The following is a 113,291-nucleotide window of genomic DNA, read 5'->3' on the forward strand; positions in this document are numbered from 1 at the left end:
CAAAGAGTAACGGAGGAGCACGAAGGTTGGCTAATCCTGGTCGGACATCAGGAGGTTAGTGCAATGGCATAAGCCAGCTTAACTGCGAGACGGACAGGTCGAGCAGGTACGAAAGTAGGTCATAGTGATCCGGTGGTTCTGAATGGAAGGGCCATCGCTCAACGGATAAAAGGTACTCCGGGGATAACAGGCTGATACCGCCCAAGAGTTCATATCGACGGCGGTGTTTGGCACCTCGATGTCGGCTCATCACATCCTGGGGCTGAAGTCGGTCCCAAGGGTATGGCTGTTCGCCATTTAAAGTGGTACGCGAGCTGGGTTCAGAACGTCGTGAGACAGTTCGGTCCCTATCTGCCGTGGGCGTTGGATGATTGAAGGGAGTTGCTCCTAGTACGAGAGGACCGGAGTGAACGAACCTCTGGTGTTCGGGTTGTCACGCCAGTGGCACTGCCCGGTAGCTAAGTTCGGAATCGATAACCGCTGAAAGCATCTAAGCGGGAAGCGAGCCCTGAGATGAGTCATCCCTGACCCCTTGAGGGTCCTAAAGGGCCGTTGGAGACCACAACGTTGATAGGTGGGGTGTGTAAGCGCGGCGACGTGTTGAGCTAACCCATACTAATTACCCGTGAGGCTTAACCATACAACACCCAAGAAGTGTTCTGAGACTTGTAGCAAGTGCGAGACTACTTACCTAATTCAGTGATAGCGACCAGGCAATAGCCAATCAGTCGTTACTCACGTCAGCTTTCCGAGATTGAAGTTTTTGCCTGGCGGCCATAGCGCCGTGGACCCACCTGATCCCATGCCGAACTCAGAAGTGAAACGCGGTAGCGCCGATGGTAGTGTGGCATTCGCCATGCGAGAGTAGGACACTGCCAGGCTCCTAATTACGATCACAGCAATGTGATTGGCCACAAATGCAGACGCATTTGGCTGGTAGCAAGACCCTGAAGCCCGCTCTCACGAGCGGGCTTTTTTCATGCCTGAAATGTGTTGTGACAGCACATCGGCGCCCCCATTCAACGGGCTGGCAGGTGCTTGCCAGCGGATCTGCCGAGCCAGACCGCCATGCTGAGCTAACCGATGGGAGCTAGGTTTATTCTCCTGACTCGCCACACGGCAGCAGCATCTCCACCACCCCCTCTTCCAGCTGCATATCGATGCGAAAACCGAGCCGCTTGGCGAGCTTGATCATGCCCTGGTTGATGGGCATCGTCATACCGGACAACTGGCCTATCTGAGCCTCCTTGGCATAGCGGATGATCTTCTCCATCAGCAGGGTGCCCAGCCCCAATCCTTTCAGATCTGACCTGACTAATATTGCGAACTCGGCATCTCGCTTGTCCGGGGTGGAGATGGCACGCACCACCCCCAGGATTTGCTGATCAAAGACACCCCCTTGCCCTACCGCGACGAAGGCCATCTCCCGGTCGTAATCGATTTGAGTCATGCGGGCCAGCTCCTCATGACCGAGTTCTCCCACGTCGGCGAAGAAGCGTTTGTATCTGTCCTCATCGGAGACCTGCAATACGAACTGCTTATGGGCCGGTTCGTCTTCGGGACGGATCGGGCGCAGCAGGACATGGCTGCGATCTTTTAGCCAGGCCCCCTCTTCAAGCTCTGTGGGATAGGGTCGTATGGCGAGTGTGCTACTGGCTGCGCTCGGCTGGTCATGGAGGATCAGGCTGGCATCGAGCACCACCATCTCGTCGCCACAGGCCTGCAGCGGGTGGAGATCCAGCTCGTGGATCTCGGGGAAGGCGAGCAGCAACTCGGAAAGCTGACACAGTACCTGGGCCAGGGCCATGATATCGAGTCGCTCCGGGCTCGCTTGTTCCCTGATCTTGCGGCTCTTGAGGGCTTCGATTATTTGATAGCGGGCCAGAGCCTGATTGAGAGGGGGCAGGGCGGCCACCATCTCCCGGGGCTCGGCCCCGGACTCTCCCAGCAGTATCACGGGGCCAAATACCGGATCCTGCTGAATGCGGATCCTCAACTCCAGCCCCCCGCTCCGCCTGGCCATGCGTTGTACCAGCAACCCCTCGATCCTTGCGCCCGGATCATGCTGACGTACTCGGTCCAGGATGGCATCGGCGGCCTGGGCCACCTCGCTTGAGGTGCGCAGGTTGAGCATGACTCCGTGTACCGATGATTTGTGGGCTATGTCTTGGGATCTCAACTTGACCGCTACCGGGTAGCCAATCTGCTCGGCGGTCAGGGTTGCCTCTATGGCATCGGTGACTATCCAGGTGGGCAGGGTGGTCAGTCCGCTCGCTTGCAGCAGGGGCTGCACCAGATGGGTATCCAACCTGTACTGTTTGCGGCTCAGGGCCTGCTGGATCAATTTCTTGCAGAGGGCCAAGTCCACTCTGTCCCCCTGCAGGGAGGCGGGCGTTTCCATCAACTGTTTCTGGTTGCGGCGATATTCCACCATGTGCATAAAGGCGTTGACCGCACTTTCGGGCGTGCGATAGGTGGGGATGCCCGCCTCGTTGAACAGTCGCCTGCCCTCCTGGGCGGAGAACTCCCCCGCCCAGTTGGTCAGCAGATTGAAGCGTCTGGCTCTGGGGTGTTGCTTGAGGTAATCGATGAGGTTGCGGGCCAGCTCCACGCCTCGAGCCGTGAGGGAGGGGGCATGGATCAGCAAGATGGCATCGGCCTCATCCCCCTGCAGCACGTTGTCGAGGGCATCCTGATAGGCCTGGATATCGGCGTCGCTGCCGATGTCGAGGGGGGCGGCCGCCAGCTTGCCACCACGCTCTTGCAGCACATCGGCTGCCATATTGGCCAGGCCGCGGCCATTGGAGATGATGGCCAGCCGCTCCCCCTTGAGGTGCAACGAATGATTGAGTGTTTCCACGGCGGCAAACAGCTCGTGGGTGTCGCGCACCCGCAGCATGCCGGCGCGACGAATGGCCGCGTCATAGACGTTATCCAGGCCGTGGCTCGGATCGTGGCGACCACTCTTGAGCACCAGGATGGGCTTGTTGCGCGAGGCCGCTCGCGCCGCTGAGAGAAAGTGGCGGGCATCATGCAGCTTGTCCATGTAGAGCAGGATGGCGCGGGTTGTGCCGTCTCGGGAGAGCTGATCGAGCAGTTGGCCAAAGTCGATGTCGCAGTGATCCCCAAGGGAGATGAAGGCGGAGAAACCGACCTCATGTTGCTTGGCCCAATCGAGAATGGTGGTGCTCACCGCCGCAGACTGGGAGAGAAACGCGACCTGACCAGGCTTGGCGGCGATGGGGGAGAAGCTGGCATTGATGCCTTGGCCAGGCAGCAGCATGCCCATGCTGTTGGGGCCGAGCAGGCGAATGCCGTACTGATGGCGCAAGCGTTGCAGCTCGGCACGCTCCTGGTCGCTGAAGTCGCCAGCCAGTATGATGACGGCGCCGGCCCCTCGTTGACCCAGAGCGTCAACCAGGGGTAACACCCGTTCGCGGCGGGTACAGATGATGGCAAGATCCGGCGCGAGCGGCAGGCTGGCCACATCCGGATAGGCCAGCACACCGGCGATGGCCTGGCTATCGGTGCTGACCGGCAGTATGGGCCCCTTGAACTGACCTGCCAGCAGGTGGCGGATCACCACATGGCCCGCCTTCTGGGGATTGCTCGAGGCGCCGATCACGGCGATGGAGTGCGGGGTAAAGAGACGATCCAGGCCGCTGGGTTTCATGAGGGCATCCGTTGCTGGGCACAGAGCCTCAGTCTAACCTGTCTCAGGGGCGGGTTCTGTGACCAGATGCGGTATCAACGCTTGCCGAGTTCAGCAGCCATCAGATAGAAGCGCATCTCCCCCTTGATCAGGCGCACCGCCGCCAGATGGCGGTCCTGGCGATAGATCTCCTGCTCCTGTTCCAGGCAGGCGCGGGGCAGGCCCATGCTCTGCAAGTACTCTTCAAACAACACCGGGCTCCTGATTTCGACGAGGTGATCCTTCATGGCGACTCCTTGGGTCTCCTTGAGTGAGGGGAGCCTAGTGTAGTCAAAGGGGGGGACGGTGATAGCTGTCAGATCTGTCATCACACAGGCCAGGCAGAGGCTAACCGTAGTTGTGCTGGCCCTTGGCTGTATCCCAAAACGCCTTGACCAGGGGCTCATCGAGCCGCTTCTTGAGCACTCCCATGCCCACATCAAACGGCTTGAGGGCCGGCTTGGGTTCGACGATGCGTACCTTTTCCCCCATGGGGCTGTGGTCTATGACGGCGGCGGGCACCAGACCCACGCCACAGCCAAGGGCCACCATGGCGACTATCCCCTCGTTACCTGCGACCTCGGCATAGATGTTGGGGGCGATGCCCTTGTTGCGAAACCACTGATCGCAGCGTTTGCGAGCCAGGCCCTGCTCGGAGAGGATGAGCGGCAACCGCTCCCAGTCCGGCTCGCCATGGCGGAACCACTGGCTGAGCTGGGGGGCGGCCCGCGGCGCGATAAAGACCAGGGGCACTTGCTGCAGGCTGGCAAATTCCAGCTTGGCGGGCAGGGCGTCGGGGCGGGCGGCGATGGCGATGTCGACCTCTTCACTGAGGATCTTGTCGACTGCCAGGGCCGGGTCCCCGGTCTCCAGCTTGATCTCGAGCTGAGGATAACGACGGCGGAAGCGTTCCAGCACATCGGGCAACAGGAAGTAGCTGGCGGTGACAGAGCAGAATACCCGCAGTCGCCCCTGCAGGGGTTCGTCACTGCGCTTGAGTTCCAGGCGTAACCTGCGCCACTCCTGCATCAGATTGCCGCCGAACTCGCGCAGCTTCTCCCCGGCTGGGGTGAGCCGCACGCTGCGGTTGTCCCGCTCGAACAAGATGCAGCCGGTTTCCTGCTCCAGGCGCTGGATGGCGCGGCTCAGGGTGGAGGGGCTGACCGCCATGGCATCGGCACTCTTGCCAAAGTGCAAGCTGTCGGCGAGGTGGAGAAACAGCTCGAGATTACGAAGATCCATCTTTCAACTCCTGCGTCGGCCTGTGGTGACGAATATAAGGGTGCGGACAATGTCTCCCAGACATGGCTGTAGAGGGAAACACGGCGTGGGATAGTGCAGGTTAACATTTCAATTTATGCAACGTACTGTTTCGAATATATCAGTTCAGGCAATATCTGTCCCGCGCTATAGTGGTTTGGTCAAGGCCCATAGCGGCACGGAATCACGCCCATAGCGGCTTGGAATTAATTGAACGGAGCAATCACCATGGCTAACTATTTCAACACCCTGAACCTGCGTCAGCAGCTGGCCCAGCTGGGCAAGTGTCGTTTCATGCAACGGGCCGAATTCGCCGACGGCTGCCAGGTACTGAAGGGCAAGAAGGTGGTGATTGTGGGCTGTGGCGCCCAGGGCCTGAACCAGGGCCTGAACATGCGTGACTCCGGGCTGGATATTTCCTACGCACTGCGCAAGGCAGCCATCACCGAGAAACGTGCCTCCTGGCAGAAAGCCACCGACAACGGCTTCGTGGTCGGTACCTATGAAGAGCTGATCCCGAGCGCCGATCTGGTGCTGAACCTGACCCCGGACAAGCAGCACGCCGACGTGGTGAAAACCGTGATGCCGCTGATGAAACAGGGCGCGACCCTGGGTTACTCCCACGGCTTCAACGTGGTCGAAGAGGGTCAGCAGATCCGCGCCGACATCACTGTGGTCATGGTGGCGCCCAAGTGCCCGGGCACCGAAGTACGCGAAGAGTACAAGCGTGGTTTCGGTGTGCCGACCCTGATTGCCGTCCACCCGGAGAACGATCCTAAAGGCGAAGGCATGGCCATCGCCAAGGCATGGGCCTCTGCGACCGGCGGCGACCGTGCCGGCGTGCTGGAATCCTCCTTCGTGGCGGAAGTGAAATCCGACCTGATGGGCGAGCAGACCATCCTCTGTGGCATGCTGCAGGCCGGTTCCCTGCTCTGCTACGACAAGCTGGTTGCCGAGGGCGCCGATAAAGCCTACGCCGGCAAGTTGATCCAGTTCGGTTGGGAGACCATCACCGAATCCCTGAAGCAGGGTGGCATCAGCCTGATGATGGACCGCCTCTCCAACCCGGCCAAGCTGCGTGCCTTCGAGCTCTCCGAGCAGCTGCGCACCCTGATGCGCCCGCTGTTCGAGAAGCACATGGATGACATCATCGGCGGCGAATTCTCCCGCGGCATGATGGCCGACTGGGCCGAAGACGATGCCAAGCTGTTCGGCTGGCGTGAAGAGACCGGCAAGTCCGCCTTCGAGAATGCCCCGGCGTTTGCTGGCAAGATTGCCGAGCAGGAGTACTTCGACAACGGCGTGGTCATGGTGGCCATGGTCAAGGCGGGGGTAGAGCTGGCGTTCGAGACCATGGTCGCGTCCGGCATCTATGAAGAGTCCGCCTACTACGAATCCCTGCACGAGCTGCCGCTCATCGCCAACACCGTCGCCCGCAAGCGTCTGTATGAGATGAACGTGGTCATCTCGGATACCGCCGAATACGGTAACTATCTGTTTGCCAACGCCGCCGTGCCGCTGCTGCGCGAACACTTCATGCCGACCCTGCAGGCCGGTGATCTGGGTGCCAGCAAGGCTGACAGCCAGAGCGTCGATAACCTGGCGCTGCTGGCCGCGAACGAGGCGACCCGCAACCATCCGATCGAACAGATCGGCCATGTGCTGCGCGGTTATATGAAAGACATGAAGCGTATCGCCGTCGGCGGCTAAGCTTCTTCAGGGTGGGGGTGACGACTCCTGCCCGCTGACTGGCCTGGACACCCGATCAGCACAGTATCAGTGCCAATAAAAAGCCCCGCTCGATGAGCGGGGCTTTTGCATGCAGTCAACGCCGGGACATCAGGCCTTCCAGGCTTTCCAGGTGTTGATCAGACCATTGGTCGAGCTGTCGTGGCTGGTGACGGCACTGTCGCCGCTCAGCTCAGGCAGGATCTGGTTGGCGAGCTGTTTGCCGAGCTCTACCCCCCACTGGTCGAAGCTGAAGATGTTCCAGATTGCGCCTTGCACGAAGATTTTGTGTTCGTACATGGCGATCAGGCTACCCAGCGTCTTCGGGGTCAGGCTCTTGAACAGTATGCTGTTGGTCGGGCGGTTGCCTTCAAACACCTTGAAGGGGGCCAAGGCTTGCGCCTCCGCCTGGCTCTTGCCCGCGGCCAGCAGTTCGCCAATCACCTGATCCTGATGCTTGCCAAAGGCCAGGGCCTCGGTCTGGGCGAAGAAGTTGGCCAGCAGTTTCGGGTGATGGTCACCGATAGGGTTGTGGCTGATGGCCGGCGCCAGGAAATCACAAGGGATCAGCTTGGTGCCTTGGTGGATCAGCTGGTAGAAGGCGTGCTGGCCGTTGGTGCCCGGCTCACCCCAGATGATGGGGCCTGTCTGATAGTCGACCTTGTTGCCATCGCGATCCACGTACTTGCCGTTGGATTCCATGTTGCCCTGCTGGAAGTAGGCGGGGAAGCGATGCATGTACTGATCGTAGGGCAGGATGGCCTCGGACTCGGCGCCATGGAAGTTGTTGTACCAGAGGCCGATCAGCGCCAGCAGCACAGGCACGTTCTGCTCATAGGAGGCGGTGGCGAAGTGCATGTCCATTTCGAAGGCGCCTTGCAGCAGGGCCTCGAAGTGCTCGAAACCGAGGGAGAGGGCGATGGGCATGCCGATGGCAGACCAGGAGGAGTAGCGGCCGCCGACCCAGTCCCAGAATTCGAACATGTTGTCGGTGTCGATGCCGAACTCGGCCACGGCCTTGCCGTTGGTGGAGAGGGCGGCGAAGTGTTTGGCCACGTGGGCCTTGTCACCGGCGATGTTGATGAACCAGTCCCGGGCGCTCAGGGCGTTGGTCATGGTTTCTTGGGTGGTGAAGGTCTTGGAGGCCACCAGGAACAGGGTGGTTTCCGGATCGATCTGCTTGAGGGTCTCGGCGATGTGGGTGCCATCGACGTTGGAGACAAAATGCATCTGCAGGTGGTTTTTGAAGGGACGCAGCGCCTCGGTGATCATCACCGGGCCCAGATCCGAACCGCCGATACCAATATTGACCACATGCTGGATTGCCTTGCCGGTATAGCCCTTCCACTCGCCGGCGATGACCTTGTCACAGAAGGCTTTCATCTTGGCCAGCACGGCGTTCACTTCCGGCATCACATCCTTGCCGTCGCACTCAATCGGGCGATCGGAGCGGTTGCGCAGGGCGGTGTGCAGCACGGCACGGCCCTCGGTCTGGTTGATCTTGTCGCCGTTGAACATGGCATCGATGGCACTGCGAAGGTCAGTCTCTTTGGCCAGATCAATCAGCAGCTTGAGAGTCTGCTCGGTGATCAGGTTCTTGGAGTAGTCGACCAGGATGTCGCCGCCAAAGGTGAGGGAGAACCTGTCAAAGCGCTTGGCATCCTTGGCAAACAGCTCCTTGAGCTGCATCTTGCCCTCTGCGGCGAAGTGAGCATCCAGAGCCTGCCAGGCCTGGGTCCGGGTTGGATTGATATTTTTCATAGGATTCCTGAGATTCCAAATTGTATTTGAACCTTGCAGGCAAGGTTCCCGCCAAACCTTATTATTGTGGTTAGTATACCGAGCCGGTGAGTGGACTCATGTAACAGAGTGTCTCGCCCTGGCCGCACCCAGTTTACATTCAAAACCCCCGAATTATGAGCCAGCCCTGTGGCGGTGGCATTGAGCCTGCTCATCTTTTATCCGGCTTGTGTCGTTGGGGATCGGGTCAGGGTGGGTCCGTTTGCACATTTATTGCGCCAGATCAGCGTGAGTCCAGCCTGGCGTGGTTACGCTTTGACCACAAGGATCCAGGTCTCCCATGGATGGCCACGCCCGAGGAGATTGATATGAAATCCACCCTGTCCCTGTTTGCCCTTAGCCTGATAGCCACCGGTCTCATTGGCCTGTTGACACTGTTGGTCGCCCGCCTGAGCCCCTCCCTCGATGTGCGAGTACTGGCGGTCATGGGCGCCATGCTCGGCGGCTATCTGCTGGCTCGTCCGCTGCTCAACCGGGTGGCTCGTCACCTGGTCTGAGCGATAACCCCGGCAGTTGGGGCGAGGAGATGCGTATTTCGATGACGAGGCTTTGCCTCGTTATTTTTTATGCTTGAGCTTCCCCTTACAGTAAAGGTTAAGGTTGCTGCACAGTGAGTCGCAGGAGGCTTATCATGACCATATCCATCCAGGTGCCGATCCGCGGCATGAGTTGTGCCAACTGTGCCAGCCGCATAGGAACGGCACTTAACCGGATCGACGGTGTCGAGGCCAGTGTCAATTTCGCCCTGGAGCAGGCCGCCGTGGCACTGCAGAGCGAGACGCAACTACCCGAAGTCGTGGCGAGCATTCGCCAGCAAGGCTATGAGGTGCCAAGCGAGGGAGTCGATTTTCAGGTGAGCGGCATGAGCTGCGCCGCCTGTGCCAGCCGCATCGAGCGTGCCCTCGCGGCGCTGCCGGGCATAGAGTCGGCCGAGGTCAACTTCGCCACCGAACTGGCTCGGCTCAGGCTGCTGCCCGGCTTGCTGAGCCCGGCCGCGGTGCGGGATCAGATAGTGGCGTTGGGCTTTGGTGCCGAACTGGTACGCGGCAGCGTGACCTCGCGCCAGCAACAGTTGCAGGCCCGGGAGGCACAGGAGCGCACAGAGGCGAAGCGGGCGCTGGGTCAGGTGGTGATCGCCGCCCTGTTGACCCTGCCGCTGCTCATGGGGATGTTCACCATGGCAGGCTTGTTGAGCTGGCATCTGCCCGCCTGGGCCGAGTGGGCGCTGGCGACCCCGGTGCAGTTCTGGATAGGGGCGCGCTTCTATCGTGGGGCCTGGCTGGCGTTGAAAAACAAGGCCGCCAACATGGATGTACTGGTCGCGACCGGTACCAGCGCCGCGTATTTCTATAGCCTCTACCTCTGGTTGAGTCTGGGGGCCGAGGCTTCTGGCCACCTCTATTTCGAGGCGAGCGCCCTTATCATCACCCTCATCTCGCTGGGCAAGCTGCTCGAGACCCGCGCCCGGCGCAGCACCCAGTCAGCCATCCGCGAGCTGATGGCGCTGAGGCCCGATACTGCAACCCTGTTACGGGGGGAGGAGTGGGTCAGCGTCTCCGTGGACGAGGTGTTGCGAGGGGACACGCTGCGGGTGCTGGTCGGTGAGCGGGTGCCGGTGGATGGTCGCATCATCCAGGGGAGCAGCGAGCTGGACGAATCCATCCTCACCGGTGAGAGCATGCCGGTGCTGCGGGGGGTTGGCGATGCGGTGCTGGGCGGCGCCATCAATGGTTCCGGGGTGTTGACCATCCAGGCCACCACTGTGGGTGAGGACTCCAGCCTCAGCAAGATCATCGCCCTGGTCGAGCGCGCCCAGATGGGCAAGGCGCCATTGCAGCAGCTGGTCGATCGCGTCTCGGCCGTGTTCGTGCCGGTGGTGATGGTGATTGCCCTGCTCACCCTGCTGCTGTGGTGGGTGTGGGCAGGTGACTTTGGTCAGGCCCTGTTGGCGGCGGTGGCGGTGCTGGTCATTGCCTGCCCCTGCGCCCTGGGGTTGGCCACGCCAGCCGCCATAGTGACCGGCACCGGGGTGGCTGCGCGTCACGGCATACTGATCAAGGACGTGGATACCCTGCAGAAGGCCCATGCCATCAAGGCGCTCATCTTCGACAAGACGGGCACCCTGACCGAAGGCAGGCCAGTGCTGCAGAGCTGGAGTGGTGATGCGGACTCCCTGCGGCTGGCGGCGGCCCTGCAACAGGCGAGCGAACATCCCCTGGCCCGGGCCATGGTCGAGACGCAAGGCGAGCTGGCGCTGCCCGATCCCCGAGAGGTCGAGGTGCGGATCGGGGCCGGTATTCAGGGGGGGGTCGAGGGGCACAGGGTCGCGATTGGCAATCCTGCGTTGATGGCGACCCTGGGGCTGGTGGTCGAAGTGCCCGAGAGTCTGGATGGGGCGACCCGGGTCTGGGTCGCCATCGATAATACCCTGGCCGGGGTAGCGGTGCTGGCAGACAAGCTGCGCCCCGAGAGCCGGCCGGCGGTCGCCGAGCTGGCATCACGGGGCATCGAGAGTTGGCTGGTCAGTGGCGATGCCGCGGCTCCCGTGGCACATATCGCCGCCAAGTTGGGGCTGACCGGGGCCTTCGACTCCGTCCTGCCGGATGGCAAGGTGGCCAAGGTTGAGGCGCTGCGTGAGCAGGTCCAGGGGTTGGTGGCCATGGTGGGGGACGGGGTGAACGATGCCCCCGCGCTGGCCGCGGCCGATGTTGGCATTGCCATGGGGTCGGGATCGGATGTGGCGATGGAGACGGCCTCCATCACCCTGATGCGAGCGGATCCACGGCTGGTTGCCGATGCCATCGACATCTCGGCGGCCACCTGGCGCACCATACGCCAGAACCTGTTCTGGGCCTTCGCCTTCAACGTGATCGGCATTCCCCTGGCGGCGCTGGGTTATCTGAGCCCCGAACTGGCAGGGGCGGCCATGGCCCTGAGCAGCGTGATGGTGCTGAGCAACTCGCTCTTGCTCAAGCGTTGGCAGCCCAAGGCCGGGCGGGCATCACGCTGAGCCGCGTGACAGTGCAGCTTACATGTTTGGGTGAACACAGTGACGATGGGGCGGGGGATGACCCGGCCTGCTCGTTCGATGTTGCAACAGTACGCCGGCCGCCAGTGGCGCAGCCGGCAATCAGGAGTCAGTCATGAATATCAGCAAGGCCGCTCAGGCCACAGGCCTCAGTGCCAAGACCATCCGTTATTACGAGAGCATTGACCTTATCACCCCCCCTCAGCGCAGCGATAACGGCTATCGCAGCTATGGGGAGGAGACGGTGCGCGAGCTGCATTTCGTCAAGCGAGCGCGGGAGACCGGCTTCAACCTGGAGGAGTGTCAGGAGTTGCTGGCGCTCTATCGCGACAAGCACAGAAGCAGTGCTCAGGTGAAGAAGCTGGCTCAGGAGAAGATCGTCGATCTGCGCGATCGCATCAAGGGGCTGCAGGCCATGCTGACCAGCCTGGAGGGTCTGGTGACCTGCTGTCACGGGGATGACAGACCCGATTGTCCCATCCTCGACGAACTGGAGAAGGGGTGAGCCATCACCTGGGACGACATGTAGTTAAAATGTTGATTGTTATGTATTTTGTTGAGAATTAGACTGCGCTGGCAGCGGCCTTGACTGACTGAGTGGTTAATAACTGGCCGTTTGTTGTTGGCTGCCGGGGGCTGGGATAGACTATGCGGCCATCGCAAATGGAGTACCTTCCCCTTGAGCCAGAGTGTGACACGACAGGTCAGGCAAGCCATCATGGCTCAGCTCTATACCCATGCCTCGTTCAGTCTGCCCTGTCTGGCGCTGTTGGCCCTGGGATGGGCGCTGCTGTTCCATGATTACCTGCCCGCCATCGAGGCGCTGACCTGGCTGGGCATGGTGCTGTTGACGCTCTGTGGCCGGGGATGGCACCTGCGCTGGCGTCAGTCCCGGCTCGATACTACCCCCCTGGCCCTGCTCGAGCGGGAGCTGTTCATCGGGGTGACCATCACCTCCATCGTCTGGGCCCTCGGCGTATTGCTCTATATGGGTCAGCTGCCCGACGCCTATCGCGCCGCCATGATGATGCTGACCAGCCTGATCCTGACCGGCAGCGCCATCATGTTGTTTGGTAGCCGACGTGCCTTCTATGGCGCCATGTTGCCCCTGGGACTCGCCATCTTGTTCGAGCTGGCGCAGGGCAATGAGCAGGAGCGGATCGTCGCCTGCATGCTCTCGGGCTATCTGTTTGTGTTCCTGCCGACCCTGCTGCGCCGTCTGCGCCGGGATCAGGCCACCTCCCTCTATCATCGTTTTTCCAATGCCAATCTGGTCGCCGAACTCAAGATTGTCTCGGAACATCTCAAGCTCACCTCGCGCCGTGACGGTTTGACTGGCATCGCGAATCGCGCCCATCTGGATCACTGTCTGGCCAAGGCGTGGCGCCGTTGTCATCGGGCTCAGGCGCCACTCTCCCTGGTGCTGATAGACGTGGATTATTTCAAGCAATTCAACGATCACTACGGCCATCAGTCCGGTGATGAGTGTCTGCAACAGGTTGCAGCCCTGCTCGGCAAGGTGCCGCGCCGCGAAGATGATCTGGCTGCTCGTTATGGGGGGGAGGAGTTTGCCCTCTTGCTGCCTTGCACCAGCATGCAAGGCGCCTTGCAGGTGGCTCAGCAGGTGCGTGATGCCCTCAAGCAGATCCAGATCCCCCATCAGAAGTCGCTGGTCTCTGGCCAGGTGAGCTGCAGCTTCGGGGTGGCAACCCTGGTGCCGGATAACCACTTCGAAATTACGGATTTAGTGCAGAAAGCGGATGCGGCCCTCTATCAGGCCAAGCATAATGGCCGGGATCGGATCGAAGTCGCCTTGATGGGTAAGGTGGCTTGACTCATTACTGACAGATAAAGAGGTCGTCTATGCAATGTCATCGTATCGAAGAGCTGCTCGAGCTACTGCAACCCGCCTGGGTCAAGGAGCAGGATCTCAGCCTGGTGCAATTCGTGGCCAAGCTGGCCGAAGAGGCTGGCTTCAAGGGCTCGCTCTCCGAGCTGACCGATGACATGCTGATCTACCACCTCAAGATGCGCGATGCCGACAAGCAGGCGATGATCCCGGGTCTGGCCAAGGACAGCGTGCCAGACTTCAAAGAAGCCCTGCTCAAGGCGCGTGGCATCAAGTGATCCCCGCTCGACCTGGCTCGCAGGGTCGGGTTTCAAGAGAATCTGAAAGAAAGGCGCATGGTCAACTGGCAATGGGCCTTTTTTGTTGCTGAAAATTGCGACAGCGCTCCAATATTCAACAGATCAAACCCACACTGTTAGCAGGCTGTTTAAGATATAATCCGCGCCATAACAATTACTGGAGTGATGGGTAGCAATGGCCGACCAGGAGAAGATCGACATCAAGGATGTCACCGACACAGGCGTGACCGGGAGCTTCAACCCGAATGCCTTCAAGTCGAGCGACGACAGGTTCAATCCGGGCAATCGTATCTATGTGCGGGCCCAGACTGGCCGCTGGCAGCGATTGCGCAAGCTGATGGGCTGGTTCTTCATGGTGCTCTTCGTCGCCCTGCCCTGGCTGCGTTATGACGGCCGACAGGCCATCTTGTTCGATATCGGCAACCAGCAGTTCCATATCTTCGGCGCCACCATCTGGCCTCAGGATCTCACCCTGCTCGCCTGGGTGTTCATGATTGCCGCCTTCGCCCTCTTCTTCGTGACCACCTTCCTGGGGCGGGTCTGGTGTGGCTATCTCTGCCCGCAGACGGTGTGGACCTTCATGTTCATCTGGTTTGAAGAGAAGTTCGAGGGCTCGGCCAACAAGCGCCGCAAGCTGGACGCGTCCCCCTGGAATACGGACAAGCTGCTGCGCAAAGGCGCCAAGCACCTGGCCTGGATCCTGCTGTCGCTCGGCACCGGGCTGACCTTCGTGGCCTACTTCCAGGATGCCACTGCGCTGATACCCGAGTTTTTCACCGCTTCAGCCTCCGGCTGGGTTGCCTTCTGGGTCATCTTCTTCGCCGCCTGCACCTATGGCAACGCGGGCTGGATGCGCGCCATCATGTGCATCCACATGTGCCCCTATTCCCGCTTCCAGTCCGCCATGTTCGACAAGGACACCTTCATCGTCGGTTATGACACCAAGCGCGGCGAGAACCGGGGTCCCCGTCCCCGCAAGGTGGATCCCAAGACCCTGGGCCTGGGGGATTGCATCGACTGTGATCTCTGCGTGCAGGTCTGCCCGACCGGCATCGATATCCGTGACGGCTTGCAATACGAGTGCATCAACTGCGGCGCCTGCGTCGATGCCTGTGATAACACCATGGAGCGCATGGGCTACGAGAAGGGGCTGATCAGCTACACCACGGAGCACAAGCTGGAGCACGACAGCACCCATGTGGCGCGGCCCAAGCTGCTGGGCTATGGCCTGGTGATGGTGATCATGTTGGGGGTGTTCGCCTACAACGCCATGTCCATCATGCCCATGGGGCTCGACATCATCCGGGATCGCAACCAGCTGTTCCGCGAGAACAGTGAGGGTCTGATAGAGAACACCTATACCCTCAAGATCCTCAACAAGACCCTCCATGCCCAGGTCTTCGAGCTGGATGTGGAGGGGCTGCCCGAGCACCAGTGGTTCGGTCCGCGGGAGGTGACTCTGAAGGCTGGCGAGATCTATACCCTGCCCATCAGCCTGGCCGTGGATCCCTACAACCTGAAACGGCCGACCCTGGATATCCAGTTCGTGCTCAGGCGGGCCGATGCGGCCCCTGATGATGGCAAGGCAGAGCTGCGTCAGGCCAGCAAGTTCATCAGCCGATTGTGAGGATGATATGACGCAAATGGCGGGCCAGTTTCGCCAATCATTTGCCGGGGTAATGATAGAATGGGGCGCATCGGCGCCCCTTTCTCATGGTGGATCTCATGCGTTTCAACTATTCCGACCTCAATCCCGATCTCATCCTGGATGCCCTGGACCTCAGTGGTCTGCGTGTCGATTCCGGTCTCATCGAGCTCAACAGCTATGAAAATCGGGTCTACCAGTTTCAGGATGAGGATCGGCGCCGCTATGTGGTGAAGTTCTACCGGCCAGGGCGCTGGAGCCGGGCCCAGATCCTGGAGGAGCATGGCTTTGCCGCCGCCCTGAACGAGGCCGAGATCCCGGTGGCGGCTCCCATCGCCTTCGCGGGGGAGACGCTGCTCGAGCATCAGGGCTACGGTTTCGCCATCTGGCATAGCGTTGGTGGGCGCCAGTTCGAGGTGGATAATCTGGAGCAACTGGAGTGGGTGGGCCGCTACCTGGGCCGTATCCACAGCATCGGCGCCACTCGCCCCTTCCAGCACCGGGTTCGCCTCGATGTAGAGAGCATGCTCCATGAGCCGCGTGCCCTGCTGGCGGAGGGGGAGTGGTTGCCGAGCGGTCTGGCCCGGGAGTTCTTCGGCCTGCTCGACGAGCTGACCAAGCATGTGACCGATGCCCTGCGCCTCGATGTGGCGCAGATAGCCCTGCACGGCGACTGCCACCCGGGCAATATTCTCTGGCGCGATGGCCCCATGTTCGTCGATCTCGACGACAGCCGCACCGGGCCCGCCATTCAGGATCTCTGGATGCTGCTCTCGGGGGAGCGTAGCGAGCAGCTTATCCAGCTCGATACCCTGTTGGCCGGTTATGAGGAGTTCATGGAATTTGACCACCGTGAACTGGCGCTGATAGAGCCCCTGCGCGCCATGCGCATGGTGCACTACATGGGGTGGCTGGCACGGCGCTGGGAGGATCCGGCCTTCCCCCGCCACTTCCCCTGGTTCAATACCGAGCACTACTGGCGCAGCCAGATCGCCAGCCTGCATGAGCAGTTGGCGGCCCTGAGTGCGCCTCCCCTGACCCTGACACCGGGTTGGTGACGCCTGAGCCGGCGATTGCCATAGTGCCGCATCATGACAGGGCTTGCCCTGCGGCCCCCCTCCTTTGCCATTGACGCCGGGAGGGGGACGCAATAGGCTTGGTCTGCTTCGGTTCTCCGGGCGTGCCTCACTGCTTCCCCTTAACAGGAAACATCATGAAAAAAATACTGTGCTTTCTTGCTGCCATGCTGATGATACCCATGGTTCACGCCGCCCCTGAGTTCAAGGAAGGCGTCAACTATGAGGTAGTCAAACAGACTGGCAGTGCTCAGCCTGAGGTCATGGAGTTCTTCTCCTACTTCTGCCCTCACTGCTTCAAGTTCGAGCCGATCGTGGACGATCTGCAGAAGAGCCTGCCGGAAGGGGTGACCCTGAAGAAGAACCCGGTCGCCTTCCTGGGTCGCGAGATGGGCCCCGAGCTGCAGCGCGCCTATGCGGTTGCCAATCTGCTCAAGGCTGAAGAGAAGCTGACCCCAGCCATCTTCGATGCCATCCACGTCAAGCGTCAGGTGCCCCAGAGCCGCAACGATGTGGAGAAAATCTTCGTCGACAACGGTGTACCGGCCGAAGAGTTCACCGGTGCCGTGGACAGCTTCGCCGTCTCCGGCATGGTCTCCCAGTTCGATCGCAACACCGAGACCTACAACGTGCGTGGCGTACCGGCCTTCCTGGTCAACGGCAAGTACATGGTGAAGATTGAATCCATCACCTCCCAGGAGCAGTTCAATCAGCTGGTGAAATTCTTGCTCGCCAAGAAAGACTGATTGCCCTGACCCTGATAAAACGCCCGCCGGTGCAAACCGGCGGGCGTTTTTTTATGGGGGATTGAGCCGGATGCCTCAGGGGGTCAGACCTGGCAGTCCCGTTGCTGGCGCGAGATGCTGGGCAAGCGGGTGCGGCGGCTGAGCTCCTCGGCCAGCCAGACCAGCAAGAGGATAGCGAGCAGCAGGGTGGCGGCCTGATCGTAGCGAAACAGGCTCAGGGAGACATAGAGCTGCTGACCCAGGCCACCGGCGCCGACCACGCCCAGAATGGTGGCGGCGCGCAGGTTCATCTCGCCGCGATAGAGGCTGTAGGCCAGCCACTGTTGCCACACCATGGGCTGCAGGCCGTACCAGAAGCTGACCAGCCGCCCGGCCCCTGCCAGCTGCAGGGCGCGGCGCGGCCCCTGATCCGCATTCTCCAGGGTCTCCACAAAGAGCCGGGCCAAGACGCCTGTGGTGTGCAGGGTCAGTGCCAGCACACCGGCGACCGGTCCCAGCCCCACGGCAATCACCAGCAGGCTGGCAAAAATCAGTTCGGGGATGGATCGCAGCAGGTTGAACAGCAGGCGCAGCGGCCAGAACTGGCGTGCCAGCACGGCCAGTCCCATGGCGAGCAGGGCACTGAGCAGGGTGCTGAGCAGCGCCATCTGCAGGGTGTCGACCAGGCCGTGGGCCACCAGGGTGAGGAAGGCGGGAGACCAGTCCGGTTGCAGGAACTCGGCCAGGAAACGACCCATGCCGCCGAAGGAGAGGCTCAGGGTACGCCAGTCGAGCAGTACACCGGCTCCCAGACAGGCGAGCAGCAGCAGGGTGCAGAGCAACAGGCCGGGGGAGCGGCTGTGGCGCAGCCAGGCGCTCAGGCCATCGGCCAGCACGACCAGGGCCACGAAGGCCAGCAGCAGGGTGGCCACTTCACCGCCGGCGAACATGCGTAGGGAGAGTTCGAGCTGCTGACCCAGACCACCGGCCCCCACGAATCCCATGATGACGGAGGCGCGCAAGGCACACTCCCAGCGATAGACGGTGTAGGAGAGCAGCTCCTGACGCACCGCGGGCAGCACGCCGTAACAGAGTGCCTGCAAGCGTCCTGCGCCACTGAGCAGCAGGGCCCGGGCCGGTTGCAGGGCGCCGCTCTCCATGATCTCGTTGTAGACCTTGGCCAGCATGCCACCGTAGCTGACCGAGATGGCCAGGATGGCCGCCATGGGGCCAAGCCCCGACAGACGCACGAACAGCAGCGCCCAGATAAGTTCGGGCAGGCTGCGCAGCAGGATGGCGATGAAGCGGCACAGCGCCCGCAGGCCGCTGCGCAGAGGGGCGGGCAGGGCGCCTATCCGTGACAGGGAGAGCGCCCGCGATCCCAGCAGGGCGAAGGGCACCCCGAGCAGGAGGGCGCCGAACAGTCCCAGAGTAGCCACCGCCAGGCTCTCCAAGGTGGCCTTGAGGGTCAGGGTGAGGAAGTCGCCATCCAGACGCGGTGGCCAGCTGTGGGCGGCGAAGTTGCCCATCTGCTGCCAACTCGCGGGCTCGAACAGCGCGCGCCAGCTGGCGGCATCTTGCCAGAGACCGTAGAGCGCCAGCAGCAGGAGCCAGCCCCAGGGGCTACGCAGGGTCAGGCGGGAGCGGGAGGCTAGCACGATGGCACCGGGTCGGATCCCAGGCTGCCCGGCGACTCGTTGTCATAGAGCTCGGCCAGCATGGCGGGGCTGACTGCCTCGGCGGCGCAGTCGAACAGGATGCGGCCCTGACGCAGGCCTATGATGCGCGGGAAGTGACTCAGGGCCAGATCCACCGCATGAAGGCTGGTAATGAGCGTGCTGCCTCGCTCCCTTGCCTGCTGTTGCAGGGTAAGGATGCAGGCTTGCGCCAGCACGGGATCGAGCGCCGAAACGGGCTCGTCCGCCAGCATCAGATCCGGGTTTTGATAGAGCACCCGGGCGATGCCGACCCGCTGCAGCTGGCCGCCGGAGAGCTCGCCACAGGGTTGCTGCAACTTGTCCGCCAGGGACAATCGCGCCAGCTCGGTGCGGGCGCCAGCGGGATCGCAGGGACGCAACAGGGAGAGCAGTGCCTTGGCCAGTGACCACTGACCGAGCCGACCCGCCAGCACGGCGGTGATGACGGACTGGGAGGGGGGCAGGGGCGGCGCCTGCCAGATCATGCCGATGCGGCTGCGCAGCCGTTGCCGCGCCCGGCTCGAGAGCTGCCAGGGATCCTGCTGCCACAGCAGCAGGGCCCCCGGATGGTCTGCTCTGAGTTCGGTGGCGAGCAGGCGCAGCAGACTGGTCTTGCCCGCGCCGCTCGGCCCTATGATGGCGACCCGCTCCCCGGCCTGGATCTGCACGTCGATCGCTGCCAGCACGGGCAGATCACCGAGTCGCAGGCTGGCCTGACGCAGGTCAACGGCAATCACTTCAGCAGGTCCGCCTGGACGGCGGCGGCTTCGATACCCTGGTAGTTCTCGGGTTTGGTTTCGATGAAGCGGCTGGCCCGTTGCAGTTTCAGGATCTCGGCCTGGGCAGGCACCTTGGGATCCAGCTTGAGGAAGGCCTGCTTGATCTTGGCTTGCAAGGCGGGATCCATGCCGCCGCGCACCGTCCAGTTGTAGTCAAAGTAGGTCGGCGTGGTCCAGATAACCTTCACCTTCTTGGTGTCTACCTTGCCCTCTTCCAGCAACTTGTCCCAGACCGAGGCGTTGAGGGCACCCGCTGGCACCTTGCCGGAGGCGACCCAGGCGACGGTGGCGTCATGGGCGCCGGAGAAGGCGACGTGGGCGAAATCTTTTTCAGGATTGATCCCCTCTTCGGCCAGGAAGTGGCGCGGCATCAGGTGGCCCGAGGTGGATGAGGGAGAGCCGAATGCGAAGTCCTTGCCTTTCAGATCGGCGAGGGTCTCGATACCGCTGTCGGCGTTGGCAATGAACTTGGAGGTGAACTGGGCATCTTCCGCCCGTTGTACCAGCGGGATGACGCCGTTTGCACGGCGATGGGCCTGCACATAGGTGAAACCGCCCAGCCAGGCCATGTCTATCTTGCCCGCAGCCAGGGCCTCCACCACGGCGGCGTAGTCATTGACCGGGACGAACACCACCTCGCGGCCGGTCTGCTCGGCCAGATAGTCACCCAGAGGGGCGAACTTGCGTTGCAGCTCGGTCGGCGCCTCGTCGGGGATGGCGGAGACCCGCAGCGGCTCGACGGCGCTGGCCCCCAGGCTGGCGAAGAGGGCGGTGAGGGGAAGTATCCATTTCTTCAGCATGTGACTTTCCTTTGGTAGCTAACGATTGGGCGGCAAGGTGATGGACAAAGAGAAGGCCCGATGGACGTCGGACCTTGGAATGGGCATATGGTATGCATCCTGGGGCGCGGATGCCAGTTCGGCCCCCATTTATCCCGCCTTTGTTGCTCTGCATGCACTGGCCGTTGCGCCTGAGCGATGGGATGGCTCAGCGGGGCAGATGGAAGGCTTGCTTGAGATGGCGCACGAAGTCCGCATCCCGGCAGAGGGTCTTGCCCGGACTGTCGGAGATCTTGGCGACCGGGCCGCCGTTGCACTCCATCAGCTTGAAGACGATGTTCATCGGGCTCACCCCCGGCAGATCGCAGGTGAGCTGGGTGCCGATGCCGAAGCTGGTGTTGATGCGGCCGCGGAAGTGCCGAAACAGCGCCACCGCCTTGTCGAGGTTGAGGCCGTCGGAGAAGACCAGGGTCTTGCTGGCCGGATTGATGCCGAGCCGCTGGTAGTGGCTGATGGCCTTCTCGCCCCACACCACGGGGTCGCCGGAGTCATGGCGCAGCCCCTGATAACGGCTGGCCAGCTCGAAATCGAAGTCGTGCAGGAAGGCATCCATGGTGATGCAGTCGGTCAGGGCGATGCCGAGGTGACTGCTGAACTCGTCCAGCCAGCTGGTGAGGGCGGCACGCTGGCTCTGGGCCAGGGGGAAGCCGAGCTGCTGGTGGGCCTGGAACCACTCGTGGGCCTGGGTGCCGACCGCAGGCAGGTCATATTTCTGGGCCAGTTGATAGTTGCTGGTGCCGCGAAAACAGGGCAGGCGCTCCTTGAGGCGGCCAACCACGGCATCCTGCACCGCCTGGGAGAAGCGGCGACGGGTGCCAAAGTCGATGAGGTTGAAATCCTGCATCTCCTCCGGACTCAAGGTGCCTTCAAGCTTGTCGATCTTCTGATCCAGTCGCACCAGGGCCTGGCTCACCCCGAATTGGGGATAGCGGAAGCGGTTGCGCATCTCGCTGATGGTGGCGAGCACCGGGATCTCCCACAGGATCACATCCTGCCAGGGGCCCTCGACCCGCACATTGATGCGGCCATCTTGCTCGAACACCTTGAGCAGGGAGGCGTCGAGGGGCTTGCGGCGCAGGTGATCCAGGTAGTCGGCACTGAAGAAGGGACGCTCGGCCAGGAACAGGCTCTGTGCCTTGCTCAGCCGCAGGGAACCGGCGAGGCGCAGTTGCTCCTCGATCTGACCCATCATGGGCAGCAGATCTTCCTCATTGCGGCTGTGGAACTCGGCCACCACCTCGGCGTCGGGATAGCGGTGATAGACCGCCTGCTGCATGTGCAGCTTGTAGGCATCGGTGTCGAGCAGGCTGGTGAGGATAGGGGGCATATGCATCAGGTTCCCGGCAGGCTGGTGGGTATGTCTAACGGACATATCAGGCATCCAGCAGGCGTTGTATATCGGTCAGGCTCCGGGCCAGCTCGGCCCCGGCCTCAGTCATCTGGACATGGGCGCTGGCAATGGTCTCGGGGGCGATGCCACGGCAGGCATCCAGATGCACTATGACGCGAAAACCGGCGCGGCGCAGCTGCAACACGCTGGTCTTGACGCAGTAGTCGGTGGCGAGGCCGCCGGCCAGCACTGTGTTGACGTTGCGACTGCGCAGAAATTCGATGAGGCCGGTGCTGCGCCGTCCGGCCAGGTCATGGTAGCAGGCGCCATAGGGGTGCAGGTCGGGTTCTATGCCCTTCCAGACGAAGAAGTCATAGTCGATGGGGGCGGGCAGGCCGTCGAGCAGCTCGAAGCCCTGCGTGCCCGGCACGCAATGGCTCGGCCAGCTGAGATCCACATTGGCGTGGGGCAGCGGCGTCAGGGGCTGGCCCGTGACCCAGAGTGGCGCTCGGGGATGGGCATCCTTGCTGCCGATGCGCAGGCTGGCCAGGGCGGCCTGGCCATTGAGGGCGGCGACTATTTCGTCTCCGCCGGGCACGGGGAGCTCGTCGGGGCAGAGGGGCGTGAACCCCTTTTGCGGGTCTATATCCAGGCTGGCGATGATTCCCATGAACGGCTCCTGCACATATTATCTATGTGATATTATCTACCAAACATTAATGGAAGGCGAGCGAGACGAGCAAGATGCCGAGCATGAGTCTGGACATGGTGGTGCTGCGTTTGAACGAAGAGCGGCTGGAGTTGCTGCTTGAGCCGCGTCAACGCCCGCCCTTTGCCCACTGTTGGCAACTGCCCGCCCGGCGGATCGACGAGCGCCGGGACCGGGATCTGGAGGATGCCTTGCAGCGGCTGCTGGCCGAGTGGGGCCTCGGGGTCTGCTATAGCGAACAGGTCTGCACCCTGGGCGATCTGGCACGGGATCCCCGCGGCTGGTCCACCACCCTGGTTTACCTCTGTCTGGTCGGCCCCGAGCTGCAAGCGAGCCGGGGCCAATGGCACCCGCTCGCCGATCTGGACCGATTGACCCTGGCATTTGATCACGATCGCCTCATTGGCAAAGGCCTGGAGCGGCTCATGATCAAGAGCCGCTACAGCACCTTGCCGGTGCAACTGCTCGGCCGTGAATTCACTCTCTCCGAGCTGCAACGGGCCTATGAGATCATCTTGCGGACCCCCATGAACACGGCGGCATTTCGCAAGCGGATCCATCGTGCCAACATCCTGGCCGACACCGGCCGCAAACGCACCGGCAAGCAGAGGCCCGCCAGCCTCTACCGGCTCGATGCCTCGCCCTGCATCCTCTTTGATCAAGTGATGCACGGCGCCGAGGTCTGAAATAACTGACAAGGATGATCATGATGGAGAAGCTGCTGGTCAGTGCCTGCTTGCTGGGGCAGCCCGTGCGTTACGACGGTCAGAGCAAGGGGATCCTCAGCGACTGGCTCACCACCCTGGGGGCCGAGGGGCGGACGCTGGCATTTTGTCCCGAGGTAGCCGGTGGTTTGCCGACCCCGCGTCCACCTGCCGAGCGCCAGGGAGAGCGGGTGATCACGGTGACGGGGCTGGATGTCACCCGCGAGTTTGACCATGGGGCCGAACTGGCCTTGGCGCTCTGCCTGCGGGAGAGGATCCGCTTCGCCCTGCTCAAGGAGGGGAGCCCCTCCTGTGGCAGCGGCCGTATCTATAATGGCCATTTCGAAGGCGTTTCCATGGCAGGAGAGGGCAAGACCACGGCCTTGCTGCGCCGCCACGGCATTCAGGTGTTCAGCGAGGATCAGTTGCCCGAGCTGGCTCTGGCACTCTCCCTGGCGGCCACCGTAGCGGGTTCCTGAGCTCGCTGCCACCCTTCCAATACCTCGTCCTTCTCCTGCCAGCGCTGGTTCAGCCATGCCTGAAAACCGCGCTTGAACTGCTTGTCGTTGAAGTAGTCGCCCATCAGCGCCTCATCCACCGGCAGCTCCTCGATGCGCACCTGAATGCGCTTCATCCGCCCCATCAGAAAGTCCTTGAACGGCGTTTTGCTGTTGTCCGGGTAGCGGATGGTGACATCGATCAGGCTGTCGAACTGCTCCCCCATGGCCGCCAGGGTGAAGGCCAGGCCTGCGGCCTTGGGCGGCATCAGATGGCGATAAGGCGAGCGGCTCTGGGCCTGCTTCTGCGCCGTGACCCTGGTGCCCTCGACAAAGTTGATGACGGTGGTGGGGAGATGGCGAAACTTCTCGCAGGCGTTGCGGGTTGTCTCGATATCCTGGCCGCGCAGGTGTGGATTGCGCAGCAAAAACTCCCGGGAATAACGGCGCATAAAGGGCATGTCCAGCCCCCAGCAGGCGAGCCCAAGCAGCGGAATATAGATGAGCTCGTGCTTCATGAAGAACTTGGGCACCGGCAATCTGTCGCGAAACAGGTGACCCAGCACCACGATGTCGGTCCAGCTCTGGTGGTTGCTGACGATGAGGTACCAGCCATCCCTGCGCAGTTGGCTGTTCTCTTCTATCTGCCACTCGATGCGGGTGGTGAGGCGGATGACGAAGGCATTGCCGCTCAGCCACAGGCGCATGATGCCGTTGTTGATGTGGCTGCAAGCGCGATCGAGGGCCGGGATCGGCAGCAGCTTGAGCAGCGACACCAGCAGGATCAGGCTGGCGCACAGGGCGGTGAATATGATGGTCAGACTGACGCTTAGCAGCAGCACCAGGGGGCCGGGTAGCAGACTTAACAAGGGCGTATCTCATCGCTCAGCAGTTGGTTCAGGGTCTGATCCTTGTCGTGCCAGATCCCGTTCAGCCACTGCTGGAAATCATGTTGAAAGGCGGGATCGTTGAAATAATCCCCCACCAGATGTTGCTCTATGGGCAGGAAGCGCACCCTGACTCGAATAGTGCCAACCCGGCCGCACATAAAATCCCAGAAGCTCGGGATCCCGCCCGGGTAACCAATGGTCACATCGACCAGCTGATGCAGTTTGCCGTCCATGGCCGCCAGGGTGAAGGCGATACCGCCCGCTCTGGGATGGAGCAGGTGACGATAGGGAGCCCTCTGCTTGTCATGCTTGTGAGCCGTGAAGCGGGTTCCCTCAACGAAGTTCATCACGCTTACCGGGATATGCTGGAACTTGGCACAGGCTTGTCGGGTTGTTTCTATATCCTTTCCCTTCAAATATGGCTTTTTTTCCAGCAACTTCTTCGAATATCGCCGCATGAAGGGAAAGTCGAGCGCCCACCATGCCAGTCCGAGAAAAGGTACCCAAATCAGCTCTTTCTTCAGGAAAAACTTCAGAAAGGGGATTTTTTGATTAAAAACCCGCTGCAGTACCAGTATGTCGACCCAGGATTGGTGGTTGGCAATCACCATATACCACTGGTTAAGGCGAGATTTGTCCAGTCCGACCACCTCGAATTGGGTCTTGGTGAGGGTTTGCTGGATCAGATTATTGAAACCAATCCAGTGACTGGCGCAGCCATCAAGCAGGGCACTGCAGCGGGTACGCCAGGGGGCGAGAGGGATCAGCAGTTTGAGCAGGGCCAATCCCAGTATGGGCATCACCCAGAACAAGGTATTGAGGAAATAGAGCAGGGTAGAGAGGCTGCCACGCAGGCTCTCTATCAGCTTGTTTTTCATGGGCTTGGTTCCGTTTGCTGGCGAAAATTCGATTAAGTGGTCAGATGTGTCGCCATAATATCAGCCGTTCATGGGCGAGACCAAGGGGTGAGTGGTTTCTGTTTGAGGCTTAATCTGCGGAGGCAGCGCCCCTGTCTAGCCGCCGCGCAGTCTGCTCAGCAGCCTGTCCATGGCGCGATACCCCAGCGCCTCGACCAGATGTGCCTTCTCGATCTGGGTCTTGCCAGCGAGATCGGCCAGGGTGCGGGACACCCGCAGTATCCGGTGCCAGGCGCGGATGCTGAGGCCGAGTCGCTGGATGGCTGTCTCCAAAAAATCGGCATCTTGTGGTGATAACCGGCAAACGTCTTCGATTTCCCGGCTATCGAGCAGGTTATTCAGCTTGCCGCTGCGAGCCAGCATCCGATCGCGCGCCCCCAGTACCCTGTCGCGGATCTGGGCACTGGGTTCGCCGCGCTGGGCCTTGCCGGTCAGGCTGCCCTTGGGCAAGAGCGGCACCTCCACGGTGAGATCGAAGCGGTCGAGGAAGGGACCGGAGAGTCTGCCGAGATAGCGCAGTATCTGATCCGGACTGGCGCGGCTCAGACCGTCGCCGAAGTGGCCGCAGGGGCTGGGGTTCATGGCGCCAATCAGCTGGAAGCGGGCGGGAAAATCCACCTGGCGGGCGGCCCGGCTGATGGTGATATGGCCCGTCTCCAGCGGCTCGCGCAGGGCATCGAGCACTTTGCGCTCGAACTCGGGCAGTTCATCCAGGAAGAGCACACCATTGTGGGCCAGGGAGATCTCACCTGGCCTGGGGTGGCTGCCACCACCGACCAGGGCCACCGCCGAGGCGCTGTGATGGGGGGTGCGATAGGGTCTCTGGTGCCAGTGACCCTGTCTCGGGGTCAGACCGCCGATGGAGTGAATAGCGGCGGTCTGCTGGGCCTCCTCTTCGCTGAGCGGCGGCAGTATGCCGGGCAGACGACTGGCCAGCATGCTCTTGCCGGTGCCAGGCGGGCCGATGAACAGCAGATTGTGGCAGCCAGCCGCGGCTATCTCCAGCGCGCGTTTGGCCTGGGATTGACCTATCACATCCTGCAGATCCGCCACATCGGGCCTCTGGCTGTCGGGTTGAGAGAGTGGCAGCGGCAACTCATATTGGCCGGCGAGCCAGGCGGTCACCGCCAGCAGCTGGTGGGCACAGCGCACCTTGGCATTCTGGATGAGGGCGGCCTCGACCCCATTGGCGGTGGGCACCAGCAGGGTACGACCGGCATCGCGGCAGGCGAGCACGGCGGGCAGTACGCCGAGCACGGGCCGGATCTCGCCGGTCAGGGCCAACTCCCCCAAAAACTCATGATCGAGCAGGTATGTTGCCGGTATCTGCTTGGATGCGGCGAGAATGCCGAGAGCGATGGCCAGGTCGAAGCGACCCCCTTCCTTGGGCAAGTCTGCCGGGGCCAGATTGACGGTGATGCGCTTGGCTGGGAACTCGAAGTTGCCGTTGAGCAGGGCGCTGCGCACCCTGTCCCGCGACTCCTTCACCGAGGTCTCGGGCAGGCCCACGATATTGAAGGCGGGCAGGCCATTGGAGAGGTGAACTTCCACCGTCACTTGCGGTGCCTGGATCCCCAGGCTGGCACGACTATAAACCACAGCTAATGACATAAACCCCATCCTTGAGTTGAGTTATGTTCTGACTAACTGCAATTTGTCAGTGTTTTATACCAGCCGGATTCGACTGATATAGTTAAACTTAGTGGCTTGTAATGTAATAAATGCTTGCCTGATAAATTTCATCATGCTAGTTCTAATAGCCATTCGCGGTAACAGCCGCCCAGATTTCATCGGATTTTGTGGTAGTAACTATGAACATGGCTTCCCGTTTCGTCAGCATTATTGTGGTCCTAGTGGTGATTATTATCACACCGCTCGGGGCTCGTTTAGCTGCACGGAACAAGGGATAGACCCACTACCGGACAGAACGAAACAAGCGACCCCCGAGCCTCACGGCCCGGGGGTTTTTTTTCGACCAAGGAATAGGATTTTCTCCATGAACGGCGCGCACTATTTGGTACAGGCACTCAAGCAGCAGGGAGTCACCCAGGTGTTCGGTTACCCGGGCGGTGCCATCATGCCGGTCTACGATGCGCTCTATGACGGTGGTCTGGCCCATCAGCTCTGCCGCCATGAGCAGGGTGCCGCCATGGCCGCGGTGGGCTATGCCCGCGCCTCCGGTCAGGTCGGGGTCTGCATCGCCACCTCGGGTCCCGGCGCCACCAATCTGGTGACCGGCCTGGCAGAGGCGCTGCTCGACTCAGTGCCCCTGGTGGCGATCAGTGGCCAGGTAGCCTGCGCCGCCGTCGGTACCGATGCGTTTCAGGAAGTGGATGTGCTCGGCATGTCCCTCTCCTGCACCAAGCACTCCTTCATGGTCACGGACGTTGCCGAGCTGGGCCAAGTCATCGCCGAGGCTTTTGCCATCGCAACGGAAGGTCGCCCCGGCCCGGTACTCATCGATTTTCCCAAGGATGTACAACTGGCCGCCATGCCCCCACAACATCCCCAGCTTGCCGTGGACGAACCTGAGCCGCTCTGCCCGCAGGCCCTGGAAGCCGCCCGGGCGCTGCTCGCGGCGGCCGAGCGTCCGGTGCTCTACGTCGGCGGTGGCGTGGGCATGGCCAATGCGGAAGATCAGCTGCGCGCGTTCGCAGCAGTCACTGGCATGCCAGCGGTCACCACCCTCAAGGGAATTGGGGCGCTCGACCCCGACAGCCCCGTCTATCTCGGCATGCTCGGTATGCACGGCACCAAGGCGGCCAACTTCGCGGTGCAGCAGTGCGATCTGTTACTGGTGGTCGGTGCCCGTTTCGATGATCGGGTGACCGGCAAGCTTGACGAGTTCGCCCCCCATGCCAGGGTGGTCCATCTGGACGTGGACGCCGCCGAGTTCGGCAAGCGTCGCGCCGCCGAGGTGGGCATCAGCACCGATCTGAGACTGGTGCTGCCCGCCCTGGCCATGACTCTCGATATCACACCCTGGCGCGAACACTGTGCGAGCATGGCCCGCGAATATGCGTTTCGCTACGACCACCCGGGGCAGCCCATCTATGCGCCAGCCCTGCTCAAGCAGCTCTCGACGCTGCTGCCAGATAGCAGCGTGGTCGCCTGCGACGTGGGTCAGCACCAGATGTGGGTGGCCCAGCACATGCGCTTCACCAGCCCGCGCAATCACCTCTCCAGCGCCGGGCTCGGCACCATGGGCTTCGGTCTGCCCGCCGCCATCGGGGCCAAGATGTCCCGCCCGGAGGACGAGGTGGTGCTGGTGAGTGGTGACGGCTCCTTCATGATGAACGTGCAGGAGCTGGGCACCATACGCCGGGCCCAGCTCAAGGTGAAGATGGTGCTGATCGACAACCAGCGGCTCGGCATGGTGCGCCAGTGGCAGGAGCTGTTCTTCGACGGCCGCTACAGCGAGACCATCCTCTCCGACAACCCGGATTTCATCGCCCTGGCGGCCGCCTTTGGCATCCCCGGTGAAACCATCACCCGCAAGGATGAGATCGCCGGTGCCCTGGATCGCCTGCTCGGCAGCGAGAGCGCCTATCTGCTGCATGTCGCTATCTCAGAGGAAGAGAATGTCTGGCCCCTGGTTCCGCCGGGAGTCGCCAACCACAAGATGATGGAACAACGCCCATGAACTCGTCCCCCCTTGGCCTCAATACGGCTCCCCTGAGCCAGATCAACACCCTGGAGATCCACGCGACATCCAGGCCCGAAGTGATGGAACGCGTGTTGCGGGTGGTGCGCCACCGCGGCTTCCATCTCAAGGCCCTCAACATGGAGGCGAGCGCGGAGCAAGATTGCCAACAGCTGCGGATCACGGTTACTGTCGAGTCGACGCGTCCTATCGCACAGCTGTGGAGCCAGCTGGTCAAGCTGGTGGACGTCTCTCGGGTCGATGCACTGGAAGCGCAGCCCAGAATAAACCCATAAGGAGCAGCAAGCATGTCACAGGCCAACCACCCTCAATTCATCTGGTTCAACGGCAAGATGGTGCCCTGGCAAGATGCCCAGGTCCACGTCATGAGTCATGCCTTGCACTACGGCTCCTCGGTGTTTGAGGGGGTGCGTGCCTACGATACCCCCAAGGGCACCTGCATCTTCCGCCTGCAGGAGCACAGCCGCCGTTTGTTCGACTCCGCCAGGATCTACTGGATGAATGTGCCCTACAGCGAGGTCGAGGTGAACGAAGCCTGCCGTGCCGTGGTGCGCGAGAACGGCCTCAAGAGCGGCTACCTGCGTCCGCTGGCCTTTATTGGCAATGTGGGGCTGGGGCTGCATCCGCCGCTGGATGCCAAGGCGGATCTCATGGTCGCGGCCCTGCCATGGGGTGCCTATCTCGGCGAGGAGGGGCTCAAAAACGGGGTGGATGTGTGCGTCACCTCCTGGAGCCGGCTCGCACCCAACACCATCCCCACCGGCGCCAAGGCCGGCGGCAACTATCTGTCGTCCCAGCTCATCAGCCGGGAGGCAAAGCGCAACGGCTTCGCCGAAGGGCTGGCGCTGGACGTGAATGGTTATCTGAGCGAGGGGGCGGGGGAGAACCTCTTCCTGGTGAAAAATGGCGTGCTGTTCACGCCGCCCGCCACCGCCGCCATCCTGCCCGGCATCACCCGCGACACCATAATGACGCTCGCACGAGAGCTGGGTTACGAGGTGCGCGAGCAGGCGCTGCCCCGGGAGGCACTCTATGTGGCAGACGAGATCTTCATGACCGGCACCGCCGCCGAGGTGACCCCGGTGCGCTCGGTGGATCGGATGCAGGTCGGCGCCGGGAGCCGTGGCCCGGTGACCGAGCAGCTGCAAAATGCCTTCTTCGGCCTGTTCAACGGCCAGACCGAGGACAAATGGGGCTGGCTCACCCCGGTAAACGACTGACTGAGCATGAGCGGGCGACCCGGTCGCCCGCTTATGCTCGGACCAGAGTCGGCTATGGCAAGGGCAGATCCCTTGCCACAACCGATTCGAATTGACGGTTTCGCATCATTAATTTGCCCAGTTGGGCTCATGTATTCAGGGAGTAGAGACAATGCCGAAGTTGAGATCCGCCACCACCACCCACGGACGTAACATGGCCGGTGCCCGCGCCCTCTGGCGTGCCACCGGCATGACAGACGAGGACTTTGGCAAGCCCATCATCGCCGTGGTCAACTCCTTCACCCAGTTTGTACCGGGTCACGTGCACCTCAAGGATCTCGGCCAGCTGGTGGCCCGGGAGATCGAGGCCGCGGGCGGCGTTGCCAAGGAGTTCAACACCATAGCGGTCGATGACGGCATCGCCATGGGTCACGGCGGCATGCTCTATTCGCTGCCGTCCCGGGAGCTGATCGCCGACTCCGTGGAGTACATGGTCAACGCCCACTGCGCCGATGCCATGGTCTGTATCTCCAACTGTGACAAGATCACCCCGGGGATGCTGATGGCGGCGCTGCGCATCAACATACCGGTGATCTTCGTCTCCGGCGGCCCCATGGAGGCGGGCAAGACCAAGCTCTCCGATCAGATCATCAAGCTGGATCTGGTGGATGCCATGATCCAGGGGGCCGATCCCAAGGTCTCCGATGCCCAGAGCGATCAGATAGAGCGCAGCGCCTGCCCCACCTGTGGCTCCTGCTCCGGCATGTTCACCGCCAACTCCATGAACTGTCTGACCGAAGCCCTGGGGCTCTCCCAGCCGGGCAACGGCTCCATGCTGGCGACCCACGCCGATCGCGAGCAGTTGTTCAAGCTGGCCGGTCAGCGCATCGTCGCTTTGGCCAATCGCTACTACCAGCAGGATGACGAGAGCGCCCTGCCGCGCAACATCGCCACCAAGGCGGCGTTCGAGAACGCCATGGCCCTGGACATTGCCATGGGCGGCTCCACCAATACCGTGTTGCACCTGTTGGCGGCGGCCCAGGAGGGGGGGGTGGACTTCACCATGGATGACATCGACCGCATGTCCCGCCGGGTGCCCCAGCTCTGCAAGGTGGCGCCGTCCACCCAGAAGTACCACATGGAAGATGTGCACCGCGCCGGTGGCGTGGTGGCGATCCTGGGTCAGCTGGAAAAAGCCGGTTTGGTGCACGGCGATACCCGCAACGTGCTCGGCACCAGCTTGCTCGAGTTGCTGGAGCGCTATGATGTGAGCCGCACCCAGGATAAAGCGGTGCATGATTTTTACCGCGCAGGCCCGGCTGGCATCCGCACCACCAAGGCGTTCAGCCAGAGCTGTCGCTGGCCCGAGCTGGATCTGGACCGCGCCGAAGGCTGCATTCGCTCCCTGGATAATGCCTACAGCCTGGAGGGGGGCCTGGCCGTGCTGTCCGGCAACATCGCCCTCAATGGTGCCATCGTCAAGACCGCCGGTGTCGATGAAGAGAACCTCTGCTTCCGCGGCCCCGCCCGGGTGTTCGAGAGCCAGGACAGCGCGGTGGCGGGCATTCTGGACAGCACCGTCAAAGCCGGTGAAGTGGTGGTGATCCGCTACGAGGGCCCCAAAGGCGGCCCCGGCATGCAGGAGATGCTCTACCCCACCACCTATCTCAAGTCCATGGGGCTGGGCAAGGCGTGCGCCCTGATCACCGACGGTCGCTTCTCCGGCGGCACCTCGGGGCTGTCCATCGGTCACGTCTCCCCGGAGGCGGCCTCCGGCGGCACCATAGGGCTGGTGGAGGATGGCGACATCATCAACATCAATATCCCGGCCCGCACCATGGTGCTGGAGGTGGCTGACAGCGTACTGGCCGCTCGCCGCGCCGCCGTCGATGCCCGTGGCTGGAAGCCGCTGAATCGCCAGCGTCAGGTCTCCTATGCCCTGCGCGCCTACGCCATGCTCGCGACCAGTGCAGACAAGGGCGCGGTGCGCGACTTAAGCAAGCTGGAGGAGTGATGATGACGAATCATTTATGCAAAGTGCCGCTCGCCGCTGTCTATGCCGACAAGGGGTTGGTGTGGCGCGATCTCAGCAAGCTGGAGGGGTAAGCCATGGTCTCTGCGGCTGATTATCTACGCAAGATACTGCTCTCCCCAGTCTATGAGGCGGCGCGGGTGACCCCCTTGCAGACGTTGAAGAAGCTCTCCGAGCGGCTCGGCAACCATGTCTCCCTCAAGCGGGAAGATTTGCAGCCGGTGCACTCCTTCAAGCTGCGCGGTGCCTATCACAAGATTGCCACCCTGAGCGCCGAGCAGAAGGCCCGTGGTGTGGTGGCGGCCTCGGCTGGTAACCATGCCCAGGGGGTCGCCTTGTCGGCGGCCAAGCTCGACATCAATGCCATCATCGTCATGCCCAAGACCACGCCGGACATCAAGATAGATGCGGTGCGGGCCCAGGGGGGCAATGTGCTGCTGTTTGGCAACAGCTTCGACGAAGCCTATGCCGAGAGCCGTCGCCTGTCGGAAACCGAGGGTTACACCCTGATCCCGCCCTTCGACGACGTCGAGGTGATCGCGGGCCAGGGCACCATCGGCAAGGAGTTGCTGGAGCAGGACACTCACCTCACCCATGTGTTTGTCCCCGTGGGCGGCGGCGGCCTGGCCGCCGGAGTGGCGGTCTATATCAAGCAGCTGCTGCCAAATGTGAAGGTGATAGGGGTGGAAGCCGAGGGTTCCGCCTGCCTCAAGGCGGCGCTGGAGGCGGGCGAGCCGATCAATCTGGAGCGGGTCTCGCTGTTTGCCGACGGGGTGGCGGTCAAGCGCATCGGCACCGAGACCTTCCGGCTCTGCAACCAGTATCTGGACGAGGTGGTGACCGTCTCCAACGATCAGATCTGCGCGGCCCTGAAAGACATCTTCGACGACTGCCGCGCTATCGCCGAGCCGTCCGGTGCCCTCTCCCTGGCGGGGCTCAAGGCCTACAGTGAGCGGGAGCAGGTCAAGGGCGGCCGGATGGCGGCCATACTCTCTGGCGCCAACGTCAACTTCCACAGCCTGCGTTATGTGTCGGAGCGCTGCGAGATCGGCGAGAAGCGCGAGGGCATGCTGGCGGTGACCATACCCGAGCGCAAGGGGGCCTTCCTCGACTTCTGCCGCAACCTGGGATCGCGGATGGTGACCGAGTTCAACTACCGTTACTCCGATGCCGAGCAGGCCTCGCTGTTCGTGTCGGTGCGACTCACCGGCGGCGATGAAGAGTTGGGTCAGATCGAAGCCCATCTCAATGGCAACGGCTACCCCGTGGTCAATATGACGGACAACGAGCTGGCCAAGAATCATGTGCGTTACATGATTGGCGGCCGCCCTGCGCGGCCCCTTGGTGAACGGCTCTACAGCTTTAAGTTCCCGGAGCAGCCGGGCGCCCTGATGCGTTTTCTGGAGACCCTGGGCTGCCGCTGGAACATCAGCCTGTTCCACTATCGCAACCATGGCGCCGACTATGGTCGGGTGCTCTGCGCCTTCGAACTGCCGGACGAGGACGTGGCCGCCTTCCACGACTACCTGCGCGAGCTGGGTTACGGCTGGAAGGAGGTGAGCGAGGATCCCGCCTACCGGCTGTTCCTGGCGAACTGAATCCGGGGAACCCCATGAACAAGAGCGGGAGGCAGAGGCCTCCCGCTCTTTTTTGGGCCAGCCGCCACCTTGACCGCACGGGGACATGCTTTGTTTGTCAGCCAGTTCACACTCTGGGAGATCTGGTCGTTTGAGACCCGCTGCAGATGGGGTAGGCTGGTGACGGCGGCCCTGTACGGCGCCCGGCATCATGGCCTGGATAGCAGCCGTGACGCCTGATCCCAAGACCGATGACTCACGGAAGAGGCACCCACATGACAAAATCCCTGCTAGCTGCCCTGATTGGCTGCGCATGCATGACAGGTCTGGCCCAGGCTCAGGCCCTCGATAACAGCTGGTATCTGGGGGGAAAGGCCGGTTGGTCCCACTTCTACGGGGTCGATTACGACGGTCAGATCAAAGAGATCGTCGATCTTGTCGAACCGTACAAGCAGGAGAGTGACCTGGGGCTGGGTGGCTTCATTGGTTATCAGTTGAACCCGAATCTGGGCTTTGAGCTGGGTTATGACTGGCTAGGCAAGTACCAGCTGGACAAGTCCGCCTCCCAGGGCACCGAGTCGGCCAGGATCGATGGCGAGGCCAAGGCGCAGATGGTGCAGGCCACCATGAGAATCAGCCTGCCTGCCACCCCGGCGCTGGACATCTATGGCCGTTTGGGCGGCGCCTACGCCTGGACTGAAAGCGCTTTCTCTGCCAGCTATCAAGACGCAGCCAATCCCTCCAGCAATGCGTCATCTTCCAGTACCGGGCACAAGTACCATGGCGCAGCCTTCGTTGGCGCCCTCGGCGCCGAATACGCCTTCAATCCCAGTTGGGCGCTGCGCCTCGAATACCAATACACCACCCCCCTTGGCAATACCTCCCCTGGCGAGTCAGGCATAGAGCTGGATAACGGCCTGTTCGCCCTGGGGCTGGTCTACCGCTTCGGACAGGGGGGAGAGGAGGTGGTGGCGGCCAGTCCGGCACCGGCCGCGGTCGTCCCCGCCACCGTCATCATGCAGCAGCGTTTCACCCTGAGTTCGGATGTACTGTTCGAATTCAACAAGGCGAGCCTCAGGCCCGAGGCCAACCAGGCGCTGGACACCCTGTTCCAGCAGATAGTGGCGGCCAACCCCCAGGACGGCATAGCAACAGTGGTGGGTCACACGGATAGACTGGGCGCGGATGACTACAACCAGAACCTGTCCGAGCTGCGTGCCCGTTCCGTAGCCGATGCGCTGATCGGCCGTGGCTGGCCGGCAGAAAAGATGCAAGTGGAAGGGCGGGGCGAGCGGGAACCCATCACCGCCAACCAATGCAACAGTGGCAGCAAGTCTGAACTCATCGTCTGTCTGGCGCCGGATCGCCGGGTCGAGGTCAAGCTGAACGGCGTTGGCGAAGGGTCGCCGCAATAACCCATGAGAAAAACAGAAATAAGAGAGCGCCATACCGGTGCTCTCAGAATGACGAATGATGGAGGGTTAGTGTATTAGGAGTTGATGAATTTCCACGTGAGGCCATTTTTCATATTTTATGGTCCCGTTTATCTAGCCGTTAGCATCTAAACGGACGAGTAAAAATCAGGCAGCACGCATCATAGTTACCGTGAGAAAGTTCGTGACATCTTATCGAGGATGTCTAAATATTGAGGCTGCCACATTAATTAACATCTATTACATGTGCATTATTTATGCTCCTATTTAATCGCCGAAGCATTATCTAATCTATAAAAATTTCGGAGTGGCTCCCCCTTTGCCTGCAAACGACAACTTACTGTAAAATAAGATAATGCATGCAAGCTGATAAATTTAAATCGTTATGGTATCAGACGCCCCGTATGGGGGGTTTTCATAATTAATTTCATATATTTTCGATTTATTCACCTTCATTGGAGGGTGATATTTGTGCAGTAAATGCTGGCTTTGTCATTTATTTTCGCGAGCAGGTAAATCGTTTGGGTTGTCAAGGGAAATGATGAGTAAAAATGATGATATCTAATAAAACTGCAGTTTAGGCATTGGTTATGTGGCAGGACGCTGCTGACTGTAAATAAGTTAGGCAAGGAATAGTATGAATAAATCGTTTCGTCTTACCGCTCTTAGTTGTGCTTTTATGATTGCCGCTGGCTGCAGCTCGCAGCAGATGCAAGATTTCAATGCGACCGTCAACGATATTGGGAAAAATTATGGGATGCCCGTACTTTGCGGTGCAGGCATGATTGCTGGTGGCGTCACCGGGTATGCACTCAGTGGTAAAGACGGTGTAGTGGCAGGTGCTGCCATTGGCGGGGCCCTCGGCTGCGCCGCTGGATATGCATGGCAATCTCGGCTGCGTGAGCTGGACCGTATTGCTCAGGAAGAGAATCTCAAGATAACTACAGAACAGCTGACGCTCGCCGAGCCAACAGTGGTGACGGCTGTACCGCAGAATGCTGGCTTAGTCGCTCAGATCCCGGACACTGGTATGTTTGCGATTGGCTCTGAGCAGCTGACAGAGAGCGGCCAGCGCGTTGTGACGAAGTTAGCTCAGGTTTATGCCAAAGCTCAGACTACCGACCAAGCCGATGTGTCCAAAGAGCTTCAATCGCGTCGAATTCTCATCGTAGGTCACAGTGATGCGACTGGTCCTGCAGATTTGAATCAGAAATTGTCTGAACGCCGAGCTCAAACAGTCGGCAAGGTATTGGTGAAGGCGGGTATTCCTGCCACCTCTATTTATTACCAAGGAGCTGGTTCTTCTCGTCCCATTGCAGATAACAGCGATTTGCTGCTTCGTGGCCAGAATCGCCGGGTCGAGATCGTCGAACTCGCGAACGAACAGGCTCTGGTGATGCGGGCTCAGTCCGAAGAGGGCAATACCAGATATCTGCGTTATGGAGCTTCCGATACCGCCAAGCCTAATATGGCCGCGTCCAAATCGGCAGGCCAGCCCGCAAGCAGTCCAAGCAAGGTGGCGGGTTCTCAGAAAATAACGGCTAGTCAAGCCACCGCCAAACAAAGCTTACCTGACACCAACGTGGCCAAGACAGCACCCAAGACCAAGCCCGCCGTGGACTTTGGTGGCAGCCCGGCTGATGCCTATCAGTGGAATATGGCCCAGAATATCAAACCCAAGGCGAGTGGTTTTGCCCTAATCAGCAATGCTTATGCGAGTGACATGCCGATGTCGAGTTGTGAAGCGGATAAACCGCGCAGTGCTGGACAAGTGTTGAGCATGGCAAATGACAAGCCGCTTGAACGTCATGCCACCAAGGAGTACATGCCGGGCTACAACAACCGTGTCTGGGCCAATACCGTCAACGGTCATCTGGTGACTGTCTCTCCGGTTTCCATCTTGCGTGATAATGCCAAGGTCGATCGTCAGCCAATCCTGCAGGTTGTTCAGGGCTACAAGAGCTCAGGTCAGAAAAAGGCCCAAACCCTCAAGGCTGTGGCCAACACTTACGAAGGCGAGAGTGAAGTGCTTTACCGTGTCTTCGCCAGCGACCCCAAGGCATCTGTGTCCTGCATGGATCTTGTGTTCAGTAAAGGTAACGCCAAGGTAAGCCAAGGCGCCCTGTTCTATCCGTCTGGTTCAGAAGCCTACGTGGCTTCGTACATGCCAATCCCCGCCACCAATTCCAAGTAAGAAAACGGAGTACCTTAGTGGAAGATTTCTCTCTGGCAGCGCTTAAAGCGTTGATCCTCGCCAATCAAATGCTGACTGTTGGCATTATTTCATTTCTTTTGAGCGCCGTTGCGGTGTGGAAGCACTGGGAAAATGTGTCCTACTTCCTGATCCGGGTATGGCACAGCCTTCCTCTGATTGGCACTGTTGCTCGCCTTTCGCGCAAACCGGCCTCTGTCGATGGGGATGGCTGGATAAACCACGAAGTGACCCTGTCGAATGTGTACTACCGCGAATATAAAAAATATATGAAAGGCCCGGAGGCTTACAACGCCTCCTTGGACTACTTGGCAAAGGCAGGGGAGGCTGGCCGTTCCCCGCGTCCTGCGTGGGTGCTTATTTTGGTATTGGTTTTGGTAGTAGTCGAGGCCATGGGGTTTGCCTATGTGCTTGCAGGCTGGATGAACATGGATGCCTCAACCAATGATCGTCACTTGCTGACGGCAGGTGCTGCGCTCTTGCTTGCTGTTGTGTCGGCACTCTTAGCGGAAGTTGCTGGGCACTCTCTGCATCATAATGGTCTGATTGCCCGTGCTCGTCATTGGTGGCAAGGTGAAGAACCTTCCAAACGCTCTCGTACCCTGAAGGCCAACAAAGCGATCAATCTGGAGGATTCCTTCTCGGACTCTGACAAACCGGATTATGAGCAGCTATTGGCCCGCCTGAAGGATGTAAACTCAGGCGTGACTCGCAAGTTCTTCTGGTTGGCTGTCTGTGCGGCTTTTGTTACCTCTATGGCTGTGGGGGCCTTCGTGGTTCGTTCTGCCACCCTAGACAGTATCGAAACCGAGATGGTTAACAGTATGCGTGCAGAAGTGACTGCACAGAATGACAGCAGTATTGGTTCGCCGTTTGATCTGCCGGAGGAGTCACAAGCCATTAACAGTGAGGCTGACGAGGCCACCATTGAAGACAAAATGCAGGCCATCCGTGAAGCTAGCCTGACGACGTACGTCATGTTGTCACTGATCTACATCGCTATCCAAGGCATCAGTATCTGGCTTGCCAGCAAATACTACTTTGCGGGAACGCACTCCCAGGCAGCTTGGCGCTTGACCCACGAGTATGCCACTGCCGAGGAAATGCTGGACGCAATGGATCAGCAGCGAACGGCCATTGCCAGCCATGCTGATGATAAGCTGCGCCGTCTTCAGACCTTGCTGTCTAGCCGTGACCACACCAACTCAGGTGTGTTGGGTGCACTGGAAGGGGAAAATTCTGCCCATCGCAACTTTTTGGCCTTTGTTAAGTTCAAGGCGGGCAAAGTATCGTCCAGGCCAACCACCCAAGCGGTACAGGTAGAGCAAGCCACTCAGCTGGCCCCTGTGGTACCAGCAGCACCTCAAGCTGAGATTGTCCCAATCCCTGTGCCTGTTGCAGCAGTCCCGACCCAGGTAGTATCCGATATCAAGGCATCCGATTTTCATGATGTCACCGGTTTACCTGAGGAAAATCTAGCCGCAGCCAGTCGCGCACTGGGGGTGGATGAAGCTCAACTGCGTGATATCCGTGAGCAGCAAATGGCCCTCAAGACCCTCGGCCTGTTCCCAACCAAGCAGAGTGCCTAATCGTGAAAATCACCAAGCTATTACTACTGGCGTTGACGCTGCCCTGCGCAGCCTTGGCCGCCGACCGTAACGATATGCAGAGCTGCTATGAACGCAATGGCCTGACCGATATCAAGCCTGCGGGTAGCGGTCGCGAGCTGGTGGTCATCATCGACCAGACCATTCCTATGCCTGATGATCTGCAACGTAGCAGTTGGGGGCAGATCGATCGGTTCGTACAGACCGGTGATCGCGTCAAGCTCTATACCTTCTCCGCCTTCTTACCTGGCGAATACCTTCGCCTGGCCTACGCAGGACAACTGGATATGCCGTTGGAGGGGGAGATCCGGGATGATGTCAGCATGCGCAAGTTGCGCAGCCTGGACACCTGCCTGGCGACACAGACAAAGGTCTTTCGTAGCGGCTTTGGCAAGCAGTTCGTGAAAGCATTGCGTGAAGCTCGTCAGGACATCCCAAAGAGCGAGATCATGAACTCTCTGCGTAAAGTGGGTGAGGATATGAGGATGGAGCAAGGGATCAGCGATCGTGTTGTGTTCCTGATTTCGGACATGCTTGAGCATTCTGATTACACCAGCTTCTACGCGACTAACAAGATCAAGCAGTTGAATGTGAGCGATGAGCTCAAGCTGGCAAAGAGCAAGGCGCTGTTTGCTGATTTGCAGGGCGCCCGGGTCTATGTTGCTGGCGCAGGACTAGTGACTGACTCGGTGAAGCATGCTTATCGCTCCGGCAAGACCATGGATGCACTCGGCGACTTCTGGTTCCAGTATTTTGAAGGCTCAAATGCGGCACTTTCAAATTTTGGCACCCCAAGCCTCAGCACTGACCTGCGCTGACACTAATAGCGTATTGGTAGTGGGATGCCCATTGGGGAGCCCCTCATTACCCTGCGCAATTAGGTCTGTATCAGATTAACAAGGTTAAAAACCAGAAGAGACAAAGCAGGGAGGCCAAGCCTCCCTGTTTTGTTGCGTGGTCGGCGTCAGGCCAGGGCCGGAGCTGGCTTGCGGCTCAGCCGACGATATCCTGCGGCGATCACTATCAACAGCAGGGCGCCGGGCAGCACCGTCTGCCAGAGGAAGGGCCAGGACTGGGCCGTGAGCAACACCAGCAGCGGATTGGCACCCGCGGGGGGATGTATCAGCCCCAGCCCTTGCATCAGCGCGATGGCGAGCCCCACGCCGAGGGCCAGCTTGATCTCCAGTGGCAGGGGCAACCCCTGCACCAACAGACCCACTGCGGCGGCGAGCAGGTGACCACCCAGCACGTTTTGCGGGCGCGCGAGCGGGCTCTGTGGCAGGGAGAACAGCAACACGCAGCTCGCCCCAAAAGGTGCCATCAGCAGGGTCAGCTGCCAACCCAGATCCAGCCAGCCAAGCAGGGCTATGGCCAGACTGGCCCCCAGTCCCGCCAGCAAGGCGTTTTGCCATCGTTTCCATTCCATCTCTGTTCTCCTGATGTGTTGCGGGTGCCTTGACCCAGGTTGAGACATTAGGTAGACAGATCGGTGTACTTCAAGGGGGAATGGATGATGAGCGAGAAACGGCAGCAATTGATGGCGACCGCCTACCGGCTGTTCAACCGCCATGGCTTTCACGCCACCGGCATAGATCGCATCTGGGCAGAGGCGGGCAGCACCAAACGTACCCTCTATCGCCACTTTCCCACCAAGGATGCCCTGATCGAAGCCGTCCTGACGGCCCGCGATGTCGAATTCTTTGCCCTGCTCGACACCAGACTGGCCGGTGTCTCCGGCCGTGAGGCCAGGTTGGAGGCCCTGCTCGATGGTTTCGCCGACTGGTTTGGCCGCAGTGATTTCTACGGCTGCAACTTTATCAATGCCAGCGCCGAGTTTGGCGATCCGCGCCACCCGGTACGCAAGCTGGTGGCGGCGCACAAGCGTGCCCTGCTGCTGTGGGTGAGTCAGAACCTGGACTGTGATGAGCAGGTCGCGACCAGGCTCTGCCTGCTGCTGGAGGGAGCGGTCGTGATGGCGCACAGCTATCAGCAGGCTGAGGCGTTGAGTCAGGTTCGCCCCCTGGCATGGGCCCTGCTCGGCCAGTCCCTGGGGGAAACAGGGCCATGTCATGGCAGGATGGCAAACAAGATCAATGAGTTAACGACAAGGAGTCCAGAATGAGCAAGGTGGCACTGATCACGGGGGCGAGTCGCGGCATAGGGGCCGCCACCGCCCGGTTATTGGCGCAGCAGGGGTACAGGCTCTGTCTCAACTATCTGCGCGAAGCGGCCCGCGCCGAGGCGCTGGCCGAAGCGTTGAGGGCCCAGGGGACCGAAGTGATCACCATAGGGGCCGATCTCGCCGAGGAGGGGGAGGTGGTGCGGCTGTTCCAGACCCTTGACGCGCACTTCGGCGGCCTCGATGCCCTGGTCAACAATGCGGGCATCTTGCTGCCCCAGAGCCGGGTCGAAGATCTCGACGCCGCCCGCATCAACCGTTTGTTGACCACCAATGTCACCAGCCAGTTTCTCTGCTGCCGGGAGGCGGTGCGGCGCATGTCCCATCGCCACGGTGGCCGGGGTGGCGCCATCGTCAACGTCTCCTCGGCGGCGGCCCGGCTGGGCTCGCCCCATGAATATGTGGACTATGCCGCCAGCAAGGGAGCCATAGACACACTGACCCGGGGCTTGTCACTGGAGGTGGCGGGAGAGGGGATCCGGGTCAACGGCGTGCGGCCCGGCTTTATCCACACCGAGATGCACGGGGATGGCGGCGAGCCGGACAGGGTGGCCCGCCTGGCGCCCCAGATCCCCATGGGGCGCGGGGGTGAGCCGGTCGAGGTCGCCGCCGCCATTCGCTGGCTGCTGAGCGATGAGGCGTCCTACGTCACCGGTGCCTTCATCGATCTCGCAGGGGGGCGCTGAGGCGCGATCCCCCGCATGGGGTTGGTCAAGCTGACCGATTTGTGGTCTGTATGACTCTTTAATGGCCCATGGAATGCGACGGTTTAAGGGTCTTTTTTATATAAATCAGTCTGTTATGTTTTGGCATAAGGATTGCGATAAAGGGGCAAGGGAGAGGCCCATGGGGGCCCCTGGCAGCAAGGATGAACAAGATGAAACAGATAATGGCCATGGTACTGGCATTGGGGCTGGCGGGGTGCAGCTGGCAAGACGATGAGATAGTGCGAGGCCAGGGCTCCCCGGTCGTTCAGCAGCTGCCCCTTGGCGACAGGATCGACAGCATATTGGCCGTGGTGCCAGCGGACATCACCCTGGTACCCGGCACGCAGCGCGGGATCCGGTTGGAGGGGCAGGAAAATCTCTTGCCCTATCTGACCTTCAGCGAGAGTGGCCGCAAGCTGGAGATAGAGGTCAAGGAGGGTTACCGCCTCGACCCCGGCGAGCGACTCAAGGTGACCATCACGCTGCCTGCCCTGCGGGCATTGGCGCTGGCGGGCAGCGGCCGGGGCGAGATCGGCGCCTTCGAGGGAGATGAACTGAGCCTCTCCCTGGCGGGGTCGGGGGGGATCCGCGCCAACCGACTGGCGATGAAGCGCCTGGAGGGCAACATCGCCGGCTCAGGGGATCTCGAGCTGATCCAGGGTCATGCGGACAGCCTCACCTTCAACATCGCTGGCTCCGGCGGCATAGAGGCTGCGGAGCTGGTGGCGCGGGAGGTCGAGATCAATATCGCTGGCAGCGGTGATGTGGCGGTACATGCCGCGCAGAGGCTGACAGCTACCATCGCCGGTTCCGGCAACATCGACTACTGGGGGAGCCCCGAGATAGAGAGCGAGATCCTGGGGTCGGGACAACTGGTGCGCCAGGGCGGCTGAACGCCAGGCTGGATGTGGATGCAACAGGGCCCTGATGGGCCCGTTTCGTTCATTGTGCCTGCCCATCAGGGGAGGGCGAGCCCTGCCTGCGTCGTCCCCCTGCCCTGTGGCTGCATGGCGGTTCAGACGAGGGGAAGCTGTAGCTCCCTGTCGGCGTTGAGCCGCATCAGCAGCCACTGCATCCCGGCGAGGTGCTGGTGGTCATGACTGACCAGCAGGCGCACCAGGCCATCCAGGGTGATCTCCCCATAGTTGCCATAATGGGCCCGTCGCCCCCAGGCCGAGGGGGGCAGCCCCTGGAGCCAGGTGACTGTGTGAGTGCGGGCGGCGCGAAAGCGGGCCAGTTGCACGGCGGGATCCTGATGGGGATAGTCATTGTCCTGGGCCAGCTGATAGCCATCGAGGGACGCCAGCTCGGGCCGGGTCTCCTCCAGGGTGCGCATAAAGCGCACCTGATAGCCTTGCGTCTCTATGTCCAGCAGGTGGCAGAGGTGGCCCAGAGCCGAGAAACGCTCGGAGGGGATGCCGGCCCAGTTGGCCGGCTCCCAGTTCAGGTACTCGGCGGGGATGTGGCGCAGCAGGCGGTCAAACTGATCCGGCATGGCCGATAGCGTGGCGAAGATAGACATTCTGAACTCCTGTTCTGTGATGCTCCATTGGGTCGTGAGCAAGCGGCTATCCAATCAATGGCTCAGGCCCGGATGGGGCCTGAGCATGGTAGTCACTCGGTCAGATGCTCGGCGTGAAAGCGCAGGTGCGCTTCGATGAAGCTCGCCACGAAGAAGTAGCTGTGATCGTAGCCAGCATGACGGTGCAGTTCCAGAGGCCACGCTTTGGCCTCGGCGGCTTCCGCCAGGGCATCGATACCGAGCTGCTCGTCGAGGAAGGGATCGTCCAGGCCGACATCGACCCGGGTGGGCAGCGCCTGGCAATCATGATGACGCAGCAGCTGGCAGCTATCCCACTCCTGCCACAGCAAGGGGTTGTTGCCGAGATAGGCACCGAGGGCCTTCTGGCCCCAGGGGCAGCGACTCGGGTGGCTGATTGGGCTGAAGGCCGACACCGAGCGGTAGCGGCCCGGCTCGCGCAGGGCGGCGATCAGGGCACCATGACCTCCCATGGAGTGACCGCTGATGGCGCGGCGATTCGAGATGGGGAAGTGGGTCTCGATGAGGGCGGGCAGCTCCCGGGTGACGTAGTCATACATCTGGTAATGCTCGCGCCAGGGGGACTGGGTGGCGTTGACGTAAAAACCCGCGCCCTTGCCGAGGTCGTAACCGGCATCGTCGGGCACCTGTTCACCCCTGGGGCTGGTGTCCGGTGCCACCAGGGCGATGCCCAGTTCGGCGGCGATGCGCTGGGCACCGGCTTTTTGCATGAAATTCTCGTCGGTGCAGGTGAGCCCCGAGAGCCAGTAGAGCACGGGTACCTTCTGGCCGGTCAGGGCCTGAGGCGGCAGATAGACGGCGAAGCGCATCTCGCAGCCGAGCAGGTTCGATTCGTGACGATACTGCTTGTGCCAGCCATCGAAGCTCTTGTTGCTGGCGATGATATCTAACGACATCTGGGATCTCCTGCGCCATAGGGCGCCTGGGATGAACGAATAGGGGCGGGGATGACCCCGCCCCTGCTGACTCAGTAGTGGATGACGGTGCGGATGCTCTTGCCTTGGTGCATCAGCTCGAACGCCTCGTTGATCTGCTCCAGCGCCATGGTGTGGGTGATGAAGTCATCCAGCCGGAACTCACCCTGCATGTAGCGCTGCACATAGCTCGGCAGCTCGCTGCGACCGCGTACCCCACCGAAGGCGCTGCCGCGCCAGACCCGGCCGGTGACCAGTTGGAACGGACGGGTGCTGATCTCCTGACCGGCCCCGGCCACCCCGATGATGACCGACTCGCCCCAGCCCTTGTGGCAGCACTCGAGCGCCGCGCGCATCACCTTGACGTTGCCGATGCACTCGAACGAGAAGTCGACGCCGCCGTCGGTCATCTCGACGATCACCTCCTGAATGGGCTTGTCATAGTCGTTCGGGTTGATGCAGTCGGTGGCGCCGAGCTTGCGGGCAAGCGGAAACTTGCTCTCGTTGATGTCGATGGCGATGATGCGACCGGCCTTGGCCAGACGGGCGCCGATCACGGCGGAGAGGCCGATGCCCCCCAGCCCGAAGATGGCGACGCTCTCACCCTCTTTGACCTTGGCGGTGTTCATCACGGCGCCTATGCCGGTAGTGACGCCGCAGCCGAGCAGGCACACCTCTTCCAGGGGCGCGGCCGGGTCCACCTTGGCGATGGAGATCTCGGGCAGCACAGTGTATTCGCTGAAGGTGGAGGTGCCCATGTAGTGATAGATGGGCTGACCATTGCAGGAGAAACGGGTGGTGCCGTCCGGCATCAAGCCCTTGCCCTGGGTGGTGCGGATCTTCTGGCACAGGTTGGTCTTGCCGGATTTGCAGAACTTGCACTCGCCGCATTCGGGGGTGTAGAGCGGGATCACGTGATCGCCGACCTTGACGCTGGTAACCCCCGCGCCGACGGATTCGACGATGCCGCCGCCTTCATGACCCAGGATGCAGGGGAAGACCCCTTCCGGATCTTCACCGGACAGGGTGAAGGCATCGGTGTGGCAGACGCCGGTGGCAACAATGCGTACCCGTACTTCACCGGCCTGGGGAGGCATCACCTCAATCTCTTCGATGGAGAGGGGCTGACCCGGACCCCAGGCGATGGCGGCCTTGCACTTGATGCTCTGTACCTGTGCCATAAAGACTCCTCTGGTTGTGCGCGTTGGCGGATGAAATAAAAAGAGGGTCTGCTGACCCGAACCTCAGTGTAGTTTCCCGCTGATTTGGTGATAATGGGGTCAAATATCAAATCACTTTTACACATAGGTAATAATGTTCGGTTGGGAAGGGGTCTGTGAATTTGTCAGCGTGGCGGAGCAGGGGGGCTTTACCCCGGCGGCCAGAGAGCTGGGGGTGTCGGTGGCCCAGGTCAGCCGTCAGGTGGCGCAGCTCGAAGACAGGCTGCAGGCCAAGTTGCTGCTGCGCACCACTCGTCAGGTGCGGCTCACCGAGCTTGGCGAGATCTATTACCGCCACTGCCGTCAGCTGCTCGACAACCTCTACGAAGCCGAGCTGGCCCTGGGACGGCATCAGGCCCAGCCCCAGGGGTTGCTGCGCATCACGGCCCCCGTCTCCTATGGCGAGAGCCGCATCGCCCCCCTGGTCAACGACTTCATGGTGCGCTACCCGGCCCTGGAGGTGACCCTCAACCTCACCAATCAGCTGCTGGATCTGGTGCACGATGGTTACGATCTGGCGATCCGGCTCGGTCACCTCAAGGATTCGAGCCTGGTGGCGCGCCGTCTGGCAGGGCGGGTGCCCTATGTGTGTGCCTCTCCGGGCTACACGGCGAGTCGGGGCATGCCCAACAGCCTCTCGGAATTGAGCCGCCACACCTGCCTGCTCGGCAACGGTGACGAGTGGCACTTCACCCTGGATGGCCGCCCGTACAGCGTGCGGGTGCGCGGCCTGCTCAAGTGCAACAGCGGCCATGCCCTGATGGATGCGGCCCTCAAGGGGATAGGCATAGTGCAATTGCCCGATTACTACGTCAGCGATCACCTGGCCGCCGGCCGCCTCATCGAGTTGCTGCCCGAGATGCGGGCCCCTGAAGAGGGGATCTGGGCCCTCTACCCGCAGAATCGTCACCTCTCCCCCAAGGTGCGACTGTTGGTGGACTATCTGGCCGAGCGACTCGGCCAGCCCGGCCAGCCTTCCCTGGCCCCGCCCATCGGCTGAGTTGCTCCCACAAGAAAGGGCCCTGATGGGCCCTTTCTTGTGTCGGTTGTGTGGGATGTGCGCGGCTATTCTCGCTCCTTCACATAGGGGGTGCCGAGCGCCTTGGGGGCCACTGCCTTGCCGATGAAGCCGGCCAGCAGGAACACGGTCAGCACATAGGGCAGCGCCTCTATGGCCTGCACCGGGATCGGGAAGTCACCGATACTGACCCCCTGCAACCGGATGGCGACCGCGTCGAGGAAGCCAAACAGCAGACAGGCCGCCATGGCACTCCAGGGACGCCACTTGCCGAACACTAGGGCGGCCAGCGCCATGAAGCCCTTGCCCGCGCTCATGTTGGGGATGAACTGGGCGGTCTGGGCCACCGCCAGGTAGGTGCCGCCAATACCCGCCAACAGGCCGCCGATGATGAGCGCCGTGTAACGCATCTTCACCACTGAGATACCAGCGGTATCCACGGCGGCCGGGGCCTCGCCCACCGCCCGCAGCCGCAGGCCGAAGCGGGTACGGAACAGCACCCACCAGGCCAGGGGCACGCAGGCAAAGGCCACGTACTCCAGCAGGGAGTGGCCGCTCAGCAGCTCGCTGTAGAGCTGGCCGATGACGGGCACGTCATAGAGCTCCTTGGCGTAGGGCAGGTCGATGGGGGCGAAGCGGGCCGCGCCGGACAGCGCCGGGGTCTGGCCGCCCTGATCGAACCAGTAACGGCCGAGGGTGACGGTCAGACCGGCTGCCAATATGTTGATGGCCATGCCGCTCACCACCTGATCGCCGCGATGGGTGATGGTGGCGAAGCCGTGCAGCAGGGCAAACAGGATGGCGACGCCAGCCCCGGCGCCCAGGCCTATCCAGGCGGAGCCTGAGACAGCGGCCGCCGCGCCGCTGGCGAAGGCGGCAGCCAGCAGCTTGCCCTCCAGGGCAATATTGACCACACCGGCGCGCTCGCAAAACATCCCCGCCATGGCCGCCAGGATCAGCGGCGGCGCGGTGCGGATGGTGGCGTCCAGCATCAATATCAGTGTCTCAAACATGATGTGGACTCCCTTCGACTCGCAAAACATGTCTGTCATTCATGGCCGCCAGGATCAAGGGTGGCGCTGTACGTATGGTGGCATCCAGCATCAGGATCAGTGTTTCAAACATGGTCAGACTCCCTTGACTTGCGCGGTGGAGCGGTTGGCAATGGCCAGATAGGCCTGCTCGATGCGCGGGCGCAGCATGTGCTCCAGGGCGCCGCAGAACAGGATCACCAAGCCTTGCAGCACCACAACTATGTTGCGATCCACCCCGAACTCGAAGCTGAGCTCGGCGCCCCCCTGATAGAGGAAGCCGAACAGCAGACTGGCGATAATGACGCCGACCGGATGGTTGCGGCCCATCAAGGCCACCGCGATGCCGGTGAAGCCGAAGCCTTCCACGAAGTTGAGCTTGATCTGGTGCAGTTCCCCCTGCAGCACGTTGAGGGCGAAGAAGCCCGCCAGCATGCCGGAGATCACCATGGCCAGGATCACCACCTTGGGATAGGAGATGCCCGCATAGGCGGAGGCCGAGGCGCTGGCGCCCACCGCGCGGATCTCGTAACCCCAGCGGCTATGCCAGATAAAGACCCATACCAGGGCCGCGCAGATCAGCGCCCAGAAGAAGCTGATGTTGAGGGGGCTGGTGGACATCTCAATCCCCATGCCGGCCGCCAGCTCGCTCATCTTCGGCAGCCAGCTGTTGATGGCGAACACCTTGCTCTCGGTGGCCATGGAGCCCGCCGGTTTGAAGACATCGACCAGCAGGTAAGCCATCAGGGAGGCGGCGATGAAGTTGAACATGATGGTGGTGATGACGATGTGACTGCCCCGCTTGGCTTGCAGCCAGGCCGGGATGAAGGCCCAGGCTGCGCCAAACAGGCCACCGGCGATGATGGCCAGCGGCACCAGCAAGATAGGTGGCAAGAGGTCGCCGAGCAGCAGGCAGACCAGCCCGACCCCCAGGCCGCCGATATAGGCCTGCCCCTCACCGCCGATGTTGAACAGCCCGGCGTGGAAGGCCACCGCCACCGCCAGACCGGTGAAGATGAAGCCGGTGGCGTAATAGAGGGTGAAACCTATTCCCTCGCCGGTGCCAAAGGCGCCGTACCACATGATCTGGGCGGCCTCGAGGGGCTTGATGTCCAGGTAATAGAACAGGATGGCGGAGACCAGGAAGGCCAGCCCTATGTTCATGACCGAGAGGACGCCGACCGATACCCAGGCCGGAACGCGTTGTTGACTCATGATTGGCTCTCCTTGCCGGGGATCTCGTCGTGGGCAGTGATGGTTGTCATCATCAGCGCCACCGCTGTGGGGGCGAATGCGGGTCTCATGGTGTGGCTCCCTGGGGTTGGCTTGCCGCCACCTCATCGGGAACGATATTCGCCATCATCAACCCTATGGTGCGCTCGTCCGCCGTAGCGGCATCCAGCTCGCCGACCAGACGACCATCGCTGATCACCAGGATGCGATCCGAGAGGGAGAGGATCTCGTCCAGCTCCACCGACACCAGCAGCACCGCCTTGCCCTGATCGCGCATGGCGATGATCTGCTGGTGGATGTACTCGATGGCGCCAATGTCCACGCCCCGGGTGGGCTGGCCAATCAGCAGCACGTCCGGATCCTGTTCCACCTCCCGGGCTATCACCAGCTTCTGCTGGTTGCCGCCGGAGAAGTTGGCGGTCTTGTGATCCGGGCTCGGCGGGCGCACGTCCCACTTGTCCATCTTGGCCTGACAGTCCTGACGGATGGCGCCCTTGTTCTGCAGCCAGCCCCTGTTGTAGAGGGGACGCTGGTGATAACCGAGGATGAAGGCCTCCTGGGCGTCGAAGCGGTTGATGAGGCCCATCTTGTGTCTGTCTTCCGGCACATGGCCCAGGCCATAGTCGCGTACCTGCTCCGGGCTTGCCGGGTGCTGGCTGTCGATGTGATGGACCTGGCCCTTGCCATCCAGAGTGAAGCTGCCCTGGCTGGGTTTGAGGATGCCGCCGAGCAGGCTGAGCAGCTCGGACTGGCCATTGCCCGAGACGCCCGCCACGCCGACCACTTCCCCGGCCCGCACCGCGAAGCTGACCGATTTGAGCCGTTCGACCCCGGCCTCATCGCGATAGCTGAGGTTGTCGACGCGCAGCTTGGGTGCGCCGGGCTGGGCCGGGCCCTTGTCGACCTTGAGCCGCACCTTGCGGCCCACCATCAGCTCGGCGAGCTGCTCCTTGTCGGTGTCCCTGGTCGCAACATGGGCGACCATCTCGCCCCTGCGCATGATGGAGACGCTGTCGGTAATGGCCAGGATCTCCCGCAGCTTGTGGGTGATGAGCATGATGGTGGTGCCCTGATCCCGCAGCTTTTTCAGCACCTCGAACAGGTGATCCGCCTCTTGCGGGGTCAGCACTCCGGTCGGTTCGTCGAGGATCAGGATGCGGGCGCCGCGATAGAGCGCCTTGAGGATCTCGACCCGCTGTTGCAGGCCGACCGGCAAATCTTCAACCTTCTCGTGCAGGGGCACTTCCAGGCCATAGTCCCGGGCCAGCTCACCGAGCAGCTTCTCGGCCGCCGCCAGGCTCTTGCCCAGGTGCCAGCCGTTCTCGGCGCCGAGGATGACGTTTTCCAATACCGTGAAGTTGTTCACCAGCATGAAGTGCTGATGCACCATGCCGATACCGGCCGCGATGGCGTCTTGGGAGCCATGGGGGCGGAAAGGGGAGCCGTCGACCAGCATGTCGCCGCGATCGGCATGATAAAAACCGTAGATGATGCTCATGAGCGTCGATTTACCGGCGCCATTTTCGCCGACGATGCCATGAATGCTGCCTTTTTGAACCTGCAGGTCGATCTGCTTGTTGGCGTAAACCTCGCCAAACCGCTTGTCGATACCGCGCAATTCGATGGCGTAGCGATCTGTCTGGTCCATGATGCAGTCCTTGCTAATCATGAAGAGTCTGCGCCCGCGCCCGGCGGTGCGGCTATCCATAGCCAGCCTGTGCCAGGGTGAAGGAGAGACTGAAAAACCGGCCCGCGAACGGGCCGGTGGTGGGGTGTCGAGTAGCTAAGGAACGATCAGTAGTTACAGGTGCTGTCGCTCATGTAGTCATGCACCTTGACCTTGCCGGCGATGATGTCGGCCTTGATGGCATCCGCCTTGGCTTTCATCTCGGGGGTGATCAACGCCTCGTTGTCTTTATCCAGCGCCCAATCCACGCCGCCTTCGGCCAGCCCCAGGGACTGAATGCCCGGCTGCCAGCTGCCCTTGGCGCCATCTTCCCAGGTCTTGTAGGCGGCCAGACCGACCGACTTGACCATGGAGGTCAGCATGGTGCCCGGCTGCAGGTGGTTCTGGTTGGAATCCACGCCGATGGCCAGCTTGCCTTCGTCCTTGGCGGCCTGATAGACGCCGATCCCGGTGCCACCGGCGGCGGCATAGACCACATCGGCGCCTTTGGCGAACTGGGACTTGGCGAGCTCGGCACCCTTGGCCGGATCGGCAAAGGCCGCCGGGGTGGAGCCGGTCATGTTCTGGAACACCTCGACCTTCGGATTGACGTATTTGGCACCCTGCTCATAACCGCACTCGAACTTGCGGATCAGCGGGATGTCCATGCCGCCCACGAAGCCGACCTTGCCGGTCTTGGAGGCCATGGCTGCCAGGGCGCCGACCAGGAAGGAGCCTTCATGCTCCTTGAAGACGATGGATTGCACGTTCGGCTTGTCGACCACCATGTCGATGATGGTGAACTGCACGTTGGGGAACTCGGTGGCGACTTTCTCGACCGCCGAGCCCATGTTGAAACCAACGGCGACGATCGGGCTGTTGCCACGGCTGGCCAGACGGCGCAGACCCTGCTCGCGCTGGGCCTCATTCTGGGGTTCGAACTCCTTGACCTTGACGCCCTTGTCCTTGTTGTAGACTTCGACGCCGTTGCGGAACACGGCTTCGTTGAACGACTTGTCGAATTTGCCTGCGGTGTCATAGATGACGGCGGGTTGGGAAGCTGCCTGGGCTGAGAGAGCGGCCAGGGTGAAGGCGGCCACGCTGGCCAGTTTGAGTACCTTAGTCACGATCTTATCCTTGATTGTTATTGAGGGTCCATGGCCTGCCGGTGCAGGCGCCAGTGCACGCAGGCTAACTGTAAGTGAGTGGGCATGGGGGTCAAGGCGTGCGTAACAGAAAAACGTTTGCGCTAACGATTTGAAACATAAGAGAACTGCTTTATAAGTTGTTGTTTATAAGCCTTTTTATGGTTTTTTGTGCTGAATTTATCCAGCCTCAAATGACATTTTGATTACAAATCATAGGGTTGTGCGCAAGCGTTTTCCCCCGTTGGCTCGATAGCAGGTTTCTATTGATTCCTATTTGACCCATTTCCGGCGTTTTGATCAGGGAGGCTCATCGGTTGAGATCCGTGGTGCATGGGAGCCGGCATGCAGATGGAAGAGGATGGCGACGGCCAAGGGGATCCCGTGAGGGGTTACGCCTGTGGGGCCGATGGGGGCATGTCAGCGGATCTTCTCTTTGGACATGCACGCCGATTTGGCCTGAGCCCACACAAGCCGTATAATCCCTGCCTGTATAAATAAACAGGAGTGGTGATGGACGTTTCGACCCTGCTCGACGGGCTCAACGACAAGCAAAGAGATGCCGTTGCGGCGCCCCGTAGCAATCTGCTGGTGCTGGCCGGTGCCGGCTCGGGCAAGACCCGGGTGCTGGTGCACCGTATCGCCTGGCTGATGCAGGTGGAGCGTTGCTCACCCTTCTCCATCATCGCGGTGACCTTTACCAACAAGGCGGCGGCCGAGATGCGCGGCCGGGTCGAGAAGGTGATAGGGGACGGGGTGCGCGGCATGTGGATAGGCACCTTCCACGGCATCGCCCACCGCTTGCTGCGGGCCCATCATCTGGATGCGGGCCTGCCCCAGGACTTCCAGATCCTCGACTCGGACGACCAGTACCGCCTCATCCGCCGGGTGCTCAAGGCGCTCAACCTCGACGAGAAGCACTGGGCCCCCCGCGCCGTGATGGGCTACATCAACGGCAAGAAGGATGAGGGGTTGCGCCCCGGTGACATCGACCTCTACGGCGACCCCGTCACCCGCACCTATCAGCAGATCTACAAGACCTATCAGGAGACCTGCGATCGCTCCGGGCTGGTGGATTTTGCCGAACTGCTGCTGCGCGCCCACGAGCTGTGGCTCAACCGGCCCCATGTGCTGGAGCACTACCGGGATCGCTTCCAGAACATACTGGTGGACGAATTCCAGGATACCAACGGCATCCAGTACGCCTGGCTGCGCATGCTGGCAGGCGAGTCCGGCCGGGTGATGATAGTGGGTGACGACGATCAGTCCATCTACGGCTGGCGCGGCGCCAAGATAGAGAACATCCAGCGCTTCCTGACCGACTATCAGGGCGCCGAGACCATACGCCTCGAGCAGAACTACCGCTCCACCGCCAATATCCTGAAAGCCGCCAACAGCGTCATCGCCAACAACTCAGACAGGCTCGGCAAGGAGTTGTGGACCGAGGGGGCTGATGGGGATCCTATCTCTCTCTACGCCGCCTTCAACGAGGTGGACGAGGCCCGCTTCGTGGTGGGTCGCCTCAAGGACTGGAAGGAGAAGGGCGGCCTGCTCGCCGATTGCGCCATCCTCTATCGCTCCAACGCCCAGTCCCGGGTGCTGGAAGAGGCGCTGATGCAGGACGCCATGCCGTACCGCATCTATGGCGGCCTGCGCTTCTTCGAGCGTCAGGAGATCAAGGACGCCATGGCTTACCTGCGCCTCATCAACAACAGGGGCGACGACGCCAGCTTCGAGCGGGTCGTCAACACCCCGACCCGGGGCATCGGCGAGCGCACCCTGGAGATATTGCGCAACAACGCCCGGGATCGTGGCCTCAACCTCTGGCAATCGGCCCGCACCCTGCTCGATGAGAAGGTGCTGACCGGTCGCGCCGGCAACGCGGTGCGCGGTTTCGTCGAGCTGGTGGATGCGCTGGAGGAACAGGTCTCCCTGCTGCCCCTGCATCAGCAGGCGGACATCGCCATCCAGCACTCCGGCCTCAAGGCCATGTATCTGGCGGAAAAAGGCGAGAAATCCCAGGCACGGGTGGAGAACCTGGACGAGCTGGTGACCGCCTGCCGTCAGTACAATCGCCCGGACGAGCTGGAGGATATGAGCGATCTCTCCGCCTTCCTCGCCCATGCGGCGCTGGAATCCGGCGAGAATCAGGCGGACGAATACAGTGACGCGGTGCAACTGATGACCTTGCACAGCGCCAAGGGCCTCGAATATCCGCTGGTGCTGCTGGTTGGTGTGGAGGAGGGCATGTTCCCCAGCCAGCAATCCACCGAGGAGTCGGGCCGGTTGGAGGAGGAGCGGCGCCTCTGTTACGTGGGCATGACCCGCGCCATGGAGAAGCTCTACATCTGTTATGCGGAGAGCCGCCGCATCTATGGCCGCGAGATGTTCCACAAGCCGAGCCGCTTTATCCGCGAGATGCCCGCCGAGTGTCTGGAAGAGATCCGGCTGCGCACCCAGGTCAGCCGCCCCACCCAGTACGGCCGCTTCAGCCAGAACGAGGTGCAGCAGAGCTTCGACGCCAGCGGCATCAAGCTCGGCCAGCGAGTGCTCCATCCGAAATTTGGCGAAGGCATAGTGCTCAACTTCGAAGGGGTCGGCCAGCAGAGTCGGGTGCAGATCCAGTTCGACGAGGTCGGCGCCAAGTGGCTGGTGACGGCGTATGCCAGGTTGGAAGCGCTCTAGCTTCTTTTCATCAAAGAGCCCGGATCGTTATTGATCCGGGCTGTTAAAATAGCAGCTTAACGTTAGTCACTTAGTGATAGTCGTTATGAACGCTCCAATTAATTGTCAGTTACAAGACTCTCTAGTTTTTTCAATTTGTTCACCACTGTCATCGCGTACTAGACATACGCCATCAACTAATTTCAACTTATTACCAACCCACTTGTAGTTATCAATAAGAATCTGAGCACCTGCGCAGCATTGGTTAGTTGATGTAACCGTTTTAGTCTTTCTATCGAAATCGAGAGAGGTCAGTGACAGTTGATCCGTCTCGGCATAGCGCTTAGTTTTCGGATCGTATAAGTAATATGTCCGGGATGTATTTGGCCCAGCATAGTAGCTTTCGAAAACCGAAAAGTCTGGATAACCATCGAAGTTATAGTCATCTATCTCTAGTTCATCATCGTTGCATATGCCATCTGATGTTAGAATAAATTCTGTTTTATCTGTCTGCTTGTTGATAATATGGGTCTTTTTTCCTGTATCATCACAGCGAATTCTGACATAGGTATCGTCAAATGAGGTCGATTGTATATTTCCCCTAGGATCATCAATAAAGATTAATGAGATAGGGTGGTGTCTGCCAGTTTTTATATTTTTCCAGTAACCATCAATGGCGCCATTTTTCTGAATTAAATAAAGCTCGGCCACAGATATCCCATTATTTTCCTCAATGTACTTAATGGTGTTGTTATCATCTTTTGATACGAAATATAATAAAATAGGAGTCCTGTGTTTATCATACATGTAAACAGCAGGTTCATCCGTGGCGGTGAATGACATGGATATATTAATGTTGCCTAGTGTCCCGTGATACTCATCACTCACCGAAGAAAATGGGATAAATAATGCTGTGGCGATCAGTAGGATGTTTTTTATTGATGTCATATCATCCTCCCAGTATTGAAAAATAGTTTGTTATAGCGTTCATCTTGTTATTAAATCTGGCTTGTTGGTTGAGATTAATGGCTGAATTATCTTTTTGTAATCATTGATCATATCACTCCCTTTACCATATCCTTCGGCAAGTGATAGTAGGCTGTAGGCTTGATGCAAATCACGTTCCCTACCATAGCCAAATGCATAAGTAAGTCCCTTGATGAATAAAACTTCAGGCTCAGGAGCCGTATTTTTACCAAAGCAGGTGTCCTGCTCTTTTTCAGTATGATATGGCATCCCTGGGCAGCGCATATCAAACCATAACTCAAATAAATCTTCTTTTTCACTCGCCAGTTTACAGAGAGAATATGCGTCTGGTTCAAGCTCTTTACTCACAGAGAGTTGCTCCATACAGAAGATAGTTTTCAATGCTTTTGGCGCTACCATTGAACCTTTTTCTTGTGCTTGCAGAAACCATTTTTTCGATTCAGGCAAACTACGTTGTAAGGTCAATGTTGCGTCAAGATAAGCTGCACCGATTCTCTCTTGTGAGTATACGTTGCCACCTTCTGCTGAGTGGCGGTACCACATTAAAGATTTTACGATATCTTTATCATTCGAATAACCATTTTCATATATTGCCCCAAGATAATTCTGAGCCGAAGAGTGTCCTTGTTTAGCTGCGAGTAGAAACCATTTTTTGGCTTCACTGCGATTACTTTGTATAGATATAAATTTGGAACCTTCTTCTGAACCGGAATAAATAATTCCCAATGTATACTGCGCATCTGCGTTCCCTTGCTTAGCTGCATCAACAAGATATGAGACGCCTATGTCTTTATCCTTAAGTGGGTTAAACCAGTTGAGATACAATAGGCCAAGTAGGTACTTTGATTCCATATCACCATCATCAGCATGATGCTTATATATATCTGTGGCTTTTATTATGAGCCCGGCATCTTGTTTATCTATACCTGCATTCGCCAATTGCCTGGCTTGCTGTAGGCTTTCTTGGGCAGGTGACGTTTTGGGGAGGTAGAATAGTAGTGCTATGGCTGTTAATACGATGAAAAATTTCATAAATCACCCTCGATATAGTGGATGATTATGTCATTGTGTGGTGTCGAATGGCAACCATTTTTGAGCGAAAAATGACCCAGCGGGCAATCTAGGACACCCACCTTTCCTAGCAAGCCGTAGCCTGGTTAGTGATGTGTGATAGATGGTTGGCTCGGGGGCTGGAGAGAAGAACAGGGGATCTGGGACACCCACCTTTCTGACAGAGGTATAGCTGGTGAGGCTATGCCGTGATGTTTTAGGTGAAGGTATCTGGTAACTTGACCAGCTTACTCTCCATCACCACTTGCTTGCCCTCCTCTTCACTGACCTGACTCAGCTTGGAGCTGCCAGTCAGCAGGGCAGCACTCATCACTATTTGCCTGAACATAGTGTTTATTTTTAGTGGGTTAACAGGGTTTGAAGGTTCGCATGAGGCTTTGCTGCCGGGCAACCACTCAAACTGCCGTCGATGTGACGGGATTCAATGTTCCGACAATTAACCGGAATGGTGGAGTGCTTTGACGGTGCGGCGAACGACGGCATACTGCCCTGTCACCAGATGGGAGTCATTGATGTCTAAGTGGATACCGACACTGCGCCGGATGGGGTTGTGGTTTTTGCGAAAAACGGCGTTGGCACTGCTGACCAGCCTGCTGTTTTTGCTCTCCTTCACTCTGTTTCAGTACGCCTCCTGGTGGCCGATGCTGATGGAGGATGATTCTCTGCACTGGGGCGGCTACTTTCAGGGGCACACCTTTACCGAACTGGCGCTGCCCATGTTGGAGTTCAGCGTTTTGCTCGCCTGCGTCTTCTGCCCCCTGTTTCTGCTGATGCCCCGCCCGCTGCTGCCACCACTCTTTGCCGGGCTCTGGCTGTGGCAGACCTATGACACCGCCTTTATGACGGCGACCGCCTCGACCTGGCAGCCTCACGAGATCATCTGGACCTTTATCCTGCCTCACTCCCACTGGCTGCTGCTCACCTTGGTACCTCCGCTGCTGCTGATCCGCCATCTCGGCAGGCGGCTATTGGCTGATACACAGGCGACACGGGCAGGGGCGATCACTCTGGACGGCAGGCGGTAGTCAGGGGGATCGACTGATTAGGCGATCATCCGATGACGCTTCGCTAATCGAACCTACACGCAGCATAGAGGTGGGTTATCGGCGTTTCGCCCGAGAGGCACAAACCCCATACTCCCGTCTATCGGGCTCACCTCAACTGAAACGCCTTGACGATAAATTCGATAAAGAGCCGCACCTTGCGGGACTGCTCCTTGTGGAAGGGGTAGACGGCGAACAGGGCGTGGGGGTCGGGTTGTCAGTGGGGGAGAACAATCTGGAACAATCCGGGACACCCACCTTGCTGGGAGAACCATCAATCTGGCGGTGATGAGATGGCCGAGGGGACGCCACCCGGACCCGGGATCCTTAAGGGTTTGATCTGGCTTGCAGTTTTTGCGATCGATAGCTCATATAATCGCCGCCATGAAGATGACTCGGACGGATTCGATGACACAGCGGATGGCACTCCTGCTCGGGCTGCTTTACGGCGGTCTGGTATGGGCGGCGCCAGTGTCGGCCCCCTTGATCACCCCTCAGACCGGCCCGTCCGTGGCCAGTGAAACAAGGGAAGGCGGCCCCATGGAGCCGCTGCTCTCCTGGTTTAGCGGGGATTTTTCCAATGCCGAGCAAGCGAACCATGACGACCGTTTCGCCAGTGCCAAGCTGCGGCTGATGGAGATCTGGCCGGGCATGGCCGGGGTGCGCTGGGTCTACGCCGAGCAGAGCCTGAGCGAGCGGCCGGATCGTCCCTTCCGTCAGCGCATCTATCGTTTCAGCGAGGGGCCAGGCGGCCGCATCCTGATGGCCGAGCTGACCATGCCGCGCGCCACGGATTTTGCCGGTGCCTGGCACAACCCTCCCCTGCTCGACTCTTTGGCTCCCTCCCAACTCTCCTTGCGCGCCGGCTGCGAGATCCTGCTCAGTCGTCAACCCTCCGGCGATTACCAGGGCCACAGCAAGATAGGCAGCTGCGACACCGATTTTGGTGGCGCCCACACCCTGGTGCAGTACCTCTGGATTGGCCCGGATCGGGTGCGACTGCTCGATCGCGCCTACGACGAAGGCGGCCATCAACGCTGGGGTAGCCCGGGGGAGGGCTATCTCTACCTGCGGCTGCCCGCCGCCGGTTGAGCCGGTTCGGGCAGGGCCCGGGTGCGGGCGGCCCCGGCGATGGATCGATAGAGCAGCAGGTAGCCCAGGGCACAGACCAGGCTCGCCATCAGGAAGATCTCCTGCACCGCCACCCTGTCTCCCAACAGGGCGATGATGAGCCCGGCCAGAGGCAGGCTGAGCTGATTGAGCAGCACCATCAGGCTGATCACTCTCCCCCGCTGCTGTTCCGCTATCCAGTGCAGGCGCTCGGTGCGAATAAAGACATTGAACAGACCGCACAGGCCGTAGCTGAGGCCGCATCCCAGCAGATACCAGCCAAAACTCGGGGCCGTGGCCATGATGAGGCCCCCGGCCAGGATCAGCAGGAAGGCGAGCTGCCCTATCCAGTAGACGGCGACCCGGCGCAGCAACCAGGGCATCAGCAGGAAGGCGCCGATGGAGATGAGCCCCATGGTGAGCTGGACGCTGGCCAGGGTCTGATCGCTCTGACCAAACAGTCCCAGCGTCATGGGGGCGGCAGTGGCGAGCGCCAGGCCGACGATCAGGTTGACCAGCATGGCGAGTCCGACCAGCCGCAGCAGTATGGGCTGGGCCAGCAAGGCGTCGAGCCCGACCCGCAGCTCGGGCAGCAGCGCCCTGTGTTGACTCTGGGGGTTGGCGGCGGGCGCGGCACCCCGGGTCAGTCCCAATACCCCGGTGGCACTCAGGGCGAAACCCAGGGCGCATCCCCATAGCAGCTGGGTGGCGGGCAGCCAGATGAGCAGAACGGCGGCCAGGGCGGGGCCGAGCACGCTGGCCCCGTTGTTGGTGACTTGCAGCCAGCTCTGGGCCTTGGCCATGTCGGCCGGAGGCACCAGTTGGGGCAAGGTGGTCTCGAGGGCGATGAAGGCCTGGGCATAGCAAAAGGCACACAGCGCCATCATCACCATGATGGGGGCCATGCCGCTGCCGGGCCACAGGGTCATGATGAGGGCGGTGATGACGCAGGCCGCCGCCCTCAGGCCGTCGGCCAGTATGTAGACGCGCCGCCCGCCGACACGGTCGGCAAACACCCCGGCCAGAGGCAGAGAGATGAGGCGGGGCAGCCATTCGATGAAGAAGGCCAGCCCGGACAGGGCGACGCTACCCGTGCTGCGATAGACCAGCAGGGGCACGGCAAACTGGAGGATCTGATCGCCGAGCCCGGACAGCATGCGGGAACCCAGAAAGACGGAGAAGCGCATTGCTTGCATAGACATATCCCTCAGCAGTGGACGACTGGCTGGTCGCAGGCGATCAGGGTGTCGGCCTCGATGGCCTCAGCCAGGGCATCGAGTTGGGCCAGCAGGGTCGGATAGTCGGCGTGGTGCAACACTATCTGGCCCATGAAACCGCCATTGTCGGTCACCCTGGTGCTGACCCGCTCCCCCAGGGTCTTGCTGTAGCTGCCTTGGTGCAGTGGGATGCCCAGAGCCTGGGCGAGGCGCGGGATATCGGCCTGGCGGCGCAGGGTCCCGCTCTGACGGGGGCGCAACATGCGGATCCCGCTATAGCCCAACTGGCGGGGAAGGACGGTATGGGTCTGTCCCGTGCGGGCCCAGTGCAACCAGCGCTGCCAGGGATCGAACGCCTCGAAGCTGAGGGCGGCGAGATCCCAGATGTGCATGCCCGCCGGCCGCATGTTGCTCTCCACCGCGCTGGCCCCCTGCTCGCGCAGGAAGAGCTCGTTGTGATAGGCCCCCCACTCCTTTGCCAGCAGTTGACGCATGAAGCCCCCGGCCTGATTGAGCCAGCGGGTCTGCTCCGGGGCGAGCCGGGCCGGTACTATCTGCTGGTATTCGGCGCGGTACTCCCCCTGGGTGGTGTGTTTCTCGGTCAGCCAGCGGCAACCGGCCACATAGTCCCAGCTGAATTCCCGCGCCCCTTCGATGAGGGGCTCCATCATGATGCCGCTGGTGTGATAGGGGGCCAGCTCGGCCCAGACGGCGGCGCAGTCGGTGTGCCCATGAACCGCCATGCAGCCCCGGCTGTTGCCTTCGGCCACCGGCTTGATGAAGCCGGTGCCGCCGAACTCCTCCCGGGTGGCGATCAGGGTCTCCAGGCTGTCGATGGCCCGGGCCGTCAGGGGCAGATAGTGATCCGGGGCGGGCACCTCGGCTTCCATGGCCCGGAAACGTCGCTTGTCCAGACCAGCAAGGGCCGCCTCCAGCCGGGCACCGGGCAGCCGGTAGTGCTGGGCCAACATGGCTCCGAGCGGTACGCCTCGATCGGAGAAGGGGAGTATGCCGACCGGTGTCATGGCCGCCTCGGCCAGGGCCTGGCACACCCGCGCCAGGGCGGGGGCCTGGCCGAGATCCGTCTGGATTACCAGATCGGCAGCCTGCCAGTCTTGCTGGCTGGCCCGTTCCACCACCAGCACCAGCTGGCAATCGAACCGGTCGTGAGCCAGCTGGCGGAGCTTGGCGACATCATAGATGCGCACATTGTTGTAACCGACGATGACGAAACAGGGGGTCATGCTGATGCCTCCATCCGCGCAGGCGGGGTCGATATGTATTCCACTCGGGTCTGCTCCAACAGGGCGCCGAGGGCCGGGGGCAGGGTCTCTGCCCGGCCTTGCACTATGCCGGACAAGGGAGTGGCGCCAGTGGCGTAGCTGATGCTGCCGGGGCGCGCCATGTTCGGTTTCGCCTGATGCCAGCTGTGCAGCAGGGCGCCCCAGCGGCCGTGGTCGAAGTGGATGCGCTGGGCCTCGCCCCTGTGGTGGGCCGGATAGACGAACCAGCCGTAGTGAGTGTCACTCAGGGGGGCCGCCTGCTGGGTGATCTTCCCATGGAGCTGGTATTGCAGGTCGATGTGATAGAGGTTGAGCCCCGTTCTCAGGGCGAAGGTGTCGGCGACCCCAGCCCCGCCGACCCGGCAGGCGGTCTCGAGGAAATAGAGTCCACCCTGGTGGTCTTCAATGAGTTCGAAGTGAAAGCAACCCTGACGCTGACCCAGGGCGGCCAGGGTCTGGCGCAGCAGTGCTTCCATCTGCGGCTGGGGGGTTATCTGAACCGAGCCCAGGGGGGCGCCCCCGGCGTAGTCGAGGCAGTTGCCCACATAGCGGCTGGTGATTGCCTGGACAAGTTCACCCTCGCGCAAGAAGCCATCGATATGGCAGATCTCACCCTGGATGAAGGCTTCCACGAAGTAGTCATCCGGGCGGGTAAGTTGCCCGATTGCATCGAGCAGCCTCTGCCGATCCCCCATCACTATCCCTGTGCTGGAGGCTTCCAGTCTGGGTTTGAGCACGAAGCTGCCGGGGCTGTCCGGCAGGCGGGAAAATGTCTCAAGGGACCAGAACGCGGGCTGGGGGATGCCCGCGGCCTTACAGCGGACCCGCATGGCCCACTTGTCGCGCAGGGGCAGTATGTCCAGCGGCCTGTCACCGGCAATGGCGAAGCGCTCGCGCAGCTCGGCTGCGGCCAGCAGCTCGTACTCGGAGCGGGCGATCAGCCGATCGGCCCGGTGCAGCAGGGGGGCACATTGCCGGGCCAGCTCCTCGGGCTCGAAGCTGGCGACCTCATGGTGATGACTGCCGGGGGGAAGGTCTGCCTGGCCGCCGGGCAGGCAGAGGTAATCGACCCTGTGCTCGGCATGGTCGATGGCCTGGTCGTAGCGGATCTTGCCATAGGGCAATCGATGCAGAATGACAATGTTCATGCTTGATACTCCAGCGGGAAGTGGTGCGCCATGCTGGCGGCTAAGGCGTATACCAGGGTCACTCTATGTTTGTTAAAGGCAGGGAAGCAGGGAGGGTAGGTATTCATTTGGCATTACTTTGCCGGTAGAGTGGCCAGTAAAGTTGAGCAAGGAGCCTCGCTGTCATGATGATCCCCGACCTGGTATTCAAACCAGGGGAAGCCAAGGTGCTGCAAATTACGGCCCATATCAGTCAATTGATTCAGGATGGCAGCTTGCCAAAAGGGGCCAGACTGCCCTCCATCCATGCCCTGACGCGCCAGCTCGGGGTAAGTAAATTTACCGTGGTCGATGCGTTGGACAGGCTCAAGGGCCAGCAGCTGGTTCATGCCCGCCAGGGACGCGGCTATTTTGTCTCCCGGCATGCTCCTGTGCCGGATGGTGACAGCCTGGGTCAGCTCTTGCCGCAGGATTTTCTGAGTGTGTCTCGCCGTGCCCTGATTGGCGAAAATGTGGCGGATCGGCCCGGCTGCGGCTTCTTGCCTGCCGACTGGCTGGATGATGACGGGTTGCGCCAGGCGCTGCGCCAGGTGAGTCGTCAGCCCAACCTCAGACTGGCAGAATATGGTGATGCCGCCGGTTACCGACCCTTGCGTGAGACCTTGCGCGACCGACTCGCCGTCCATGGCATGCAGCTGACCAGCAGCCAGCTGGTCACCACGGCCAACACCATGCAGGCCCTCGATCTGTTACTGCGCTTGCTGCTGCGCCCCGGCGAGGCCGTCTTGGTCGATGATCCCTGCTATTTCAATTTCCATGGCATCTTGAGCCTGCATGGCGCCCGGGTGCTGCCTCTGCCTCGTGGCCCGCAGGGGCCTGATCTGGTGCAACTCGAACATTGGCTCAGGGAGGAGCAGCCGCGGCTCTATCTGACCTCGGGCCTGCTGCATAACCCCACCGGTCAATCGCTCTCTACCGCGCAGGGGTTCAGCCTGCTGGAGCTGCTGTCTCGCTGGGATTGTCACCTGATTGAGGATGACCTCTACGGGGATCTGCTCGGGGAGGGGGTCGCCCGGCTGGCGAGCCTGGGTGGTGCCAGTCGAGTGACCTATGTGTCGGGTTTTTCCAAGTTGCTCAGCGCCAACTTGCGGATAGGTTTTATTGCGGCGAGTCCGGCTCTGGCGGCGAGTCTGGCCGGACTGAAGCAGGTCTGCGGCGGGGTGACCATGGAGATAGGGGAGCGGATGTTGACCGGGTTGCTGCGAGACGGCCACTACGACCGGCAGCTACGCCGCATTCGGCAGCGACTGTGTGATGCGGGGGGCCGTGTCGACGACTGGCTGACAGGGCTGGGCTGCCGGCTGGAGTTCAATGGTGAGGGTGGTCTGTTTCGCTGGGTACGGCTGCCGGAGGGGGTGAACAGCGAGACCCTGGCCCAGTCGGCTCTGGCCGAAGGCATCGCCCTGGCCCCGGGCTCGCTGTTCACCCGGGGCCAGGAGGGGCACCGCTATATGCGACTCAATCTCGCCCACACCGATCACCCCGAGTTGATGGCACGGCTGGGGCGGCTGCTGCGAAAGGCGGGGCAAGGACCGACTGCGCTCCCCTGACGGGGAGCTCGGCAGTGGGTGGTTCTCTGCTAGATAAGCTGCCCGGTCATGCCGCCCGGGAGGGAGAGGCTGGGACTGGGCACCAAAGGGCGCGCCAGAGGTCTAGATAAGCTGCTCGGCCATGCCGCCCAGGATGGAGAGGCTTACGGCGCCAAACAGCACACCAGTTACGAGATTGAGCGGGCGCTGTACCCGGCCTAGCAGGCGCTGGGCGCGCGGGGTGGAGAGGCTCCAGGCCAGCAGTCCAAACCAGGCGAGGGATAACAGAAAGAGTTCCATCACCAGCAGGCCACGGGTCAGGCCACTGACTTGCGGTGTCACCATGGCCGCCAGCAGGCCGACGAAAAACAGCAGTGCCTTGGGGTTGAGCAAGTTAGTTGCCAGCCCGCGGCGAATGCCCTGCACCAGACCGCCATGCTCGCCTCCTGCCTGCAAGCTGGCCGCCGCTCCCCCTTGCCACGCCGCCCTGAGCGCCCCCCAACCGAGCCAGCCGAGATAGAGGGCACCGACCAGCCGCACCAGGATGAACAGCCAGGGGTGGTTGGCGATCAGCAGGCTGATGCCGGTCAGGCTGAAGGTGGCATGCAACAGAATGGCGATGGCAATGCCGATGGCGGCGCCAATGGCGGTGGGTCTGTGCAAGCTGGTGCGCAGGATCAGCGCGAAATCCGGGCCCGGGCTGGCCAGGGCGATGATATGGAGGAGCCCTATGGTGACGAACAGACTCTGCATGATGGTGCTTTCCTTACTGTGCTGCCTTGAAGAGCGAGCAGCTTGCCAGCCTAGGGGGGCGGATGGCTTGTAAAAGATTGCATCTGCTGGCGGTAGTCGGCCGGGGTCAGCCCGAATGCCTGACGAAAGCCGTGGTGGAAGTGGCTCTGATCGAAGAAGCCCACCGTCAGTGCCACCTCGCTCACCGCCATGCCCCGGGCGAGCAGGGCCTTGCTGCGCTCGAGCCGTAGCCGCTTGAGCCAGGCGTAGGGGGTCATGCCAGTCTTCTTCTTGAATTGGCGCAAGAAGGCGAAACGATCCAGGCCGAACAGGGCGGCGAGATCCTCCAGGCTGTGGCGCTCATCGAGGCGATCCAGCAGATGGCCGCGCAGGAACCTGAGCTGGGGATCCGCCAGCTTGTGCTCGCTCGGCGCCAGCTGCAGCAGCTCGCCGAGCAGGGCCAGCAGTTCGCTCTCGGCCAGCAGGCCATCGACCTTGGGATCTTCCAGGTACATGTGCAGACGGGCGAAGCCGGTATAGAGATCCGGGCGCCGTTGCAGGCCCCGGTCGAAAAAGTGCTCGCCACCGGGCAGCCAGGTTGCCAGTTGGTGCGGATCGATGGAGAAGACCCGTACCTCGTACCCCTCCGGCAGCAGGCTCAGGCCGTCGTGCATCTCGTCGGGATTGACGGTGGAGAGCTCGCCGCGCACCAGGGCATGGCTGCTTCCCTTGTGAATGAACTTCTGGCCACCCCGCTGCACCAGACCGATGTGGTAGTCCAGGTGCACATGGCGGCCATAGCTGAACTCCCGGTGATGGGAGTGAGAGAGTTCCAGGCCCGGCAGATGGGGGGACTGCCAGTAGTGAATGGGGGCGGCGTGTTTCATCCCTTACCAATACCCCAGATTGGCGACGGGCGCTTGTAGATTATTGCTGTCGGCCGATGTTGGGTGGCCAATACCGGTTCGGGGCTGATGGCAAACACCCGGCGGGGGCCGGGTGTTTGAGAGATGAGGGTCATCCGGTCTGCTATCGAACCGCAGGTTGGGGTGGCCGTCTGCTGCTGCGCAGACCATCCAGGCTGAACAGCACCAGCGCACTCCAGATGCAGGCGAAGGTGATCAGCTTGTCGGTGCGCAGTGCCTCGCCGTACAGGGTGACCGCCAGGATAAACATCAGGCTGGGCCCTATGTACTGGAAGAAGCCCAGGGTGGAGAACTTGAGCCGGGTCGCGGCGGCGGTGAAGCAGAGCAGGGGGGCTGTGGTGACGGCGCCTGCGGCAATCAGCATCAGGTTGAGATAGAGGCTGTTGTCCGTCATATGGCTGGTCGGGCTGTCGGCGATGCCCCACAGATAGATGGCGGCGGGCGGCAGCAGGATCAGCGTCTCCAGCAGCAGGCCGGTGAGGGCATCCAGCGCCAGCTTCTTGCGCACCAGACCATAGAAGGCGAACGAACTGGCCAGCACCAGGGCAATCCAGGGCAGGGAGCCGAAGGCGATTAACTGCACGGCCACGCCGATGAAGGCGAGCCCCACGGCCCACCACTGCAGGCGGCGCAGCTTCTCACCGAGGAACACCATGCCGAGCAGCACGTTGAACAGCGGGTTGATGTAGTAACCCAGACTGGCATCGAGCATGTGACCGTTGTTGATGGCCCAGATAAACAGCAGCCAGTTGCCGCCTACCACGGCCCCGGTCAGTGCCAGGGTCATCAGCACCTTGGGCCTGCGCAGCACGGCACGCACCTTGGGCCATTGGCGGGTGAGCAGGACCAGCACCGCCAGCAGGGCGCACGACCAGATGATGCGGTGGGTGAGGATCTCGGCGGCGGGGACCTCGGCGATCAACTTGAAATAGATGGGGGCTATGCCCCAAAGGGTATAAGCACACAGGGCATAGATGACCCCCTGGCGCTGGATCTGTTCTGGCATCTGGCTGACCTTGACGAAGGAGCGATGTGACTGACACCGCCAAACGATCAGTTTAGCCATCCTCGGGGCGGGAAAGAAGCGATTAAATAGTGATTAACATGCATCTTACAGCGGAGTATCTGGCTATTCGCATCCACCCTGGCGGATCTTGGCGATATTCAGCCGTCATCACAGCACGGCATGAGTGGCCATGCTGGCCGGGTTTATCTGCTTAGCCTCTGCCGCGGCGGATCTTGTCGATATCCAATAGCAACCACAGCATGAGCACCAGGGCCGAGATCCAGGGGCCCCATGTCACATAGGCCTCCCCCTGACCCAGCAGGAAAAACAGCAGTGGCAGCCCTATTACCAGCAGCAGTACGCTGCCCACGAGAAATAACATCTTGATATCTATGGCTGAGATGGTGCTTGGCTGAGGAGTATATCAATTAGGACGCCCGAGAGAAGCGCTCATTCTGATGAGGCATCTTTCATCCTCTCATCGCCTCGACCGGATCTGCCTCTGCGCCATGGCAGCCTGGCTAACACCGTTTAAACAGGGTGCGGCCCGGCTGTTCTCTTCTCTCTTCGACCTTGCCCCGGGCTCTCCATCACCCCCGGCTCTCTATCACCCCCGACTCGGCTGGCCGTGCCGTGGCGCGCTCGAGGGGGTCGGGCGCCGAGTGTGTTGGAAGCATGGCCAAGAGGGGGCCCCTGCCGGGAAAGCAACTTTGCTGGCGTCATAAAAAGCGGGGCCACTGGCCCCGCTTGCATCCTAGAAGGTTTGCTATCCCTGAGTTCAGGGACGCTCGCTGATGGCGGCAAAGGCACCGTTGTTTGGCACTATGCTCTGTACCCGGCTGAGCGCGGATTGCACGGCACTGCTGTCGCCACCATTGGCGGCATCCCCCCAGCTGACCACATGGCCGTCGCTGGTGACGGCGGCAAAGGCTGTGCCGGTGGCGTAGATGGTGGCCACGTCGAGCAACTGACTCTGCACGGCGCTGCTGTCGCCGCCACTGCTTTGATTGCCCCAGGTGACGACAGTGCCATCCTGCTTGAGGGCAGCGAAGGCGGTATCGGTCGCCGAGACAGCGCTCACAACGGTGAGTTGACTCTGCACGGCGCTGCTGTCACCGCCCTTGGCGGCATCGCCCCAGGTGACGAGGGTGCCATCCTGCTTGAGGGCGGCGAAGGCGTTGTCGTTTGCAACTATCTGTTTGACATCGATGAGCTGAGCCTGGGCGGCGCTGCTGTCGCCGCCCTTGGTGGCATCGCCCCAGCTGACCACGCTGCCATCCTGCTTGAGGGCTGCGTAGGCGCTTCCTGTGCTCACAATGTCGGTCACATCGGTGAGCTGGCTCTGCACGGCGCTGCTGTCGCCGCCACTGGCGGCGTCGCCCCAGGTGACCACAGTGCCATCCTGCCTGAGGGCTGCGAAGGTGAAGGCGCCGTGGAAGAGGGTTTTGACATCGATCAGCTGGGCCTGCACCGCATTGCTATTGCCCCCATTGGTTAAATTGCCCCAGGTAACGACAGTGCCATCCTGCTTGAGGGCGGCGAAGGCGCTGTTATTGCCCTCGATAGTGGCAACCTGGGTAAGCTCGGCCTGCACGGCCGAGCTGTCGCCGCCACTGCTTTGATTGCCCCAGGTGACCAGGGTGCCATCCTGCTTGAGGGCGGCAAAGGCGCTTGGGTTGGCAAAAATCTCGCTGACCTGGCTGAGCTTGTCCTGCACGGCGCTGCTGTCACCTCCATTTGCGGCATCCCCCCAGCTGACTACGGAGCCATCGCTGCGCAGGGCGGCAAAGGCGAGGTCGGCTGGAGTGACGGCGGTGACGCCGACCAGCTGATCCTGGACCGCGCTGCTGTCGCCGCCATAGGGGCCATAACCCCAGGTCACGACAGTACCGTCGCTCTTGAGGGCGGCGAAGGCGCTGGCGTTGTTGTAAGGGGTGGTCACCAGGCTGCTGACCTGGGTGAGGGGCTGCACGGCGCTGCTGTCCGCCCCGAAGAATTCGCCCCCCCAGGTCGTGACCTGGGTGTTGATGGCAGCTAGCTCGGCGCTGTTGCTGGTGACACCGGCGCGGCTCGCCGTGATCTGGGTCGTACCGGTGGCATGGGTATGGGCCCGGCCCGTGAGCCCCATGGTTGCCACCGTCTCATCCGCGCTGTGCCATTGCACTTGGTGACTCAGGTCTTGCTGATGGCCATCGCTGAAGCTGCCGAGGGCCTGGTATTGCTGGCTTTCCCCCAGGGTGACTTTGCTGACCTTGGGGGTGATCACTATGTCGGCCAGAGTGGCATTGGTGACCGTCAGGGCGCTAGTGGCACTGAAGCTGGCACCATTGACGCTGCCGCTGGCCTGAAGCTCGGTGGCACCGGCGCTGACGCCCTGGGCCAGACCCAGATCGGTGACGGTAGCGATGGCCGGATCCGCGCTGGCCCAGCTAAGGGCCGAGTTATCTGTCACATCCAGGGTGCTGCCATCGGAGAAGGTAGCGATGGCTTGCAGTTGCAGTTGGAAGCCAGCAGCGAGAGTGGCGCTGGCCGGGGTCAGGGTCAGTTTGGTCAGGGTGTGATGGGTGACGGTCAGGGCGGATTGCCCCTCGAAGTTGACCCCATTGGCCGAGCCGCTCGCCTTGATGCTGGTGTTACCGGCCTCTATGGCCTGGGCCAGACCCTGGCTGTCGACAGTGGCGATGGCAGGATCTGCACTGCTCCAGCTGAGGGCAGGGTTATTGGTCACATCCAGGGTGCTGCCATCGGACAGGGTCACAATGGCCTGCAACTGCTGGCTGAAGCCCTTGGGCACAGCGGCGCTGGCCGGGCTGACCCGCAGGTCGGTGACGGTGGCATTGGTGACCTTGATGGTGGCGACGTCGCTCATGCCATCAAACAGCGCGGTGACCCTGGCCTCACCCTCGGCGAGGGCTGTCACGGGCTCTCCCTGGGCAGTGGCAGTACCCAGGGAGACCTGGGATTCAGCATCACTGCTCCACAGCGCCTGCTGCGAGACATCGCGGGAGCTGCCGTCAGCATAGAAGGCGGTGGCCACCAGATCCTGACTCAGGCCTATGGGCAGTTGCAGGTTGGCCGGGGTCACTTGCAGGCTGACGATAGGGTTGACCGGTTGGTCCGGATCCTGGGGATGGGAGGTATTGTCGCAACCGGCCAGCAGCAAGAGCGCCTGGGTCGCAACCAGTAGACAGATTAACCATTGTTTCATGGCGGCGGGTCTTCCTTCATGTGTGTGCAAAAACGGATCACTTTTAATGTGAAGCCGGTCAGTAAAACATCACTTGAACTTAAGATCTTGATGTTTTTGCGCAATGAGTTGTGGAAATCATCCTGTCAGTGGTGGGGAAGTTGGGCTCCACTAGGCTAATTCAGCCGGGTTCTCTGGGGTAAGCCCCCCTTCCCCATTTGGTATGGAGAGGGGGCTAAGTCATGCGTCAATCTGTGACATGTGAAGCAAATCTGAAGGGGGCTTGTGGAGGCGGTTGCTCGTCAAGCAAGCTGGATCCAGGTGCTCTTGAGCTCGGTGTATTTTTCCAGTGCGTGCAGTGACTTGTCACGACCATTGCCCGACTGTTTGAAGCCGCCAAAGGGCATCGTCATATCACCGCCGTCCCAGTTGTTGACGAAGACGGTCCCGGCGCGCAGGGCGCGAGAGCCCTTGATCGCCTTGTTGAGATCCGCGGTCCAGATGGCGGCGGCCAGGCCGTAATCTGTGTCATTGCCGAGTGCAATCGCCTCTTCGAGGGTATCGAAGCCGGTGATGGCGAGCACTGGGCCGAAGATCTCCTCGCGGAAGATGCGCATCTGGGGCGTCACCTCGTCGAAGATGGTGGGGGCGATATAGAAGCCGCCGCTCTCCTCCAGCGTGCGCTGACCGCCGAGCAGCAGCTTGGCGCCCTCCTGCTTGCCGATGTCGATATAGCGCAGCACTTGTTCCATCTGAATGCCGTCGACCATGGCGCCGATACGGGTGCTGGGATCCTGGGGATCTGCCGAGACCCACTCGCGGGCATGGGCCAGCAGCCGCTCGATGAACTCGGCCTTGATGCTGTTTTGCACCAGCAAGCGGGAGGCGGCGGTGCACACCTCCCCCTGGTTGTAAAAGATGGCGGCTGCGGCGCTCGATGCGGCGGCGTCCAGATCCGGCGCATCCGCCAAGATGATGTTGGGGCTCTTGCCGCCGCACTCCATGAAGGCACGCTTGAGGTTCGACTTGCCGGAGCACTGCACCAGATGCTTGCCGATTTTGGTGGAGCCGGTGAAGGTGATGCAGTCCACGTCCATGTGCATGGCGAGCGCCTCACCCACGGTATGACCAAAGCCCGGCAACACATTGAACACGCCGTCCGGAATGCCCGCTTCTTTGGCTATCCCGGCGATGCGCAGGGCGGTGAGGGGGGATTTTTCGGACGGCTTGAGGATGACGGAGTTGCCGGTGGCGAGCGCCGGACCCAGCTTCCAGCACGCCATCACCAGCGGGAAATTCCAGGGCACGATGGCGGCGACGACGCCCAGCGGCTCCCGGGTGATCAGGGCCAGGGCGCCCTCTTCGACCGGGGCGACCTCGTCATACAGTTTGTCGATGGCCTCCCCATTCCAGGCGATGCAGTTGGCCGCGGCCGGTGCATCGTAATTCATGGCATCCATGATGGGCTTGCCCATGTCCAGGGATTCCAGCAGGGCCAGCTCCACCTTGTTGAGCCGCATCAGCTCGGCGAAGCGCTGCATCACCAGCTTGCGCTCCTTGGGGGATTGCCCCGCCCAGCGCTTGTCGCTGAAGGCGGCGCGGGCGGCGGCGACGGCCAGCTCGGCATCGGCGGCGTCGCAGGCGGCAACTTTTGCCAGCAGTTGGCCATTGGCCGGGTTGATGCAATCGAAGGTGGCACCATTGACGGCATCACGATAGCTGCCATCGATGAACGCCTGGGTGGGGAGGTTCAGCTGGGCCTGTCGGTATTGCCACTGGGCCAGGGTCATGTCACTCATGTTCGCTCCTTGAACGTGCAAAGGTTGTCCGCGTATCAATATGCTAAACATTTTGCCGTCTGTAAATCCAGATTGTAACAATTCCTTAAACAGGGATGTCGACGGGCACCCGGCATGGCGGCCCACCCCGGCCCGGGGCAGGGGTCAGAAGGTGGGCGGGGTATTGGCCGAAATCAGCACACACTCCTGCTCATCGACATTGCGAAAACGGTGTGGGGTGCGGCTGTCGAAGTAGTAGCCGTCACCGGCACCGAGCAGGTGGATCTGCTCGCCTATGGTCACCTCAATCTGACCCTGGATGACGATGCCGCACTCTTCCCCGTCATGGCTGAGCATGTCGTCACCGGTGTCGGCACCAGGGGGCAATATCTCTTGCAGCATGCCAATGGCGCGGTTGGCGCGGCTATGGCCGACCAGACGATAGCTGATGGGGTGACTGCCGAGATCCGGCATGTCGGCGGCGCGAAACACCACTTCGGAGTCCAGGGCCGTCTCGTCGGTGAAGAAGCTGGCGAGGGACATGGGAATGCCTGCCAGCACCTTGCGCAGGGAGGCGACCGAGGGGCTGACCTGATTCTTTTCTATCTGGGAGATAAAGCCATTGGTCACCCCCGAGCGTTTGGCGAGTTCACGCTGGGACAGGGCCGCCTTGGTGCGGACCGCCTTGAGGCGCTGACCTATATCCATCCTTCTGTTCTCCTCGAGTGTTTACTATTATTGAATTTGTGTTAAATATCTTATACCACCCTGGTCGGGGTGACACCATCACTGGGCAGCATAGCGCCCTTTTTTATGGATATAGGTGTTTAATTTAATAGGCGCTCACCCAGAGTAGCTAAACACCTTAAGGATGAGGTGACCATGAAAGTTGTCAGTGACATCAATACGCCGGCGGATATCTCCGCCTTCTGGATGCCCTTCACCGCCAATCAGCAGTTCAAGGCGGCGCCGCGCATCCTCAAGTCTGCCGAGGGCATGTATTATCGCGCAGAGGATGGCCGCAAGATACTGGACGGCACCGCCGGCCTCTGGTGTTGCAATGCAGGGCACGGTCGCCGGGAAATCGCCGAGGCGGTCTCCCAGCAGATCTCCCATCTCGACTTCGCGCCCACATTCCAGATGGGTCATCCCCTGCCGTTTGAACTCGCCAACCAGCTGGTGGAGATAGCCCCCCAGGGTTTTGGCCATGTCTTCTTCACCAACTCGGGTTCAGAGTCGGTGGATACGGCACTGAAGATTGCGCTCGCCTGGCAGCGGGCCCGGGGTCAGGGCACCCGCACCCGGTTGATTGGCCGTGAGCGCGGTTATCACGGGGTGGGGTTTGGCGGCATCTCGGTCGGCGGCATCCCCGGCAACCGCAAGTGGTTCGGCTCCCTGCTCGGCGGCGTGGATCATCTGCCCCACACCCTCGACATTGCCAAGAATGCCTTCACCAAGGGGCTGCCCGAGGAAGATCTGACCCTGGCCGACGAGCTGGAGAAGATCGTCTTCCTCCATGATGCCAGCAATATCGCCGCGGTCATCGTCGAACCCATCGCCGGCAGTACCGGTGTCATCATGCCGCCCAAGGGCTACCTCAAGCGGCTGCGGGAGATCTGTACCAAGCACGGCATCCTGCTCATCTTCGACGAGGTGATCACCGGATTTGGCCGCCTGGGCGCCCCCTTCGCCGCCCAGGAGTTCGACGTCATCCCCGACCTCATTACCTGCGCCAAGGGGCTCACCAATGGGGCCATCCCCATGGGCGCCGTGCTGGTACAAAACCACATCTATGACGACATGATGGGCGCGGGCAAGGGGGCCATCGAGCTGTTCCACGGCTACACCTACTCAGGCCACCCGGTGGCCGCCGCCGCCGGTCTGGCGACCCTCGAGATATACCGCAACGAGAACCTGCTGCACCGCGCCGCCGAGCTGGCCGATTACTGGCAGGAGGCCGCGCATTCGCTGAAGGGCTGCAAGCATGTCAAGGATGTGCGCAACTACGGTCTGGTGGCGGGTATCGAGCTGGAATCCATGGCGGGGGCGCCGGGCAAGCGCGCCTATGAGGTGTTCGTGCGTTGCTTCGAGAAGGGGGCCCTGATCCGGGTCACCGGCGACATCATCGCCCTGTCGCCACCGCTCATCATCGAGCGCAGCGAGATAGACGACCTCTTTACCCTGCTGCAGGACGTCCTGCAGGCCCAGGAGTGAGCAACCCATAGTACGGAATTCACTGACCCACTATTGGCGGGTCTGTGCCCTGGGTCCTGACCAAGTCGGGCGCAGGGGAGAGTCATTACCCATCACGGAGGATGCATGGAATACAGGGTCACCAACTTCATCAACGGCGAACTCAGCGCCAGCCACAGCGAACGCTTCGCCCCTATCTTCAATCCGGCCACCGGCCAGCAGCAGGGCCAGGTCGCGCTCAGCAGCGCCGCCGAGTGTGGTGAGGCCATCGCCATTGCCGAGGCGGCCTTCGTCGGTTGGTCCCAGACCCCGCCACTGGTGCGGGCCCGGGTGCTGTTTCGCTTCAAGGAGCTGATGGAGTTGCACAGGGACGAGCTGGCCGCACTCATCAGCCGCGAGCACGGCAAGGTATTCTCCGATGCTCAGGGGGAGCTGACCCGGGGGCTGGAGGTGGTGGAGTTCGCCTGCGGCATCCCCCATCTGCTCAAGGGGGAGCACTCCCTCAATGTGGGGCGCGGGGTGGACAGCTATTCCATGATGCAGCCGGTCGGGGTCTGCGCCGGCATCACGCCGTTCAACTTCCCGGCCATGGTGCCGCTGTGGATGTTCCCGGTGGCCCTGGCCTGCGGCAACAGCTTCATCCTCAAGCCGTCCGAAAAGGATCCCTCTCTTGCCCTGCGCATGGCCGAGCTGCTCAAGCAGGCCGGTCTGCCAGACGGGGTGCTCAACGTGGTCAATGGCGACAAGGAGGTGGTCGATGTGTTGCTGACCGACCCGCGGGTGGCCGCCGTCTCCTTCGTCGGCTCCACCCCCATCGCCGAATACATCTACGCCACCGCCTCGGCCCATGGCAAGCGGGTGCAGGCCCTGGGCGGCGCCAAGAACCACATGGTGGTGATGCCGGATGCGGATCTCGAACAGGCGGTCTCCGCCCTGATGGGCGCCGCCTATGGCGCGGCCGGTGAGCGCTGCATGGCGATCTCGGTGGCGGTGGTGGTGGGAGAGGAGACCGCCGATGCCCTGGTGGCCAAGCTGGCGCCCCTCGTCGAGGCACTGCGGGTGGGTCCCGGTGTGGGTATGACCCCGGAGAGTGAGATGGGGCCGCTCATCAGCCGCGAGCATCTGGCCAAGGTGCGCGGTTACGTGGATCAGGGGGTGGCCGAGGGGGCCCTGCTGCGGGTCGATGGTCGTGGGGTGAGTCATGGCCAGGGCTACTTTATCGGTGGCAGCCTGTTCGATCGGGTCGGCCCCGAGATGCGCATCTACCGGGAGGAGATCTTCGGCCCGGTGCTTGCCATAGTGCGGGCCCCGGACTATGAAACGGCACTCAAGCTCATCAATGAGCATGAGTACGGCAACGGCACCGCCATCTTTACCGGTGACGGCGATACGGCGCGGGACTTCACCACGCGGGTTCAGGTCGGTATGGTAGGGGTGAACGTCCCCATCCCCGTGCCCATGGCGTTCCACAGCTTCGGTGGCTGGAAGCGATCCATCTTCGGGCCGCTCAATATGCATGGGCCGGATGGGGTGCGGTTCTACACCAAGATGAAGACGGTGACCGCCCGTTGGCCCCAGAGCCTGCGGGCCGGTGCCGAGTTCGCCATGCCGACCATGAAGTAGGGCCCTGGGCCGCTTTGGGTCGGCCCGCCCTATGGACGTATAAAGGAGTAAAGGATGCGACTGGGAATTCTCGATTGTGATCGGCTGGATCCGGAGTTCGAAGCTCGTTTTGGCCGGGTCTATTCCGGGATGTTTATCGAGGGATTCAGGGCCTTGGCACCGGATCTGGAATTTCGGGTCTGGTCGGCCCTGGATGGCGACTTGCCGGTGGATCTGGATGAGTGCGATGCCTGGCTCATCACGGGATCGCGCCATGACGCCCATGGGGATGCCCCCTGGGTGGAAGCATTGCGGGAGTGGGTGCGCCGGGCGGATGAGGCCCGGGCCAAGCTGGCCGGGGTCTGCTTCGGCCACCAGGTGATCGCCCAGGCGCTGGGCGGCGAAGTGGTCAAGTCCGACAAAGGCTGGGGACTGGGGGTCGCCACCAATGCCATGCTGGCGAGCGAGCCCTGGATGCAGCCCGCCCTCGATCAGATCCGCATCCTGGCGAGTCATCAGGATCAGGTGGCGCTGCTCCCCCCCGGTGGACGCCGGCTGGCAGGCAATGATTTTTGCCCGAACTTCATGTTCGGTCAGGGGGAGCACATCGTCGCCATCCAGGGTCACCCGGAGTTCCCGGTTGACTATGACAGGGCACTGATCGAGAAGCGGCAGTCGCATCTGGCCCCTGAGCGTTATCAGGCCTGCCTCGACTCGTTGGAGCAGGAGGTGGATTCCACCATCATGATGGGTTGGTTGTTGCGATTTTTAGGGATACTGCCGGGTCGGCCCTAAGCGGCCCCGGCGGGATACAGGGATGAACGCAGGAGCATTGAGATGATCATTGGTGTACCCAAGGAAATCAAAAACCACGAGTACCGGATTGGCATGACCCCCTCGGGGGTGCAGGAGTTGACGGCTCGAGGTCATACCGTACTGGTGCAGGTGCGGGGCGGCGAGGCCATCGGTCTGTCCGACGAAGAGTACCGCGCTGCCGGGGCCGAACTGGTCGCCAGCGCCGCCGAGATCTTCGCCCGGGCCGAGATGGTCGTGAAGGTGAAGGAGCCGCAGCCCGAGGAGTGCGAGCTGCTGCGCCCGGGGCAATTGCTGTTCACCTATCTGCATCTGGCGCCGGATCCGGTACAGACCCAGTTATTGGTTCACTCGGGGGCGGTCGCCATCGCCTACGAGACGGTCACCGACGATCGCGGCGGCTTGCCACTGCTGGCACCCATGTCCGAGGTGGCGGGGCGCATGGCGGTGCAGGCCGGTGCTCACAGTCTGGAGAAGGCCCAGGGCGGCAATGGCACCCTGCTCGGCGGCGTCCCCGCGGTGGCCCCTGCCAAGGTGGTGGTGCTGGGCGGTGGCGTGGTCGGGGTCAACTCGGCGCGCATGGCGCTGGGTCTGGGGGCGGATGTCACCATCCTGGACAGATCCCTGCCGAGACTGCGGGAGCTCGATGGCCTCTATGGCCCGGCCCTCAAGACCCTCTATTCGACCAAGGCCAATATCGAGGCCTGCATCGCCCAGGCGGATCTGGTGATCGGCGCCGTGCTGATCCCGGGGGCGGCAGCGCCCAAGCTGCTGACCCGCCCCATGCTGGGGTTGATGCGCAAGGGCTCGGTGCTGGTGGACGTGGCCATCGATCAGGGAGGCTGCTTTGAGACTTCCAGGCCAACCACCCATGAAGACCCCACCTATGTGGTCGATGGCATCATCCACTACTGCGTGGCCAACATGCCGGGCGGGGTGGCGCGCACCTCCACCTTCGCCCTTACCAATGCCACGTTGCCGTTCGTGCTGGCCCTGGCAGACAAGGGTTACCAGCAGGCCCTCAGGGAGGACAGGCATCTGCTGGCCGGACTCAATGTCTATAAGGGCAAGGTGACCCAGCAGGCGGTGGCCGAGGCCCTCGGTTACGACTACGCCAGCGCGGCCACTGTGCTGGGGTGATTGGGGGGAGTGAACCTGGGCGACAGGCTTCACATTCTCAGCGTATCAGGGAGGGCCGTCATGGCCCTTTCTCTTTATAATGGGCCCTCGCCCTGCCTGAGGATCCGTCATGTCCCGCATTCTGCTGCTCGCCAATCTCAACTGTGACCATGTGTTATCCCTCTCCGAGCCTCTGGTCGCGGGGGCCCGCTTGCAATATCTGGATCGGGGGCGGCGCCTGGGGGGCGGAGCCGCCAACACCGGCATAGGGCTGGTGTGGGCGGGGCATGAGGTCGCCATCGCCTCGCGGATCGGCCTGGATGACACCGGGGACTGGTTGCTGGCCGAGGCGCGCAGCCATGGCCTGGAGTGCAGCCATGTGGAGCGCTTTGGCGGTGAGACCGGGGAGTTGCTGATCCTGGTGGACTCCACTGGCGAGCGCACCATCTTGCGCCAGCCCCGGCGTCCCGATCTGCCCGGTAACTTGCCAAGCCAGGGGGTGGATTGCCTCTATGTCAACTATCCGGGAGGGGCGGTGGCGGACTATATGCGCCAGATGCAGGACCACTGCCTGGTGGTGGCGCAATATCCCAAGGGCGGCAAGCACTTGAGGCCCTGTCACCTGCTGGTGGCCTCGCGCTCGGATCTGGGGGAGATCGCTGACCCCTGGGCTCATGCCCGGGCGCTGGCCGGTGAGCAGTTGCAATGGCTGGTGCTGACCGAGGGCAAGGCCGGGGCCGTCGCCATCCATGGGGAGGAGCGGATCAGGGTAGCGGCGCGGCCCGTCTCTGTGGTGGACACCACGGGCGCCGGGGATGCCTTCGCCGCCGGGCTCATTCATGGGTTGGCGCGGGGCATGGCCATTGAGGCGGCATTGCAGTGCGCCGTGGATTGGGGCGCCTTTGCCGTTGCCAGTCAGAGCTCCATTCCCTCTGCGGCGCTCAAGTCCTGGCTGGAACAGGGGCACTGATGGCGACACCTTCCGCAGGGTGGCACTGAGGCGCCATCCCGCCCTCTCGCCCCCTTGGCATAACTGCCCGTTCGCGCTCAAACCGGCTAGAAGCGTGCAACAAGGCGGCAAGTTTGCGTTCAATCAAAGAAAGTGTCGATTTATGTGCATCTTTATCGACACTCGCTACCGCTGCTCTTAACCTTGGCTCTTCTTGTCCGAATCCGGCTGTAGTGAGAGGCAGTACCACCATGCAACTGACACGTTTTACCGACTATGCCCTGCGCGCCTTGACCTTTCTGGCGCTCCAGCCGACGGACCGGCTCTCGACCATCACTGAAGTGGCCGACACCTTTGCCATCTCCCGCAACCACGTGGTCAAGATAGTGCACCAGCTTGGCATCAAGGGTTACATCGAGACGGTGCGTGGCAAGCATGGGGGCATCCGTCTCGGCCGCTCCGCAGTCTCCATCAACCTGCGTGATGTGGTGATGGACATGGAGAACATCCTCTGTCCCGCCTATTGCAAGACGGATAACTGCCGCTTGGCTGGTGGCTGCCGTATTCAGGGCATATTGCGCAAGGCGATGAACGCCTTCCTCGAGGTGCTGGGGGAGTACACCCTCGCCGATGTGGTGAACGATCCGACCCGGCTCTGCCACCTGCTCGGCATGGAGCAGGAGCAGCACCTGGTCGTGAGTTGAACTCCGTTGTCCAGCATAAAGAGGGGGCCTGCGGGCCCCTTCTGCTATCCGCTGCCAGCGGGCGTCAGGGCTGGCGTACCAGGCTGATGGCACCATAGAGGCAGGCGAGGCCACAGGCGCCGCAGCCATCGCAGGCTGCCATGTTGACCGTGACTCCGTCCGGGCTGGCCTTGATGGCCTGCTGGGGACAGGCATCCTCACACAGCAAGCAGTAGAACCCCTGCCTGGCCTGACAGTTGGTTTCTATCCTGACCCGGGTCTGCACCTGCCGGCCGTAGCGCAGATCGAGGGCGCCGCTCGGGCAGGCTCTGGCGCAACTGCCGCAATAGCTGCACTGGCCACAGTCGAGATCCAGCACCGGGGTACCGGCGATGGGGCTGTTTTGGTACTCGGGGCCAGCGGCAGGCTTGATGAGGCCGCTTGGACAGGCCTGGAAGCAGCTGCCGCAGCGTTGGCAGAGGGCGAGGAATTGGGATTCCTCGATGGCCCAGGGCGGGCGCGCCTCGCGGCAACTGATGGTGCCCGGGCGACGTCTGGCCCAGAGCCGCGTCAATCGTCGACAGAGGAAATGCGCCATGCTCTGCTCCTGATACCCATTAGGGGGTAATTCTATGGGGTTTGTGCCATGCAAGCCAGCGGAACCGTCACGGCGGGATCGCAAGGCCAGCCCCCCTTGTGTAAGCTAGGCGAGTCTTTTTTGCTGGGTTGACTCTATGTGGTTATTTCTGTGGCGGGCTTCCCTGCTCTATGTCTTCCCCCTGCTGATGTGGGGCTACTGCCGGTTCAAGGGGATCGGCTTCGATGAGCTGGACAGCGGCGTCAACAATCACAAATGGGTGGTGTTGGCCTCCTATCTGCTCTATGTGGTGCTCTGGATCCTGATCAACCGCTATCTCTTGCTGTTCCTGCGGCAGCGGAGCCGGCGATGATGGAGCCGCTGCCGTGGCTCTGGCTGAGTGGCGGGGCCTTGCTGGCGCTCGGGCTCGGTTGGTTGTGGGGGCGTCAGGGCGCCCAGGCCCTGAGCCAGGCGCTGGCGTTGAGCCAGGAGCGAGCCAGTGCCTGGCAGGCGCGACTGGCCGAGCTGCACGATGAGCAGTTGCAGGGGCAGGACAAGCTCGAGCAACAGCAGAATGTCATCATCAAGCTCACCGCCCGTCTCAAGGATGCCGAGGCGACTCTGCGCAGCGAGCGGCTCGCCAGTGCCGAGAAGCTGGCGCTGCAACAGCAGGCGGAGGCGCGGCTCGGCCAGCAGTTCGAGAACCTCGCCAACCGTATCTTCGAGCAGAACTCGGGCAACTTCCGTGAGCTCAACCAGCACAGCCTGGATAACCTGCTGGTGCCGCTCAAGGAGCAGCTGGAGGGCTTTCGCCGTCAGGTGGGCGAGACCCATGCCCAGGAGACGGCCCAGCGCCACAGCCTCAAGTTTGAACTGGAACGCCTGGCCGAACTCAACGCCCGGATGACGGAGGAGGCTGCGGCCCTGACCCGCGCCCTCAAGGGCGACAGCAAGCAGCAGGGCAACTGGGGCGAGGTGGTGCTGGCGCGCATTCTTCATGAGTGCGGTCTGCGCGAGGGGCACGAATATGACACCCAGGTGAGCCTTGAGACCGACAAGGGCAAGCGTTATCAGCCCGATGTCATCGTTCACCTGCCCCAGGAAAAAGACATCATCATCGATGCCAAGGTGTCGCTGACCGCCTACGAGCGCTGGTACAACGGCGAGGATGATCTGACCCGGGCCGTGGCCCTGAAAGAGCATGTCGCCTCGGTGCGCAATCATATCCGCGAGCTGGGCCGCAAGGATTACCAGCAGTTGCCCGGGGTGCGCACCCTGGACTATGTGCTGATGTTCGTGGCGGTGGAACCTGCCTTCCTGGCGGCGCTGGAGGCGGATCCCTCCCTGGTGCGCTATGGCCTGGACCACAACATACTGCTGGTCAGCCCCACCAACCTGATGGTGGCGCTGCGCACCATAGAGAACCTGTGGCGCTACGAGCGTCAGAACCAGAATTCCCGTCAGATAGCCGAGCGGGCCGGCCGTCTCTACGAGAAGCTGCGACTGTTCGTGGAGGAGATGCAGCAGCTTGGCGGTAGTCTGAACAAGGCGCAGGAGAGTTATGACAAGGCCATGGGCCGACTCGTCAGCGGTCGCGGCAACCTGATAGCCCAGGCCGAGCGATTCCGCGAGCTGGGGGTGGAGGTGACCAAGACCCTGCCAGAGCCGCTGGTCAATCGCGCCCTGGAGCGGGAAGAGTCAGGGGACTAGCACTGCGTTGTGACATGAGAAAGGGCAGCCATTGGCTGCCCTTTTTGCTGTCCGGCGGCGGCTTATTGCTTCCAGAAGGAGGGGAAGAAGATGACGGCTACCGTCAATATCTCGAGTCGCCCCAGCAGCATGCCGAACGACAGTATCCACTTGGCCGAATCTGGCAGGCTGGCGAAGTTGGTGCTGGGGCCGATGACGGGCCCCATGCCGGGGCCCACGTTGGCTACCGCCGTGATGGAGCCGGACAAGGCGGTGAGGGGATCCAGCCCGATCAGTGCCAGCAGGGCGGCGATCAAGATGATGATGGCGAAGTAGGCAAGCACGAAGGCGATCAGGGAGCGCACTATCGCCTCGTTGACCGGGCGGCCATTGTACTTCTGGGGGAAGACCCCCGAGGGGTGCATCAGCTGGCGCATCTGCTTCCTGAACAGGGAGAACGCCACTTGCACCCGGAATATCTTGAGGCCGCCTGCGGTAGAGCCCGAGCAGGCCCCCAGTCCCAACAGGAAGAGGAAGAGGATGCTGGTGAGCGGCCCCCAGGTACCGAAATCCCCCAGACCATAACCTGTGGTGGTCAGCACGGAGACGATATTGAAGGCGCTGATCCGCAGTGCATCCATGAAGTCGAAGGTGCCGCGGTGCCAGAGGTAGAAGGTCATGATGAGCGTGACCCAGACCACGAGCCAGAAGAAGCCGCGCACCTGGGCATCGCGGATCAGGCTGGTGTCGCGCCGGGTCAGGCTCTGGACATAGAGCAGGAAGGGCAAGCCCCCCAGGAACATGAACAGGGTACCAATCCAGTGTGCCGCGTGAGAGAAGTGGGACATGGATTGATCCGAGGTGGAGTAGCCCCCGGTGCTGAGGGTGGTCATGGCATGGTTGATGGCCTCGAAGCTGTTCATGCCGCTCGCCCAGTAGGCGAGGAAGCAGAGCATGGAGAGCACCAGATAGACCTGCACTATGTTGTTGGCCACCGTCTTGGCGCGGGGGGCGCTCTTGTCTGACCAATCCGAGCTCTCGGTCTGGAACAGCTTCATGCCGCCCACGTTGAGGTAGGGCAGCACGGCCACCGCCATCACGATGAAGCCGACCCCTCCCAGCCACTGCAAGATGGAGCGCCACAACAAGATGCTGTGGGCCATGCCGTCGAGCCCGGACAGCACTGTGGATCCCGTGGTGGTGACCCCGGACATGGTCTCGAAGTAGGCGTCGGCGAAGCCGATGTGGGTGATGAACACGAAGGGCAGGGCGCCAAACAGGCAGGCTACCGCCCACACCGAGGTGGTGAGCAGGAACATCTCGCGCACGCCAAGGTGAAACTCGGCCTTGCGGCCATAGTGCAGGCACCAGAAGGCGGCGAGGTGGGTGATCACCACGGATTGCAGAAATTCGACGAATCCCTCGGAGCCGGTAAGCAGCGCGAGCAGGGTGGGCAGCCACATGAACAGGGCAAGTTTGGAAAGCACCAGACCCAGGGTGAAGACGATGGGACGCAGCTTGATCATGATGAATCGCCTGGTCGTTGATGAGCGAAACACCGGCCACCGCGAGGAGCGGTGAACCGGGTCTTGTCTGCTTGAAGAGTGGGCATGGTCAGGTTACAGGAAGAAGGGGCTTGGCTGGAACAATCGCTCCACTTCCGGTATGTACTTCTTGTCGACCAGGAACATCACCACATGGTCATCTTGCTGGATCTTGGTGCGATCGTGAGCGATCAACACCTCATCACCGCGGACGACCGCGCCTATGGTGGTGCCGGGCGGCAGTTTCAGTTCACCCACAGAGCGACCGACCACCTTGGAGGTATTTTCATCGCCGTGGGCAATGGCTTCGATGGCCTCGGCCGCGCCACGGCGCAGGCTGTAGACGTTGGCGATATCGGCCCGGCGCACGTGGGTCAGCAGCGCCGAGATGGTGGCTTGCTGGGGCGAGATGGCGATGTCGATGGAGCCGCCTTGCACCAAGTCCACGTAGGCACTGCGTTGTATGAGTACCATCGTCTTCTTGGCCCCCATCTTCTTGGCGAGCAGGGCCGACATGATGTTGGCCTCGTCTTCGTTGGTGACCGCGATGAAGACGTCGATCTGATCGATGTGCTCCTCGGCGAGCAGCTCCTGATCCGCGGCATCGCCACAGAAGACGATGGTGTTTTCCAGCAGCTCTGAGAGTTGCTCGGCCCGCTTCTGGTTACGCTCGATCAACTTGACGCTGTAGCGCTTCTCCAGCTGGCGGGCGAGACCGGCTCCGATGTTGCCGCCACCGACGATCATGATGCGGCGATAGGGACTCTCGAGGCGCTGCAACTCGGACATCACGGCGCGGATATGACCGGCCGCCGCGACGAAGAACACCTCGTCATCGGCCTCGATGATGGTGGTGCCTTGCGGGCGGATGGAGCGGCCCTGGCGGAAGATGGCCGCCACCCGGGTCTCTATGTTGGGCATGTGCTCACGCAGGGTCGAGAGTGCGTTGCCGACCAGGGGGCCGCCATAGTAGGCCTTGACCGCCACCAGACCCACCTTGCCACCGGCAAAGTCCACCACCTGCAAGGCACCCGGATATTCAATCAGCCGACGTACATAGTCGGTCACCAGCTGTTCGGGGGCGATGAGGTGATCCACTGGTATCGCCTCGGGCAGAAAGAGCCGATCCCGCTCAGCCAGATAAGAGGGGGAGCGAATACGCGCCACCTTGTTCGGGGTGTTAAACAGCGAGTAGGCGATCTGGCAGGCGATCATGTTGGTTTCATCACTGTTGGTGACGGCGACCAGCATGTCCGCATCCTGGGCTCCCGCCTCGCGCAGCACCTTGGGGTGGGCGCCGTGGCCATTGACCACCCGCAAGTCGAACTTGTCTTGCAGCTCGCGCAACCGGTCGCTGTCGGTGTCGACCAGGGTGATGTCATTGTTCTCCCCGGCAAGGTTCTCGGCCAGGGTGCCGCCGACCTGGCCGGCTCCCAGTATGATGATTTTCATAGGGAAGCGTTACTCGCATCAAGGGGGTGGAGGGGGCCAGCAGGCTGGCCCATGGCCGCATTCATCAGGCTTCTTTTATCAGCTTGGCGTAGTAGAAACCATCCATGCCCGCCTCGCCCGGCAGGAACTGGCGACCCGGAGAGGCCGGGCTGTCTTGGGCGTGGAGTGGTACCAGACGGGCACTCTTGGTCGCGGCAAGGAAGGTGCGCACCTGATCGCGGTTCTCTTCTGGCAACACCGAGCAGGTGGCGTAGAGCAGGGTGCCACCCACTTTAAGCCTTGGCCAGAGTGCGGCAAGGATGCGGCCCTGCAACTCGGCCAGCTCGCGAATGTCCTGATCCCGGCGCAGCCACTTGATGTCGGGGTGGCGACGGATGACGCCGGTGGCGGAGCAGGGAGCATCGAGCAGGATGCGGTCGAACTGACCCTCTGGCCACCACTGCTCCGGGGTGCTGGCATCCCCATGGATGAGCCGGGCCTTGAGACCGATGCGATCCAGATTCTCCTGCACGCGCTTGAGGCGGTTATCGTCGGCATCGACGGCGACCACCCCGGCCAAGTCGGGCTGGCGCTCGAGCAGATGTGCCGTCTTGCCGCCTGGGGCGGCGCAGGCATCCAGTATCCATTCGCCCGGTTGCGGGTCGAGCAGCTGGGCGGCGAGCTGGGCGGCGCCATCTTGCACCGAGCAGTCACCCTGTTCGAAACCGGGCAGCTTGGTCACGTCACAGGGGCGCTCCAGCAAGATGCAGTCAGCACCCTCTTCACCGGCCAGCGCATTGATGCCCGCCTCGGCCATGCGCGCCAGCATCTGGTCGCGGCTCTGGCGCTGACCGTTGTTGCGGATCCACATGGGCGGGCGCTGGTTGTTGGCCTCCATGATGAATTCCCACTGGTTGGGGTAGGCCTGGCGCAGACGCTTGGTGAGCCACTCGGGGTGGCCGAGGCGTATGCTGGGCACCCTGTCGATACGAGCCAGTATCACCTCGGCGCTGCGCTGGAAGTTGCGCAACACGCCGTTGATCAGGCCTCGCAGCGAGCTGCCCTTGAGCAGCTTGACCGCATTGACGGTCTCGGCCACGGCAGCGTGAGCCGGGATACGGGTGTAGATGAGCTGATAGAGCCCGACCAGGATCAGATAGTGGAAGACGCGGCTCTTGTTCTTGAGGGGCTTGTCCATCATCTCGTTGACGGCGGCATCCAGGCGCGGCATCCAGCGCAGAGTGCCGTAGCAGAGTTCTTGCAGGAGGGCGCGATCGCGGGGGGCGACCTTCTCCTGGGCAGCAGGCAGAACGGCGGAGAGGGACAGCCCCTGATCCAGCACCTGTTGAATGACGAGAGCGGCCTGTGCACGTGTTTTCATAATGTTACCTTAGATGCGCAAGTCGGGGCTTGGGCCCCGCTTGTTTCAATTCCATCCAGCTCAATGCAGTCGGATGCCGGGGGCAAACCAGTCACGGCGCGAGTTGAGCAGATCCGAGACGGACATAGCTTTCTTGCCGGGAGGTTGCAGAGTCAGCAGACGCAGGATGCCATGGCCGGTGGCGATGTCGATCCCCTGCTTGTCGGCCTTGAGCAGGGTGCCGGGACGCTGGTCATGTTCGGCCTCGAGTGCTTCTGCCTGCCAGACCTTGACGGTCTGTTCCGCCACTTCAAACCAGCTGATGGGCCAGGGATTGAAGGCTCGTATGCAGCGCTCAATGGCGACGGCGTCCATGGACCAGTCGATGCGCGCCTCCTCCTTGGAGAGCTTCTGGGCGTAATTGGCCAGGGCATCATCCTGCGGCTCGGCGAGGGCGTTACCGGCGGCCATGGCGTCTAGCGTCTCGACCAATGCCTGGGGGCCCAGCTCGGCCAGCTTGTCATAGAGGCTGGCGGAGGTTTCGTCGGGGGCGATGGGGCAGCTTACCTTGCGGATCATGGCACCGGTGTCCAGGCCCACATCCATCTGCATGATGGTCACGCCGGTTTCGGCATCTCCCGCCCAGATGGCGCGCTGGATGGGCGCCGCACCACGCCAGCGTGGCAGGAGGGAGCCGTGGACATTGATGCAACCCAGACGCGGGGTATCGAGCACCACCTTGGGCAGGATCAGGCCATAGGCGACAACCACCATCAGGTCGGCACCCAGTGCCTTGAGTTCGGCCTGGGCCTCTTCATTGCGCAGGGAGGCGGGTTGGTAGACGGGCAACTGGTGCGCAAGCGCCAGCTCCTTGACCGGGCTGGCCGTCAGCTTCTGGCCACGGCCAGCGGGTTTGTCCGGCTGGGTGTAAACGGCAACGACCTCATGGTCGGAAGACAACAACGCCGCCAGATGACGGGCGGCGAAGTCGGGGGTACCGGCAAAAATCAGTTTCAATTTATTCAAAGGGGCAGGTCCTTAACCGGCTTTACGGTCTTCGCGCGCCATTTTTTCCAGTTTTTGACGGATGCGCTGGCGCTTGAGTGGGGACAAGTAATCCACAAACAGCTTGCCCACCAGATGATCCATCTCATGCTGGATGCAGATAGCCAGCAGATCGTCCGCTTCGAGTTCAAACGGCTTGCCGTTACGGTCCAGGGCGCGGATCTTGATCCACTCGGCGCGCGGCACCAGCGCACGGCTGCCTGGTACAGAGAGGCAACCCTCTTCGATACCTGTGCTGCCTGACTGGGCAATGACTTCCGGGTTGATCAGCACCAGAGGATCTTCTCGATCCTCAGAGACGTCGATAACTATGATGCGCTGATGGATGTCGACCTGAGTTGCGGCCAGGCCTATGCCTTCCTCCGCATACATGGTGTCGAACATATCATCTACAATGTGTTGTAACTCGGGTGTAATGGTCTCGACAGGGGCTGCAACGGTCCGCAGACGTTCATCGGGGAAACGCAATACATCTAGAATGGCCATAGTCTTATCTTTAGTTTCGTATAATTGCAGTCAATATTGACGTAATTCTAGTCATTTACGCCGACAAAAAACAGCAACACTTTGCGCACAGAAATAACAGGGAGTGTTATGTATCTGAAGCAAACGACTTTTGCCTGTCTGCTGGCCCTGATAAGCCAGGGTGCACAGGCCCAGACGCTGTCCCTCAAAAGCGGTTATCCCAGCAACTATGTGGTCCAGAAGGGCGACACCCTGTGGGATATTTCCGGCAAGTATCTCGAGCAGCCTTGGCTTTGGCCCCAGCTCTGGAATATCAATGCGCAGATTGCGAATCCGCACTGGATATACCCGGGGGATGTGCTGCAACTCAGCTGGGTCAATGGTCAGCCGCGCCTCGGCAAGACGGTACAAGGTGGAAAGCGGGTCATCACCCTCTCTCCCAAGAATCACTATGAGAGTAAAGCGAATCCTATCCCGACATTGCCGTTGAGCGAAATTGGTCCCTTCATGCAGACGGATCACATCTTCGCGACGCGCCAGGAGAGCAAGGCCTTGCCCTATATCCTGGGTGAAAATGAAGGCCATGTCGGCATGCTGGAGGGAGCAACCCTCTATGTGCAGGGGGATCTGATCCTGGGTCAGGACTATGGCATCTATCGGCCAGGCACCATTTATAAAGATGCGAAGACCCGCGAGTTGCTGGGCCAGGAGGCCATCTTCGTGGGGACGGCTCATGCGCAGGCGCGACTGGCCAAGGATCGCAGCCGTATCCTCCTCACCAGCAATCAGCGCGAAGTCTATCAGGGGGACAAGCTGATGCCCTTGCCGGCTCAAGAGAACCTCTCTGCCTTGTTTACCCCCAAGGCTGCACCGCTCACCAGCCCAGGCTATGTGGTCGAGTTGCCGAGCAAGGCCCGTGGTGGTGGCAAGTTTGACATTGTCCTGATCAACAAGGGGGCTCGCGATCAGATGGCGCCCGGCGATGTGCTGGACGTGCAGCGACCCGGACTCCGCCTGACCGATAAGTATGGCAAGGTCTCCTATCGCGACTTCTCGTCCCTCTATGACAAGGGCTTCCACTCGGCGGGCCGGACTCCTCTGCCTGACGAGTCCATCGCCCGCATCATGCTGTTCAAGGTCTATGACAAGCTGAGTTACGGCATGATATTGCAGAGCCAGGACATGGTGAGTACAGGTTACAAGGTCAGTAATTTCTGAGCTCGGTCATCATGGATGAACTCCGAGCCTGGCTGATACTGGAAAGTGTACCCGGGATAGGGCCTGTCACCGCTTCGCGTCTTTTGGCGGCCCTGGCTGAGCGTGCCGCCGCAGAAAAGCCAGAGGGTGGCATAACTGCGCTGTTTGATTGCGATGATGCCCATCTCCATGGTTTAGGCCTGAAATGGGAGCAGATCAGGGCCCTGCGCCACCCCGGTGCCGGGGTAGATCAGGCGCTTGTCTGGGCTGACCGCCCCGGCAACAGACTCATCTGCCTGGACAGTCCGGCATATCCTCCCTTGCTGCGGGAGATCCCTGCGGCCCCCCTCTTGCTCTACTGTCGCGGCGATATTGACGCCTTGTGCTTACCGCAGATTGCCATGGTTGGCAGTCGTCACCCCAGTTATGCGGGCAAGGATAATGCGGCCAGGCTCGCTCAGGCATTGGTGGGATCCGGACTGGCGATCACCTCGGGGTTGGCCCTTGGCATAGATGGCGTCTGCCATCAACAAGCTCTGGCCGCTGGCGGCATCACCCTTGCCGTGCTTGGCTCCGGGTTGGATCAGGTCTACCCCAAACGCCATCAACTCCTGGCTGAGCAGATCCTGGGCAATGGCGGTCTGATCATCTCCGAATTTGCACCGGACAAGGGGCCATTGGCCGAACATTTCCCCCGTCGTAACCGCATCATCAGCGGCCTCTCCCTGGGTACGCTGGTGGTCGAGGCCGCCGAGCAGAGTGGCTCTCTCATCACGGCCCGTTACGCACTGGAGCAAGGGCGTGAGGTGTTTGCCGTGCCCGGTGCCCCGCAAAACGAGCAGGCTTTGGGTTGCAACCGGCTGATCCAGCAGGGGGCCAAACTGGTACTCAATGCCGAGGATGTGCTGGCTGAACTCCACTGGGCACAGATTTTTATTCCGTCAGGGGTGGACGGGGTCACCTCGGATGCTAGGAATGGTGGCAATATCGACGCTAATACCGCTATTAATAGTGCATTGCCTTATGCCGATTTGTTGGATAACGTAGATTATGAGACCACGAGTGTGGATACCGTTGCCGAACGGACCGAGCTTCCTGTCGAGGTGGTACTGGGCAGGCTAGTCGAGCTTGAGCTGGCAGGTGCTGTGATAGCGGTAGCCGGTGGATACGTCAAAGCGAGGAGGGCGAATCATGTTTGATGTATTGATGTACCTTTTCGAGACCTACATCCACAGTGATGCCGATGTAACGGTCGAACAAGATGAACTCACCGACGAGTTGACCCGTGCCGGTTTCGACCAGGACGAGATCAACAAGGCCCTCAACTGGCTGGAACGGCTGGCCAATCTGCATGATAGCGAACGTGAAGTCTATGTGACCGCCAGCGCCCAGGGCTCGATGCGAATCTATGCCCCCGAAGAGTTGGTGCGTCTTGGCACCGAGTGCCGTGGCTTCATGTTGTTCCTGGAGCAGGCTCAGGTACTCAATGCCGAGACCCGCGAGATCTGCATCGAGCGACTGCTCGAACTCGACAAACCCGATATCGAACTCGATGACCTCAAATGGGTCGTGATGATGGTGCTGTTCAATGTCCCCGGCAGCGAGACCGCTTACCAGCAGATGGAAGAGCTGGTGTTCGACGAGTCGGACGGCATACTGCACTGACAGCCCGGTGCCGCGCTGGTAGAATCCGGATCATCCGAATTCGAGGCGCGGCCCATGTCCAAGATCGACCATCAGCTCTTTTCTGCCCACGAGCATGCGCTTGAGCGTGAGCCTTGCCCCCAGTGCGGCGCTGCATTGGTGATCCGCCAAGGCAAACACGGCCCCTTTCTCGGTTGTGCCAGCTACCCCGCCTGCGACTATATCCGTTCCCTGGCCCCATCCGGTCGCGACATCGAGAAGGTGCTGGAAGGTTCAATCTGTCCCGATTGCGGCCAGCCACTGGCCATCAAGAAGGGACGTTATGGTCTCTTCGTCGGTTGTACCCAATACCCTGCTTGTCAGCACATGGCCTCATTGCAGGAGAGTGGTGATACCCAGATCCCCTGTCCTGCCTGTGGCAAGGGCCATCTGCTCAGCCGCACCTCCCGTTATGGCAAGCAATTCTACAGCTGCAATGACTATCCCCATTGCAAATATGTGGTCAATGACAAGCCGGTGGCCATACCTTGTTCCGAATGTGGCTGGGCTATCATGGTCGAGAAGCGGGTGCGGGGAATATTAAGATTGATCTGCCCGCAAAAGAAATGCGGTCATCAAAGCGAGCAGGTATAATCGCGCCGCCGTCGAGCGAGCGAAACGTTTGCGGTAACTTCAACCCCCCACTTGGAGTAAGGAAATTCCCACCATGAATAAACCGTTTGTTGCTGTGCTGATGGGTTCTGATTCAGATTTCCCCGTGATGCAGACCACCTTGGAAGTACTCAAGTCCTTCGATATCACAGTGGAAGTGAAAGTCACCTCTGCGCACCGTACCCCGGCTGCGACCCACCAGTACGTCACCGATGCCGAAGCCCGTGGTTGCAAGGTCTTCATCTGTGCCGCCGGTTTGGCTGCGCACCTGGCCGGTGCCGTTGCCGGTATCACCACCCGTCCCGTGATCGGTGTGCCCATAGACGGTGGCCCGCTCAAGGGTCTGGATGCTCTGCTCTCCACCGTGCAGATGCCGGGTGGCGTGCCGGTTGCGACCGTTGCAATCGGCAAGGCTGGTGCCAAGAACGCAGGTTATCTGGCTGCCCAGATGCTGGCCGTGGCCGATGACGCCCTGGCCGTCAAGGTACGTGCCGAGCGTCAGAAAAATGCCGAAGAAGTGATGGCCAAAGATGCCGCCCTTCAGGCTCAGTTGCTGAAATAAGTCCCATGCGGCAGCTCGGCTGCCGCATTTTTTTGATACAGAATCTCCTATGCAGAACGAATTCGAACAAGCCGTCGCCGCCCTTCGCGCTGGCGGCGTCATTGCCTATGCCACCGAGGCTGTATTTGGCCTGGGGTGCGACCCCGATAACCAGGCCGCCGTGCAGCAGTTGCTCACCATCAAGCAGCGGCCTGTGGAGAAGGGACTTATCTTGATTGCCGCCGATCTGGCCCAGCTGGAGACTTATATCGACCTGACCCAGTTGAGCGCCGAGCAGCGCGCCCAGGTACTGGCCAGCTGGCCCGGCCCCTTCACCTGGATCATGCCAGCCAAGGCTCATACCCCTGACTGGCTGACTGGCCGATTCGATACCCTGGCGGTGCGGGTCAGCGCCCACCCCCAGGTTCAGGCCCTGTGTCGTGCCTTCGGCAAGCCGCTGGTATCGACCAGCGCCAATCTGACTGGTGAAGAGCCGGCCCGCAATATTGCCCAGATACCGTCCGGGCTGGCCGAACAACTGGCGCATATACAGGCCGGGGAGGTGGGCGGGTTGTGCAACCCGTCCGAGATCAAGGATGCCCGCACTGGGGCCCTGATCCGTCCCTCCTGACATCCCGTTGTCCCCCGTAGGGGAAATTGCGACAAGACGATAACGAGGCGGGACTCTTTGATCCCGTTAGCTGGAGAAGCAATGAGCAAACCTGATGTGGCCGCAGTCAAAACCTTCCTGCTGGCGCTGCAAGACCGTATCTGCCAAGGGCTGGAGCAGGCCGATGGCCTGGGCCGCTTCGTCGAAGACGCCTGGACGAGAGACGAGGGTGGCGGTGGCCGCACCCGGGTGATGCGATCCGGCAAGGTGATAGAGCAGGGCGGCGTCAACTTCTCCCATGTCTATGGCGATGCCATGCCTGCCTCGGCTACCGCCCATAGGCCCGAACTGGCCGGGCGCCGCTTCGAGGCGATGGGAGTTTCCCTGGTTATCCATCCCCACAACCCCTATGTACCGACCAGCCATGCCAATGTGCGCTTCTTCATCGCCGAGAAGGAGGGTGAAGATCCCATCTGGTGGTTTGGTGGTGGCTTTGACCTGACGCCCTTTTATCCGTTCGAGCAGGACGTGCGACACTGGCACCAGGTGGCTCATGAGTTGTGTCAGCCATTTGGCGATAATATTTACCCTGAGTTCAAATCTTGGTGCGATCGCTACTTCTATCTCAAGCACAGGGATGAGACTCGCGGCGTTGGCGGCCTCTTCTTTGACGATCTCAACCGTTGGCCGTTCGAGCACTCATTCGCCTTCATGCAGGCAGTGGGTGAGGGTTATCTTGCCGCGTACCTGCCGATCCTGGCTCGCCGCAAAGACACCCCTTATGGTGAGAGGGAGCGCCAGTTCCAGCTCTATCGTCGCGGTCGCTATGTCGAGTTCAATCTGGTCTATGACAGGGGAACCCTATTTGGCCTGCAAACCGGTGGCCGTACCGAGTCCATACTGATGTCCATGCCGCCCCTGGCTCGCTGGGAGTATGATTGGCAGGCCGAGCCAGGTTCTGCTGAGGCTCTGCTCTACACGGATTACCTCAAGCCACGGCAGTGGTTCTAATGGAAAGGGTCGCTGAGGCGGCCCTTTTTCATGGGGATTGAACTTGTCCCATGCGGGGAAAAGCCGTTAAATCGGATCACTCTTTCCTAGATGGACACTCGTGATGGACAGGTATGCGGTATTCGGTCACCCGGTGCGACACAGCAAGTCGCCCTTCATTCACACCCTGTTTGCCAGGCAGACCCAGCAGCAGCTGGAGTATGGACTGGCCGATCCCGAGCCGGACGAGTTTGCCGCTGCGCTGCGCCGCTTCTTTGCCGAGGGAGGCAAGGGTTGCAATATTACCGTGCCTTTCAAGGAGCAGGCGTTCGCCCTGGTCGACAGCCTGAGCCCGCGTGCCAAGCTGGCGGGGGCCATCAACACCATCAAGCTGACCGATGATGGCCTGCTGCTTGGCGACAATACGGATGGGGCCGGTCTGGTGGCTGACCTCAAGGCTCAGGGAATTACCCTGGCCGAGAGTCGCATTCTGCTGCTCGGCGCGGGTGGCGCGGCTCGTGGTGCCATCGCTCCCCTGCTGGCGGAAGGGCCCAGCGCTCTGGTTGTCGCCAACCGTACCCATGACAAGGCGGCTCAGCTGGCCCAGCGTTTCGCCAGCCTGGGGCCTATAGTCGCGGCGCAATATGATGCGCTCACGGGGCCGTTCGACCTGGTGATCAACTCCACCTCAGCCAGTCTGCAGGGGGCTCTGCCAGCGATCTCGCCCACGCTCATCCATGATGATGTTGCCGTGTATGACATGATGTATGGCGCAGATGACACGGCATTCAATGCCTGGGCCAGGAAACAAGGCGCGCGCAAGATCATGGATGGGCTCGGCATGCTGGTGCAACAAGCCGCCGAGGCCTTCACCATTTGGCGGGGCATACGCCCTGGCACAACCCAGGTGCTACGGGAACTGAAACGTAACCTGGAAGGGGGATGACGTAGAGCATTTCCAGACCAGGCGATGGGGCAGGGGACCGCGCAGCGGCCCTCTTTCCCCATGCTACGGATGGGGGCTCGGATCCCTGGCTACATGCATCGCTATCGGTGGGGAAACTAGATCTGTACATACTGCGGGATAAGGACTTCCTCAGAGCCTTCTTCGACTCGACATTGACATGCTACCCCATTAAAACGAATAAATATCAATGCCTTACTTTATTCATCGTTCTTTTTGTCTAGACCAGCCAAGTTTTTTTTCAGGAGAGTGGAACTTTGTCATTATCGCGCTGACTAACTAGATAGTTGAGGAAGTGCTAGTTAGTCACCTTTATAACACCCCGGTATTCGTACTGGGGTTTTTTTTATCCACTTGAAAATTATAAAGAAAAGTCACATTGAACTTCAGTGAAACTTTGTTACATAAATTACTTTCACTTTTTTGCCGCTTTGATGTACAGTTATTGACGTAGGGTACAGAGGTAAGATGTTCTATCTTTCAGACCTTTTATTTCACGTAATTGAATGTGGCTGAATAGCTGCCCCGATGAGTTCTCGTCGGGGTGTTTTTTTATGCGCCTCATTTAGAGTAAAGACTTTAAAAATGGTGGCTCTTTGATAAAATAGAGCGGTTTCTTGGGTAACCCAGTTGTCATTTATTCTCAAGACCCATTTCTTCCCAAGTTTGCATTGCTTCTTCAGGCCGGTCTCCTACTCAGGGTACTGGCCTCATTTTTGTGTCTGTCTCGCGCTTACCGCGGTCTCTTTTGGTAATTTAATTACATTTTTCTGTATGGAACTGTTTTTTATTGCCCTTAATCAGTGAAGATCTGAAAACGTTATCAAGTTGCTTGATTGTTTATTCTTAAAGAGAATTAAAGGTTTTATCTATTTAAAACAATTGGTTGTATTTTGTGGATCGAATGGAGATTATCGAGCAGGTGAGCAGGTGAGCAGGTGAGCAGGTGAGCAGGTGAGCAGGTGAGCAGGTGAGCAGGTGAGCAGGTGAGCAGGTGAGCAGGTGAGCAGGTGAGCAGGTGAGCAGGTGAGCAGGTGAGCAGGTGGGGGAAAGGATTTCAATTAGCGGAGCCCAGCTCCGCTAATTGAAAAATGGCGGGGTTTAATCGGCGTCATGTTCGACGTCGAAGTTCCCTTCAGCGGTTTCACCCGCGAGGTACCAGCCAGTCAGGGTCTGCGCCAGCTTCTCCAGCCCGATCTGATTGAGGGAGGAGAATGCCTCGACCTGGATCTGGGGACCCAGATTGGCAACAGCCTGACGCACCTTGATCACCTGGGTGTTACGCGGGCCTGGGCTCAGCTTGTCCGCCTTGGTCAGCAGCAGCATGACAGGCAGTTCGCGGTGGGAGCTCCACTCCAGCATGTTCATGTCGGTTTCCTTGAGCGGGTGGCGGATATCCATCAGGATCACCAGACCTTTCAAGGACTCACGGCGTTGCAAATATTCGGCCAGTGACTTTTGCCACTTTAGCTTCATTTCCAGTGGAACCTGGGCATAACCATAACCTGGCAAGTCGACCAGACGTTTGCCGGGTTCCAGTTCAAACAGGTTGATCAACTGGGTCCGGCCGGGGGTTTTACTGGTCCGGGCCAGGTTCTTGTGCTTGGTTAAGGTGTTCAATGCTGATGACTTGCCTGCGTTGGAACGCCCGGCAAACGCAATCTCGACACCCCCATCATTTGGTAGGTGACGGATGTCGGGTGCGCTGGTCACAAAATGCACCTTATTGAAATTCAGAGTTTGTGTATCCAACGTAAATTCCCCATGGAGAGAGAGGGTTATAGAGTTACTTTTTTGTGAAATCGTGTAAAATGGCGTCGCTTAAACGCGTTTATTTTAACATGCCTTCAGCGGCATGGGATCGGAAGCCTAATAACGAGAAGTTGGAACGCCATGAAGAACCTAGTCATTACTCTTGCTCTGATGGTTGGCGTAACGGGGATGGCACAAGCCACAGGCGATGCCGCTGCGGGACAAACCAAGTCGGCGGTCTGCGCTGCATGTCATGGACCGGACGGAAACAGCCCGGCTGATATTTACCCCAAGCTCACTGGCCAGCATGCATCATATATTAAAAAACAATTAGTGGAACTGAAGGCTGCCGCTTCTGGTAACACGGGTCGCGCTTCTCCCATCATGGGAGCCATGGCTTTGCCTCTGTCAGAGCAGGATATGGACGACCTGGCCGCCTACTTCTCCAGCCAACAAATTACACCGGTTGCCGTTCCTGATGAGGTCGTTGCCGCGGGCAAGGCGCTCTATATGGGCGGTGACATGAGTCGCGGTCTGCCTGCTTGTTCTTCTTGTCATGGCCCCCGTGGTGCCGGTGTAGAGCAGGCGAAGTACCCCAGCCTGTCCGGTCAACATCCGGCGTACATCAAGGCGCAGCTGGAAGGCTTCCGTGCCGCCACCCGCGACAATGATCCCAATGGCATGATGCGAGACATCGCCAAGAAGCTGACGGACAAGGACATCGAGATTTTGTCCAAATATGTGCCAGGGTTGCACTAACTGGCGCGCGACAGAATCTTTGCTGTGATTGCATCAGCGCAACAAACAGGGAGCCCTTGGGCTCCCTGTTTTGTTTTCGGTGGCTTTGACCAGCTTCCCTGTGCGAGATCCACCATTTCCCTCGGTGGCCCAAGCTGAAAAAATTGCATTAAATAAAATAAAGTTATTATTTTTTAATTGGTTATTCATTGCCTATGCAGTTTGGCCCCTTCCCTTGAGACTGAGCTCAGATTGAGCCAGTCATCGAACTTGGTAAAGTGGTGACAAGGAAACGGCCCAAGGATTGGGTCAAGGCTTCACCCAGGGAGTGGTGAGGGCAGGACGCCGGGAATGGCAGGGTGCCAGGCAAGGGAGTGAAAGATCAGGATGGTGACCTCTCGGGAAGAGAGGGTGATGCGGGACGCAACCACCTTGACGCGTTACAGGCGAGTAGAGCGTCGAGTCAAGCAAGCACACGCACATTCAGGAACGATCAATAAGGTCAGGATGACCATATAAAGATATGAAGCGAGGCGTCAGGGAAGGGCGACATCGACAGGAATAGGACTCGCACAAGCATATCGGGGCAGCTTCGGCTGCCTTTTTTCTATTGGATGATTAACCCGGGCCGACATTTTGTGTCAAAATACCAGCAACATGCCCAGAGGATACCGATCCTGCGGTGTTCAGCTGCCTTGCGAGGCACAAATGATGCTGGATCCTGTGCTCGTCCTCATTATTCACTGTCAGCATCCTATCCCGCCAGACGCCCCAGGTGTCTTGTGACGGGTTTTATATATTCAGCAATGTCCCGGAGTCATTCATGTCTGCCAAACAACCCACTCGCAAACCCACCGGTAAGCGCAAAGAATCAGATACCAGCGCCCTGGAAGGCCGCGAGCGTAAACGTGCTGCCAAGCGCAAAGGCTTGAAGGCAGGGACTCGCCAGCAGGTTGCCGAGCCCAAAAACAGTGGCAATAAACAGGCGCAGGATCCCCGTCTGGGCTCCCGCAAGCCGGTCGTCTTGATTGTGGATGACAAACAGAGCAAGCCGAAGCCAGCCAAAGCCCCCAGAGAGAAGATCCTCAAGCTGACTCCCGAGCAGGAGCTGGCCGCCATCGAGAACGACGATCGCCTCAACGACTTCCTCGATCGCCTGGATGAAGGTGAGACCCTGAGCGCCGCCGATCAGGCTTGGGTCGATCAGCGGGTCGATCGTTATCAGGAACTGATGGACGAACTCGGCATCATAGATGACGAGGATGAGGAGGAGCCGGCGATCATGGATGACTTCGAAGAGGCCCAGGCCCCGGCGACCGAAGAAGATCTGTGGGATCGCTTCAACAAGGCCGACTATCAGCCACAACCCGTTGAGCCCAAGAAGAAGTGAGCACGGCGCTGATACTGGCTACCCTGGCGGGTAGCCTTATTTTACTGGGTTTGGCCATCTATGCGGGCATGCTGCTGGCCCGGGTGCGTCGTCAGGGCGAGCTACAGGCAAGGGCCATTCGCGAGCGCAACGAGCACATTCTCGACAGTGTGCGACTCATCGCCCATGCGGTGCGTGATGGCCAGTGTGACTATTCGGAAGGGGCCATACGACTGACCAACCTGCTCAATGCCCTGCAGATCAAAGAAGGACGAGCCTTCGCCGAGGAGTTCCCCGGTTTGTACGATCTGTACGAGAAGGTGAAGGATATGCCGACCCATGAGGCCCGCAAGGCGTTCAAGCGCAACGAGATCATGAAGATGGATCTGGAGCGCAGCGGCTACGAGGTTGAACTGGAGGCGCAGATCCTCAAGGATGTCGCCCTGTTGAAGGATTTCCAGCTGGGTCACTGATCCCGGCCAACCCATGAGGAAACAAGTGTGCGAGTCGAACCCCTAGTGTGGGATCAGGCGCTGATCGAGAAATACAATCACAGCGGCCCCCGTTATACCTCCTATCCCACCGCCCTGGAGTTCAACGAAACGTTCGGTTATCCGGACTTCGTGCACGCCGCAGGCCAGTATCCCGATCGCAACCTCTCCCTCTACGTGCACATCCCCTTCTGCCACAAGCTCTGCTACTACTGCGGCTGCAACAAGGTGATCACTCGTCATCAGCACAAGGCCGATCAGTATCTCGATTATCTGGAGCGGGAAATTGCCGCCCAGGCTCCGCTGTTTGCCGGCCGTACCGTGACCCAGCTCCATTGGGGCGGCGGCACACCCACCTATCTGGACGAGGCCCAGAGCCGACGTCTGATGGCCATGCTGCGCACCCATTTTCACTTCGCAGACGCTGGCGAAACCAGCATCGAAGTGGATCCGCGCGAGATTGAGCTGCATATGCTGGATGTACTGCGGGAGCTGGGCTTTAACCGCATCAGCCTGGGGGTGCAGGACTTCAACAAGCAGGTGCAGCGGGCGGTCAACCGCGAGCAGGACAACGACTTCATCCGCGCCATGCTGGAGCGCGCCCGGGCATTGGGGTTCCGCTCCACCAATCTCGACCTCATCTATGGCCTGCCGCACCAGAACCGGGAGAGCTTCCACCACACCCTGGAAGAGGTGCTGAAAACGGATCCGGCCCGGCTCTCCATCTTCAACTATGCCCACCTGCCGAGCCGGTTTGCCGCCCAGCACAAGCTGAAAGAGGCGGACATGCCGGCGCCCCGGGAGAAGCTGGCCATGTTGCAGGACACCATCGCCTTCCTCACCGGTCAGGGTTATCAGTTCATCGGCATGGATCACTTCGCCAAGCCCGATGACGAGCTGGCGGTGGCCCAGCGAGCGGGCAAGCTGCATCGCAACTTCCAGGGCTACACCACCCAGGGGGATTGCGACCTGCTGGGGCTGGGGGTCTCCTCGATCAGCATGATGGGGGATGCCTACTCCCAGAATCAGAAGGATCTCAAGGCCTATTACGCCCAGGTGGAAGCGCGAGGGCATGCCCAATGGAAAGGCTGCGCGCTCAAGCCCGATGACCTTATCCGCCGGGAGGTGATCAAGCGACTCATATGCGACTTCTCTCTGGAGTTTGCCGCCGTCGAGCAGGCCCATGACCTGGTCTTCAACACGTACTTTGCGGAAGATCTCAAGCTGCTGCAGACCTTCGTCGATGATGGTCTGGTGCGATTGACCGACACCGGCCTGGAGGTGATCGGCACGGGTCAACTGCTCATTCGCAACATCTGTATGTGCTTCGATGTCTATCTGCGCAATGCGGCGCGGGCTCAGCAGTTCTCCCGGGTGATCTGACCCGGCTGCGAGCGGCTGGCCAAGCAATAAAAAACCGCCATACTGAAGTGAACCCCATTTATTGGACACGTTAGTTGGCGGATAACATGGCCTGAGTTCGGTACTGTACCGGGCTCAGGCCGTTTAGTTTCACTTTGATCCGCTCATGGTTGTAGTAGTGGATGTATTCATCCACCACACGTTTCAACTGCTCTGTATCTTCGTACTCTTCGTTGAACCAGCATTCGCTTTTCAGCAGTCCAAAGAAGTTCTCTACCACCGCATTGTCCAGGCAGTTCCCTTTGCGTGACATGCTTTGCTTCACGTCCCTTGACGATAATCGCGTCTGATAGCTGGCCATCTGATATTGCCAGCCTTGATCCGAGTGCAGCACCGGCGCGTCTGTGGGCCCTAATGTCGCCAAGGCGTCATCCAGCATCTTGTCCACCAACCGCATCCCCTGGTGCGTTGCCATCTGCCAGGCGATGATCTCGCTGTTATAGAGGTCCAGCACCGGCGACAAGTACAACTTCTGCCCTTTGAGATTGAACTCCGTCACATCGGTGACCCATTTTTGGTTCGGGGCATCGGCGTGAAAATCACGCTGCAAGAGGTTCGGGGCGATATGGCCGTATGTCCCCTTGTACGACCGATATTTCTTGCGGCGCAGGTTAGAGGCAAGGTCCTGTTCTCGCATGAGTTTTCGCACTGTCTTGTGGTTAATTAGGCACCCTTCGTTGCGCAGCGCCAGGGTGATCCGCCGATAACCATAACGCCCCTTGTGGTGATGAAACAGCGCCTTGATCCGTTGCGCTTCATGCTCATAGGTCCCTGCGCTGGTACCTGACTTCACCTGCCAGTAGAAGGTGCTGCGTGGCAACCAAGCGATATGCAGCAGCGTTGCCAGCTGATGGTCCTGCCTTAGCTCGGAAACTATTTTTGCTTTCTCTGCTGCTTTTCCCGAGCCAAGGCATGCAGCTTTTTTAGATAGGCGTTCTCCGCCCGCAGGTATTCGAGCTCTTCCTGGGCACTGTGGAAAGTGGGATAGGGGGCGGTGAGCGGTTTGTTCGGTGGTTTTTTTCCTGAAGCCATGATGCGCTCTGTGCGTTTGTCACTAAGGGCCATGATACCGCCTTCACGATAAAGCCGCGCCCACCGACTGACGGTGCAGGCCGCGGCGATCTTGAATGCTGCGGCCGCCTTGCGAGAAGATGCATTATTTTCCTGCATCCAGTGCAGTACCTCCTCTTTGAACTCAGCAGAATAAGCTTTGGTCGTGATGGTCAAGCCATCTTCACCACTGACTTTCCAGTGCTCAGTCCAGCGGCGAACGGCGCCATGATCGACACCAAACAGGGCGGCCGTCTTTTTGGCACCGTCATGACCGTTGAGATAGTGAAGAACGACCTGACGCTTGAAGTCGGTCGAGTATTTTTGCTTTGCCATAGAAACGAAGAACCCCTACTCGTTGGGTGTCCAACTTTCGGGGTTCACTTCAATACAGGCGGTTTTTTATTGCTGCTGAATCGAGCCTCGGCTTGATGAGGCGTCAGCGAGCGACGGCACTGGCGGCCAGTGCGGCTTTTTCCTGCTTGCTCAGGAAGGCGAGCTTGAGGCCATTTTCCTGGGCGGTGCGTATCTGGCTGGCGGTGAGACCGGCCGCCGGGGCCGCTACCTCGTATTCATGACGCAGCTCTATGCCTTCCACCGCAGGATCGTCGGTGTTGAGGCAGGCGAGCACACCATGGTCCAGGAACTGACGAATGGGGTGGCTCTGCAGGCTCTCGACCGTGCTGGTCTGCAGGTTGGAGGTGAGGCAGGACTCGATGCCGATGCCGTGCTCGGCCAGATAGTCCATCAAGCGGGGATCCTGCACCGCCTTGACCCCGTGGCCGATACGAGTCGCACCGAGGTCGCGGATCGCCTGCCACATGCTCTCGGGGCCCGCCGCCTCGCCGGCATGGACGGTGACCTGCAAACCGGCATCACGCACCCGGCGAAAATGGTCGGTAAAGAGCTCGCCAGGGAAGCCGAGCTCATCACCGGCCAGATCGATGGCGACCAGCTGGTTGCTGTGCGCCAGACAGGCTTCCAGTTCGCGGCGGCACTGCTCGGTGCCAAAGGTGCGGCTCATGATACCGATGAGCTTGGCCTTGACACCAACGTCGCGGCAACCCGCCTGGACGCCGTCTATCACCGCCTCAACCACCCCTTGGGGATCCAGCTTGTGGGCCATGGCCATGTAAGCGGGACTGAAGCGCAGCTCGGCGTAGTCGATACCGGCGCGCAGCAGGTCTTCGGCATTCTCGTAAGCGACCCGGCGACAGGCGTCGTAATCTGCCAGCACGGCCACCCCCCAATCAAGCTTCTTCAGAAAGGCGACCAGGCTGGGCTCGTTCTCGACTATCTGCACATGGGGGCGCAGTGCCTCCAGCTCAAAGGCGGGCAGGGCGATGTTGTGCTGACGGCCGAGCTCGAGGATGGTCTGGGCCCGGATGTTGCCGTCCAGGTGACGATGGAGGTCGGTCAGGGGGAGGGATCTGTCAATCATGAGGGGTGCCTTCTTCGAGCCGATGAATGAGAAGCTAGTCATTTTAGGCAGGGATGACAAAAAAGATACCCTGTTTGAAATCAAAGGGGGTCGAATCACAGCCGGGGTGGCGAGGGCGTGATGGTAAGCGTTTTTCTAGCAAGCCAGGTGATGCCGTCCAACAACCGGTTGCTGGCCGACAACCATGGTTGCGGGTGAGGAGGGCTGCCAGAGGCAGCAGAAGTCGCACTGCCGGTCTCCTCGAGCACTGCCCGGAGAGAAGAAAAACCCGGCCATCAGGGCCGGGGTTACTGTATGACAGTGAAAATCATCTGAGGAATGTAGTGATGCGACCTGAGGTGGGTTGAGCGGGTCGCAGGGGCTGACCCCACGTCGGCGTGGCTTGCGCCAGCACCTTACAGCATGTCCGACATGCGCTCTTTCATATCGGACTGCCACACATCGACTCGCATCTGACCGACATACGATTGTTATTGCCGCATGTTAGCCAGATGCGAGGCCGCCATCTTCTTACAGCATGCCGGGGATGCCGGCCTTCATCTCGGCCGGCCAGACACCGACTTGTACCTGTCCTATGTGCTCTTTCTGCAGGAGCAGCATGGCCAGACGGGATTGGCCAATACCGCCACCTATGGTCTGCGGCATGCGTTCTGCCAACAGATCCTGATGCCACTCATAACCCAGGCGATCTTCATCCCCCGTGATGGCGAGCTGGCGGCGCAGGGCCTCGGCGTCAACCCGGATCCCCATGGAGGAGATCTCGAAGCTGTCTTCCAGCACAGGGTTCCACACCAGGATGTCACCGTTCAGACCGGCCAGGCCCAGTTCGCTCTCGCTGCTCCAGTCGTCATAGTCCGGAGCACGTACATCGTGGCGCTCGCCGTGGGAGAGGGCGCCACCAATACCCATCAGGAAGACGGCCCCCAGCTCCTTGGCGATGGCGCGCTCACGCCCCTTGGCATCCAGATCCGGATAGCGGGCCAGCAGCGCTTCGCTGTGCAGGAACTGGATCTCGCCCGGCAGGAAGGGGGTCAGCTCATGTTCGGCGCAGACCGCGCGCTCTGTGGCCTTGATGGCGCTCCAGATGCCGCGCACCGTCTCCTGTAGGTAGGCGAGATCCCGGCGCTCGCCCGGCATCACCTTCTCCCAGTCCCACTGATCCACGTAGACGGAGTGGATGGGCGTCAGGCGGTCTTCGTCCGGGCGCAAGGCCTTCATGTGGGTGTAGATGCCTTCACCCGGGGCGAAGCCGAAGCGGCCCAGGGTCTGGCGTTTCCATTTGGCCAGGGAGTGCACCACCTCATAGCTGTGTTCAGGCAGGGTCTTCACCTTGACCTGCACCGCATTCTCACAGCCGGAGAGGTTGTCCTGGGTGCCATCGCCGACCCGGCTCAGTATGGGGGCTTGCACCTCCATCAGGCCAAGCTGCTGGGCGAGTTGGCGGGAGAACATCTCTTTGACGAAGCTGATCTGCTGTTGGCTGCGAATGTAGTGCTGTTTCATTGTGGTTTCCTGTCTCTGACTGCCGTGATGTGTGGCGATTCTTCAACAGAAGTGACACTTAATTCAATATTCGATAATGAAAATACCATTTATCTATTTTTATCATCAAAATAAGTGCTAGTTTAATGAGATATCGACAATGAGAGAGCAAAAAAGTGCCAGAAAATTATCGGATCGATAATCTCGATCAGGCCATCCTCAGCGCCCTGATGGACAATGCCCGCATTCCTTACGCCGAGTTGGCCAAGCAACTCGCCGTCAGCCCCGGCACCATTCATGTGCGGGTGGAGAAGATGAAACAGGCGGGGATCATCGAAGGGACCCGGGTGCAGGTCAACGCCAAGCGGCTCGGCTATGACGTCTGTTGCTTTATCGGCATCAATCTCAAGAGTGCCAAGGACTATCCCTCGGCCCTGGCCAGATTGCAGGCGCTGGACGAGGTGGTCGAGGCCTATTACACCACGGGCAACTACAGCATCTTCATCAAGGTGATGACCCGTTCCATCGACGAGTTGCAGACGGTGCTGATCCACAAGATCCAGACCATAGACGAGATCCAGTCGACGGAAACCCTGATCTCGTTGCAGAACCCGATCCTGCGAGATGTGAAGCCCTGATGATTGCCCGCTCCGGTGCATGGGATGAGATCCATTTCCCATGGAAACCCTGATCTCGTTGCAGAACCCGACCCTGCGAGATGTGAAGCCCTGATGATTGCCCGCTCCGGTGTATGGGATGAGATCCATTTCCCATGGAAACCCTGATCTCGCTGCAGAACCCGATATTGAGAGACGTGCAGCCCTGAGCGATGGAACAAGGCCGCCGGCCGATAGCGGGTGGTGAGTGATCAGGGCTCGAGATAGGGAATGCCGTACTTGGCGAACAGTGCCTGGAGCCGGCCATCCTGTTTCATCTGCAGCAGTTGGGCATCATAGGCCGCCATCAGGGCCTGGGTCTGGTCATCGGCCCGCGCCTTGCACCAGACGTGATAGTAGGGGCTGGCGTTGAGTGGTTGGGGCAAATAGTCGACGCTCTCTTCCAGGTGCTCCTCCCGGATCTGGCCAAAGGCGCTGACCAGAGACATGGGCACCAGATCGATCCGGCCGGCGACCAGCTTGCGCAACTGCAGCTGGTTGAGGGGGATCTCCTGGAAGTGGTACGCCGGATCATGCACGGCCGCACTGAGTTCAGGGGTGTAGGCATAATCCTTGGTGATACCGATGCGCCAGGGCTTGAGATCGCTCAGGACCCGATAGCGGATGCGATCCTTGTCCTGCTTGCGCACGAAGAAGTGCCAGCTGTGACGGATATGGGCTTGCGTGGGGTAGAGCAGATAGCTATCTCGCTCCGCTTTGTAGGAGAGGCTCATCAAGAGATCATACTCACCCATCTTGGCGTTGCGGGTGAGCCGGGCGCCCGAATCGGTCAGTTCGATGCGAATGGGCACCTTGAGGGCGGTGAAGATCTCGGTCAACAACTCGACATCCATCCCCGCCGGTGTCTGCTGTGCATCCAGGTATTTGAGCGGCGGCTCCAGCATGCCACCAATGACCAGGGTCTTGGCGGGCAGGGCGAACGACAGTAATAGGCATAACAGAGACAAGGTCCGCAATCTGCTTCTCCAAAAGCCATCCATGGCGGTGCATCGACCGCGGCTGTCTAACAGAAGATCGACCGTCCCTGGCCAATCCTGAAATAAGGGACTCCTCTGACTAGGTCTGCTGGCAACCCTTGAGCTGCTGGTTGAGGGCCTGCATCACCTGGCGGCGACTGATGATGCCAATCACCTTGCCCTGTTCAACCACGGGATAAATGCGCGGCTTGGCCCCGGTCATCTGGCGAGCGAGATCCAGTATGCTCTCATCCGGCCCGATGGAGAGCGGCGTCTTGCTCATCATGTCCTGTACCTGGGTGCGGGTATCGCAATGGTAGGTCCCCGTCAGCAGGCTGGGGATGCAGTCCTGCTCGGACAAGAAGCCAACCAGTTGCTGTTTGTCGTCCAGCACCGGCAGGCCGCTCAGTCCCGAGGCGTGCAGACTGTCCAGGGCGGCGGCCAGCCCCTGCTGTGGTGTAAGGGAATGGCTCAGACGGCTCAGGTGATCGCGTACTTGTAACATATTGATTGCTCCACGGTTCTGGTTGGCTTCACTATGAGGGTGTCGCCACGGTGATGCCAATGGGTGGTGCCGCAAGGATTGATAGACAATACCATTGGTGATGGATGCAAGATGCGATCGGCGGGGCAATTTCATGACAAGTTTGACACCCGTCTGGCCTGTGTATGGGAGGGAGAGACTATGCGTGCCTTGGTGACGGGAGTGGGCCGACGACTCGGCTTCTATCTGTGTGAGCAGTTGGTGGCCGCCGGTTGGCAGGTGACGGGACAGTACAGATCGGCGCGACCCGAGCTGGAAAGATTGCGCGCCCTCGGGGTTGAACTCATCCAGGCTGATTTCACCCGGACGAGGGAGGTCGCTGCCCTGGCTGCCGCTCTGGCGCATTGCCCGGATCTGGGGCTCATCATTCACAACGCCTCGGCGTTCGAGCCCCTGGCCGAAGATGCGGCCGGTCGGTTGGCCCAGCTCGATCGCTTCTATCAGGTGCACATGGCGGCACCTTTCGCGCTCAATCAGGCGCTGGCCCCCCGCTTGGCCAGCAACGATAACGCCAGCATCATCCAGATCACCGACATCTATATTCATGCGCCTCCCCCGCAGTTTGCCGGCTATGTCGCGACCAAGGCGGGGGCTCACACCCTGGCCATGAGCCTGGCCAGAGAGTTGGCGCCACGGGTGCGGGTCAATACCATAGAACCGGGTCCCATCCTGTTTCTCGACGAGCATGGCGACGCCTGGCGTCAGCAGGTGCTGGCCAAAACACCCCTGGCACGGGAAGGGGGGCTGGAGCCTATCTGGCAGGCGGTGCAACTACTGCTGAGCAACACCTATATGACGGGGGCGAGCATCAAGGTGGATGGTGGCCGCTCCCTGGCCCGCCTCTGATTCCTGACTGAGGGTGACGGGACTCTGGCCCAGGTGCAGACCCCAAGGGGTGAGGGCCACTTTCTTCACATTCAGGGCCTGCTCGCCATAGAGTTCCGCCAGCAGGTCCTTGAGATAGGCGTCGACTTCTGCTGCGTGGAAGTCGTCATCCTCACGCATCGCCAGTATGTCGATATCGAGGGGCCTGTCATGCACCTTGCAGAGGGGATCGGAGCGATCCCGTCCGTGGGCCTGCTCCATGGCCACGAATTCCGCCTTCAGATGCTGGGGGCTGGCCTCGCTCTCGATCACGAACAGGCAGTTGAGGAAGTCATGGCATGAGTGCATGCCGACGGGTTTGGTCTGGATCACCGAACTGAGCTGCACACGCCGGAAGCGCTTCAGTAGTTCGCCGAGCGCTTGACCGACATGGTGATCAGGCTCGAGATTGGATCCTATGCTACACAGATAGAACATGCCGCGATTCCTTGCGTTAGGGCTCATCTGAAATGGTTACTTGGCTCACGTTAATCCCCTTAACTATGCATTAACATCTGCCAGGTATGTTGTGATCGGGCTCTGATTGAGCAACTAAGGAGGGGTTATGAGTATAGAAATGAAGTGGGCTTTGCTGACGGCGAGCGGTGCCTTGGCCATGGTATTTGTCATCAGTACCATCGCCGTGCTCTTCGTCTGATCGGGTTAGAGACGATCAAACCGGCCACTGGGCCGGTTTTGTTTTTTGCGCGACTGCGGATATGCTTGCCAACCCAATAATGAGCTGAGAGAACAAGATGACACGGGTAAGGCCGCGCTCACTGTTACAAGTCGTCCTGATGGGCTTCGTGCTGGTGCTGATGCCACTTGGCGGCATGATCTGGCATGACAGCCGCGCCCTCGAACACCTGAGTCAGCTCACCAGTGTTGAGATGGAGCGGGCTGTTCGCGATACCCGGCGCGCCACCTTGCTCACCAATCTGGCGGTCGATCTGGAGCGTACCCTGCGTCGCTATGCCGTGCTCGGGGACAGTCGCATCCTCGCCAGCTACCAGCAACAGCTGACCCACTATCGTGAACTGCTTGCCGAGCACCAGATCTCCATCCCCAATGCTCCCGTCTATGGCCAGCTGGGGGAACTGCTCGGCTGGCTCGACAGCCTGCAGGATCTGACCCGGGCCAAGGTGGAGTCGACCAGTATCCGCTTCGAGGAGCTCGACCAGGTCAGCACTGAGCTGGAGGTGACGACCCGCAGCCAGGTTGATGAGCATCTGCTCAGGGTGCGGCTCGCCATCGATGAGTTGATGAAGGAGATCTGGTGGGTCAGCGGCCTGGTTGCCTTATTGAGTCTTTTGTTGATCCTGCTGTTCACTTATCTGATCATTCACCCTGTCCGTCAGATAGAGTCGCGTATTCTCAGTCTTGGCGCCGGCATAGAGCCGGATAAGCAGCCGGTGGACGGCCCGGCCGAGTTGGTTGTCCTGGGGGAGCGCATCCTCTGGCTGCACGACAAATTGAAGGAGCTTGAGCAGCAGAAGTATCAGTTCCTGCGCCATGTTTCCCACGAACTCAAGACGCCACTGGCGGTATTGCGGGAGGGGGCGGATCTGCTCTCGGAGCAGCTGGTGGGACCGCTCAATCCGGATCAGCAGGAGATCTGCCAGATGCTGGAGCAGAACAGCCGCCGCCTGCAGACCCTGATTGAACGGCTGCTCGACTTCAACCGCTTGAGTCAGCAAGAGGAGTTCGAACGGGTGCCGGTGGCGCTCACGCCGCTGCTCACGGAGCTGTGTGCCGAGTACCGACTCGCCATCGAGTCCAAAGAGGTCAAGGTTCATCTGCCAGAGACGGATCTTGTCCTGCAAGCCGACCCTTACCGGCTGCGGCTGATCGTCGACAACCTCTTCTCCAACGCGGTCAGCTATGGCGCCCAGGGGGGGCAGATCTGGATCCGCTCCGGTCAGGCCGGGCAAGAGAGCTGGCTGGAGGTGGCCAATGAGGGCCACCCTATTCCTCAGGATGAGCGTGAACGCATTTTCGAACCCTTCGAGCAGGGCAGTATCGCTCGGCAGGGATTATTGAAAGGGTCTGGCATGGGGCTATCCATCGCCCGCGAGTCTGCCATCAGCCTCGGCGGCGAGCTGAGCCTGGTAGACGATGCCCAGGCCCCCGTCTGTTTCCGGTTGACGTTGCAGTGATACCTATGATCAAACCACTGATGTTTCCCGCCTTCCTGGCGACCATACTGACAGGCTGCGGTCTGTTGCCGCATCTGGAGCCCTCCTCGGTCACTGACACCGAGCTGGCACAGCGGATGGAATTTGCCAACAAAGAGATGCAGGTGCGCCTGCAGTATTCTGACTGGCTGTTGGCCAGCCAGCCCCAGCAGCGCGAACAAGAGCGGGATCGCCTGAAGGGCCAACCCGATCTGGAGAGCCGTGTCAGCCTGGCCATGGTCAACAGCCACCCGGCCGAATCGGTGGCGAGCCGTCGCGCCGGGCTCGATGCCCTCAAGGGGCTACAACCGGAGCTTGGCCTGGATGCCCAGGCCTTCCTGCGTAGCTGGATAGCCCTGGGGGAACAGTTGCTGGAGCGGGACGGTCGGCGCGATAACCAGAGTCAGGAAGTGCAGCGACTCAAGCGCCAGATAGAGCAGTTGTCCGCCATCGATGAACAGCTCAACAAACGCAAGTATCAAGAGACGGACGGGACCCGGCCATGAGCCGCATCCTGCTGGTTGATGACGATAGCAGCCTGCTCAAGTTGATGAGTATGCGGCTGCGCAGCCAGGGCTATGAGGTGGATACCGCCGATAGCGCCGAGGCGGCCCTCGATCGGCTGCGTCAGCAACGGGCCGATCTGGTGCTGAGCGATCTGCGCATGGGGGGAATGGATGGCCTGGCGCTGTTCGAGAAGATCCAGACCCAGTGGCTCGGCATGCCCGTTATTATCATGACGGCCCATGGCACCATTCCCGATGCCATTCAGGCGACCCGCTCCGGGGTGTTCAGCTTCCTCACCAAACCCATCGACAAGGATGATCTGCTGAGCACGATCGAGCATGCACTCAGCCTGACCCGGCCCAAGCAGAAGCGGGAGTGGCAGTCCCAGATCCTGACCCGCAATCCGCAAATGGAGCAGATCCTGATCCAGGCCAGCACCATCGCCACCATGGAGGTGCCCGTGCTGATCCTGGGTCCCTCAGGTTCCGGCAAGGGGTTGATGGCGCACACCCTGCATCAGGCCAGCGCCAGGCGCGAGCAGCCGCTCTATGCCATTAATTGCGCGGCCCTCTCCTGGGAGGCGCTGGATCAGGAGCTGTTCGGGGAGGATGGCCGCAGTGGCATATTCGCCCAGGCCAAGGGCGCGACCCTGTTTCTCGACGAGATAGGCAACCTGTCAGCCTCGCTGCAGGCCAAGCTGCTGCAAGTCTTGCAGGAGTACGGCCAGGGGACTGCCGAGGTGCGGGTATTGAGTGCCAGCCATCAGGACCTGGTGGCGGCCATGGATGAGGGGCGCTTTCGAGAGGATCTCTTCTATCGCCTCAACGTGGCAAATATCACCCTGCCTACCCTGTGCGCCCGCAGTGAAGACATTCCCCTGCTGGCCCGTCAGGCCCTGGATGGTTACAAGGCCCGCCACCCCGACTGTTTGGCGATGGGCTTCTCCCCCGAGGCGCTGGCCATGCTGGCCAGTGCAGCCTGGCCTGGCAACGTGCGCCAGCTATCCAGCCTGGTGGAGCAGCTGGCGAGCCTGTGCAGCAGCCCGGTGATAGGTGTTGTCATGGTGGAGTCTGCCTTGAGCGGCAGCAGTGGCGGCATCCCCTCCTTCAACGAGGCGCGCGCCGAGTTCGAGAAGGAGTATCTGATCCGCCTGCTGCGCACCACAGAGGGAAACGTCACCCTGGCCGCCAACATGGCGGGCCGCAATCGCACCGACTTTTACAAACTGCTCAGTCGTCACGCCATCGAGGCGGCGAATTTCAAGCCCAAGAGCTAGGGGGGAGGTGACGTTGACCCGCAGTGGCGCGGGTCAGCCGGGTGATGGCACGCCGCTGGCAAGGGAGGTTCTTGCGCCGGCCGAGGGTGATTCGACGGGGGGATGAGGCGGATTCAGGCTGAGGAGCTCATCTTGGTGCCCGGTTTTGCCATGGGGCGACTGCGGGCGGAGAGCCAGAGGCCGCTCGCCTTCATCAGGTAACCGAAGAGGGCACCGATGACGAGGGAGGGTAATATCAACCGCCAGTCACCCGCGGCGCCAAAAGTGGCACAGCAGCCGGCAAAGGTGCCGGGTATGTAAGAGAGCCAGTGCTGCTTGGCTTGCATGCACATCAGGGTGGCGACCACCCCCGTCATCAGATAACCGGCCAGACCGGCTCCCCACCAGGACTCCCCATGGATCAGCAACAGGCCCCACAACATGCCGCTGGCATTGCAGAGCAGGGTCTGGCCGAGGGCCCGCAGGCCGCCCTTGGAGGCGAAGTAGCTGGTACAGCCGAGAAAACCGACCCAGGAAATCAAACCCAGCGCCACGGCCAACCAGCCCCAGAGGGCGGAGAGGATGCCCGTGGTAAGGGCAATGGCAATCAATGGAGACATGGCGACGACCCCTATCTTGGTGGAAAGGGCGCGAGGATACGCCTGCGCAAAGAAGCGGCAAGTTGGTGCTGAGGGAGCTGTGATCGCCATCACATTATGCCCGGCAGGAATACGCTTGCGCTCGCGAAAAGTTCACTGGCTGGCCTCGAGGGTGTGCACCATAGTTATGGGCCCCGTCGCCTTGAAGGAGTGAGTCTCATGTCGTCAAACGTCCTGGTTCCCCTGCTGATCTTCATCATGTTGTTTCTGGTTGGCACCATGTGCAAGGCGCTGCCTTACTACCAATAGCCTCGCGCAGTTTGACCCAGGCGGCCATTTATTGACGGAAGATGAAATGGATCCTGATCCGGCGCGGTCTTATCAATAACACCATATTCTGTGCGGGAGCCCTTCATGCTGATCAAATCCACGTCTTCCCATCACCCGACCGAAAGTGACCTCACCCCCGAGTCCGTGTATCAGGATCGACGGCTTATTCTTAAAGGCTTGGGGCTAGGCGCAGCGGGCCTGGGTGCCAGCCTGGCTTTTCCCGCCCAGGCGAGCTTGCTCGATCTCTTCAAAGAGAAAGCGCCATCGATACCAGAAGGCAAGCCGCTCAAGGTGACGCCGGCCGCGCGCCCGGAAGGTCTGGTCTTGACGCCCTATGACAAGGCGACCACTCACAACAACTTCTATGAGCTGGGGACTGACAAAGGGGATCCGGCTCGCAATGCCCACTACCTCAAGCCGGAACCCTGGACGCTCAAGGTCGGTGGTGAGGTAGATAAGCCTTTCACCCTGGATGTCTGGGACATGATCAACAAGGGGCCTCTCGAGGAGCGTATCTATCGGCTGCGCTGTGTCGAGGCCTGGTCCATGGTATTGCCCTGGACCGGCATCTCTTTGGCCTCTCTTATCAAGCAGGCCGCACCCAACAGCCGCGCCAAATTCGTCGCCTTCGAGACCCTTTATGATCCCAAGCAGCTGCCGGGGCAGGGCTCTTCGTTGGGAGGCGGCATCGATTATCCCTATGTGGAAGGGCTGCGCATCGACGAAGCCATGCACCCCCTCGCTTTCCTGGCGGTCGGCCTCTATGGCAAGACGCTGCCGGGCCAGAATGGTGCGCCCATTCGCCTGGTGGTGCCCTGGAAATACGGCTTCAAGAGCATCAAGAGCATCGTCTCCATCAAGCTGGTGGAGGAGATGCCGCCGACCACCTGGAACCTGCTGGCATCGAATGAATATGGCTTCTATGCCAACGTCAATCCTCAGGTCGATCACCCGCGCTGGAGCCAGGTCAGCGAGCGCTTCATAGGTGAGGGCGGCATCTTCGGTGCCAAGCGCCAGCCGACGCTGATGTTCAACGGCTATGGCGACGAGGTGGCTTCCCTCTATCAAGGCATGGACCTGCGCAAATGGTACTGATCCCCGCAGTGTCGCAGGCAAAATGGCCGCACTCTTTCCATGATGGAGGTTTCTCCCTATGACCCTGAGGATCACCAATACCCAGGCAAACCGGCTGCGCTGGCTGGTGCACACAGCCGCGTTCGCCTTTCTGCTCTGGCTCGGTTATGCCGTACCCGCCGGCCTGCTCGGTGGCGATCCCGTGCAGGGGCTGACCCACTACTTGGGCAAAGGAGCCTTGCATCTGCTGTTGTTGACTCTGCTGGTGTCACCGCTCGCCAAACGCTTCCGGTTGGGGCAGCTGATGCGGCTGCGCCGTCCCCTCGGCCTCTGGTGCTTCACCTGGGCGCTGCTGCACTTCATGGTCTGGTTGGGACTGGACCTGCAGTTCGACTGGCGACTGATAGGGGGGGAACTGGTCAAGCGCAACTACATCGTGGTCGGGGCCATCGCTCTGCTGCTGTTGCTGCTGCTCAGCATCACCTCGATCCCGCGGTTGCTGCGCGCCATGGGGCCGAGTTGGCAGAGGCTGCATAACTGGATCTACGGGGTAGCCCTGCTGGTACCCGTGCACTACTGGTGGTCGGTCAAGAGCGGTTGGGTTGAGCCCGCCATCTATCTGCTGGTGGCGCTGGCGCTGCTCTGGCCTCGGCGAGACAAATTGCTCAAACCCTGGCGCTCCCGTCAGGCAGGCACTGGCCGGGCAGAGGGACGAGACAAGATGAATGCAAAAGAGGCCTGATGGCCTCTTTTCTGATGGCGGGACTCAGGGGAACGGGGTAAGGGGATTAATCCTGCTCCTGACTGAGCAGTTTGCCGCTATGGGCATCCACGACCAGATGCACCCTGCGTTGATCCTTGTCCAGGGTATCGACCTCAAAACGGTCTGCATTGAGCT

General features: G+C 60.7%; 103 protein-coding genes, 2 rRNA genes and 1 pseudogene (2 of these 106 cut by a window edge). 58 read left to right on the forward strand and 48 right to left on the reverse strand.

What is annotated here, in order from left to right; all coding sequences use genetic code 11:
• Both KYK33_RS00440 and rrf read left to right on the forward strand, forming a co-directional pair.
• A 23S ribosomal RNA gene (locus KYK33_RS00440) occupies positions 1-640 on the forward strand (it extends 2,250 nt beyond the left edge of the window).
• Positions 641-766: 126 nt separating this feature from the next.
• Positions 767-881, forward strand: a 5S ribosomal RNA gene (gene rrf / locus KYK33_RS00445).
• A gap of 215 nt (positions 882-1,096) precedes the next feature.
• Here the strand turns inward: rrf and KYK33_RS00450 are convergent.
• The 3 genes from KYK33_RS00450 to ilvY form a co-directional block, all read right to left on the reverse strand.
• A complete protein-coding gene (locus KYK33_RS00450) occupies positions 1,097-3,673 on the reverse strand; it encodes a bifunctional acetate--CoA ligase family protein/GNAT family N-acetyltransferase (RefSeq protein ID WP_224431691.1) in 2,577 nt (858 codons plus the stop codon).
• A gap of 74 nt (positions 3,674-3,747) precedes the next feature.
• On the reverse strand, positions 3,748-3,939 hold the full coding sequence (locus tag KYK33_RS00455) for a hypothetical protein (protein WP_224431692.1): 192 nt from the start codon (positions 3,937-3,939) through the stop codon (positions 3,748-3,750).
• Between the two features lie 100 nt (positions 3,940-4,039).
• Complete coding sequence (ilvY, locus tag KYK33_RS00460; RefSeq protein ID WP_042039838.1) at positions 4,040-4,933, reverse strand: HTH-type transcriptional activator IlvY; 894 nt, start codon at positions 4,931-4,933, stop codon at positions 4,040-4,042.
• Between the two features lie 246 nt (positions 4,934-5,179).
• On the opposite strand from ilvY, the gene ilvC reads away from it, so the two are divergent.
• Positions 5,180-6,661, forward strand: a complete 1,482-nt coding sequence (gene ilvC / locus KYK33_RS00465; RefSeq protein ID WP_042039839.1) for a ketol-acid reductoisomerase — start codon at positions 5,180-5,182, stop codon at positions 6,659-6,661.
• Between the two features lie 129 nt (positions 6,662-6,790).
• Here ilvC and pgi read toward each other — a convergent pair whose 3' ends face one another.
• Complete coding sequence (gene pgi / locus KYK33_RS00470; RefSeq protein ID WP_224431693.1) at positions 6,791-8,440, reverse strand: glucose-6-phosphate isomerase; 1,650 nt, start codon at positions 8,438-8,440, stop codon at positions 6,791-6,793.
• A 347-nt stretch (positions 8,441-8,787) separates the two neighbouring features.
• Between pgi and KYK33_RS00475 the strand changes: the two genes are divergently transcribed.
• From KYK33_RS00475 to KYK33_RS00510, 8 genes are all read left to right on the forward strand, one after another.
• Entirely contained in the window at positions 8,788-8,976 is a 189-nt protein-coding gene (locus tag KYK33_RS00475; RefSeq protein ID WP_224431694.1) for a holin, read from the forward strand.
• 134 nt (positions 8,977-9,110) lie between these two features.
• Entirely contained in the window at positions 9,111-11,489 is a 2,379-nt protein-coding gene (locus KYK33_RS00480; protein WP_224431695.1) for a heavy metal translocating P-type ATPase, read from the forward strand.
• Between the two features lie 133 nt (positions 11,490-11,622).
• Positions 11,623-12,012, forward strand: a complete 390-nt coding sequence (gene cueR / locus KYK33_RS00485) for a Cu(I)-responsive transcriptional regulator (RefSeq protein ID WP_042039842.1) — start codon at positions 11,623-11,625, stop codon at positions 12,010-12,012.
• Positions 12,013-12,186: 174 nt separating this feature from the next.
• A complete protein-coding gene (locus KYK33_RS00490; RefSeq protein WP_224431696.1) occupies positions 12,187-13,341 on the forward strand; it encodes a GGDEF domain-containing protein in 1,155 nt (384 codons plus the stop codon).
• A 29-nt stretch (positions 13,342-13,370) separates the two neighbouring features.
• Positions 13,371-13,634 (forward strand): YihD family protein, encoded by a 264-nt coding sequence (locus tag KYK33_RS00495; protein ID WP_042039844.1) that lies wholly within the window; start codon positions 13,371-13,373, stop codon positions 13,632-13,634.
• A 196-nt stretch (positions 13,635-13,830) separates the two neighbouring features.
• Positions 13,831-15,282 (forward strand): cytochrome c oxidase accessory protein CcoG, encoded by a 1,452-nt coding sequence (gene ccoG / locus KYK33_RS00500; protein WP_224431697.1) that lies wholly within the window; start codon positions 13,831-13,833, stop codon positions 15,280-15,282.
• A gap of 86 nt (positions 15,283-15,368) precedes the next feature.
• Positions 15,369-16,358 (forward strand): serine/threonine protein kinase, encoded by a 990-nt coding sequence (locus KYK33_RS00505; RefSeq protein ID WP_224431698.1) that lies wholly within the window; start codon positions 15,369-15,371, stop codon positions 16,356-16,358.
• A 155-nt stretch (positions 16,359-16,513) separates the two neighbouring features.
• Entirely contained in the window at positions 16,514-17,122 is a 609-nt protein-coding gene (locus KYK33_RS00510; RefSeq protein WP_042039847.1) for a thiol:disulfide interchange protein DsbA/DsbL, read from the forward strand.
• Between the two features lie 83 nt (positions 17,123-17,205).
• Here KYK33_RS00510 and phnE read toward each other — a convergent pair whose 3' ends face one another.
• From phnE to KYK33_RS00535, 5 genes are all read right to left on the reverse strand, one after another.
• Positions 17,206-18,759 carry a phosphonate ABC transporter, permease protein PhnE gene (gene phnE, locus KYK33_RS00515; RefSeq protein ID WP_224431699.1) on the reverse strand — a complete coding sequence of 518 codons (1,554 nt, stop codon included), beginning with the start codon at positions 18,757-18,759 and terminating at the stop codon, positions 17,206-17,208.
• Positions 18,753-19,535 carry a phosphonate ABC transporter ATP-binding protein gene (locus tag KYK33_RS00520; RefSeq protein WP_224431700.1) on the reverse strand — a complete coding sequence of 261 codons (783 nt, stop codon included), beginning with the start codon at positions 19,533-19,535 and terminating at the stop codon, positions 18,753-18,755. Before KYK33_RS00520 ends, phnE begins: the two co-directional genes overlap by 7 nt.
• Complete coding sequence (locus KYK33_RS00525) at positions 19,532-20,377, reverse strand: putative selenate ABC transporter substrate-binding protein (protein ID WP_224431701.1); 846 nt, start codon at positions 20,375-20,377, stop codon at positions 19,532-19,534. The genes KYK33_RS00520 and KYK33_RS00525 overlap by 4 nt, the downstream gene beginning before the upstream one ends.
• A gap of 187 nt (positions 20,378-20,564) precedes the next feature.
• Positions 20,565-21,743: a nicotinate phosphoribosyltransferase gene (gene pncB, locus KYK33_RS00530; protein ID WP_224432911.1), complete on the reverse strand. Its 1,179-nt coding sequence runs from the start codon at positions 21,741-21,743 to the stop codon at positions 20,565-20,567.
• Positions 21,744-21,789: 46 nt separating this feature from the next.
• Positions 21,790-22,416, reverse strand: a complete 627-nt coding sequence (locus KYK33_RS00535) for a nicotinamidase (RefSeq protein WP_224431702.1) — start codon at positions 22,414-22,416, stop codon at positions 21,790-21,792.
• A 74-nt stretch (positions 22,417-22,490) separates the two neighbouring features.
• Between KYK33_RS00535 and KYK33_RS00540 the strand changes: the two genes are divergently transcribed.
• Both KYK33_RS00540 and KYK33_RS00545 read left to right on the forward strand, forming a co-directional pair.
• Positions 22,491-23,141: an NUDIX hydrolase gene (locus KYK33_RS00540; protein WP_042039853.1), complete on the forward strand. Its 651-nt coding sequence runs from the start codon at positions 22,491-22,493 to the stop codon at positions 23,139-23,141.
• A gap of 23 nt (positions 23,142-23,164) precedes the next feature.
• Positions 23,165-23,638, forward strand: a complete 474-nt coding sequence (locus tag KYK33_RS00545) for a DUF523 domain-containing protein (RefSeq protein ID WP_224432912.1) — start codon at positions 23,165-23,167, stop codon at positions 23,636-23,638.
• Here the strand turns inward: KYK33_RS00545 and KYK33_RS00550 are convergent.
• The 3 genes from KYK33_RS00550 to KYK33_RS00560 form a co-directional block, all read right to left on the reverse strand.
• Entirely contained in the window at positions 23,581-24,525 is a 945-nt protein-coding gene (locus KYK33_RS00550; protein WP_224431703.1) for an acyltransferase, read from the reverse strand. The genes KYK33_RS00545 and KYK33_RS00550 overlap by 58 nt on opposite strands.
• Positions 24,519-25,424: an acyltransferase gene (locus tag KYK33_RS00555; protein WP_042039858.1), complete on the reverse strand. Its 906-nt coding sequence runs from the start codon at positions 25,422-25,424 to the stop codon at positions 24,519-24,521. The genes KYK33_RS00550 and KYK33_RS00555 overlap by 7 nt, the downstream gene beginning before the upstream one ends.
• A gap of 135 nt (positions 25,425-25,559) precedes the next feature.
• Positions 25,560-27,074, reverse strand: a complete 1,515-nt coding sequence (locus KYK33_RS00560; protein WP_224431704.1) for a YifB family Mg chelatase-like AAA ATPase — start codon at positions 27,072-27,074, stop codon at positions 25,560-25,562.
• Positions 27,075-27,459: 385 nt separating this feature from the next.
• On the opposite strand from KYK33_RS00560, the gene ilvG reads away from it, so the two are divergent.
• The 9 genes from ilvG to KYK33_RS00605 all read left to right on the forward strand — a co-directional run bounded on the left by ilvG (position 27,460) and on the right by KYK33_RS00605 (position 40,005).
• Positions 27,460-29,106 (forward strand): acetolactate synthase 2 catalytic subunit, encoded by a 1,647-nt coding sequence (gene ilvG, locus KYK33_RS00565; protein ID WP_042039860.1) that lies wholly within the window; start codon positions 27,460-27,462, stop codon positions 29,104-29,106.
• Complete coding sequence (ilvM, locus tag KYK33_RS00570) at positions 29,103-29,402, forward strand: acetolactate synthase 2 small subunit (RefSeq protein WP_396021372.1); 300 nt, start codon at positions 29,103-29,105, stop codon at positions 29,400-29,402. The genes ilvG and ilvM overlap by 4 nt, the downstream gene beginning before the upstream one ends.
• Positions 29,403-29,414: 12 nt before the next feature.
• Entirely contained in the window at positions 29,415-30,347 is a 933-nt protein-coding gene (locus tag KYK33_RS00575) for a branched-chain amino acid transaminase (RefSeq protein ID WP_224431705.1), read from the forward strand.
• Positions 30,348-30,498: 151 nt separating this feature from the next.
• Positions 30,499-32,340 carry a dihydroxy-acid dehydratase gene (gene ilvD / locus KYK33_RS00580; RefSeq protein WP_224431706.1) on the forward strand — a complete coding sequence of 614 codons (1,842 nt, stop codon included), beginning with the start codon at positions 30,499-30,501 and terminating at the stop codon, positions 32,338-32,340.
• A 95-nt stretch (positions 32,341-32,435) separates the two neighbouring features.
• Positions 32,436-33,956 (forward strand): threonine ammonia-lyase, biosynthetic, encoded by a 1,521-nt coding sequence (gene ilvA, locus KYK33_RS00585; RefSeq protein ID WP_224431707.1) that lies wholly within the window; start codon positions 32,436-32,438, stop codon positions 33,954-33,956.
• Positions 33,957-34,210: 254 nt separating this feature from the next.
• Positions 34,211-35,350 carry a porin OmpA gene (ompA, locus tag KYK33_RS00590; protein WP_224431708.1) on the forward strand — a complete coding sequence of 380 codons (1,140 nt, stop codon included), beginning with the start codon at positions 34,211-34,213 and terminating at the stop codon, positions 35,348-35,350.
• Positions 35,351-36,005: 655 nt separating this feature from the next.
• Positions 36,006-37,562, forward strand: coding sequence for an OmpA family protein (locus tag KYK33_RS00595; RefSeq protein ID WP_224431709.1), 1,557 nt, complete (start codon positions 36,006-36,008; stop codon positions 37,560-37,562).
• A gap of 17 nt (positions 37,563-37,579) precedes the next feature.
• A complete protein-coding gene (locus KYK33_RS00600; protein ID WP_224431710.1) occupies positions 37,580-39,169 on the forward strand; it encodes a hypothetical protein in 1,590 nt (529 codons plus the stop codon).
• A gap of 2 nt (positions 39,170-39,171) precedes the next feature.
• Complete coding sequence (locus KYK33_RS00605; protein ID WP_042039869.1) at positions 39,172-40,005, forward strand: hypothetical protein; 834 nt, start codon at positions 39,172-39,174, stop codon at positions 40,003-40,005.
• A 146-nt stretch (positions 40,006-40,151) separates the two neighbouring features.
• On the opposite strand, the gene KYK33_RS00610 is transcribed toward KYK33_RS00605, so the two are convergent.
• Positions 40,152-40,613 (reverse strand): HPP family protein, encoded by a 462-nt coding sequence (locus tag KYK33_RS00610; protein ID WP_449500921.1) that lies wholly within the window; start codon positions 40,611-40,613, stop codon positions 40,152-40,154.
• Positions 40,614-40,700: 87 nt separating this feature from the next.
• Here KYK33_RS00610 and KYK33_RS00615 point away from each other — a divergent pair, with 87 nt between their 5' ends.
• From KYK33_RS00615 to KYK33_RS00625, 3 genes are all read left to right on the forward strand, one after another.
• Positions 40,701-41,309: a TetR/AcrR family transcriptional regulator gene (locus KYK33_RS00615; RefSeq protein WP_224432915.1), complete on the forward strand. Its 609-nt coding sequence runs from the start codon at positions 40,701-40,703 to the stop codon at positions 41,307-41,309.
• Complete coding sequence (locus KYK33_RS00620) at positions 41,306-42,052, forward strand: SDR family oxidoreductase (protein WP_224431711.1); 747 nt, start codon at positions 41,306-41,308, stop codon at positions 42,050-42,052. Before KYK33_RS00615 ends, KYK33_RS00620 begins: the two co-directional genes overlap by 4 nt.
• Positions 42,053-42,243: 191 nt before the next feature.
• Positions 42,244-42,966, forward strand: a complete 723-nt coding sequence (locus KYK33_RS00625; protein WP_224431712.1) for a head GIN domain-containing protein — start codon at positions 42,244-42,246, stop codon at positions 42,964-42,966.
• 122 nt (positions 42,967-43,088) lie between these two features.
• Here KYK33_RS00625 and KYK33_RS00630 read toward each other — a convergent pair whose 3' ends face one another.
• From KYK33_RS00630 to KYK33_RS00640, 3 genes are all read right to left on the reverse strand, one after another.
• Positions 43,089-43,595 carry a DinB family protein gene (locus KYK33_RS00630; RefSeq protein ID WP_224431713.1) on the reverse strand — a complete coding sequence of 169 codons (507 nt, stop codon included), beginning with the start codon at positions 43,593-43,595 and terminating at the stop codon, positions 43,089-43,091.
• A 92-nt stretch (positions 43,596-43,687) separates the two neighbouring features.
• A complete protein-coding gene (fghA, locus tag KYK33_RS00635) occupies positions 43,688-44,530 on the reverse strand; it encodes an S-formylglutathione hydrolase (RefSeq protein ID WP_224431714.1) in 843 nt (280 codons plus the stop codon).
• 71 nt (positions 44,531-44,601) lie between these two features.
• The gene (locus KYK33_RS00640; RefSeq protein WP_224431715.1) at positions 44,602-45,729 is read right to left on the reverse strand and encodes an S-(hydroxymethyl)glutathione dehydrogenase/class III alcohol dehydrogenase; all 1,128 of its coding nucleotides are present in this window, start codon (positions 45,727-45,729) and stop codon (positions 44,602-44,604) included.
• A gap of 133 nt (positions 45,730-45,862) precedes the next feature.
• Between KYK33_RS00640 and KYK33_RS00645 the strand changes: the two genes are divergently transcribed.
• Positions 45,863-46,768 carry a LysR substrate-binding domain-containing protein gene (locus tag KYK33_RS00645; protein WP_224431716.1) on the forward strand — a complete coding sequence of 302 codons (906 nt, stop codon included), beginning with the start codon at positions 45,863-45,865 and terminating at the stop codon, positions 46,766-46,768.
• Between the two features lie 65 nt (positions 46,769-46,833).
• Here the strand turns inward: KYK33_RS00645 and KYK33_RS00650 are convergent, their stop codons facing one another.
• The 4 genes from KYK33_RS00650 to KYK33_RS00665 form a co-directional block, all read right to left on the reverse strand.
• Positions 46,834-47,799, reverse strand: a complete 966-nt coding sequence (locus KYK33_RS00650) for an ABC transporter permease (protein WP_042039878.1) — start codon at positions 47,797-47,799, stop codon at positions 46,834-46,836.
• Positions 47,800-47,913: 114 nt separating this feature from the next.
• Entirely contained in the window at positions 47,914-49,032 is a 1,119-nt protein-coding gene (locus tag KYK33_RS00655) for an ABC transporter permease (protein ID WP_224431717.1), read from the reverse strand.
• A gap of 85 nt (positions 49,033-49,117) precedes the next feature.
• Positions 49,118-50,698 (reverse strand): ABC transporter ATP-binding protein, encoded by a 1,581-nt coding sequence (locus tag KYK33_RS00660; RefSeq protein WP_224431718.1) that lies wholly within the window; start codon positions 50,696-50,698, stop codon positions 49,118-49,120.
• Positions 50,699-50,844: 146 nt separating this feature from the next.
• Positions 50,845-51,843 (reverse strand): BMP family lipoprotein, encoded by a 999-nt coding sequence (locus KYK33_RS00665; RefSeq protein WP_042039880.1) that lies wholly within the window; start codon positions 51,841-51,843, stop codon positions 50,845-50,847.
• A 531-nt stretch (positions 51,844-52,374) separates the two neighbouring features.
• Here KYK33_RS00665 and uvrD point away from each other — a divergent pair.
• Positions 52,375-54,546 carry a DNA helicase II gene (gene uvrD / locus KYK33_RS00670; RefSeq protein WP_224431719.1) on the forward strand — a complete coding sequence of 724 codons (2,172 nt, stop codon included), beginning with the start codon at positions 52,375-52,377 and terminating at the stop codon, positions 54,544-54,546.
• A gap of 105 nt (positions 54,547-54,651) precedes the next feature.
• Here the strand turns inward: uvrD and KYK33_RS00675 are convergent, their stop codons facing one another.
• Together KYK33_RS00675 and KYK33_RS00680 are read right to left on the reverse strand one after the other, a co-directional pair.
• The gene (locus KYK33_RS00675) at positions 54,652-55,473 is read right to left on the reverse strand and encodes an XAC2610-related protein (RefSeq protein WP_224431720.1); all 822 of its coding nucleotides are present in this window, start codon (positions 55,471-55,473) and stop codon (positions 54,652-54,654) included.
• Between the two features lie 39 nt (positions 55,474-55,512).
• Positions 55,513-56,544: a tetratricopeptide repeat protein gene (locus KYK33_RS00680; RefSeq protein WP_224431721.1), complete on the reverse strand. Its 1,032-nt coding sequence runs from the start codon at positions 56,542-56,544 to the stop codon at positions 55,513-55,515.
• A gap of 551 nt (positions 56,545-57,095) precedes the next feature.
• Here KYK33_RS00680 and KYK33_RS00685 point away from each other — a divergent pair.
• Positions 57,096-57,608, forward strand: a complete 513-nt coding sequence (locus tag KYK33_RS00685; protein ID WP_224431722.1) for a hypothetical protein — start codon at positions 57,096-57,098, stop codon at positions 57,606-57,608.
• 127 nt (positions 57,609-57,735) lie between these two features.
• On the opposite strand, the pseudogene KYK33_RS20225 reads toward KYK33_RS00685, so the two are convergent.
• Positions 57,736-57,843, reverse strand: a pseudogene (locus KYK33_RS20225) (LysR family transcriptional regulator); the annotation flags it as partial.
• A 167-nt stretch (positions 57,844-58,010) separates the two neighbouring features.
• Here KYK33_RS20225 and KYK33_RS00690 point away from each other — a divergent pair.
• Positions 58,011-58,718, forward strand: a complete 708-nt coding sequence (locus KYK33_RS00690; RefSeq protein ID WP_396021373.1) for a chromophore lyase CpcT/CpeT — start codon at positions 58,011-58,013, stop codon at positions 58,716-58,718.
• Here the strand turns inward: KYK33_RS00690 and KYK33_RS00695 are convergent.
• From KYK33_RS00695 to KYK33_RS00705, 3 genes are read right to left on the reverse strand one after another with little or no spacing between them, the layout of a single operon-like run.
• Positions 58,691-59,932, reverse strand: coding sequence for an MFS transporter (locus KYK33_RS00695; RefSeq protein ID WP_224431724.1), 1,242 nt, complete (start codon positions 59,930-59,932; stop codon positions 58,691-58,693). The two genes, KYK33_RS00690 and KYK33_RS00695, sit on opposite strands and share 28 nt — an antisense overlap.
• An 11-nt stretch (positions 59,933-59,943) precedes the next feature.
• On the reverse strand, positions 59,944-61,197 hold the full coding sequence (locus KYK33_RS00700; RefSeq protein ID WP_224431725.1) for an ATP-grasp domain-containing protein: 1,254 nt from the start codon (positions 61,195-61,197) through the stop codon (positions 59,944-59,946).
• Positions 61,194-62,384 carry an ATP-grasp domain-containing protein gene (locus tag KYK33_RS00705; protein ID WP_224431726.1) on the reverse strand — a complete coding sequence of 397 codons (1,191 nt, stop codon included), beginning with the start codon at positions 62,382-62,384 and terminating at the stop codon, positions 61,194-61,196. The genes KYK33_RS00700 and KYK33_RS00705 overlap by 4 nt, the downstream gene beginning before the upstream one ends.
• A gap of 164 nt (positions 62,385-62,548) precedes the next feature.
• On the opposite strand from KYK33_RS00705, the gene KYK33_RS00710 reads away from it, so the two are divergent.
• A complete protein-coding gene (locus KYK33_RS00710; RefSeq protein ID WP_224431727.1) occupies positions 62,549-63,973 on the forward strand; it encodes an aminotransferase-like domain-containing protein in 1,425 nt (474 codons plus the stop codon).
• Positions 63,974-64,075: 102 nt separating this feature from the next.
• On the opposite strand, the gene KYK33_RS00715 is transcribed toward KYK33_RS00710, so the two are convergent.
• The 7 genes from KYK33_RS00715 to KYK33_RS00745 all read right to left on the reverse strand — a co-directional run bounded on the left by KYK33_RS00715 (position 64,076) and on the right by KYK33_RS00745 (position 72,289).
• Positions 64,076-64,708 carry a LysE family translocator gene (locus tag KYK33_RS00715; RefSeq protein ID WP_224432916.1) on the reverse strand — a complete coding sequence of 211 codons (633 nt, stop codon included), beginning with the start codon at positions 64,706-64,708 and terminating at the stop codon, positions 64,076-64,078.
• Between the two features lie 47 nt (positions 64,709-64,755).
• Positions 64,756-65,571, reverse strand: coding sequence for an AraC family transcriptional regulator (locus tag KYK33_RS00720; protein WP_224431728.1), 816 nt, complete (start codon positions 65,569-65,571; stop codon positions 64,756-64,758).
• A 142-nt stretch (positions 65,572-65,713) separates the two neighbouring features.
• The gene (gene rarD, locus KYK33_RS00725; protein WP_224431729.1) at positions 65,714-66,616 is read right to left on the reverse strand and encodes an EamA family transporter RarD; all 903 of its coding nucleotides are present in this window, start codon (positions 66,614-66,616) and stop codon (positions 65,714-65,716) included.
• 211 nt (positions 66,617-66,827) lie between these two features.
• Positions 66,828-66,998, reverse strand: a complete 171-nt coding sequence (locus tag KYK33_RS00730) for a hypothetical protein (RefSeq protein WP_198135210.1) — start codon at positions 66,996-66,998, stop codon at positions 66,828-66,830.
• A gap of 396 nt (positions 66,999-67,394) precedes the next feature.
• On the reverse strand, positions 67,395-69,824 hold the full coding sequence (locus KYK33_RS00735) for an Ig-like domain-containing protein (protein ID WP_224431730.1): 2,430 nt from the start codon (positions 69,822-69,824) through the stop codon (positions 67,395-67,397).
• Positions 69,825-70,105: 281 nt separating this feature from the next.
• Positions 70,106-71,602 carry an aldehyde dehydrogenase gene (locus tag KYK33_RS00740; protein ID WP_224431731.1) on the reverse strand — a complete coding sequence of 499 codons (1,497 nt, stop codon included), beginning with the start codon at positions 71,600-71,602 and terminating at the stop codon, positions 70,106-70,108.
• Between the two features lie 144 nt (positions 71,603-71,746).
• On the reverse strand, positions 71,747-72,289 hold the full coding sequence (locus KYK33_RS00745) for a cupin domain-containing protein (protein WP_042039896.1): 543 nt from the start codon (positions 72,287-72,289) through the stop codon (positions 71,747-71,749).
• A 174-nt stretch (positions 72,290-72,463) separates the two neighbouring features.
• Between KYK33_RS00745 and KYK33_RS00750 the strand changes: the two genes are divergently transcribed.
• From KYK33_RS00750 to KYK33_RS00775, 6 genes are all read left to right on the forward strand, one after another.
• Entirely contained in the window at positions 72,464-73,795 is a 1,332-nt protein-coding gene (locus KYK33_RS00750; protein ID WP_224431732.1) for an aspartate aminotransferase family protein, read from the forward strand.
• A gap of 105 nt (positions 73,796-73,900) precedes the next feature.
• Complete coding sequence (locus KYK33_RS00755; protein WP_224431733.1) at positions 73,901-75,397, forward strand: CoA-acylating methylmalonate-semialdehyde dehydrogenase; 1,497 nt, start codon at positions 73,901-73,903, stop codon at positions 75,395-75,397.
• Positions 75,398-75,451: 54 nt separating this feature from the next.
• On the forward strand, positions 75,452-76,171 hold the full coding sequence (locus tag KYK33_RS00760; RefSeq protein WP_224431734.1) for a glutamine amidotransferase-related protein: 720 nt from the start codon (positions 75,452-75,454) through the stop codon (positions 76,169-76,171).
• 42 nt (positions 76,172-76,213) lie between these two features.
• The gene (gene ald / locus KYK33_RS00765) at positions 76,214-77,329 is read left to right on the forward strand and encodes an alanine dehydrogenase (RefSeq protein ID WP_224431735.1); all 1,116 of its coding nucleotides are present in this window, start codon (positions 76,214-76,216) and stop codon (positions 77,327-77,329) included.
• Positions 77,330-77,438: 109 nt separating this feature from the next.
• The gene (locus KYK33_RS00770; RefSeq protein WP_224431736.1) at positions 77,439-78,278 is read left to right on the forward strand and encodes a PfkB family carbohydrate kinase; all 840 of its coding nucleotides are present in this window, start codon (positions 77,439-77,441) and stop codon (positions 78,276-78,278) included.
• A gap of 230 nt (positions 78,279-78,508) precedes the next feature.
• Complete coding sequence (locus tag KYK33_RS00775; protein WP_042039903.1) at positions 78,509-78,961, forward strand: Rrf2 family transcriptional regulator; 453 nt, start codon at positions 78,509-78,511, stop codon at positions 78,959-78,961.
• Positions 78,962-79,025: 64 nt separating this feature from the next.
• Here KYK33_RS00775 and KYK33_RS00780 read toward each other — a convergent pair whose 3' ends face one another.
• The gene (locus tag KYK33_RS00780; protein WP_224431737.1) at positions 79,026-79,538 is read right to left on the reverse strand and encodes a ferredoxin-type protein NapF; all 513 of its coding nucleotides are present in this window, start codon (positions 79,536-79,538) and stop codon (positions 79,026-79,028) included.
• A gap of 136 nt (positions 79,539-79,674) precedes the next feature.
• Here KYK33_RS00780 and KYK33_RS00785 point away from each other — a divergent pair, with 136 nt between their 5' ends.
• Both KYK33_RS00785 and rmuC read left to right on the forward strand, forming a co-directional pair.
• On the forward strand, positions 79,675-79,890 hold the full coding sequence (locus tag KYK33_RS00785; RefSeq protein WP_042039905.1) for a hypothetical protein: 216 nt from the start codon (positions 79,675-79,677) through the stop codon (positions 79,888-79,890).
• On the forward strand, positions 79,887-81,227 hold the full coding sequence (rmuC, locus tag KYK33_RS00790; RefSeq protein WP_224431738.1) for a DNA recombination protein RmuC: 1,341 nt from the start codon (positions 79,887-79,889) through the stop codon (positions 81,225-81,227). Before KYK33_RS00785 ends, rmuC begins: the two co-directional genes overlap by 4 nt.
• Before the next feature lie 62 nt (positions 81,228-81,289).
• On the opposite strand, the gene KYK33_RS00795 is transcribed toward rmuC, so the two are convergent.
• From KYK33_RS00795 to def, 5 genes are all read right to left on the reverse strand, one after another.
• The gene (locus KYK33_RS00795; protein WP_224431739.1) at positions 81,290-82,732 is read right to left on the reverse strand and encodes a TrkH family potassium uptake protein; all 1,443 of its coding nucleotides are present in this window, start codon (positions 82,730-82,732) and stop codon (positions 81,290-81,292) included.
• A 93-nt stretch (positions 82,733-82,825) separates the two neighbouring features.
• Positions 82,826-84,202, reverse strand: coding sequence for a Trk system potassium transporter TrkA (trkA, locus tag KYK33_RS00800; protein WP_042039907.1), 1,377 nt, complete (start codon positions 84,200-84,202; stop codon positions 82,826-82,828).
• A 64-nt stretch (positions 84,203-84,266) separates the two neighbouring features.
• The gene (gene rsmB / locus KYK33_RS00805; RefSeq protein ID WP_224431740.1) at positions 84,267-85,562 is read right to left on the reverse strand and encodes a 16S rRNA (cytosine(967)-C(5))-methyltransferase RsmB; all 1,296 of its coding nucleotides are present in this window, start codon (positions 85,560-85,562) and stop codon (positions 84,267-84,269) included.
• A gap of 60 nt (positions 85,563-85,622) precedes the next feature.
• On the reverse strand, positions 85,623-86,567 hold the full coding sequence (gene fmt / locus KYK33_RS00810) for a methionyl-tRNA formyltransferase (RefSeq protein WP_224431741.1): 945 nt from the start codon (positions 86,565-86,567) through the stop codon (positions 85,623-85,625).
• A 12-nt stretch (positions 86,568-86,579) separates the two neighbouring features.
• Positions 86,580-87,092 carry a peptide deformylase gene (def, locus tag KYK33_RS00815; protein WP_005893461.1) on the reverse strand — a complete coding sequence of 171 codons (513 nt, stop codon included), beginning with the start codon at positions 87,090-87,092 and terminating at the stop codon, positions 86,580-86,582.
• Between the two features lie 108 nt (positions 87,093-87,200).
• On the opposite strand from def, the gene KYK33_RS00820 reads away from it, so the two are divergent.
• From KYK33_RS00820 to aroE, 8 genes are all read left to right on the forward strand, one after another.
• Entirely contained in the window at positions 87,201-88,289 is a 1,089-nt protein-coding gene (locus KYK33_RS00820; protein ID WP_224431742.1) for a LysM peptidoglycan-binding domain-containing protein, read from the forward strand.
• 11 nt (positions 88,290-88,300) lie between these two features.
• Positions 88,301-89,467: a DNA-processing protein DprA gene (gene dprA, locus KYK33_RS00825; RefSeq protein ID WP_224431743.1), complete on the forward strand. Its 1,167-nt coding sequence runs from the start codon at positions 88,301-88,303 to the stop codon at positions 89,465-89,467.
• Positions 89,460-89,933, forward strand: a complete 474-nt coding sequence (locus KYK33_RS00830; protein ID WP_042039912.1) for a DUF494 family protein — start codon at positions 89,460-89,462, stop codon at positions 89,931-89,933. Before dprA ends, KYK33_RS00830 begins: the two co-directional genes overlap by 8 nt.
• A 54-nt stretch (positions 89,934-89,987) precedes the next feature.
• Entirely contained in the window at positions 89,988-90,545 is a 558-nt protein-coding gene (locus KYK33_RS00835; protein WP_224431744.1) for a DNA topoisomerase family protein, read from the forward strand.
• Positions 90,546-90,618: 73 nt separating this feature from the next.
• Positions 90,619-91,125 carry a 5-(carboxyamino)imidazole ribonucleotide mutase gene (gene purE / locus KYK33_RS00840; protein ID WP_042039915.1) on the forward strand — a complete coding sequence of 169 codons (507 nt, stop codon included), beginning with the start codon at positions 90,619-90,621 and terminating at the stop codon, positions 91,123-91,125.
• Positions 91,126-91,144: 19 nt separating this feature from the next.
• Positions 91,145-91,735 (forward strand): L-threonylcarbamoyladenylate synthase, encoded by a 591-nt coding sequence (locus KYK33_RS00845; protein WP_263480041.1) that lies wholly within the window; start codon positions 91,145-91,147, stop codon positions 91,733-91,735.
• Between the two features lie 81 nt (positions 91,736-91,816).
• Entirely contained in the window at positions 91,817-92,725 is a 909-nt protein-coding gene (gene hemF / locus KYK33_RS00850; protein WP_224431746.1) for an oxygen-dependent coproporphyrinogen oxidase, read from the forward strand.
• 103 nt (positions 92,726-92,828) lie between these two features.
• Positions 92,829-93,650 carry a shikimate dehydrogenase gene (gene aroE / locus KYK33_RS00855; RefSeq protein ID WP_224431747.1) on the forward strand — a complete coding sequence of 274 codons (822 nt, stop codon included), beginning with the start codon at positions 92,829-92,831 and terminating at the stop codon, positions 93,648-93,650.
• Positions 93,651-94,769: 1,119 nt separating this feature from the next.
• Here the strand turns inward: aroE and yihA are convergent.
• The gene (yihA, locus tag KYK33_RS00860; RefSeq protein ID WP_224431748.1) at positions 94,770-95,420 is read right to left on the reverse strand and encodes a ribosome biogenesis GTP-binding protein YihA/YsxC; all 651 of its coding nucleotides are present in this window, start codon (positions 95,418-95,420) and stop codon (positions 94,770-94,772) included.
• Between the two features lie 141 nt (positions 95,421-95,561).
• Here yihA and KYK33_RS00865 point away from each other — a divergent pair, with 141 nt between their 5' ends.
• The 4 genes from KYK33_RS00865 (at position 95,562) to hemN (ending at position 99,401) form a co-directional block, all read left to right on the forward strand.
• Entirely contained in the window at positions 95,562-96,179 is a 618-nt protein-coding gene (locus KYK33_RS00865) for a c-type cytochrome (RefSeq protein WP_042039922.1), read from the forward strand.
• Between the two features lie 802 nt (positions 96,180-96,981).
• Positions 96,982-97,548 (forward strand): Der GTPase-activating protein YihI, encoded by a 567-nt coding sequence (gene yihI / locus KYK33_RS00870; protein WP_042039923.1) that lies wholly within the window; start codon positions 96,982-96,984, stop codon positions 97,546-97,548.
• A gap of 11 nt (positions 97,549-97,559) precedes the next feature.
• Positions 97,560-98,000 carry a DUF2489 domain-containing protein gene (locus tag KYK33_RS00875; protein WP_224432917.1) on the forward strand — a complete coding sequence of 147 codons (441 nt, stop codon included), beginning with the start codon at positions 97,560-97,562 and terminating at the stop codon, positions 97,998-98,000.
• Positions 98,001-98,027: 27 nt separating this feature from the next.
• Positions 98,028-99,401, forward strand: a complete 1,374-nt coding sequence (gene hemN / locus KYK33_RS00880; protein WP_224431749.1) for an oxygen-independent coproporphyrinogen III oxidase — start codon at positions 98,028-98,030, stop codon at positions 99,399-99,401.
• A gap of 70 nt (positions 99,402-99,471) precedes the next feature.
• Here hemN and KYK33_RS00885 read toward each other — a convergent pair.
• The 3 genes from KYK33_RS00885 to asnA form a co-directional block, all read right to left on the reverse strand.
• A protein-coding gene (locus KYK33_RS00885; protein ID WP_224430502.1) for an IS3 family transposase occupies positions 99,472-100,826 on the reverse strand; the annotation gives its coding sequence in 2 pieces (ribosomal slippage) (positions 99,472-100,367 and positions 100,367-100,826; 1,356 coding nt in all).
• 103 nt (positions 100,827-100,929) lie between these two features.
• On the reverse strand, positions 100,930-101,931 hold the full coding sequence (add, locus tag KYK33_RS00890) for an adenosine deaminase (protein WP_224431750.1): 1,002 nt from the start codon (positions 101,929-101,931) through the stop codon (positions 100,930-100,932).
• 510 nt (positions 101,932-102,441) lie between these two features.
• On the reverse strand, positions 102,442-103,434 hold the full coding sequence (gene asnA / locus KYK33_RS00895; RefSeq protein WP_224431751.1) for an aspartate--ammonia ligase: 993 nt from the start codon (positions 103,432-103,434) through the stop codon (positions 102,442-102,444).
• Between the two features lie 155 nt (positions 103,435-103,589).
• Between asnA and asnC the strand changes: the two genes are divergently transcribed.
• On the forward strand, positions 103,590-104,051 hold the full coding sequence (gene asnC / locus KYK33_RS00900; protein WP_042039927.1) for a transcriptional regulator AsnC: 462 nt from the start codon (positions 103,590-103,592) through the stop codon (positions 104,049-104,051).
• Between the two features lie 230 nt (positions 104,052-104,281).
• Here asnC and KYK33_RS00905 read toward each other — a convergent pair whose 3' ends face one another.
• Entirely contained in the window at positions 104,282-105,046 is a 765-nt protein-coding gene (locus KYK33_RS00905) for a substrate-binding periplasmic protein (RefSeq protein WP_224431752.1), read from the reverse strand.
• A 100-nt stretch (positions 105,047-105,146) separates the two neighbouring features.
• Positions 105,147-105,551: a CBS domain-containing protein gene (locus KYK33_RS00910; protein WP_042039929.1), complete on the reverse strand. Its 405-nt coding sequence runs from the start codon at positions 105,549-105,551 to the stop codon at positions 105,147-105,149.
• A gap of 180 nt (positions 105,552-105,731) precedes the next feature.
• On the opposite strand from KYK33_RS00910, the gene KYK33_RS00915 reads away from it, so the two are divergent.
• A complete protein-coding gene (locus tag KYK33_RS00915; protein WP_224431753.1) occupies positions 105,732-106,436 on the forward strand; it encodes an SDR family oxidoreductase in 705 nt (234 codons plus the stop codon).
• Here the strand turns inward: KYK33_RS00915 and KYK33_RS00920 are convergent.
• A complete protein-coding gene (locus tag KYK33_RS00920) occupies positions 106,362-106,892 on the reverse strand; it encodes a 2-amino-4-hydroxy-6-hydroxymethyldihydropteridine diphosphokinase (RefSeq protein WP_042039930.1) in 531 nt (176 codons plus the stop codon). The two genes, KYK33_RS00915 and KYK33_RS00920, sit on opposite strands and share 75 nt — an antisense overlap.
• Before the next feature lie 127 nt (positions 106,893-107,019).
• Between KYK33_RS00920 and cydH the strand changes: the two genes are divergently transcribed.
• From cydH to KYK33_RS00940, 4 genes are all read left to right on the forward strand, one after another.
• A complete protein-coding gene (cydH, locus tag KYK33_RS00925; protein WP_157013853.1) occupies positions 107,020-107,112 on the forward strand; it encodes a cytochrome bd-I oxidase subunit CydH in 93 nt (30 codons plus the stop codon).
• Positions 107,113-107,209: 97 nt separating this feature from the next.
• The gene (locus tag KYK33_RS00930; RefSeq protein WP_224431754.1) at positions 107,210-108,610 is read left to right on the forward strand and encodes a sensor histidine kinase; all 1,401 of its coding nucleotides are present in this window, start codon (positions 107,210-107,212) and stop codon (positions 108,608-108,610) included.
• A 5-nt stretch (positions 108,611-108,615) separates the two neighbouring features.
• Entirely contained in the window at positions 108,616-109,134 is a 519-nt protein-coding gene (locus KYK33_RS00935; protein WP_198135211.1) for a hypothetical protein, read from the forward strand.
• The gene (locus tag KYK33_RS00940) at positions 109,131-110,411 is read left to right on the forward strand and encodes a sigma 54-interacting transcriptional regulator (RefSeq protein ID WP_224431755.1); all 1,281 of its coding nucleotides are present in this window, start codon (positions 109,131-109,133) and stop codon (positions 110,409-110,411) included. Before KYK33_RS00935 ends, KYK33_RS00940 begins: the two co-directional genes overlap by 4 nt.
• A 113-nt stretch (positions 110,412-110,524) precedes the next feature.
• Here the strand turns inward: KYK33_RS00940 and KYK33_RS00945 are convergent, their stop codons facing one another.
• A complete protein-coding gene (locus KYK33_RS00945; RefSeq protein WP_224431756.1) occupies positions 110,525-111,010 on the reverse strand; it encodes a DUF1097 domain-containing protein in 486 nt (161 codons plus the stop codon).
• Positions 111,011-111,403: 393 nt separating this feature from the next.
• On the opposite strand from KYK33_RS00945, the gene msrP reads away from it, so the two are divergent.
• On the forward strand, positions 111,404-112,414 hold the full coding sequence (gene msrP / locus KYK33_RS00950; protein ID WP_224431757.1) for a protein-methionine-sulfoxide reductase catalytic subunit MsrP: 1,011 nt from the start codon (positions 111,404-111,406) through the stop codon (positions 112,412-112,414).
• A 58-nt stretch (positions 112,415-112,472) separates the two neighbouring features.
• On the forward strand, positions 112,473-113,135 hold the full coding sequence (locus tag KYK33_RS00955; RefSeq protein WP_224431758.1) for a protein-methionine-sulfoxide reductase heme-binding subunit MsrQ: 663 nt from the start codon (positions 112,473-112,475) through the stop codon (positions 113,133-113,135).
• Between the two features lie 46 nt (positions 113,136-113,181).
• Here KYK33_RS00955 and KYK33_RS00960 read toward each other — a convergent pair whose 3' ends face one another.
• Positions 113,182-113,291: the 3' portion of a PepSY domain-containing protein gene (locus KYK33_RS00960; RefSeq protein WP_224431759.1), read on the reverse strand. It continues 151 nt past the right edge of the window; the window shows 110 of its 261 coding nt (coding positions 152-261); its start codon lies beyond the right edge, outside the window; its stop codon occupies positions 113,182-113,184.

It is taken from the genome of Aeromonas rivuli (genome assembly GCF_020149575.1).
GTDB lineage: Bacteria > Pseudomonadota > Gammaproteobacteria > Enterobacterales > Aeromonadaceae > Aeromonas > Aeromonas rivuli.

Excerpts from the sequence above, each read along its gene's own strand:
- KYK33_RS00750 (WP_224431732.1), top strand. The coding sequence starts at position 72,464 with ATGAAAGTTGTCAGTGACATCAATACGCCGGCGGATATCTCCGCCTTC.
- KYK33_RS00450 (WP_224431691.1), bottom strand. The coding sequence starts at position 3,673 with ATGAAACCCAGCGGCCTGGATCGTCTCTTTACCCCGCACTCCATCGCC.
- ilvD (WP_224431706.1), top strand. The coding sequence starts at position 30,499 with ATGCCGAAGTTGAGATCCGCCACCACCACCCACGGACGTAACATGGCC.
- KYK33_RS00545 (WP_224432912.1), top strand. The coding sequence starts at position 23,165 with ATGGAGAAGCTGCTGGTCAGTGCCTGCTTGCTGGGGCAGCCCGTGCGT.
- KYK33_RS00620 (WP_224431711.1), top strand. The coding sequence starts at position 41,306 with ATGAGCAAGGTGGCACTGATCACGGGGGCGAGTCGCGGCATAGGGGCC.
- ilvC (WP_042039839.1), top strand. The coding sequence starts at position 5,180 with ATGGCTAACTATTTCAACACCCTGAACCTGCGTCAGCAGCTGGCCCAG.
- KYK33_RS00955 (WP_224431758.1), top strand. The coding sequence starts at position 112,473 with ATGACCCTGAGGATCACCAATACCCAGGCAAACCGGCTGCGCTGGCTG.
- KYK33_RS00630 (WP_224431713.1), bottom strand. The coding sequence starts at position 43,595 with ATGTCTATCTTCGCCACGCTATCGGCCATGCCGGATCAGTTTGACCGC.
- KYK33_RS00685 (WP_224431722.1), top strand. The coding sequence starts at position 57,096 with ATGTCTAAGTGGATACCGACACTGCGCCGGATGGGGTTGTGGTTTTTG.
- purE (WP_042039915.1), top strand. The coding sequence starts at position 90,619 with ATGAATAAACCGTTTGTTGCTGTGCTGATGGGTTCTGATTCAGATTTC.
- KYK33_RS00675 (WP_224431720.1), bottom strand. The coding sequence starts at position 55,473 with ATGACATCAATAAAAAACATCCTACTGATCGCCACAGCATTATTTATC.
- uvrD (WP_224431719.1), top strand. The coding sequence starts at position 52,375 with ATGGACGTTTCGACCCTGCTCGACGGGCTCAACGACAAGCAAAGAGAT.
- KYK33_RS00505 (WP_224431698.1), top strand. The coding sequence starts at position 15,369 with ATGGTGGATCTCATGCGTTTCAACTATTCCGACCTCAATCCCGATCTC.
- KYK33_RS00915 (WP_224431753.1), top strand. The coding sequence starts at position 105,732 with ATGCGTGCCTTGGTGACGGGAGTGGGCCGACGACTCGGCTTCTATCTG.
- fghA (WP_224431714.1), bottom strand. The coding sequence starts at position 44,530 with ATGTCGTTAGATATCATCGCCAGCAACAAGAGCTTCGATGGCTGGCAC.
- KYK33_RS00690 (WP_396021373.1), top strand. The coding sequence starts at position 58,011 with ATGAAGATGACTCGGACGGATTCGATGACACAGCGGATGGCACTCCTG.
- KYK33_RS00820 (WP_224431742.1), top strand. The coding sequence starts at position 87,201 with ATGTATCTGAAGCAAACGACTTTTGCCTGTCTGCTGGCCCTGATAAGC.
- ilvA (WP_224431707.1), top strand. The coding sequence starts at position 32,436 with ATGGTCTCTGCGGCTGATTATCTACGCAAGATACTGCTCTCCCCAGTC.
- KYK33_RS00785 (WP_042039905.1), top strand. The coding sequence starts at position 79,675 with ATGTGGTTATTTCTGTGGCGGGCTTCCCTGCTCTATGTCTTCCCCCTG.
- KYK33_RS00720 (WP_224431728.1), bottom strand. The coding sequence starts at position 65,571 with ATGAAACACGCCGCCCCCATTCACTACTGGCAGTCCCCCCATCTGCCG.
- KYK33_RS00740 (WP_224431731.1), bottom strand. The coding sequence starts at position 71,602 with ATGAGTGACATGACCCTGGCCCAGTGGCAATACCGACAGGCCCAGCTG.
- dprA (WP_224431743.1), top strand. The coding sequence starts at position 88,301 with ATGGATGAACTCCGAGCCTGGCTGATACTGGAAAGTGTACCCGGGATA.
- KYK33_RS00835 (WP_224431744.1), top strand. The coding sequence starts at position 89,988 with ATGTCCAAGATCGACCATCAGCTCTTTTCTGCCCACGAGCATGCGCTT.
- KYK33_RS00710 (WP_224431727.1), top strand. The coding sequence starts at position 62,549 with ATGATGATCCCCGACCTGGTATTCAAACCAGGGGAAGCCAAGGTGCTG.
- KYK33_RS00645 (WP_224431716.1), top strand. The coding sequence starts at position 45,863 with ATGTTCGGTTGGGAAGGGGTCTGTGAATTTGTCAGCGTGGCGGAGCAG.
- trkA (WP_042039907.1), bottom strand. The coding sequence starts at position 84,202 with ATGAAAATCATCATACTGGGAGCCGGCCAGGTCGGCGGCACCCTGGCC.
- pncB (WP_224432911.1), bottom strand. The coding sequence starts at position 21,743 with ATGCCCCCTATCCTCACCAGCCTGCTCGACACCGATGCCTACAAGCTG.
- KYK33_RS00475 (WP_224431694.1), top strand. The coding sequence starts at position 8,788 with ATGAAATCCACCCTGTCCCTGTTTGCCCTTAGCCTGATAGCCACCGGT.
- rsmB (WP_224431740.1), bottom strand. The coding sequence starts at position 85,562 with ATGAAAACACGTGCACAGGCCGCTCTCGTCATTCAACAGGTGCTGGAT.
- KYK33_RS00650 (WP_042039878.1), bottom strand. The coding sequence starts at position 47,799 with ATGTTTGAGACACTGATATTGATGCTGGACGCCACCATCCGCACCGCG.
- KYK33_RS00695 (WP_224431724.1), bottom strand. The coding sequence starts at position 59,932 with ATGCAAGCAATGCGCTTCTCCGTCTTTCTGGGTTCCCGCATGCTGTCC.
- pgi (WP_224431693.1), bottom strand. The coding sequence starts at position 8,440 with ATGAAAAATATCAATCCAACCCGGACCCAGGCCTGGCAGGCTCTGGAT.
- KYK33_RS00775 (WP_042039903.1), top strand. The coding sequence starts at position 78,509 with ATGCAACTGACACGTTTTACCGACTATGCCCTGCGCGCCTTGACCTTT.
- KYK33_RS00770 (WP_224431736.1), top strand. The coding sequence starts at position 77,439 with ATGTCCCGCATTCTGCTGCTCGCCAATCTCAACTGTGACCATGTGTTA.
- KYK33_RS00615 (WP_224432915.1), top strand. The coding sequence starts at position 40,701 with ATGAGCGAGAAACGGCAGCAATTGATGGCGACCGCCTACCGGCTGTTC.
- rarD (WP_224431729.1), bottom strand. The coding sequence starts at position 66,616 with ATGCCAGAACAGATCCAGCGCCAGGGGGTCATCTATGCCCTGTGTGCT.
- KYK33_RS00640 (WP_224431715.1), bottom strand. The coding sequence starts at position 45,729 with ATGGCACAGGTACAGAGCATCAAGTGCAAGGCCGCCATCGCCTGGGGT.
- KYK33_RS00745 (WP_042039896.1), bottom strand. The coding sequence starts at position 72,289 with ATGGATATAGGTCAGCGCCTCAAGGCGGTCCGCACCAAGGCGGCCCTG.
- cydH (WP_157013853.1), top strand. The coding sequence starts at position 107,020 with ATGAGTATAGAAATGAAGTGGGCTTTGCTGACGGCGAGCGGTGCCTTG.
- KYK33_RS00920 (WP_042039930.1), bottom strand. The coding sequence starts at position 106,892 with ATGTTCTATCTGTGTAGCATAGGATCCAATCTCGAGCCTGATCACCAT.
- hemF (WP_224431746.1), top strand. The coding sequence starts at position 91,817 with ATGAGCAAACCTGATGTGGCCGCAGTCAAAACCTTCCTGCTGGCGCTG.
- KYK33_RS00735 (WP_224431730.1), bottom strand. The coding sequence starts at position 69,824 with ATGAAACAATGGTTAATCTGTCTACTGGTTGCGACCCAGGCGCTCTTG.
- KYK33_RS00730 (WP_198135210.1), bottom strand. The coding sequence starts at position 66,998 with ATGTTATTTCTCGTGGGCAGCGTACTGCTGCTGGTAATAGGGCTGCCA.
- KYK33_RS00595 (WP_224431709.1), top strand. The coding sequence starts at position 36,006 with ATGAATAAATCGTTTCGTCTTACCGCTCTTAGTTGTGCTTTTATGATT.
- KYK33_RS00660 (WP_224431718.1), bottom strand. The coding sequence starts at position 50,698 with ATGGACCAGACAGATCGCTACGCCATCGAATTGCGCGGTATCGACAAG.
- KYK33_RS00535 (WP_224431702.1), bottom strand. The coding sequence starts at position 22,416 with ATGGGAATCATCGCCAGCCTGGATATAGACCCGCAAAAGGGGTTCACG.
- KYK33_RS00510 (WP_042039847.1), top strand. The coding sequence starts at position 16,514 with ATGAAAAAAATACTGTGCTTTCTTGCTGCCATGCTGATGATACCCATG.
- ald (WP_224431735.1), top strand. The coding sequence starts at position 76,214 with ATGATCATTGGTGTACCCAAGGAAATCAAAAACCACGAGTACCGGATT.
- KYK33_RS00760 (WP_224431734.1), top strand. The coding sequence starts at position 75,452 with ATGCGACTGGGAATTCTCGATTGTGATCGGCTGGATCCGGAGTTCGAA.
- add (WP_224431750.1), bottom strand. The coding sequence starts at position 101,931 with ATGATTGACAGATCCCTCCCCCTGACCGACCTCCATCGTCACCTGGAC.
- KYK33_RS00830 (WP_042039912.1), top strand. The coding sequence starts at position 89,460 with ATGTTTGATGTATTGATGTACCTTTTCGAGACCTACATCCACAGTGAT.
- KYK33_RS00945 (WP_224431756.1), bottom strand. The coding sequence starts at position 111,010 with ATGTCTCCATTGATTGCCATTGCCCTTACCACGGGCATCCTCTCCGCC.
- KYK33_RS00525 (WP_224431701.1), bottom strand. The coding sequence starts at position 20,377 with ATGCTGAAGAAATGGATACTTCCCCTCACCGCCCTCTTCGCCAGCCTG.
- KYK33_RS00455 (WP_224431692.1), bottom strand. The coding sequence starts at position 3,939 with ATGAAGGATCACCTCGTCGAAATCAGGAGCCCGGTGTTGTTTGAAGAG.
- KYK33_RS00540 (WP_042039853.1), top strand. The coding sequence starts at position 22,491 with ATGCCGAGCATGAGTCTGGACATGGTGGTGCTGCGTTTGAACGAAGAG.
- ompA (WP_224431708.1), top strand. The coding sequence starts at position 34,211 with ATGACAAAATCCCTGCTAGCTGCCCTGATTGGCTGCGCATGCATGACA.
- KYK33_RS00930 (WP_224431754.1), top strand. The coding sequence starts at position 107,210 with ATGACACGGGTAAGGCCGCGCTCACTGTTACAAGTCGTCCTGATGGGC.
- def (WP_005893461.1), bottom strand. The coding sequence starts at position 87,092 with ATGGCCATTCTAGATGTATTGCGTTTCCCCGATGAACGTCTGCGGACC.
- KYK33_RS00795 (WP_224431739.1), bottom strand. The coding sequence starts at position 82,732 with ATGATCAAGCTGCGTCCCATCGTCTTCACCCTGGGTCTGGTGCTTTCC.
- KYK33_RS00495 (WP_042039844.1), top strand. The coding sequence starts at position 13,371 with ATGCAATGTCATCGTATCGAAGAGCTGCTCGAGCTACTGCAACCCGCC.
- ccoG (WP_224431697.1), top strand. The coding sequence starts at position 13,831 with ATGGCCGACCAGGAGAAGATCGACATCAAGGATGTCACCGACACAGGC.
- KYK33_RS00910 (WP_042039929.1), bottom strand. The coding sequence starts at position 105,551 with ATGTTACAAGTACGCGATCACCTGAGCCGTCTGAGCCATTCCCTTACA.
- ilvM (WP_396021372.1), top strand. The coding sequence starts at position 29,103 with ATGAACTCGTCCCCCCTTGGCCTCAATACGGCTCCCCTGAGCCAGATC.
- KYK33_RS00575 (WP_224431705.1), top strand. The coding sequence starts at position 29,415 with ATGTCACAGGCCAACCACCCTCAATTCATCTGGTTCAACGGCAAGATG.
- msrP (WP_224431757.1), top strand. The coding sequence starts at position 111,404 with ATGCTGATCAAATCCACGTCTTCCCATCACCCGACCGAAAGTGACCTC.
- KYK33_RS00700 (WP_224431725.1), bottom strand. The coding sequence starts at position 61,197 with ATGACCCCCTGTTTCGTCATCGTCGGTTACAACAATGTGCGCATCTAT.
- cueR (WP_042039842.1), top strand. The coding sequence starts at position 11,623 with ATGAATATCAGCAAGGCCGCTCAGGCCACAGGCCTCAGTGCCAAGACC.
- KYK33_RS00755 (WP_224431733.1), top strand. The coding sequence starts at position 73,901 with ATGGAATACAGGGTCACCAACTTCATCAACGGCGAACTCAGCGCCAGC.
- KYK33_RS00865 (WP_042039922.1), top strand. The coding sequence starts at position 95,562 with ATGAAGAACCTAGTCATTACTCTTGCTCTGATGGTTGGCGTAACGGGG.
- asnA (WP_224431751.1), bottom strand. The coding sequence starts at position 103,434 with ATGAAACAGCACTACATTCGCAGCCAACAGCAGATCAGCTTCGTCAAA.
- KYK33_RS00555 (WP_042039858.1), bottom strand. The coding sequence starts at position 25,424 with ATGAAAAACAAGCTGATAGAGAGCCTGCGTGGCAGCCTCTCTACCCTG.
- ilvY (WP_042039838.1), bottom strand. The coding sequence starts at position 4,933 with ATGGATCTTCGTAATCTCGAGCTGTTTCTCCACCTCGCCGACAGCTTG.
- yihI (WP_042039923.1), top strand. The coding sequence starts at position 96,982 with ATGTCTGCCAAACAACCCACTCGCAAACCCACCGGTAAGCGCAAAGAA.
- KYK33_RS00940 (WP_224431755.1), top strand. The coding sequence starts at position 109,131 with ATGAGCCGCATCCTGCTGGTTGATGACGATAGCAGCCTGCTCAAGTTG.
- KYK33_RS00705 (WP_224431726.1), bottom strand. The coding sequence starts at position 62,384 with ATGAACATTGTCATTCTGCATCGATTGCCCTATGGCAAGATCCGCTAC.
- KYK33_RS00680 (WP_224431721.1), bottom strand. The coding sequence starts at position 56,544 with ATGAAATTTTTCATCGTATTAACAGCCATAGCACTACTATTCTACCTC.
- KYK33_RS00560 (WP_224431704.1), bottom strand. The coding sequence starts at position 27,074 with ATGTCATTAGCTGTGGTTTATAGTCGTGCCAGCCTGGGGATCCAGGCA.
- KYK33_RS00480 (WP_224431695.1), top strand. The coding sequence starts at position 9,111 with ATGACCATATCCATCCAGGTGCCGATCCGCGGCATGAGTTGTGCCAAC.
- KYK33_RS00655 (WP_224431717.1), bottom strand. The coding sequence starts at position 49,032 with ATGAGTCAACAACGCGTTCCGGCCTGGGTATCGGTCGGCGTCCTCTCG.
- rmuC (WP_224431738.1), top strand. The coding sequence starts at position 79,887 with ATGATGGAGCCGCTGCCGTGGCTCTGGCTGAGTGGCGGGGCCTTGCTG.
- KYK33_RS00780 (WP_224431737.1), bottom strand. The coding sequence starts at position 79,538 with ATGGCGCATTTCCTCTGTCGACGATTGACGCGGCTCTGGGCCAGACGT.
- aroE (WP_224431747.1), top strand. The coding sequence starts at position 92,829 with ATGGACAGGTATGCGGTATTCGGTCACCCGGTGCGACACAGCAAGTCG.
- KYK33_RS00610 (WP_449500921.1), bottom strand. The coding sequence starts at position 40,613 with ATGGAATGGAAACGATGGCAAAACGCCTTGCTGGCGGGACTGGGGGCC.
- ilvG (WP_042039860.1), top strand. The coding sequence starts at position 27,460 with ATGAACGGCGCGCACTATTTGGTACAGGCACTCAAGCAGCAGGGAGTC.
- KYK33_RS00625 (WP_224431712.1), top strand. The coding sequence starts at position 42,244 with ATGAAACAGATAATGGCCATGGTACTGGCATTGGGGCTGGCGGGGTGC.
- KYK33_RS00935 (WP_198135211.1), top strand. The coding sequence starts at position 108,616 with ATGATCAAACCACTGATGTTTCCCGCCTTCCTGGCGACCATACTGACA.